A 111361-nucleotide genomic window follows, 5' to 3' on the forward strand; every position below is an offset into this window, starting at 1 on the left:
CGATCCAGTCGCCCTCGGCCGGGATGTCGCAGACATGGCCGGCGATCATCCAGTGGGTGCGGAACACGTGATCCCGCTCGAGCTCGAAGAGCTTCTCGGAATGGTAGGTCCAGGCGGGCAGGCCGCGGCGGTCCCAGTCGTTGGGGATCTGCATCTTGCGGGTAGGGGCGGTCATGGGGCGTGTCCTCCTCGGGCGAGCCGTTTCAGAACCCATTGGTGAAAGGCGTGGATCTCGTATTCCTGCGGCATGAGCCGGCCAGCCGCGAAGGCGGGCGAGGCGAGGCCGCGCTGGTTCATCTCGCAGGCCGCCGCATCCTCGTTCAGCACCTGCGTGGCGAAGCGGGCGACGGCGGAGGCATCGAACCCCGGCTGCGCCAGCGTCTCTTCGGGGAAGAGCCACTCGGCCGTCAGCCGCGTCTCGGTCGGCGAGAGCGGCTCGAGCCGGACGAGGCGGACGTAGTCGACATGGGCGACGACATAGGCGCTTGGCCAGATGGTCACGAAGCGGTGGCCCTCGGCGCGCTCCGCCTCGGTGAGGCCGGGGAAGGGCGGGCCGCAGGGCTGGCCGTCCTCCGTCCAGGTCATGGCACCTTCTTTCAGCGCCGGCAGGGCGGCGCCGCCGTCGCTCCGCTCCGCCTCGGCCATGACGCCGAGCTTGTAGACGGGGATCATGTCGCTGAGGCCCGGATGGATGCCGGGGCAATGGAGGCATTCGGAGTAATTCTCCCAGAAGACCTTCCAGTTGCACTGGATGATCGCCTCGTGCCGGTGGCCTGTGCGCAGGCTCTCCATCGGCCAGTTTGCGAGCGTCCTGGTGCCGACGTCGGTCTGGAACTCCGGCGCCTCTTCGGCGGCGGAGAGGAAGACCACGTCGTTCCAGATTTTCAGATGGACGGGCAGGAGCCCGTGCTCCGTCCTGTCGAAATCCGGGGTCGCCGTGCCGAAGGCGGTCGACATGAGCCGCCCGTCCGGCGCGTAGGCCCAGGCGTGATAGGGGCAGGAGATCAGCCGCCCGAGCGGCGTGTCGGCGGTGCAGAGCTCGCTGCCCCGGTGCCGGCAGACGTTGTGGAAGGCGCGGAGCACCTTGCCGTCGTTGACGACGATCACCTCCGCCCCGCCTATCGTCCGCCGCCGGATAGTGCGCTCGGGGAAGTCTGTGCGCCGGCCCACGGCAACCCACTCCTGCCGCCACACGGCGGCGAGCTCGCCCTCGTGCCAGCCGGCGTCGCGATAGCTCCGGGCCGGCAGCGAGGCGGGGGAATGATCGAGGAGCGGCGAGGTCATGTCATCTCCGGCGGGGTGGCGCGGCGGCGCTCGGGGGCGAAGAAGGGGCGGGGCGCCGGGCGGGCGCGCTGCATCAGCTTGACGTATCTGAGCTCGCGCATTGCGTAGATCTCGACCCAGAGGTCCGGGCTTTCCGCCAGCTTCGCGTCGATCACCGCCAGCGCCAGCGAGCGCTTGGTGGTCGGCGACCAGATGGCGGAGGTGACGGTGCCGACCTCGCGGGTCTTGCCCCGGTAGACGATGGCGCCCTCGGCGGAGACATTGCCCTCCACCTCCAGCCTGACGAGCGCCCAGCGGGGCGTCGCCGCCTGCAGCGCCCGGCGGCCGGTGAAGTGCCCCTTCTCCCAGGCGATCATCCAGCCGAGCCCGAGCTCGATCGGCGTCAGCGCCCGGTCCTCGCGCAGCGCCTGCTCGGCGGGGACGAAATCGACGCCGGCGACGATGAACCCCGCCTCGATCCGCGCGATGTCGAGCGCGGCGGAGCCGATGGGGCGGATGCCGCGGGGGGCGCCGGCCTGAATGAGGCGGTCCCAGAGGGGCAGGGCCTGGTCGGGGCTGGTCCAGAGCTCGTAACCGAGATCGCCGGTGAAGCCGGTGCGCGAGATCATGACACCCCCCGCCTCCATGATCCCGAAAGGCCTGAGGGCGCTCACGTCGAAGCCCGCCTCGGCGAGCACCCAGGCGGAGCAGGGGCCTTGCAGGGCAAGGGCGGCGATCTCCTCCGTCACCTCGGTGACCTCCGCATCGAAGCCGATGGCGCTGTCGAGGAGCCACGGCAGGTGCCGCTCCTGGCAGCAGAGGCGGAACTCGTCCGGCCCGAGCCGGAAGAGCGTGCCGTCGTCAAGAAGGTGCCCGTCGTCGTCGCACCAGCCGGTATATTGGACGCGGCCGGGCTTCAGCTTCGTCACGTCGCGGAGCGTCAGCCGGTTCAGCATCGCCTCGGCGCCGGGCCCGTGGATGCGGTATTTCACCATCGGCGTCAGGTCATAGAGCGTGGCCGTCGAGCGGATCGCCGAGAGCTCCATCTCGGTGTCGCCGAAGGACAGCGCCGTCTGCCAGCCCGACCAGGGCGCCCAGTCGGCCTCGTGGTTCAGCGCCTCCAGCCGCGGGTGGAACGGCGTCTGCAGGAGCGGGCGCTCCCAGGGGCGGTGGGTGGTGGAGGTGTCCTTCATGCCGCCCTCAGGATCTGGCCGGCGGCATTCCAGCCGGCGGTGCCGGTGACCCCGCCGCCCGGATGCGAGCCGGCGGAGGCGAGCCAGAGCCCGGGGAGCGGCGCCGCATAGCGGGCGGCCTCGTGGAAGGGCCTGAGGAACAGCATCCGCTCGACGGCGAAATCGCCGTGGTGCCACGAGCCGCCGGTGAGGCCATAGCGGGCCTCGATGTCGGAAGGCATCAAGAGCTCCTCGTGGCGGATGCGGGCGCCGATGCCCGGCGCCGCCTCCTCCAGCCGCGCCTTGATGCCGGCGAGGAAACGGGCGCGGGCGGCGGCGGGGTCTTTCGGCGCATGGGGCACGAATTGCGCGATGATGGAGAGGACGTGGTGGCCCTCCGGGGCGAGGCTCGGATCATGCGCTGTGGGGCAGGTGATCTCCATCACCGGCGCGTCGGTCGCCTCGCCGTATTTCACCGGGTTGAAGGCGCGCTCGACATGGTCGACCGAGGGGGCGAGCACGATGCGGGCACCGAGGTCGACGCCCGGCCCGAAACCCGGATCGCCCTCGATGGCGAGGTGCAGCTTGGCGGCGCCGCCGCGGAAGGGCATCGCCGTCGCCCGGCGGACGATTCCGGTGTCGAGCGCCGCCGCCCCGGCGAGGCCGAGGAGCGTCGTGCGCGGGCAGAGGGCGGAGACGACCTGATCGGCGGCAAGAACCTCTCCGGTGGAGAGCACCGCCCCGCGCGCCCGGTCGCCCTCGATCACCAGCCGCTCGGCGCGGGTGCCGGTGCGGAGCGTGACGCCCGCCGCCTCCACCGCCCTGCGCATGGCCCCGGCCAGCGCGCCCATGCCGCCCTTCGGCAGCCGCGGCGCGCCCATGGCGCGGCGGTTGAGCTCCAGAAGGAGCGTGCCCGGCGAACGCGGCCCCGCCCAAGCGCCGAGCGTGGCTTCGAAGGCGAGGAGGCCCTGAAGGCGCGGATCGCTCAGGTCATCCTCCGCCACATCGGCGGCATTGGTGAGGAGAAGGCGCATCAGGTCGCGCAGGTCGCGCCTGCCGGCGCGCCCGAGGCCGAGGGCGGTGGGGGCGAGCGACATCCAGTCGTTCCTGCCCTTCACCCGGGGCGGCGGGAGCTGACGGAAGGGGGCGAGGCGCCTGGCATGGCGATTGAGGCGCGCGGTCAGCGCGTCCCATTCCTCCGTGACCTCCGGCGCGGCGCCGGAAAGCTCGCCGGAGGCGGCGATGGTCAGCGGCGTCTCGCCCGGCAGGATCGTTGCAAGGGGCGCGGAGGTCTGAAACCCGTGGCGCTCCAGCCGCATCTCCTTCGCCGCGCGGGCGTCGAACCCTTGCAACAAATGCGCGAGGCCCGAGGCACGGAAGCCGGGCGCGAACTCGACGGTGCGCGCGCCGCCGCCGACCTGCTCCGCCGCCTCGACAAGTGTCACCCGGGCGCCGGCCTTGGCAAGCCGGAAGGCGCAGGCGAGACCGTTGGCGCCACCGCCGATGACGAGGATGTTAGAGGCCATGGGAGCCGCCCGAATGTTGGAAAATGAAAAGTTCTACGGCCAAGAGGCGCCCTTCAGAGTCTCCTGCGCGCAGTTTTTCACTAGAGCACATCATAGGCCTCCCGCATCTCGCCGCGCGACCTCTTCGCCGCGCGCAGGATTTCCGCCGCCGCATTGCGCCCCGGCGCCCCCATGACGCCGCCGCCCGGATGGGTCGAGGATCCGCACATCCAGAGGTCCTCCACCGGCGAGCGATACTGCGCCCAGCCCGGCGCCGGCCGGTTGAAGAGCATCTGGTCGAAGGTCAGCTCGCCCTGGAAGATATTGCCCTCGGTCAGCCCGACCTCGGCCTCGAGCTCGCGGGGCGTCCGTACCTCGACATGCCGCACCCGATCCTTGAAGCCCGGCGAGAAGCGGGCGATCTGGTCGATGACGCTCTGCCCGAAGGCGTCGCGGTCGGCATCCGTCCAGTCGCCGCCGCCGATCTTCGGCGGGGCATATTGCACGAAGCACGACATGAAATGCTTGCCGGGCGGGGCGAGCGTCGGGTCGATCATCGAGGGTATCATCGTGTCCTGGAACGGGTCGGCCGAGAAGCGGCCGTCCTTCCAGTCGTCATAGGCGCGCTCCATCCGCTCGATGCTGTCGGTGAAGTGCAGGTCGCCCTTCAGCATCGGCGCGCCCTCCGGCAGGGCCGGAAAGACCGGCGCCGAATCGAGCGCGATATTGAGCTTGCCGGAAGAGCCGCGCGTCTTGAAGCGCCTGATATCGCGGACGAACTCCTCCGGCAGGTCCCCCTCGTCCATCGTCCTGAGGAAGGTCCGCTTGGCATCCATGCCCGAGATCACGCGCGCCGCGCGGATGATCTCGCCATCTTCCAGCTCGACCCCCGTGGTCCGCCCGCCCTCGACGAGGATCCGCGCCACGCCCTTGCCCGTGCGCACCTCGCCGCCCGCCGCCTCGAAGCTCTTCCGCAGGGCCTGCGTGATCGCCCCCATGCCGCCCCGCGCATATCCCCAGGCGCCGACATTGCCGTCGACATCGCCCATGTAATGGTGGAGCAGGACATAGGCGGAACCGGGAGACATCGGCCCGAGCGCCGTGCCGATGATGGCCGAGACGGCGAGATAGGCCTTGATCGTCTCTTTCTCGAAGTACTCGTCGAGATAATCGCTGATCGACATGGTCCAGAAGCGCACCATTTCGGTGATCTGCCGCTCGCTGAGCTCCATCATCTTCCGGCCCATCCAGGCCAGCTCGCCTAGGTCGCGGGGGCGGAGCGACACCGGGTCCGCCGGGGCGCGCATCAGGAGCGGGCGGATGAACCGGCAATGGCGCATGATGTCGCGCGCATAGCGGTCGTAGGCCTCGGCGTCGCGGGCGGAATGTCGTGCGAATTCGCGGCGTTGCACCTCGTGGTTGCGGTACATGGCGAGGTAGTCGCCATCCTCCTTCAAGACCGCTCCCGCCTCGTAGGGCAGGATCTGCAACCCGTGCCGCGGCAGCTCGAGATCGCGCATGATCTCGGGCCGGAAGAGCGAACAGACATAGGAGCAATTGGAATAGGTGACCTCGGAATCGAGCTGCCGGCTCACCGCAGCGCCGCCGACCCAATCGTTCTTCTCGACGGCGAGCACGCGCATCCCGGCCCGCGCCAGATAGGCGGCGGTGACGAGGCCGTTGTGGCCGGCGCCGACGATCAGCGCGTCGATTGGCGCGTCCTGGGGCGCAGCGGAGGAGGCGCTCTGGGCGGTCATGCAGCTCCTTTCACTCGGTCGGGCGCGCGACCGCGCTCTCTCCTCAAGAGGAGGGCAGGCGGGGCGGCCCGTCGCTCGGCATGACTCATGGTGAAGAAATTCTGACTGGATAGTCAATCAGAATTTTGCGACATTGGCCGAGCTGGGGCCCGAGCCGGGCCGCGAAGGCTTTTCAACGCCGCCCCGGCGCCCTAGGTGGGGCAGAGAGGGATCGGAGGGCCGGATGGATGGAGCGGGAGAAGGGCTGAAGCGGCGGCGCAAGCTGGCGCCCGAGGCACGCCGCCAGCAGCTCATCGAAGCGACGATCGAGGTCATCGCCGCGCAGGGCCTCGCCCGCACGACGCAGGCCGAGGTGGCGCGGACGGCCGGCCTGTCGCACGGGCTCGTCAACTTCCATTTCTCCAGCAAGGACAAGCTTCTGGGCGCCACTCTTGCAGCGCTCGCCGAGGAATACCGCGTCAATTGGCAAGAGGCGCTTGCCGCCGCGCCGGAGGATCCCGCCGCCCGGCTCCACGCCCTGATGCTGGCCGATTTCGAGCCGAAGGTCTGCACACCGGAGCGACTCTCCGCCTGGTGCGCCTTCTGGGGCGAGGCGCAATCGCGGCCCATTTATCAGGCGACCTGCGGCGCCTATGACGAGGAATACAACAAGATCATGGAGGGGCTCTGCCGCTCCCTGATCGCGGCGGGGGGCTACGATCTGAACGCCGAGCGCGTCGGGCGGGTCCTGCGTGTCGTGACCGAGGGCACCTGGCTCGACCTTCTCACCATGCGCAGCCCCTATGCGCGGGAGGAGGCGATGGCGACCGTCCTCACGACCGCGACCGCTTTCTTCCCCCGCCACTTCAATGAAAGAGGCCTTTTGTGACCGAACGTCTTGGACAGTTCTATATCGGCGGCGCCTGGGTGGCCCCGGGTGCCGGCGCCGGCTCGATGCCGGTGATCGACCCCTCGACCGGCGAGGCCATCGCCGATGTGGCGCTCGGCACGGCCGTCGATGCCGAAGCCGCGATCGGCGCCGCCCGCGCCGCCTTCGATGGCTGGAACGCCACGCCGGTCGCCGAGCGCATCGCCGCGCTCGCCCGGGTGCGCGACCTCTACAAGGAGCGCTACGACGAGATGGCCCAGGCCATCAGCCTTGAGATGGGCGCGCCGATCAGCTTCGCCCGCGAAAGCCAGGCCGGCGCCGGGCTCGCGCATCTGAACGCGACGCTGGAAGGCGCCGAGCGCTTCGCCTGGGAAGAGAAGCGCGGCACCACAACGATCGTCCGCGAGGGAATAGGCGTCTGCGGTCTGATCACGCCCTGGAACTGGCCGATGAACCAGATCGTCTGCAAAGTGGCGCCGGCCCTCGTCGCCGGCTGCACCATGGTGCTGAAACCCTCCGAGATCGCGCCGCTCTCCGGCCTCCTCTGGGCCGAGATCATGCATGATGCCGAGCTGCCGGAGGGGGTCTTCAACCTCGTCAACGGCACCGGCGCCGAGGTCGGCGCGGTGCTCTCCAGCCATCCCGAGATCGACATGGTCTCCTTCACTGGCTCGACCCGCGCCGGGGTGGAGGTGGCGAAATCCGCCGCCCCCACGGTGAAGCGCGTCGCGCAGGAGCTCGGCGGCAAATCCGCCAATATCATCCTGCCCGATGCCGATCTCGAACAGGCGGTCAGCGACGGCGCCCTCGGGGTCTTCGCCAATTCCGGCCAGTCCTGCGACGCGCCGACGCGGATGCTCGTCCGCCGGCAGGACATGGACCGCGCCGCCGAGATCGCCGCCGGCGTCGCCGATGCCCAGGTCGTCGGCGACCCGCGGGAAGAGGCGACGGAAATGGGCCCGGTCGTCAGCGAGGTCCACTGGAAGAAGGTGCAGGGGCTGATCGAGGCCGGCATCGCCGAGGGCGCGACCCTCGCCGCCGGCGGCCCCGGCCTGCCCAATGGCCTTAACCGCGGCTATTTCGTCCGCCCGACGGTCTTTGCGGATGTCACCAACGACATGAAGATCGCGCGGGAAGAGATCTTCGGGCCGGTCCTCTCCATTCTCTCCTATGACAGTGTCGACGAGGCGGTCACCATCGCCAACGACACGCCCTACGGGCTCGCCGCCTATGTGCAGGGCAAGAACCCGGCGGATATCTCGCGCGTCGCCCGGGCGCTCCGCGCCGGCCAGATCCAGATCAACGGCCCCGACTGGGACACGCACGCCCCCTTCGGCGGCTACAAGCAATCCGGCAACGGCCGCGAATATGCCGACTGGGGCATCCACGACTTCTGCGAGACCAAGGCGCTGATCGGCATCGGCGACTGAGACTTCCCAGTCTTTGCTCCTGAAAATCCTCGGGGGGACCGGAGGGGGGCGGGGGGCAGACAGCCCCCCGGCCTCTCACCCCGCGCCTTTCCTCGCCGCGGAGGGCGCCAGGCCGAATTCCGCCCGGAACGCCCGCGCCATGGCCGAGGCATCGCCGTAGCCCGCCCGCCCGGCGATCTCGGCGACAGACAGACGGGTCTGTTCAAGGAGCCGCCGCGCCACGCCCAGCCGCACGGCCGCGTAGACCGACCGGGGCGCCCGCCCGAGGGCGGCGGCGAAATGCTGCTCCAGCGCGCGGGGGGTTACCCCGAGCCGGCCGGCGATCTCCGCCACCTTGAGCGGCGTCTCGACATTCCGCCGCATCAGCGCCACGGCGGCCTGGACCATGCCCTCGGGGGGCACGCGGAGGACAGGGTCCAGCCGCGGCGCCCGCTCGCCATGCATGAAGAGCGCCGCCACATCGAGCGCCAGCATGCCGCCATGGTCGCGCTCGATCAGCTTCAGCATTAGCTCCAGCGTCGTCGTCGTGCCGCCAGAGGACATCCGGTTGCCGTCGATCACCCAGCGGTCGGGCCGGCAGCGCACCTCGGGGAAGGCCTCCTCGAAAGCGTCGAGCTCGTCCCAGTGGATCGTCGCCCGCTTCCCCTCGAGCAGCCCCGCCGCCGCGAGTAGCCAGCTTCCCGTGTCGAGCCCCGCCACCGCCCCGAAGCGTTTTGACGCCGCCCGGAGCGCCCCCAGCACCGGCGGCCCCAGATAGTCGCGGAAGCCGTAGGAAGGCATGACGAACAGGCAATCGCCGCCCGGATGGTCCTTCAGCCGCCCCGGCTGCACCGGCAGGCCGGAGGAGGACTCAACCCGCGCCCCGTCCACCGACAGGTATTGCCAACGGTAGAGCGTGCGCCGCGCCAGCGTATTGGCCGCCCGGAGCGGCTCGACCGCATTGGCGAGGCAATGGTTGGAAAACCGCGGGAAGAGGAGAACGCCAATCTCCTTCGCATTCTGCATGATCCGGCGCCTGTTCTGCACAATACCGCGCTCAGACCTAGGCTAGCCTCCGCGCCAGACACAAGGGAGCAGCTCATGGATTTCGCCCTCACCGACGAGCAGGAGATGATCGTCTCCACCGTCCGCAGCTTCGTCGAGAAGGAGATCTATCCCCACGAGGCCGAGGTCGAACGCACCGGCGAGGTGCCGGCCGAGCTCGCCGCCGAGATCAAGCGCAAGACGCTGGAGCTGGGTTTCTACGCCTGCAACTTCCCCGAGGAGGTCGGCGGGGCCGGCCTCTCCCACCTCGAATTCGCGCTGGTCGAGCGCGAGCTCGGGCGCGGCTCCATGGCGCTCAACCATTTCTTCGGCCGGCCGCAGAACATCCTGATGGCCTGCGCCGGCGAGCAGAAGGAGCGCTACCTCCTCCCGGCCGTCCGCGGCGAGAAGATGGATGCGCTGGCGATGACGGAGCCGGATGCCGGCTCCGACGTGCGCGGCATGAAATGCTCCGCCGTCCGCAAGGGCGGCGACTGGGTCGTCAACGGATCCAAGCACTTCATCTCCGGCGCCGAACATGCCGATTTCTTTATCGTTTTCGTGGCGACCGGGGTGGATGAGACCCCCCGCGGCCCCAAGAAGCGGATCACCTGTTTCCTCGTCGACCGGGGCACGCCCGGCTTTGAGGTGCGGCCCGGATACAATTCCGTCAGCCACAAGGGCTACAAGAACTGCATCCTCACCTTCGACGATTGCCGGCTCTCCGACGCGCAGGTGCTCGGCGAGGTCGATGGCGGCTTCGACGTGATGAACGAATGGCTCTACGCCACGCGGATCACGGTCGCGACGATGAGCGTCGGCCGCGCGCGGCGCTGCTTCGACTATGCGGTCGAGTATGCCGCCGGCCGCAAGCAGTTCGGCCAGGCCATCGCGAAGTTCCAGGGCGTCAGCTTCCAGATCGCCGACATGATCACCGAGATCGACGCGGCGGACCTTCTGACGCTCATGGGCGCCTGGCGGCTCGATCACGGCCTGCCGGCCAACCGCGAAATCGCCTCCGCCAAGGTCTTCGCCACCGAGATGCTGGCCCGCGTCACCGACGCCACGCTGCAGATCCACGGCGGCATGGGGCTGATGGACGATCTGCCCATCGAGCGCTTCTGGCGCGATGCGCGGGTCGAGCGCATCTGGGACGGCACCTCCGAAATCCAGCGCCACATCATCAGCCGGGAGATCTTCCGGCCGCTCGGCGCATGAGCCTCGCCCGGCTCCTCCGCCCCCGCTCCGTCGCCGTGATCGGTGGCGGGGTCTGGTGCGCCTCGGTCGTGCGGGAATGCCGCAAGATCGGTTTCAAAGGCGAGCTCTGGCCGGTGCATCCCTCGAAGCAAGAGATCAGCGGCGTTGCCGCCTTCCCGAGCGTCGAGGCCCTGCCAGCGGCGCCGGACGCGACCTTCATCGGCGTCAACCGCGAGGCGACGATCCCCGTCCTCCGCGCGCTGGCGGCGCGGGGGGCAGGCGGGGCGGTCTGCTTCGCCTCCGGCTTTCAGGAGGCGGAGGCGGAGATCGCCGGCGGCGCCGACCTGCAGGCCGAGCTGGTCGCGGCGGCGGGCGACATGGCGATCCTCGGCCCCAATTGTTACGGTTTCCTCAACGCGCTCGACGGCGCGGCGCTCTGGCCGGATCGGCACGGCCTTCTCAAGGCCGAGACCGGCGTCGCCATCATCACCCAGAGCTCGAACATCGCGCTCAACATCACCATGCAGCGCCGGGGCCTGCCGCTCGCCTATGTGGTGACGGTCGGCAACCAGGCGAAGACCGACCTCGCCGAGGTCGGCGCGGCGCTGCTGGAAGACCCCCGCGTCACCGCCCTCGGCATGCATGTCGAGGGCTTCGGCGATCCGGCGCGGATGGAGGCGCTGGCCGCCACCGCCCGCCGGCTCGGCAAGCCTTTGGTGGCGCTGAAGGTGGGCGCGTCGGAGCAGGCGCGGGTCGCGACTGTCTCGCACACCGCCTCGCTGGCGGGCAGCGACGCCGGGGCAAAGGCGCTGATGGCACGGCTCGGCATCGGCCGGGCGAGCTCGCTGCCGGCGCTTCTCGAGGCGCTGAAACTGCTGCATGTCGCGGGGCCTTTGCCCCACGCCGGCATCGCCTCGATGTCCTGCTCGGGCGGCGAGGCGAGCCTGATGGCCGACAGCGCGCTCGGCACCGGGGTGAGCTTCCCGCCCCTGTCGGAGCCGCAGAAGACCGCCCTGCGCGAGGCGCTCGGCCCCAAGGTCGCGCTGGCCAACCCCTTGGATTACCACACCTATATCTGGGGCGACGGCGCCGCCATGGCCCGCGCCTTCACTGCGATGATGGCGCCGGACCATGCGCTCGGCGTGGTCGTGCTCGACTTCCCCCGCGCCGACCGCTGCGGCCCCTCGCCGGACTGGCAGGACGCCATCGACGGCGCCGCCGCCGCCGGGGCGGCCCATGGCGTGCCCATGGCGATCCTCGCGACGCTGCCGGAGAACCTGCCGGAAGACGTCGCCGACGCCGCCATGGCGCGCGGGCTCATCCCCTTCTCCGGCGTCGCCGAGGCGCTCGAGGCCATCGCCATTGCCGCCAGCCTCAAGGCTCCCGCCGAAGCTCCGCTCCTCCCCGCCGGGTCGCTCGCCGCCACGCCGCAGACCCTTCCGGAGGCGGAGGCCAAGGCGGCCCTCGCCGCCCATGGGCTGGACGTGCCCCGCTCCGCCCGCGCCGCCGCGCCGGACGAGGCCGCCCGGAGGGCGGAGGCGTGGCCCGCCCCCCTCGTCCTCAAGGGCGAGGGTGTGGCCCACAAGTCCGAGGCCGGTCTGGTGCGGCTGAACCTCGCCCCCGGCGATATCCGCGCCGCCGCCGAGGTGATGGCCGCCCCGGGCTACCTGATCGAGGAGCAGATCACCGGCGCTGTCGCCGAGCTCCTCGTCGGCGTGACCCGCGACCCGGCGCATGGCTTCGTCCTGACGCTGGGCGCCGGCGGCACGCTCACCGAGCTCCTCAGGGACAGCGCCTCGCTCCTCCTCCCCGCCACGCCGGTGGAGATCGACGCCGCGCTCGCGAGCCTCCGCCTCGCCCCGCTCCTCGACGGCTACCGCGGTGCCCCGGCGGCGGACCGGCCGGCGATCCACCGCGCCATTGCCGCCATCGAAGCCTATGTGGTTGCGAACGCGTCCACTTTGGCCGAGGTTGAGGTGAACCCCCTCATCTGCACGCCCACCCGCGCCGTCGCCGCCGACGCGCTGATCCGAAAGGCAGACCCATGAGCCCCCTTCACACCGAGACCCGCGGCCATGTGCTTGAGGTCCGACTCGACCGGCCGCCGGCCAATGCCATCGACCTCGCGACCTCCCGCCAGATGGGCGAGATCTTCGCCGGCTTCCGCGATGACCCCGAGCTCCGCGTCGCGCTCATCACCGGCACCGGCGAGAAATTCTTTTGCCCGGGGTGGGACCTCAAGGCAGCCGCTGCCGGCGATGCGGTCGACGGCGATTACGGCGTCGGCGGTTTCGGGGGCCTGCAGGAGCTGCCGGGCCTCAACAAGCCGGTCATCGCCGCCGTCAACGGCATCTGCTGCGGCGGGGGCCTCGAGCTGGCGCTTTCGGCCGACATCATCCTGGCGGCGGATCATGCGACCTTCGCCCTGCCGGAGATCCGCTCCGGCACCGTCGCCGATGCCGCCTCGATCAAGCTGCCGAAGCGCATCCCCTATCACGTCGCGATGGAGATGCTGCTGACGGGCCGCTGGTTCGACGCCGAAGAGGCGAAGCACTGGGGGATCGTGAACCACATCCACCCGGCCGAAACCCTGATGGACGAGGCCCGCAAGATGGCCGATCTCATCGCCGCCGGCCCGCCGCTCGTCTATGCCGCGCTGAAGGAGATCGTCCGCGAGGCGGAGGATCAAAAGTTCCACGAGATGATGACCCGCGTCACCACATCGCAGCTCCCCACGGTCAAGACGCTCTACACCTCGGAAGACCAGAAGGAGGGCGCCCGCGCCTTCGCCGAGAAACGCGACCCGGTCTGGAAAGGAAGATAAAATGCCGCTCACCATGAACCGCGAGGTCTTCATCACCTGCGCCGTCACCGGCTCCGGCGGCACGCAGGACCGCTCGCCGCACGTCCCTCGCTCGCCCGAAGAGATCGCCAATTCCGCCATCGACGCCGCCCGCGCCGGGGCGGCGGTGGTGCATTGCCACGTCCGCGAGCCGGAGAGCGGCAAGCCCTCCCGCCGGGTCGAGCTTTACCGCGAGGTGACCGAGCGCATCCGCGAATCCGAGGTCGACGTGGTCCTCAACCTCACCGCCGGCATGGGCGGAGACATGATCTTCGGGCCGACGGAGCGCCCGCTGCCGGTGCAGGAGGGCACCGACATGGCCGGCGCCGCCGAGCGGGTGAAGCACGTCGCCGAGTGCCTGCCGGAGATCTGCACGCTCGACTGCGGCACGATGAACTTCGCCGAGGCCGATTACGTCATGACCAACACGCCCGGGATGCTCCGGGCGATGGGCGCCATGATGACCGAACTCGGCGTGAAGCCCGAGATCGAGGCCTTCGACACCGGGCACCTTTGGTTCGCCAAGGAGCTGGTGAAGGAGGGCGTCCTCAAGGGCCCCGCGCTCGTGCAGCTCTGCATGGGCGTGCCCTGGGGCGCGCCGGACGACCTCAACACCTATCTCGCGATGGTCAACAACGTCCCCGAAGACTGGCACTGGTCGGCCTTCTCGCTGGGGCGGAACCAGATGCCCTTCGTGGCCGCCTCGGTTCTCGCCGGCGGCAATGTGCGTGTGGGGCTGGAGGACAACCTCTTCCTCGACAAGGGGGTGCTGGCCACCAATGCCCAGCTCGTCGAGCGGGCCGTGGGCATCGTCGAGAACATGGGGGCCAAGGTCATCGGCCCCGAAGCGGTCCGGCAGAAGCTGGGCCTCGTCAAAAGGGCACCCAAATGAAGGCAGCGATCATCGGCGGCGGCGTCATCGGCGGAGGCTGGGCGGCACGGTTCCTTCTCAACGGTTGGGACGTGGCGGTCTTCGACCCCGATCCCGAGGCGGAGCGGAAGATCTCCGCCGTCCTCGCCAATGCCCGCCACGCCCTGCCGGCGCTCTACGACCGGGCGCTGCCGGAGGAAGGGCGGCTGACCTACCACGCGAGCCTCGCCGAGGCGGTGGCGGAGGCCGACTGGATCCAGGAAAGCGTGCCGGAGCGGCTCGACCTCAAGCACAAGGTCTTCGCGCAGATCGCCGAGGCGGCGCCGGAAGACGCGGTGCTCGGCTCCTCGACATCCGGCTTCAAGCCGTCGGAGCTGAACGAGAAAGGCGCCACGGCCATCGTCGCCCATCCGTTCAACCCGGTCTACCTTCTGCCCCTCATCGAGCTGGTCGGCGCGCCGGAGCGCTGCGAGCGGGCGGCCGGGATCCTCAAATCCGTCGGCATGTATCCCTTGCATGTCCGCAAGGAGATCGACGCCCATATCGCCGACCGCTTCCTCGAGGCGGTCTGGCGCGAGGCGCTCTGGCTGGTGACCGACGGCATCGCCACGACGGAGGAGATCGACGAGGCGATCCGGCAGGGCTTTGGTCTCCGCTGGGCACAGATGGGGCTCTTCGAGACCTATCGCATCGCCGGTGGCGAGGCGGGGATGAAGCATTTCCTCGACCAGTTCGGCCCCTGCCTGACCTGGCCCTGGACCAAGCTGATGGATGTGCCTGAGTACACGCCCGAGCTTGTCGACCTCATCGCTGGCCAGTCCGACGCGCAGTCGGGCCACCGGACGATCCGCGAGCTCGAGCGGCTCCGGGACGACAACCTCGTCGGCATCCTCCGGGCTCTGAAGAAGACCGGCACCGGCGCGGGGGGGACCATCCTCTCCCACGAGGCGCTCCTGCCGCAGATGGCGGCGGGGGAGCTGCCGGTGACGGCGGAGGCGCAGGTGCCGGCGAGCTGGGCCGATTACAACGGCCACATGAACGAGACGCATTACGTCGAGCTCGCCTCGCGCGCCTCGGACCGGTTCATGGAGATGATCGGGGCGGATGCGGCCTATATCGACGGCGGGCAGAGCTATTTCACGGTTGAGAACATCGTGAGGTATCTCGGCGAGGTGAAGGTCGGCGAGAAGCTCCGCGTCTCGACCCAGGTGCTGGCGGGGGAGGGCAAGAAGCTGCATCTCTTCCACCACCTGACGCGGGGCGACGAGCTGGTGGCAACTGTGGAGAGCCTGCTCCTCCATGTCGATCTGACGACCCGGCGCACCTCGCTGCCCGGCGAGGCGGTCGCCGCCGTCCTCGGCAATGTCGCGGCGGACCACGCGCGGCTGCCCCGGCCGGAGGCGGCGCGGCTCTGAGAGGGCCATGCTCGGCCGCCCCTGCCGGGGCGGCTCGCGAAGCGGGGTAGCTACACCCGTAGGCTGGGCTTCAGCCCGGCACCGCCCCGGCGGCCAAGCCCTACGGTGCAGCGCAGAGCGCGCGCCGGCCCGGGAGTTGGCGCTCCTGCCGGTTCCGCATCACGATTCATGGTGCAGCCTCTTCCCCGCTCGGAGTTCAAGCCCAGCCCCACCAGAGCGCCAGCCCGCAGCACGGGCCGGCGCTCGCCCTGCGCCTGCGGCGCGTACCGGGCGTGGGCATCGCGGTACCGTTCTGCCAGCCCCGTCGGCTGGGCGTAGGGTGGGGTTTCACCCCACCGATCCCGGCACCCCCATCCGCCGCGCCGTCTCGCCGGCGGGACGGGCGTCGACCATCGTGCCCTTGTGCAAGAAAAGCTCCCGCGTGCCCACTTCGGCGCGGAAATAGGGGTCATGGCTGACGGCGATCATCGCCTGGGGCAGGTTGGTGAGGATATCCGCCAGCCGGTCCGTCGTCTTTTCGTCGAGCGCATTCGTCGGCTCGTCGAGAAGCAGCACCTCGGGCCGCATCGCCAGCACCGCGGCCAGCGACACGAGCCGCCGCTCGCCGCCCGAGAGCTTGTAGGCGATCCGGTCGCGGAAGGCCGAGAGCCCGAGCCCCTCCAGCGCCTCCTCCGCCCGGGCCACCGCCTCGGCGCGGGAGAGGCCCATGTTGAGCGGGCCGAAGGCCACATCCTCGATCACCGTCGGCGAGAAGAGCTGATCGTCCGGGTCCTGGAAGACGAAGCCGGCGCGGCAGCGGAGCTGGCGGAACTCCGCCTCCGTCTTCGGCTCCTCCCCGAAAGCAATGATGCGCCCCGCCTGCGGCTTGAGAAGGCCCAGGAGGCAGCGCAGCAGCGTCGACTTGCCGGAGCCGTTGGCGCCGGTCAGGAAGAGCCGCTCGCCCGGCTGGAGCTCGAAGGACACCCCGTCGAACACCGGCGCCCGGCCGGGATAGGCGAAGGTCAGGCCCTCAACGCGAAACAAAGGCGCCATGGCGAACCTCGACGGCGATGAGAAGGGCAAGGACGGTGACCGCGCCGAGGGCGAAGAGCACCTCGCGAGGGCCGGCGGGGCGATGCTCGTCGAGCACATGGAAGCGCCCGTCGAAACCGCGGCAGCGCATCGCCTGCAGGATGCGTTCGGAACGGTCGAAAGCGCGGATCAGCAACATGCCGACGAGATAGCCCATCGCGCGGATCGTGTGCCAGTCGCAGCGGGCCTGGAAGCCGCGGGTCCGCATCGCGGTCCGCAGGCGTTGGTATTCCTCGTGCAGCACCTCGATGTAGCGCACCGTGAAGAGCATCAGATGCACGAACATCGGCGGCACCTTGAGGCGCGACAGCGCATGGCCGAGCCGGACCGGCCCGATCGTGCCGACCATGACGAGCATCATCAGCACCACGGCATTGGCCTTCAGCGCGATGCGGAAGGCGTCGGCGATCCCCTCCTGCGAGGCGGCGAGGCCGAAGACCGTGAAGGCGGTCTCCCCCGGCGTCGTGAAGGGCAGGGAGAGGATGACGAAGATCATGAAGAGATCGACGGTGATGACCTGCCGGATGGTGTTGGCGAGCGGCAGCCGACCATGGAGGAGCGCGCCGAGCGACACCGCCAGCGCCAGGATAAGCGCCGCAAAATCCTGAAGCGCCACGGTCGTCACCGCGAAGGCGACGGTGGCGAGAATGCGCAGGCGCGGGTCGACCTGGGTGAGCGCCGGCAGGCCGCGCGGGCGGGCTGTGGCGTCTCCTTCGAGAACGTAGCTCATGATGCGACCTCCGCCGATGGTCTCGCCTGCCGCGCCAGCCGGGCACCGGCGATGAAGAAGCCGATCCCGAGCGCGCCGAAGAGCAGCCCGACGGCCCCGAGGATATTGAGGAAATCCGCCCGCGCCCGGTAGCTCTCGAGCTGGGCGCGCAGCGGCGCCAGCTCGGCGGTGACGGCGCTGTCGATGGCCGCGACGAGCGCATCGTCCGGCGCCGCCTCGTTGGCAGGCGCTTCGGCCGCTTCCGAGTCAGGGGCAGGGGCCTCCGCCCCGGCCACCGCGCTGCCGGCCAGCCCGGCGGGCAGGTCGGCGGCCGGGATCAGCGCCTCGGCCACATGGCCGGCGCCGGCATCGAGGCGGAAGAGATGGTCCACCCCCGCGGAGGGGCGGAAGCGGAAGGCGCCGAAATCGTCCGTCACCGCCTCGCCGAGGGGGGCGCCGTCCGGCCCGGTGACGTCGATGGGCGTCCGCGCCACCAGCAGCCCGTCGGAGAAGAAGGCCTCGCCCTCGATCGTGTCGCCGACGACATAGGCCTCGAGGATCAGGTTATGCGCCAGCGCCGGCACAGGCGCGAGCGCGAGGAGGGCGGCGAGAAGACGGCGCATCAGCTTGCCCCCTTCTTGAGCTGGGTCAGCGTGTCGAACATCTCGGGCCGCACCTTCCACAGAAGGAATACCGCCGCCGCCGAGACGAGCCCCTCGATCACCATCACCGGGATGTGGACGAGGAAGGTCAGCTTGGCCGAGGGCAGGAACTGCTCGCCCGAGAGCGCCAGCGACCCAGCGACGAACACCGTCGTCGCCAGGATCGCCCCGGCCCCCGCCAGCCCGCCCCAGAGGGCGGCGACCTTCGGGCTGGAGCTCATGACGCCCCGCCGGCAGAGGTAGTGCATGATGACCGCCGGTGCCGCGATGTTGAACGTGTTCACCCCGAGCACCGTCAGCCCGCCGAAGCCGAAGAACACCGCCTGAAGCAGCAGCCCCACGGCCAGGGCCGGAAAGGCGGCCCAGCCGAGCACCAGCCCGGCGACGCCGTTCATGATGAGATGGACCGAGGTCACGCCCACGGGGATATGCACCAGCGAGGCCACGAAGAACGTGGCGGCGAGAACGCCCGTCGCCGGGATCGTCTCCATGTCCAGCTTGCGCAGGCCGATGGCGGTGCCGGCGACGGCGAGCACGGCGCCACCGATCAGAACTTCGCCCGACAGGGCGCCGTCCGCTATATGCATCTTTTGCTCCTCCCGAAGCGCAGCGGGCCCGATCCTCCCCGATGGGCGTCGCTACGCACTGGCACCGATTCTCCTCCTCCGGTGCCAAGCCATTAGATAATAACACAATCCGCTCAATCCGAGAATGTAGCCGATGCCGCCGAGCGCGACGGGCAGCGGAGTCTTGGCGGTATAGAGCGCCCAGTCCTGCCGGAGCGGCCGGGTTTGGGCGCGGATCGCCTCGCGCGTGAGGGCGGCAAGGGTGGGGGTATCGGTGGGGCCGGCACTCGCCGCAGTGGCCTCTCCGCCCGCGGGCGCGCCGGCGGAGGTGAGGGCCGCGCCCTCGGCCTGGCTGCCGAGCGCGCCGGGCAGATCGGCCGCGGCGACAAGTGCCTCGGCGACATGGCCGGAGCCGGCATCGAGCCGGAAGAGGTGATCGACCGGCGCCTCCGGCGTGAAGCGGAAGGCGCCGCTCGCATCCGTCATCGCGGCGCCGAGCGCGGCGCCATCGGGGCCGAGCACGTCGATCTCCGTATCGCCGACGAGGATCCCGTCGGAAAAGAAGGCCTCGCCCTCGATGGCATCGCCCACGACATAGGCCTCGAGGATGAGGTTATGCGCCGCCGCCGGAGACGCCAGCAGCCCCGCCCAGAGAAGGGCGGGGCCGAGGCGGCCGGCGAGCGTGCGGACAGGCCGGCCGGGGAGGATCATTGCCAGTCCTGAGCGGTGACCCAGATCACCGCATCCTGACTGAGTTCCTTGCCCTCGTGCTCCGTCTGCGCGCCCGAGCCGAGCGCGGCGAAGCCCCACCAGCCGGCGCGGGGCAGGCCGAAGGTGAAATAGCCGTTGTCATCCGACATGATCGCGATGGTGCCGCCAGCGGGCTCGCCGACCGTCGCGGGGCCGGCGCTGTTGCTGGCCGGGTCGGGCAGCGAGGCGATGTACTCGACCTCGATCTCCACATGCGGCACCGGCTCGCCGTCGCGCAGCACCTGACCGGTGAAGGACGAGCCGACGAGCTGGTTGTAGGGCCGCGACAGCGGCAGGATCTCGGTCGGCAGGCCCACCGGCTCCGCCCAATCCGTCGGCAACTGGCCGCGGTTCACGTAGACCTTGGTGATCTGCTGGATGTAGATGTCCTCGGTCTCTTCGTAATAGGGCGCGGGGACGGCGGTGAGGATGTAATCCCCCGAAGAGCGGAAATCGATCTCGCCCGCATAGGCCTGACCGGCGACCCCGGCGCTCTCGAAGGCGATCTCGGAGAGGCGGTCCGTGAGGTCAATGCGCTCGCCGCGGTGGACCATGAAGAAGTCGTCCGGCGGGGCGCCCATGTCCATCACATGGCCGCCGGTGAGCGGATGCCAGAAGATCAGCTGCACGGGGGCGGTGGTCGGCGCGGCGAGATTGGCCTCGGGCGTGTAGATCGACAGGAAATGCGAATGCGCGGGCAGCGCGCCGCCCGTCACGATGGCTGCACCAAGGGCGGCGGCCGCAGCCGGGGTATTCAGTCTCATCACCGGTATTCCTCCCGTTTGCCGGTTTCTTCTGGTGGCGCCGGGCAGGGCCGGTGCCGGTCTTCTCCTCTCTGGCGCGCGCGCCTCCTCGCGTGCACACCGCCCGTCCCCGGGTTTTGAGAGCCCCTGCAACGACTTGGGGGCAAATAGGGGGTAGGGGTATTTTCGTCTTATCTTTCAATACGTTGCGGGAATCAGTCTTAGCCGCCGGCGGGGCGGCCTGGCTAGACTCGAAAAATGAAAATCGCCCGGGGCCGCGCGCTCTGCGACCAAGCGTCATAGGGGGTGGGGCTATCGGGCGGCACCGGATTGGGGCGGTTCGGCGCTGCGGGGAGGGCGGGCAAGGGCCGTCCGCCCGGCCCGAAACGTCGCGTCGGATGCCGGTTGCGCCGGGGCGCGCCTACTTCAGGTAGGCGCGGACGATGGACATGATCTCTTCGGCGGCCTCCTGCGGAGATTCCGCCTGCTCGCCATGCTCGCCGAGGACGTGATTGCGCAGATGATCCTCGATAAGTTCGGCCATCAGGCCGTTCGTGGCACCGCGCACGGAGGCGACGAGCTGCAGGATCTTGGCGCAATCCGCCTCGTCCATCAGCGCCCGCTCCACGGCCTCGACCTGCCCGCCGAGACGGCGGACGCGGTTCAGAAGCTGGGTCTTGTTGCGGCGTGTGTGCGACATGGGCGGGGGTCTCCTCAAGTGGAGGGGACCATAGAGGCCCCTGCGCCGCGGGCGCCAGCACATTTTTTTGAACGGTTCGAAAGTAGCCGCCCGAAACCTCCGCGGAAACGTCAGCTTAGGCGCCCGCACCAATGCGCCGCGTTGCCCGGAGCGGCATTTGGTGGCAAGCAGGAGGGAATCGGGCCGAAACCCTTGTCTCCGGACAAGGGGCGGGCGCGAGACGCGGTTGTCGAGGAGGACGTGCCGCGGAATTCGGGAGGATGACATGACGACGAAGGACGAACGCCTCTCAGAGGCGGCCGAAGCGCGCACGACCGCGCCCTCCGCTTCCGCGGGCTACGACGCGGGCGCGGGCGACAGGGACAACCCGATTGCGACGGGGCGCGTGGAGCATGGGCACCATGACCACGGGCATGACCATGACCATGGGCATGACCATCATCATGACCATGACCACGCGCACGATCACGGGCACGACCATCATCACCACGATCACCACGGCCACCACCACGATCACGGGCACCACCACCACGGCCCCCGGCCCGCGCGCTGGACGGACGGCCTGAGGCTGGCGATCCTGGGGCTCGCGGCGCTCGCCATGATCCTCGGCCTGCCGGACCATGCCACCGTCTCGTTCATGGACAGCCTGACGATCCCTTGGAGCTGGTACGCCTTCGGCGGGCTCCTCCTCGGCGCGCCGACGCTGGTCATCGACGGCTGGCGCTCGCTCGTGGCGATGCGCCCGACGCTGCAACTCGGCGCCGCCCTCCTTCTCGTCGTCTTCGTCGCCGCCGGCTTCTACCTGCCGGCGCTGATCCTCGCCTTCGTGGCCCTCGCGGCCCAGATCTGGATCACCAGCGAGGCCGGGCGGCGGCAGCGGCTCGGGGCGGTGGTCGCGGCGCCTCAGGGGCATGACGACCACGATCATGACCACGATCACGACCACGGAGAGGGCGGGCACCACCACCATCCCTTCGGGATCCTCGAGGGCATCCGCATCGTCGTCGCCGGCATCTGCGCCATCGGCGCCTGGTCGGGCCTGCCCGACCACACCTATGCGAATTTCGCCAACGAGCTCTACATCCCCTGGGGCTGGTATGCCTTCGTCGGCCTGACCTTCGGCGCCTGGCCGCTCTTCCGCGAGGCCTGGGAGAGCATCCTCGCCCGGCGGATGACCATGGAGCTCTCCATGACCATCGCGCTCCTCGCCGCCGTTTTCACCGCCTATTTCACCGTGGCGCTCTTCATCACCTTCTTCGTCCTCGTCGCCGAGGCGCTGGAGGGGATGACGCTCGACCGCGGCCGCAAGGCGATCCGCGACCTGATGGACCTGCTGCCCGACGAAGTGTCGGTGCGGCGAGGGGACGGGATCTCGAGCATCCGCGCCGCCGAGCTCCGCCCCGGCGATTCCGTTCTGGTGAGCCCCGGCGGCCGCGTGCCGGTCGACGGGCCCGTCGTCTCGGGCAATTCCTTCATCGACGAAAGCCGGATCACCGGTGAGTCGATGCCGGTCGAGAAGGTGGCCGGCGATTATTGCTACGCCGGCACCGTCAACCAGTCGGGGGCGCTCGAGATCTCGGCCGACCGCATCGGCCGGGCGACCTCCTACGGGCAGATCCTCGAGGCGGTGGAGCGCGCCGAGCGCAGCCGCGCGCCGATCCAGAAGCTCTCCGACAGGCTGGCGGCCTGGATCGTCTATTTCGCGCTCGCCATGGCCGCTTTCGCCTACTGGTACTCGGGCGGCGACGTCAGCACGGTCATCTCCACCATCGTCGTCGCCGGTGCCTGCGGGGTCGCGGCGGGCACGCCGCTCGCCCTTCTCGGCGGCATCGGGCGGAGCGCCAAGCTCGGCGCCATCGTCAAGGGCGGCCGGCATCTGGAGACGCTGGGCCGCGTCAAGACCGTCGTCCTCGACAAGACCGGCACGCTGACCTTCGGGGCGCCGGAGGTCTCGGGCCTGCATCCGGCCCCGGGGGTGGAGCCCTCGGCGCTCCTCGCCGCGGCCGCCACCGCCGAGCTCCGCTCCGAGCACCCGCTCGGCAAGGCGATCCTCGCCCATGCGCGGGCCGAGGGTCTGGTGCCGGCGGAGCCCTCGAGCTTCCGCTACGAGCCGGGGCGCGGCGTCGAGGTCACCGGCCCGGCGGGGCAGATCCTCGTCGGCAACCCCGCCTGGCTCACCGAGCAGGGGGTGGAGGCCGGCGCGGCCGAGGAGGGCGCCGGCTCGGCGATCCTCGTCGCCGAGGCCGGGCGCTACCTCGGCTCGATCCGCGTCGAGGACAGGATTCGCCCCGAGGCGCGCGCCGCGATGGACCGGCTCCGGACCATGGGCATCCGCACGATTCTTCTGACCGGCGACACGAAGCGCATCGCCGAGAGCGTGGCGCATGACCTCGGTGTCGACGAGGTGGAGGCGGAGCTTCTGCCGCAGGACAAGCTCGCCCGCATCAACGCGCTGGCGAAGGATGCCAAGCGCCCCGTGGCCATGGTCGGCGACGGGGTGAATGACGCGCCGGCGCTGGCGGCGGCCAATGTCGGCGTGGCCATGGGCTCCGGCACCGAGGTGGCGCGCGAGAAGGCGGACATCGTCCTTCTCGGCAACGACCTTCTGCGCTTCACCGAGACGCTGCATGTGGCCCGCCGGGCGCGGAGCATCATCTGGTTCAACCTCTGGGGGACGATCATCGTCGACCTCCTCGGGCTCGGCGCCGCGATCCTCGGCATCATCGGCCCGACGCAGGCGGTGCTCGTCCATACGATCAGCGAGCTGGCCTTCATCCTGAACTCCGCGCGGCTCCTGCCCTCGCCGCTCTTCTGGAAGTCGCCCGAAGAGCTGGCGGCGCGAAGCGGGGCGGGGCCGGCGGCGGCCAGCCCGGCCGAATAGGGCGGACCACCAGACCGCGCCGACCAGCCGGCGGGCCCTCCCAAGGGGCCCGCCGGTTTCATGTCGGGCCTGTGCGAGCACGGCCACCGGTCAGAGCCCCCGGAAACGGCCCGCCCGGCAGACAGCCGGGTCGCCCGAAGCGCCGCCTCTTCAGAGAACTCTTGCAAACGTATTCCATCCGTCGCAGGACTCTGCCCCATGCTGGCCGGAGGCGGCGGCAAACGGATGGAGACGGCATGGCCGAGACAGACAAAGCGAAGACGAACGGTGCCTCTGGCGCCAAGGCGACAGGCGGCGTGACGGGCAAGGTGCTCCAGGTCGAGCGGCACGATTACCCGGATCTGGCCCCCGAGACCTCGCAGCTCAACCAGCCGATGGAGGGGTTCGACCCGATCTACACCGACATCGTGGATTACATCATCCGCTGTACCCACAAGATCTGGGACGAGCGCGACATCGGCCTCATCTACACGCATTACACGCATAACTGCGTGCTCTACGGCACGACGGGGACGATCTATAACCGCGAGGATGTGGTGCGCGACACCATCCAGCGGCTGGTCTCCTTCCCCGAGCGGCGGGGCATGGGCACGCAGGTCATCTGGTCGGGCGACGATCAGGCGGGCTTTTACACCTCGCATCTCGTCACCGGCTCGGGCCGGCACAGCCAGAACGGCCATCTGGGCAAGGCGACGGGGCGGCCCTTCGTCAGCCGGACGATCGCCGACTGCATGATCTACGCCAACAAGATCTACCGCGAATGGGTGGTCGCCGACACGACGGCGATCCTGCAGCAGATCGGCGTGGACGTGGACGGCTATGCCACGCGCCTCGCGCGCTCCGCCCATGAGCGGGGGCAGGTCAGCCTCGACATCGGCGAGAACCGCCTGATGATCGGGCAATACCCGCCGGCGGAGGATCCCGACCTCTCCGTCGCCGCGACGGATACCGAGCGGCTCGTCGTGCGGATGCTGCACGACGTCTTCAACCGCAAGATGTTCGGCCGCATCGCCGAGCTCTATGCGCCCAACTGCCAGTATCACGGGCCGCTGATGGCCGAGCTCTACGGCCAGGCGGCGGTGATCCACCAGTCGCTGGGGCTCGTGGGCTCGCTGCCGGATGCGGCCTTCGCGGTGCAGCATGTCTGCTCCAACCCCTGCGACGAGGGCGGCGAGAAGGTCGCGGTGCGCTGGGTGATGGAGGGCCATCACCTCGGCTACGGCATCCTCGAGATGCTGGGCGACCCCACCGGCAAGCGCGTGCAGGTCATGGGCATCAGCCATTTCCACGTGAAGGACGGGCGGATCGTCGACGAGTGGCGGGTCTACGACCAGATGTCGATGCTGGCGCAGGTGCGGCTCGCGCAGATGGCGGGCAGTGACGGCGCCGCGCTCGCGCCCCTGGCGGCGCCCGCCGCCCCCGCCGCGGCTGCGCCGGAGGCCGGCGACTGAGACTGGCGATCGAGTCCGGCGGCGGCGCAGTCAACCGCCCAAAGAGGCGGCAACCACCCGGTTGCCGCCTCTTTTTTCGAGCCGCCCGGCGGGGCGTTCAGAAAATTCTTGCAAACGAATGCAAAGCAGCTAGCGTCGGACAGGTGACGCACCTCCGCCGGGCCCCGCGGCCCCGAGGCCAGACACCACCCCTGGCTCTGCCGGGTCCAACAAGGGAAACGCACATGAAACTCACCCTCAAGGCAGCGCTCGCCCTCGGCGCGACGCTCGTGGCCGGCACCGCCTCGGCCGAATGCGGCATCGAGGCCGGCTCCGTCCGCATCCTGTCCAACGATTTCGAGGCGCTGCGCTACATCAACGACGGCGCCATGGACTGCGCCTCTGACAGCGTGACGGTCGAGGCCAATGCCACCTCCGAGCACAAGAACATCCAGGGGCCCGCGCTCTCGATCGACCCGGCCGAATACACGGTCGCCGTCATCGCCAACAATTCCATCGTGCCGCTGCTCAACGACGGCCTGATCCGCCCGCTCGACGACCTGATCGCCGAATACGGCCAGCAGCTCCTGCCGAACCAGGTGATCTCCACCGGCGGCGAGGCCATGGCCATCGCCTTCATGGGCAACGGCCAGCACCTCTTCTACCGCAAGGATATCCTCGATGCCGCCGGGCTCGAGGTCCCCACCACCTATGAAGAGATGCTCGCCGCCGCCGAGACGATCCGCGCGCAGGGCCTGATGGAGACGCCGCTGGCCGCCTCCGTGAAGCCCGGCTGGGATCTCGCGGCCGAGTTCGTGAACCTCTACCTCGGCACGGGCGACGAGTTCTTCGCTCCCGGTTCCGCCGAGCTGGCCATCGACAACGACAATGGCCGCCTCGTGCTCGACACCATGCGCGCCATGACGGAGTACATGGACCCCGACTACCTGACCTTCGACGCCAACGTGCTCAACCAGCTCTGGGATGCCGGTCAGGTCGCGCTGATGAACCAGTGGGGCTCGCTCGCCGGCGCCGCCATCGGCGAGACCGCCGACCCCGAGATCGCCGCCAACACCGGCCTCGCCGCGACGCCCTCCATCGGCGGCAATTCCATCCCGGCCGCGGCCCTGTGGTGGGACGGCTTCTCGATCGCCAGCAACATCTCCGACGAGGATGCCGCGGCCTCCTTCCAGGCGATGATGCACGGGATCTCTCCCGAGGCGGTGGCCGCCAATCCGACCGTCGCCACCTGGCTGGTCGACGGCTACGCGCCGGGCGATGCGGCGGTGGGCGTGATCGCCAACGCCAATGCCGGCGCCCGCGCCTATCCGATGACGCCCTACATGGGCCTGCTGCACACGGCGCTCTCCACCGAGCTTGCCGATTTCATCGCGGGCCGCGAGGATGCCGACCAGGCGCTGGCCGACGTGAAGGCCGCCTATGACGACGCGGCGACCGCCGCCGGCTTCCTGCAGTAAGACGAGGAGGGCCGGGGAGGGCGCTGCCTTCCCCGGCCCGACCGCAGCGGCTCCGCCGGGCGCCGCACCTTCGACCTCTCACGATCAGGGGCCCGGCCATGCCGCACAGAACATTCACGCTCTTCATCCTGCCGGCGGTCGTCGCGATGCTGCTCTTCATCGCGCTGCCGATCGTCTCCGTCATCGTCCAGTCGCTCTTCGTCGAGCATGAGCAGGTGATGACCGAGGTGGAGAACTGCAGCCCCTTCGGCTGCACCACCGAACTGCGCGTCGATACCGCCGCCACGGCGGAGATCCGCGAGGAACGCCCGCTCGGCCGCTTCGCCGGCTTCGCGAACTACATCAACCGCAACCACCTCGCCTTCGCCCAGGTGCGCGAGATCTGGCAGACGTCGGACAGCCTCGGCGAGGGCTGGGCGCGGCTGATGAACTTGCCCTTCTACAAGGCGCTGGCCTTCACGCTGGTCTATTGCTTCGTCGTCACGCCCTGCGCCATGGCGCTGGGCTTCGCCATCGCGCTCGGCGTCAACACGCTGCCGAGGCTGGCGCGGGGGCCGGCGATCTTCGTCTCGATCCTGCCGATGATCATCACGCCGCTCATCGGCTCGCTGATCCTCTTCTGGATGTTCAATCCGCAGGGCATCCTCGGCGCCTCGCTGCAGGTGATCACGGGCGATCCGACGCTCAGCCTGCGCGCCTCGCCGCTGCTCACCTGGATCGTGCTGCTCGTCTACGGCATCTGGACCAACGGGCCCTTCTCGTTCGTCGTCTTCTACGCCGGCCTGCAGACGGTGCCAGGCGACACGCTGGAAAGCGCCATGATCGACGGCGCGTCGCGCTGGGAGCGGGTGCGCTACGTCATCATCCCGCATCTGGCGCCGCTCGCCACCTTCGTCGCCCTCGTGCAGCTCATGGACAACTTCCGCGTCTTCGAGCCCATCGTCGGCTTCTCGGCCGAGGCGAATGCCACCTCGCTCTCCTGGCTCGTCTACAACGATCTCGTGGGGCAGGATTCCCAGGCCTTCGGCTCTGCCGCCTCGACCTCGGTCATGACCATCGCCGGTGTGGTGGTGCTTCTCGTCCCGGTGCTGATCCGCACCTGGCGCGACTTCAACAGAAAGGCCGTGTGATGACCGCAGCCATCGGCCGCATGCCGCCCGCCACGCGCTGGGTCACCGGCCTTCTCCTCGCCATCTGGTTCGTCGCCGCGGCCTTCCCCTTCGTCTGGACGCTCTGGGGCTCGTTCAAGGTCGAGGCCGACTTCTTCTCCCGCGTGAGCTGGTGGAACGCCATCACCGGCGAGCGGACGCTCATGCAGACCGGCGGGCGCTTCACGCTCGACGGCTACGAGGGCGCCTGGATCACGCGGGAGTTCTGGCGCGCCGCCGTCAACACGCTGATCGTCACGCTCTCGGTGACCTTCATCTCGCTCGTCGTCGGCACACTGGGCGGCTACGCGCTCGCCCGCTCCGGCCACCGCTATGCGTTCTGGATCCTCATCGCCGCGCTGGTCTTCCGGGCAATGCCGCATATCACGCTGGTCTCGGGCTACATGCTGCCGTTCTTCGAGCTCAACATCTGGGGCATCCTGCCGACGACGATCATCGTCCTCGTCGCCATCAACCAGCCCTTCACCCTGTGGATGCTGCATTCGTTCTTCCTCGGCATTCCCAAGGATCTCGACGAAAGCGCCATGGTCGACGGCTGCACCCGCTTTCAGGCCTTCCGGCTCGTCATCATCCCGGTCATGTGGCCGGGGGTCATCACCACGGGGCTCTTCTCGTTCCTGCTCGGCTACAACGACTTCGCCGTCACCTCGATGCTGCTCAGCCAGGACAACCTGACGATGGTGCCGAAGATCGCCAGCTTCCTCGGCACGATCCAGTCCGAGGGCAACGTCATGTTCGCCGTCGCCTCCGTCGTCTCGGCCACCGTGCCGCTCTTCATCCTCGTCCTGTTCTTCCAGCGCCAGATCGTCAGCGGCCTGACCGCCGGCGCCGTGAAAGGGTAAGCCATGGCCCAGATTTCCATCCGCAATGTCACCAAGCGCTGGGGCGCCGTCACCGGGGTGAAGGGGTTCGACCTGGACATCGCCGAGGGCGAATTCCTCGTGCTCCTTGGCCCCTCGGGCTGCGGCAAGAGCACCACGATGCGCATGATCGCGGGGCTCGAGGACGTGACCGAGGGCGAGATCTGGATCGGCGACCGCAAGGTGAACGATCTGGAGCCGAAGGACCGCGACATCTCGATGGTCTTCCAGAGCTACGGGCTCTACCCCAACATGAGCGTCTACGACAATATCCGCTTCCCCCTGAAGGTGCGGAAGATCCCGAAGGACGAGCACCACGACCGCGTCATGAAGGCCGCCGAGATGGTCGAGCTCGGCCCCTTCCTCGACCGCCGCCCCGCCGCGCTGTCCGGCGGGCAGCGGCAGCGGGTGGCGCTGGCCCGCGCCATCGTGCGCGAGCCCAATGCCTTCCTGATGGACGAGCCGCTCTCCAACCTCGACGCGAAGCTGCGGGTGAGCACGCGGGCGCAGATCAAGAACCTGCACCACACGCTGAAGACCACGACGATCTATGTCACTCACGACCAGATCGAGGCCATGACGCTCGCCGACCGCGTGGTCGTCATGAGTTCCGGGCTCGTCCAGCAGGTCGGCACACCGACCGAGATCTACGATAGCCCCGCCAATACCTTCGTCGCCGGCTTCATCGGCTCCCCCGCCATGAACCTTGTCGACGGCGCGCTCGAAGGCGGGGTCTTCACCGCGCCGAAGATGCGGGTCGAGGGGCTGCCCACGGCCCATTCCGGCCCGGTCACGCTCGGCTTCCGCGCCGAGGATGCCATGGTGCTGGCGCCGGGCGAGGGCCTGCCCGACGGCGCGCCCGGCGGCACGATCGAGGCGCCTGTCTACACGATGGAGCTGCTCGGCGAGGCGACGATGATCGCCGTCCGGCTCGGCGAGGCCATCGCCTCCGTCAAGGCGGCGAAGGACTATCGGGCCGAAATAGGCGACCCCGCCCATATCGGCGTGCCGGCCGCCATCTGCCATCTCTTCGACAAGACGACGGGCGAACGGCTCTGAGATGACGCTCTGCCCGTCTTTGCTCCCGGACCATCCCGGGGGGCTCCGGGGGGCTGGCCCCCCGGGCCCGCCCCCGCATCCCGCGCCCCGGCGGCAATGCTGGACGCCCCGGCCGAGGTCTGCCTAGATGCCGGCGGGGAAGAGCATGGGGGGCAGGCGCATGGCGAGCGAGAAGGTGACCTCGCTGCAGGTCGCGGCATTGGCGGGCGTCAGCCAGTCGGCGGTGAGTCGCGTCTTCACGCCCGGCTCCTCCGTCTCGAAGAAGACGGAGGAGAAGGTGCGCGCCGCCGCGGCCGAGCTCGGCTACCGGCCGAACGTGCTGGCCCGCTCCCTGAAATCCGGCAAGAGCCGGATGATCGGCCTCGTGGTCGCCTATCTGGAGAACTACTTCTACCCCGAGGTGGTCGAGCGCATCTCGTCCGAGCTGCAGAAGGTCGGCTACCATGTGCTCGTCTTCATCGGGCAGAATACCGCCGTCGACACCGACCGCGTCGTCTCCGAGTTGATGGATTACCAGGTCGACGGCATCGTGCTCGCCTCCGTCTCGCTCTCGTCGCATCTGGCCGAGCGCTGCCTCTCGATCGGTGTGCCCGTGGTGCTCTTCAACCGCGGGCAGGATCACGCCCAGCTCTCGGCCGTCACCTCGAACAACCGCGCCGGCGGGCGGGCGCTGGCGGAATATCTCTGCGCCCTCGGCCATGAGCGCATCGCCTATGTCGCAGGCTTCGAGGAGGCGGCGACGCAGCGCGACCGCGAGGCCGGCTTCCGCGAGGGGCTGGAGGCGGCGGGGCAGGGGCTCTTCGCCCGCGCTGTCGGCAACTTCCGCTATGCCGAGGCGCAGGCCGCCACGCGCGAGATCTTCGCGCGGCGCGAGCGGCCGGATGCGCTCTTCGTCGCCAATGACCACATGGCCTTCGCGGCGATGGACGTGCTGCGCTTCGAGATGGGGCTGAAGGTGCCCGAGGATGTCTCCGTCGTCGGCTTCGACGATGTGCCGCCGGCGGCCTGGCCGGCCTACAACCTCACGACCTACCGCCAGAACGTGGCGAAGATGGTGGAGGAGACGGTGGCCATCCTCATCGGCGACCCCCTCGCCGCGCCCCGGCAGGTCGAACTGGAAGGCCAGCTCGTCATCCGCGGCTCGACCCGCCGCTACGGGCAGGGCCGCGCCTGATGCCGAAGACGACAGACGAGACGGAGTTGCGCGAGCGGCTGGCGGAGCTGGGGCTCGACCTGCCCGAGGCCGATGTGGCCGAGGTGCTCGACTGGGCGCGCCGGGGCCGCGCCAGCGTCGAGCGGCTGAAGGGATGGGTGGCGGAGCGCGAGGCATGAGCCTCGTCCCCGCCCCAGACCTCGCGCCCGGGCCCGACCTCTCGATCGCCGAGGCCGGCGCCGCGCTGCGCGCCGGCAGGCTCACCGCCGCCGGGCTGCTCGACGCCCATCTCGCCCGGATCCGCTCCGAGCAGGGCGCGGCGCTGCATGCCGTCGAGGTCCTCCTCGAAGAGACCGCCCGTGCGGAGGCCGCGGCCGCCGATGCCGCCTTCGCGGAGGGGCGCGACCTCGGGCCGCTCCACGGCATCCCGGTCGGCGTCAAGGCGCTCTTCGACGTGGCGGGCCTGCCGACGACCGGCGGCAGCCGCGTGCCGGCCCCGCCGGCGGCGGCGGACAGCGCCGTGGTCGCCCGGCTTCGCGCCGGCGGCGCCGTGGTGGCGGCGACGCTCGCCACCTACGAATTCGCGACCGTCGGGCCGGATGACACGCTTGCCGCACCGCCGGCCCGCAACCCCTGGAACCCGGCGCATGTCACCGGCGGCTCCTCCTCCGGCTCGGCGGCGGCGGTGGCGGGAGGGCTCCTCCGCGCCACCATCGGCACCGATACCGGCGGCTCGATCCGCTCGCCCGCCGCCTTCAGCGGCGTCGTCGGCCTGAAGCCGAGCCATGGGCGCGTCTCGGCCGCCGGGCTTCTGCCGCTCTCGCCCTCGCTCGACCATGCCGGCCCGCTCGCCGCGACCGTCGGGGACGCGGCGCTGGCGCTCGATGCCGTGAGCGAGCCCGGCTGGCGCCCCGCCGCCGGCGCGCTGGGGCAGGGGGCCGAGGGGCTGACGATAGGCTATGCCCGGGCCTGGCTGGCCGATGACCCGATGACAGACCGGTCTGTCCTGAAGGCGCTCGACGATGCCGCCTCGGTGCTGTCGCTCGCCGGCGCCCGCATCCGCGAGGTGGTGCCGCCGGAGATCGAGCGGTTCAAAGATGCCGGCGCCACGATCCTCGCGGCCGAGGCGATGGAGGGTCACCGCGCCCGCATCATGGCCCATGGCGCCGCCTATGGACGCGCCGCTCTGAAGTCTCTGCTTGGCGGGCTCCTCCTGACGGCGGAGGATCTCGCGCTCGCCCGCCGTGCAGCCGCGCTCCTGACGGCGGAGATGGACGAGACCTTCGCCGGCATTGATGCGCTCCTTACCGCGACGACGCTGGCGCCGGCGCCGAAGGTCTCGGCCTTTGCCGGCGGCCGCGCCGTCTGGACGCCGATGCGCACGCTGCCCTTCAACGTCACCGGCCATCCGGCGTTGTCGCTGCCCTGCGGCTTCGCGGGCGGGCTGCCGATCGGTGCCCAGCTTGTGGCGCGCAAAGGGGCGGAAGACATGCTCTGCCGCATCGGACATGCCTTCGAGATGGCGACCGATGTCGCGCTCCAGCGCCCGCCCGGCTTCGCAACCGCGTAGGGCGGGCGTAGGCCGAACGTAGGCCGGGCTTCAGCCCGGCCCCCCCCAAACAAAAAGGCCGGGCACCCGCCCGGCCTCCATGCTCTTGTCCGCCCCTCAGCCCTTCATCTGCATCCGGTCGAGCCGCAGCTGCGCGGCCCTGCGGTGGCCTTCCAGCGTCTCCGACCTGGCCTGCCGGGCGGCGGGCGGGGCGACGGCCTTCACGCCCTCTTCGGTCAGCCATTGATGCGTCGCGATCTTCACATAGGCGCCGACCCAGAGCCCGCCGGTATACTGGCCCGCCCCCATGGTCGGCAGCGTGTGATTGGTGCCTGAGCATTTGTCGGAATAGACGACGCTGGCATTCTCGCCGATGAAGAGCGAGCCGTAATTGTCCAGCTTCAAAGCGAAATCCTTGGGGTCTTTCGTGTGGACCTGCAGGTGCTCCGCCGCGATCTCTTCGCTGTAGGCGATCATGTCGGCCTCGTCCTTCGCCACCGCGATCAGCCCGTAGTCCTCCCAAGCCGGCCGGGCGACAGAGGCGGTGGAGAGCGTGGCGAGCTGCGCCTCGACCTCGGCCAGCACCGCCTCGGCGAGCGGCGCATGGGTGGTGATGAGCCCGACGCGGGTGCGCACGTCATGCTCCGCCTGCGCGAGGAGGTCGGTGGCGATCATCTCGGCATCGCCGGTCTCATCGGCGAGGATGAAGATCTCGGAGGGGCCGGCGAGCTGGTCGATGCCGACGGGGCCGAAGACCTGCCGCTTCGCCTCGTTGACGAAGGCATTGCCGGGGCCGACGATCTTGTTTACGCGCGGCACGCTCTCGGTGCCGAAGGCCATGGCGGCAATCGCCTGCGCCCCGCCGATCCGGAAGATGCGCGTCGCGCCCGAGAGGTGGCAGCCGGCGATCATCGCCGGATGGGCATTCGGCGGCAGGCAGGCGATGATCTCGGCGACCCCGGCCACGACGGCCGGCACGATGGTCATCACCGGCGCGGAGAGGAGCGGGAAGCGCCCGCCGGGCACGTAGCAGCCGACCCGCTTGATCGGGATCACCCGGTGGCCGGCATGTACGCCCGGCAGCACCTCGGTTTCGAGCGCGCCGATGGTGCCCATCTGCGCCTCGGCGAAGCTGCGCACGTTGCGGATGGCGAATTCGGTATCGGCCCTTGTCTGCGGGTCGAGGGCGGCGACGGCGGCCTCTCGCTCGTCCATCGTGATCTCGAGGGCGGGGGTCTCGGCCTTGTCGAACTTCAGCGAGAAGTCGCGCACGGCGGCGTCGCCCCGCGCCTTCACCTCGGCCAGGATGCCGGCGACCGTTTCGGCCACGGGGGCGGTGTCGCCCACCGCATCACGCGTCGGCGCTTTGAGGAAGGTCAGGCGGGCGTGCAGATCGTCGGGCATCGGTCTCTCCAGGACAGGTCTTGCTGGATTGCATACGTCACCAAAATTTGCCGGGTCAAGCGGCGAATGATGTGCCGCGCATTTGCCGGGTACGCCTGCGCAAATCGGATGCGACAAAACCCGCCTTGCCTCTGGCCCGGCTTTTCGCATAGCGTTTTGCAAACGTAATCAAAACCGGAGAGTCCCATGGCCACCTGGCTCAAGAGCGGCAAGCCCGATACGGCGCGGGCGGAAGACGATGCCAAGGTGCGGGGCGTGGTCGAGACCACCTTGAAGGAGATCGAGACCGGGGGCGATGCCGCCGTGCGCGCGCTCTCCGAGAAATTCGACGGCTACGCCCCCGAGAGCTTCCGCCTCACCCCCTCCGAGATCGAGGCGGCGATGCAGAAGGTCTCCGCCCGCGACATGGCGGACATCCGCTTCGCACAGGAGCAGATCCGCCGCTTCGCCGAGGCGCAGCGCGACTCGATGCGTGACATCGAGGTCGAGACGCGCCCCGGCGTGATCCTCGGCCACCGCAACATCCCCGTACAATCGGTCGGCTGCTACGTGCCGGGCGGCAAGTTCCCGATGGTCGCCTCGGCGCATATGTCGGTGCTGACGGCCGCCGTCGCCGGGGTGCCGCGCATCGTCGCCGCCGCCCCGCCGGTGAAGGGCGCGCCGCATCCCGCCATCGTCGCCGCCATGCACATGGGCGGCGCGCATGAGATCCTCTGCCTCGGCGGCATCCAGGCGGTCGGCGCGATGGCGCTCGGCACCGAGAGCCTCGAGCCCGTCCATATGCTGGTCGGCCCCGGAAATGCCTTCGTCGCCGAGGCGAAGCGCCAGCTCTACGGCCGCGTCGGCATCGACCTCTTCGCCGGCCCGACGGAGACGATGGTCATCGCCGACGACACGGTCGATGCCGAGCTCGTGGCGACCGACCTCCTCGGCCAGGCCGAGCATGGCTACAACTCGCCCGCCGCGCTGCTGACGACCTCCAAGGCGCTCGCCGAGGCGACGTTGAAAGAGATCGACCGCCTGCTCGAGATCCTGCCGACGCGCGAGACGGCGGCCACCTCCTGGGCCGACTACGGCGACGTGATCCTCTGCGACGATCACGACGACATGCTGCGCACCGCCAATGACATGGCCTACGAGCATGTGCAGGTGATGACCGACCGCGACGACTGGTATCTGGAGCATATGCAGAGCTACGGCGCGCTCTTCCTCGGCCCCCGCACCAATGTCGCCAACGGCGACAAGGTGATCGGCACCAACCACACGCTGCCGACCAAGAAGGCCGGCCGCTACACGGGCGGGCTCTGGGTCGGCAAGTTCCTGAAGACCCACTCCTATCAGCGCGTGACCACCGACGCGGCGGCGGCCGAGATCGGCGCCTATGGCTCGCGCCTGTGCATGCTCGAGGGCTTCGTGGGCCATGCCGAGCAATGCAACATCCGCGTGCGCCGCTACGGCGGGCAGAACGTGCCCTATGGCGCCGCTGCCCCGGCCCGGGCGGAGGCGGCGGAGTGACGCTCCCCCGTACCCCCTCCTTCCGGCTGGACGGCCGCCGGGCGCTGGTCACCGGCGCCTCCTCCGGCATCGGCCGCGCCGCCGCCGTGGCTTTGGCGGAGGCCGGGGCGGAGGTGACGCTGGTCGCCCGCTCGGTGCGGCCGCTCAATGCCCTGGCGGAGGAGCTCTCGGCCGAGGGCTACGCCGCCCGCACCCTGCCGCTCGACATCACCGACATTGCCGCCACCGAGGCCGCGGTGGCGGAGGAGGGGCCCTTCGACGTCATGGTCAATTCCGCCGGCCTCGCCCGGCACGCCCCGGCGGTGGATACCGCGCCGGAGGATTACGACGCCGTCATGAGCGTGAACCTGCGCGCCGCGCATTTCCTCACGCGGGCCGTGGCCCGGGGCCTCATCGCCGCCGGCAAACCCGGCTCGCTCATCAATATCTCCAGCCAGATGGGGCATGTCGGCGGGCCGGAGAGGTCTGTCTACGCCGCCTCCAAACATGCGCTGGAGGGGATGACCAAGGCGATGGCCATCGAATGGGGGCCGGCCGGCATCCGCGTGAACACGCTCTGCCCGACCTTCATCCGCACCCCGTTGGGAGAGCAGACCCTGCAGAACCCGCAGGCCCGCGACTGGGTGCTCTCGAAGATCAAGCTCGGCCGGGTGGGCGAGGTCGAGGACATCATGGGCGGCGTGGTCTTCCTCGCCTCCGATGCCTCGGCGCTCGTCACCGGCACGCATCTGCTCATCGACGGCGGGTGGACCGCCGAATGACCCATGGAGACCATATGACCCCCGAAGAGATGAGAGGACGCATCGTCCGCTACGGCGAACTCGTCCCCTGCCGCACCGCCTTCATCGACGCTCATACCCCGGGCTCGAACCAGAAGGAGAACTTCACCATCATCGGCGGCGGCGTCTCGGAAAGCGCCGACCAGCATGTGCACATCACCATCCCCCATGGCTTCAACATCGGGGCCGCCGGGCAGCCGCCCAAATGCCGCAACTCGCTGCATTCCCACCGGACGGCGGAGGTGTTCTTCGTCCTCTCCGGCCGCTGGCGCTTCTTCTGGGGCCGCTACGGCGACGCCGGCGAGGTCGTGCTGGAGAAGGGCGACATCTTCAACATCCCGACCGGCATCTTCCGCGGTTTCGAGAATATCGGCGAGGATTACGGGATGATCATGGCCGTCCTCGGCGGCGACGATGCCGGCGGCGGCGTCATCTGGGCGCCGCAGGTGATCGAGGATGCGCGGGATCACGGGCTGGTCCTCGGCGCGAACGGCAAGCTCTACGACAGCAAGAAGGGCCAGAGCCTGCCCGAGGGCGTCGGCCCCATGCCGCTGCTGACGGAGGAGGAGCTGAAGACCTTCCCCGAGCTCGCGGCCGCCGACGTGGTGCCGGGCTATGTCGCCCGCTACTGGGATCTCGCCGCGCTCGCCGGCAAGCGCCCGGCCAAGGTGCTGGGCGAGACCGGCGTCCTGAAAGACCGCCCCGGCTTCGAGATCGAGTTCATCACCCGTGGCTCGGCGTCGGAAGAGATGGCCGCCCATCCCTTCCCCTCGGTCCTCATGCCGGTCACCGGGCACTGGAAGGTCACCTGGGACGGCGGCGAGACGGTGCTGGCGCCCGGCGACACGATGTCGATCCCAGCCGAGATGCCGCACAGCGCCGTGCCCTCGATGACCGGCGAGTCGGGGCTCTACCATGTCATCGCCACGGCCGATCCGGCCGGGCCGACCTGGATCGCGTGAGGTGCCGGCCGGCGCCCGCTCGCTGACGCCGGCCCCGTCGGGGCAGGGGCGGGCGGCATGACGCCGCTCGTCCTCCTGCCCGGTATGATGTGCGATGCGCGGCTCTTCGGGCCCCAGATCGCCGCGCTCTCCGCGGGGCGGACGATCCACGTCCCCGCCCTCACGGGGGCCGCGAGCATGGCAGCGCTGGCTGAGGCGGTGCTCGCCGAGGCGCCGCCCCGCTTCGCCCTCGCGGGGCTGTCGATGGGCGGCATCCTCGCGATGGAGATCCTCCGCCAGGCGCCGAGCCGCGTGACCCGCGTCGCCTTTCTCGACACCAACCCCCGCGCCGAATTGCCCGAGGTGCAGGCCGGCCGCGAGCCGCAGGTGGCCCGGGTGCGGGCGGAGGGGCTGGAGCCGGTCCTGCGCCGCGAGGTCTTCCCGAACTACCTGCATGAGGCCAGCGACCCGGCGCTCCTCGATCTCTGCGCAGAGATGGCGCTCGCGCTCGGCCCCGCGGTCTTCGCCCGGCAGAGCCGTGCGCTCCGCGACCGGGCGGGGGCCGAAGACGTGCTCGCGCGGGTCCGCATCCCCACGCTGGTGCTGACGGGGGAGGACGACCGCCTCTGCCCGATGGACCGGCACGCGCGCCTTTGCGAGCTCATCCCTCACGCCCGGCTGGTGGTCGTCCCCCGCGCCGGGCACCTTCCGACCCTGGAACAGCCCGGCGCGGTCACTGCCGCCCTGGCGGACTGGCTGACCGAGACATGACAGAACAGAGCATCTCCCCCTCCCTCGCCGCGACCCTGGCCCGCGTCGACACGCCCACGATCTGCAACGCCATCGAGGTCGCCGAGGGCGGCCGCGGCTTTGCCCGCTTCACCCGGGTCACCCCGGTCTCGGCGATGGCAGAGGCGGCCTTCTTCGGCTTCGCCCGCACTGCCCGCATCCGCGCCAGCGCCCCGCCGGAGGAGCCGGCGGAGGTGATCCGCGCCCGGCGCATGGCCTATTACAAGCACATGTCCGAAGGCCCGCGCCCCGCCGTGGCGGTGGTGGAGGACATGGACGAGACGCCCGTCGGCGCCTTCTGGGGCGAGATCAACACGAGTGTCCACAAGGCGCTCGGCCTCTCGGGCACGCTGACCAACGGGCTGATGCGCGATCTCGGCGACCTGCCGGAGGGCTATCCCGTCCTCGCCGGCGGGCTCGGCCCGAGCCATGCCTTCGTGCATGTGACCGAGATCGGCACGCCCGTCCGCGTTCTCGGCCTCGAGGTCGCTGATGGCGATCTCATCCATGCCGACCGCCACGGCGCGCTGGTGATCCCGCACGAGGTCGTGCCGGCGCTCGAGGCGGCCATCGAGAGCCTTCTCGCCTCCGAGCGGCTGATCCTCGAGCCGGCCCGCAAGCCCGGCTTCGACTTCGCCGCCTTCGAAGAAGCCTGGGCGGCCTTCGAGGCCTCGCGCACCTGAGCGCCTCACCGGTCTTTGCTCCTGAAAAATCCTCGGGGGGAGTCGCCCTTCGAGGGTGACAGGGGGCAGACAGCCCCCCCTCGGCCGCGAGCCCGCCCGGCAGGGCGGGTCGAGCCCTGGCCCGAGCTCTAGCCCCCGGCCTGCACGATCCTGTCGCGCCCGGCAGAGATGACATCCCGCATCGCCTCGGCGGCGCCCCTGGCATCCCCCGCCTCGATGGCATCGACGATCCGCCCGTGCCGTTCCGCGATATCCGACCGGCGCCGGTTGTTGGCGGCGGGGGAGGACAGGCGCAGCGCCGCGAGCAACGCCGCCTCGATCAGCGCGCCGACCGAATGAAAGAAGGCATTGCCCGTCGCCGCCAGCACGCCCTGATGGAAGGCGAGATCGGCGAGCGCGAAGGCCATCTCGTCCTCCGCCTCCGCCATCTCGGCGACATGGGCGCGCATGGCGGCCACCGCCTCCTTGCTCGCGCGGGGCGCGGCGAGGCCGGCGGCATAGGGCTCGAACGACAGGCGCATCTCGAAGAGCTGGGCGAAGAAATCGCCGTGGCCCTCGTCGTTCAGATGCCAGCGGAGCACCTCGGCGTCGAACATGTTCCAATGCGGCTTGGCGCGCACGCTGGTGCCCACCCGGGCACGCGCCGCGATCATGCCCTTGGCGGCGAGGGTCTTCATCGCCTCCCGAAGGACGGTCCGCGAGACGCCATAGGTCGCCGCCAGCTCCTCGTCGCGGGGCAGAAGGCTCCCCGGCGGCAGACGGCCCGAGACGATGTCGCGGCCGATCCCTTCCACGACCTGCCCGTGGCTGCCACGCACCTCGCTGCCGAGAAGATTGCGGGGCAGGGCCCGTGTCATGTCGCCCGGCCCTCCGCCAGCCTTTGCCGTCCCACCTGCAATAGACCCTTCTGTAGCAGAATGAACAGCAGAAGCAGCGCGCCGATGGCGATCTTCGTCCACCAGGACGACAGCGTGCCGTTGAAGGTGATGTAGGTCTGGATCAGCCCCATGGTCAGCACGCCGATGAGCGTGCCGAAGACATAGCCCGCCCCCCCGGTGAGGAGCGTGCCGCCGATGACCACCGCGGCGATGGCGTTGAGCTCGACGCCGACCGTGGCGAGCGGATAGCCCGAGGCGGTGTAGATCGAGAAGGCGATCCCGGCGAGCCCGGCCATGAAGCCCGAGAAGGCATAGATGGCGACGGTCGTCCGCCCGACCGGCACGCCCATCAGCCGGGCCGTATGCGCCCCGCCGCCGAGCGCATAGACCGAGGTGCCGAAGCGCGTCCGATGCGCGAGGATCATCCCCGCCAGCACCGAGAGCAGCATGAGGATGCCGAGAAGCGTCAGCCGCCCCTTGCCCGGCATCAGCCAGTAGAGCCGGCGGAGCGTGTCGTAGAACTCGTGGTCGATCGGCACGGAGTCGATGGTCAGCATGTAGCCGGCGCCCCGGGCGAGGAACATGCCGGCCAGCGTCACGATGAAGGGCGGCATCCCGAGCCCGTGGATCAGCCCGCCCATGGCGGCGCCGAAGAGCGTGGTGACGATCAGCAGCATCGGGAAGACGGCGAGCGGATGCAGGTTCGTGTCGCGCAGCACCACGGCGATGAAGACGCCGGAGAAGGCGATGACCGAGCCGACCGAAAGGTCGATGCCGCCCGAGAGGATGACGACGGTCATGCCCACGGCGACGATGCCGAGATAGGCGTTGTCGGTCAGAAGGTTGCCGATGACGCGGGTGGAGAGCATCGCCGGGAACTGCGTCCAGCAGATGAAATAGGCCACGATGAAGATGGCGATGGTCGCATAGAGCGGCAGGGCGCGGGCGGTCATTCGGCGGGCTCCTGTCGGGTCGTGGCGGCGCGGCGCCCGCGCCCCCAGAGGGCGCTGAGCTTCGGCGCGAGGCGAGGGCTTTGCAGCACGAGGATGATGACGACGAGCCCGGCCTTGATGACGAGGTTGTATTCGCTCGGGAAGCCCGCGAGCAGGATGCCGGTGTCGATGGCCTGGATGATCATGGCGCCGATCAGCGAGGCAGCGATGGAAAAGCGCCCGCCAAGGAGCGACGTGCCGCCGATCACCACGGCGAGGATCGCGTCGAGCTCCAGCCAGAGCCCGGCATTGTTGGCGTCGGCGCCGCGGATGTCGGCAGCGACGATGATGCCGGCCAGCGCCGCGCAGAGGCCGGAGGCCATGTAGACGGCGATGAGCAGCACGCGGGCGTTGACGCCGGCCAGCGCGCTGGCGCGCTGGTTGATGCCGATGGCCTCGATCAGCAGCCCCAGCGCCGAGCGGCGGACGAGCTGCGCGATGACGAGCCCGGCCCCGATCCAGAGGAGGATGGGCGCGGGCACGCCGAGGAAGTCCCCCGAGCCGAACCAGGCCAGGCCCTCGTGGCTGAAGGTGAGGATGCGGCCCTCGGTGATCATCTGCGCGACGCCGCGGCCCGCGACCATGAGGATCAGCGTGGCGACGATCGGCTGGATGCCGAGCCAGGCGACGAGCAGCCCGTTCCAGAGCCCGCAGGCCAGCCCGGCGGCGAGGCCGATGGCGAGTGCGGCGGGCAGGCCGAGATCGTTGGTGATCGCCCAGGCGGAGGCGGCGCCGCAGATCGCCATGACGGCGCCGACGGACAGGTCGATGCCGCCCGTGGCAATGACCAGCGTCATGCCGATGGCGAGGAGGGCGACGGGGGCGCCGCGCTTCAGCACGTCGACGGCGGAGCCGACGAAGCGGCCGTCGATCACATCGACGGCGAGAAAGCTGGGGAAGAAGGCGGTGATGAGCAGCGCCACGGCGAGAAGCGTCAGGAGCTGCGGGGCGATGCGGCGGAGCGTGCTCATTCGGCCGGCTCCCGCATCCGCTCACCCGGCGCTGGCGCATCCGCTTCGTCACTCGCGGCAATAGCTTTCACGATGGCATCCGTCTCGATCTCCTCGCCGATGAGCTCGGCCACATGGGCGCGGTCGCGCACCACGATCACCCGGTCGGAGGCGGCGACGAGCTCGTCGAGCTCCGACGAGATGAGCAGGATCGACATGCCGGAGGCGGTGACCTCGCCGATGAGCTTCAGGATCTCGGCATGAGCGCCGACGTCGATGCCGCGCGTCGGCTCGTCGAGGATCAGAAAGCGCGGGTTCATCGCCAGCCAGCGGGCGAGGACGACCTTCTGCTGGTTGCCGCCGGAGAGGTCGCCGACCGGCTTTTCCGGCCCGTCGGTGCGGATGTCGAGCCGGCGGATGTACTCTTCCGCCAGCGCCTTCTGCTCGGCCCGCGACACGGGGCGCGACCAGCCGCGGCGGGCCTGGAGCGCCAGGATGATGTTCTCGCGGACCGAGAGGTCGGCGATGATGCCGTCTGTCTTGCGGTCCTCCGGCGCGTAGCCGAAGCCGGCGGCGATGGCCTCGCGCGGCGTCGACAGGGGCAGGGGGCCTTCGGAATCGCGGGCGGCGCCGCAATCGGCGGGGGTGCGCCCGAAGAGCAGGTCGGCCGTCTCGGTGCGGCCGGAGCCGAGGAGCCCGGCCATGCCGATCACCTCGCCCTCGCGGACGGTCAGGTCGAAGGGCGCGACCTTGCCGCGCCGGCCGGTGCCGGTGAAGGTCAGCGCCTCCGCCCCGGCGCGGCGGCGCGCGCGGCGGTGCTCCGCCTCCTCGAGGTCATGGCCGAGCATGTGGTGGATGAGGTCGAGCCGCGAGATGCCCGCCGTCTCGGCGGTGACGATCTTCTCGCCGTTCCTGAGCACCGTCAGCCGGTCGCTGAGGGCGAAGACCTGATCGAGGAAATGGCTTACGAAGACGATGCCGAGCCCGCGCTCCCGCAGGCCGCGGACGACGTCGAACAGGCGCTCCGTTTCGCGGGCGTCGAGGCTGGCGGTCGGCTCGTCGAGGATCAGCACCTTGCCGGAAAGCGCGACGGCCCGGGCGATGGCGACGATCTGTTGGACGGCGACCGGATAGGTGCCGAGCTCGCGCCCGACGTTCATCCCGTCGAGCCCGTAGCCGGCCAGCATCTCTTCCGCCTCGGCGCGCATCTTCCGGCCCTGGACGAGCCCGAAGCGGGCCGGCTGGCGGCCGAAGGTGAGGTTCTCGGCGACGGTCAGGTTGGGCAGGAGGTTCACCTCCTGATAGACGGTGCCGATCCCCAGCTCCTGCGCCTCGTAGGTCGAGGCGGGGGAGATCGGCTGCCCGTCGAGCGTGATCTCGCCGCGGTCGCGTTGATAGACGCCGGTCAGGCATTTGATGAGCGTGGATTTTCCGGCGCCGTTCTCGCCGAGCAGCGCATGGACCTCGCCGGCGGCAAGGTCGAAATCCACCCCGCCGAGCGCGCGCGTGCCCGGAAAGACCTTCGTGAGGTCCCGTATTGTCAGAAGCATGTCGCCCCCCGCATCTCACCCCTCCCCGGCATGCGCGGATGCGGCGCCGGTTGCCCGGCGCCGCGCGGGTCCGGCCCCCGAAAGGGCCGCCCCCTGTCTTAGTAGCCCAGATCCTTGCGGGCTTCATACTGCGCGAGCGGATCGTCATCCTGCGTGTAGAGCGCGCTCTCGGTCTGGATGAACTTCTCCGGCATCGTGCCGTCGGCCATGTAGGCGTCGAGCGCGTCGAAGGCCGGGCCGGCCATGTTCGGCGTCAGCTCCACGGTGGCGTTGGCATCGCCGTCGGCCATGGCCTGGAAGATGTCCGGCACCGCGTCGATGGAGACGATGAGGATGTCGTCGCCCGGATCGAGCCCGGCTTCCTTGATCGCCTGGATGGCGCCGAGGGCCATGTCGTCGTTATGGGCATAGAGCGCGCAGATGTCGGCGCCGCCGCCTTCGGCCTGCAGGAAGCTCTCCATGACTTCCTTGCCGCCGGAGCGGGTGAAGTCGCCGGTCTGGCTGCGGACGATCTCGATGTTCGCATGGCCCTCGATGGCCTCGCGGAAGCCGTTCGCCCGGTCGATGGCCGGCGAGGAGCCGGTGGTGCCCTGCAGCTCGACGACGCGGCAGGCCTCTTCGCCCACGGTGTCGACCAGCCACTGGCCGGCAACGGAGCCCTCATGCACGAGGTCGGAGCCCACGGCGGTGAGGTAGAGCGAGGGGTCGCTGTCGACCATGCGGTCGAGCAGGATCACCGGGATCTCGGCCTCGGCGGCCTCTTCCAGAACGCTGTCCCAGCCGGTGGCGACAACCGGGGCGACGAAGATGGCGTCGACGCCCTGGGCGATGAACGAGCGCATGGCGGCGATCTGGTTTTCCTGCCGCTGCTGCGCATCGGAGAAGCGCAGATCGACGCCGCGCGCCTCGGCTTCCTGCATGGTCACGGTGGTCTCGGCGGCGCGCCAGCCCGATTCAGAGCCGATCTGCGAGAAGCCGACGGTCTGGGCCGCTGCGCCCGTGCCGAGCGCCGCGAGGGCGACGCCGGCCAGCAAAGCTTTGGTGGTCATGTGTTCCTCCCTGAAACAATGGCTCCGAAGAGCTGCTTGATTAAAAGTCATATAGTAGTATTTATTGCAAGCCTCTTGTTCGCCACGCGCCGGGAGGCGACGGTAGTCGGGGGGGAAGGCCTTGAAAACAATGGATGAGAGCGGCCGCCTGCGCGGCCCTTCGGGGAAGGTGACATGAGCTTCACGCCGGCGCCCTGGCCGCGATCCCTGCGCAGCCGCGAGTGGTATGGCGGCACCGGCCGCGATTCGATCTACCACCGCTCCTGGCTCAAGAATCAGGGCTACCCCGCCGATCTCTTCGACGGGCGCCCGGTGATCGGCATCCTCAACACCTGGTCTGAGCTGACCCCCTGCAACGGCCATCTGCGCGGCCTCGCCGAGAAGGTGAAGGCCGGCGTCTGGGAGGCGGGGGGCTTCCCCGTCGAGGTGCCTGTCTTCTCGGCCTCCGAGAACACTTTCCGCCCGACGGCGATGATGTTCCGCAACCTTGCCGCCATGGCGGTGGAGGAGACGATTCGCGGCCAGCCGGTCGATGGCGTGGTGCTGATGGTCGGTTGCGACAAGACGACCCCGAGCCTCCTCATGGGCGCCGCGAGCTGCGACCTGCCGGCCATCGTCATCTCCGGCGGGCCGATGCTGAACGGCTGGTTCAAAGGCCGGCGCGTCGGCTCGGGCACGGCGCTCTGGCAGATGAGCGAGGCGATCAAGGCGGGCGAGATGACCGAGGCGGAGTTCCTCGAGGCCGAGCAGGCGATGAGCCGCTCCTCGGGCACCTGCAACACCATGGGCACCGCCTCCACCATGGCCAGCATGGCCGAGGCGCTGGGCATGGCGCTCTCCGGCAATGCCGCGATCCCCGGCGTCGATTCGCGCCGGGCGGTGATGGCCCAGCTCACCGGGCGGCGGATCGTGCAGATGGTGAAGGACGACCTCAAGCCCTCCGACATCCTCACCCGCGCGGCGTTTGCCAACGCCATCCGCGCCAATGCCGCGATCGGCGGCTCGACCAATGCCGTCCTCCATCTCCTCGCCCTCGCGGGCCGCGTGGGGCTGGATCTGACCCTGGACGATTGGGACGCGCTCGGCCGCGATGTGCCGACCGTCGTCAACCTCATGCCCTCGGGCGAATACCTGATGGAGGAGTTCTTCTATGCCGGTGGCCTGCCGGTCGTGCTCCGCCAGCTCGGCGAGGCGGGGCTCCTGGAGAAGGAGGCGCTCACCGTATCCGGCGGGCCGGTCTGGGACGAGGTGAAGGCGGCGGAGAACCACAACGACGACGTGATCCGGCCGGCGGAGCGGGCGCTGACCGCCTCGGGCGGGATCGTGGTCTTGAAGGGCAACCTCGCGCCCGGCGGCGCGGTGCTCAAGCCCTCCGCCGCCAGCCCGGGGCTGATGCAGCACCGGGGGCGGGCCGTCGTCTTTGAGGATATCGACGACTACAAGGCGAAGATTGCCGACGAGGCGCTGGAGATCGACGAGACCTGCGTCATGGTGCTGAAGAACTGCGGGCCGAAGGGCTATCCGGGCATGGCGGAGGTCGGCAACATGGGCCTGCCGCCCAAGGTTCTGAGGAAGGGCATCACCGACATGGTGCGCATCTCCGACGCCCGCATGTCGGGCACCGCCTATGGCACGGTCGTCCTTCATACCTCGCCCGAAGCCGCGGCCGGCGGGCCGCTTGCCGTGGTGCGGACGGGCGACATGATCGAGCTCGACGTGCCGGGGCGGCGGCTGCATCTCGACATCTCCGAGGCGGAGCTGGCGGAGCGGCTGGCGGCCTGGGAGGCGCCGGCACCGCCCGGCGGCGGCGGCTATGCGCGGCTCCACCATGACCACGTCATGGGGGCGGAGACCGGGGCCGATCTCGACTTTCTCGTTGGGTGCAGAGGGGCGCCGGTCGGGCGGGATTCGCATTAGCGTCGGGTATGGTGGAGCGTGAGGGCGTGGAGGCCAGCCCCCACACCGCCGGAGTATTTGGAAGAAAGCGAGAGGGGCGGCGCGCGCCCCGGGAGGCGATGTGAGCTACAGGATTGCGCTGGTGGGCATCGGCAAGATCGCCCGGGATCAGCATATCCCGGCGATTGCCGAAAGCGGGGAATTCGAGCTGGCGGCGACGGCGAGCCGCTCGGCCAGCGTCGAGGGCGTGAATGCCTACAGAACGCTGCCGGAGCTGCTGGCGGCGGAGCCGGAGGTGCCCTGCATCTCGCTCTGCACCCCGCCGCAGGTGCGCTATGCCGATGCCCGCGCGGCGCTGGAGGCGGGGCGGCACGTCATGCTGGAAAAGCCCCCGGGCGCCACGCTCAGCGAGGTGCATGACCTCGCCGCGCTCGCCGCCTCGCGCGGGCTGACGCTCTTCACCACCTGGCATTCCCGCCATGCCGCCGCCGTCAGCGCCGCCCGCTCCTGGCTCTCGGAGCACGAGATCGACAGGATCCGCATAAGCTGGCGCGAGGATGTGCGGCACTGGCATCCGGGGCAGGACTGGGTCTGGGAGCCGGGCGGGCTCGGCGTCTTCGACCCCGGGATCAATGCGCTCTCGGTCCTGACGGCGATCCTGCCGCGGCGCATCCATCTGGCCGAGGCGGTGCTGGATTTCCCCGAGAACCGCGCCACCCCCGTCGCCGCCGAGCTGACCTTCCACGATCCGCGGGGCGCCGAGGTCACCGCCAGCTTCGACTGGCTGCACCCCGGCGAGCCGGAATGGGATATCCACCTGCACGCCGGCGGTGCCGAGGCGGTGCTGAGAGAGGGCGGCGCGCGCTTCCTCGTCGGCGGCACGGAGGTCGCCTCCGGCCCTGACCGCGAATATCCCGGGCTCTACGCCCGCTTCGCCGAGCTTCTGGCGGCGGGGGAGAGCGAGGTCGACCTCGCGCCCCTCACCCATGTCGCCGATGCCTTCACAATCGGCCTGCGGCGCAGCGCCCCGCTCTTCGACTGGTAGGACCACACCATGCAACAGCCCCTCACCGGCATCCTGCCGGTCGCCCCCACGCCCTTTCTCGACACCGGTGCCCTCGACCCCGAGGGCATGACCCGCGTGCTCGATTGCCTGATCGACACCGGCGTCGATGCCATCTGCATCCTCGCCAATTACTCCGAACAGTTCGTCCTGTCGGACGAGGAGCGGGCCACGCTGACGCGGCTCTGCCTCGAGCATGTGGCGGGCCGGGTGCCCGTCATCGTCACCACCTCGCATTTCTCCACCGCCATCGCCGTCGCCCGCGCCCGCGAGGCGGAGGCGATGGGCGCCGCCATGCTGATGATGATGCCGCCCTACCACGGCACGGGGCTCCGCGCCGACGAGGCGGGGATCTTCGAGCATTTCGCCGCCGTCTCCGACGCGATCTCGATACCGATCATGCTGCAGGACGCGCCCCTCTCGGGCGTCGCCCTCTCTGTGCCGCTCCTCGCCCGGATGGCGCGGGAGATCGAAGCCTTGAGCTATTTCAAGATCGAATGCCCCTTCGCCGCCGACAAGCTGGCGGCGCTGATCGAGGCGGGCGGCGAGCACGTCCTCGGCCCCTTCGACGGGGAGGAGGCGGTGACGCTCCTCGCCGATCTCGACGCCGGCTGCACGGGCACGATGACGAGCGGGCTCCAGCCGGAGCATATCCGCCCGATCGTCATGGATTACCTGGCCGGCGACCACGCCGCCGCGCTCGCCGGCTGGCAGCGCGCCCTGCCGCTCATCAATCACGAGAACCGCCAATGCGGGTTGAGAGCCTGCAAGACGGTCTACATGGAGGGCGGAGTGATCCGCTCCGACCACGTGCGCCACCCGCAGCGGCCGATGAGCCCGCGGACCAAGGCGCGCCTTCTGGAGCTGGCAAGAGACATGGACCTGATCGCGCTCCGCTGGGGCAAGTGATCGGCAGACAAGGGAGAAAGACATGGGATTTGAGCCGCATGGGAAGCACCTGATCGCCGGGGAATGGGTCGCAGGGGCCGAGACCTTCGCCTCCGACCCGGCCACCGGCCCGGCGCATGATTACGCGAAAGGCACCGTGGAGGATGTGGCGAAGGCCAGCGCCGCCGCCGAGGCGGCCTTCGCCATCTACGGCCAGACGAGCCGCGAGGAGCGCGCCGCCTTCCTCGAGGCCATCGCCGACGAGATCGAGGCGCGCGCCGAGGCGATCACAGAGATCGGCACGCAGGAAACCGGCCTGCCCGAGGCGCGCCTTCAGGGTGAGCGCGGGCGGACGACGGGGCAGCTCCGCCTTTTCGCGAGCCATATCCGCAAGGGCGACTATCTCGACCGGCGGCATGACGAGGCGCTACCCGATCGCAAGCCGCTCCCCCGGCCGGACCTGCGCATGGTGCAGCGCCCCCTCGGCCCCGTGGCCGTCTTCGGCGCCTCGAACTTCCCGCTCGCCTTCTCGACCGCGGGCGGCGACACCGCCGCGGCGCTGGCGGCCGGCTGCCCGGTGGTGGTGAAGGGCCATTCCGCCCATCCCGGCACCGGCGAGATCGTGGCGGAGGCCATCGCCGCCGCCATCGAGACCACCGGCATGCCGAAGGGCGTCTTCTCCTTCATCCAGGGCGGCGACCGCGCCGTCGGGCAGGCGCTGGTGACGGATCCTCTGATCCGCGCCGTGGGCTTCACCGGCTCCTTCGCCGGCGGCAAGGCGCTCTTCGACCTCTGCGCGCAGCGGCCCGAGCCGATCCCGTTCTTCGGCGAGCTCGGTTCGGTGAACCCGATGTTCCTGCTTCCCGAGGCGCTGAAGGCCCGGGGGGCAGAGATCGCCAAGGGCTGGGCCGGCTCGCTGACGATGGGGGCAGGGCAGTTCTGCACCAACCCCGGCATCGCCCTGCTGATCGAGGGGCCGGAGGCCGAGGCTTTCACCGAGGCCGCCACCGCGGCGCTGAAGGAGATCGGCCCCCAGACCATGCTCACCGACGGCATCGCCGAGGCCTACCGGAGCGGGCAGGGCAAGGTGAGCTCGGCCAAGGGCGTGCGCGAACTTCTCGCCACCTCCTGCGATGCGCGGAGTGCCGCGCCCTATCTCTACGCCACGACCGGCGCCGACTGGCTGGCCGACGAGGCGCTGGCGGAGGAGGTCTTCGGGCCGCTGGGGCTGGTCGTGACCGTGAAGGACGAGGCCGAGATGCTCCGCCTCGCCGCCGCGCTCGACGGCCAGCTCACCGCGACGCTGCATCTCGATGACGGCGACACCGCGCTCGGTCAGAAGCTGCTTCCGGTGCTGGAGAGGAAGGCCGGGCGGATCCTCGCCAACGGCTTCCCCACCGGGGTCGAGGTGGCCGATTCGATGGTGCATGGCGGGCCGTTCCCGGCCTCCACCAACTTCGGCCATACTTCCGTCGGCACGCTGTCGATCCGCCGCTTCCTGCGGCCGGTCTGCTACCAGGCGATGCCCGAGGCGCTGCTGCCGGCCGACCTGCGCTAGGCGAGACGGGGCCCGGGCGTCAGGCCTGGGCCGCTTTCGCTGCAGCTCAGGTCAGGAAGCTCCAGATCACATAGCCCGCGCCGCCGATGATGAAGAGCGCGATGAGCGAGAAGAGCCCGTCGCGCACCAGAAGGCCCAGCGAGAAGAAGGCCACGGCGGCGCCCATGATCGACGAGGTGAAGGGCACGAATTCCAGCGCCGGCATCACCAGCCCGCAGACCAGGCAGGCGGCTTCGGTCACCCAGTCGAAGGGGCGGACGACGAAGACCTCAAGCCGCCGGCGGGAGATCCTGTCGAGAAAGGCGGCCGGCTTCCGCATCCAGCGCGTGGCGTTCTTCAGCCTGTCCGACGGCAGCTCGCGGCGCATCAGCCAGTCGGGCAGCCACAGATGCTCGCGGTTGAGCAGCATCTGGCTGGCGACGAGCACGATGAGCACGCCGCAAGCGGAGGAGAAGAGGGGGATGCCGGAAAGCGGCGTCACCAGCGCCAGCGCCGGCGCGAAGAGGAGCGGCACGAACGACGCCTCGCCCAGCGCCGCGACGAGATCGCGGAGGGGGACGGACTCTCCTTCTGCCGCCTCCTGCATCCTGTCGAGGATGTCGGTGACGCTATGCGGGTCGTCCGCGGACTGACCCGCGGTCTGGCTGTCGCTCATCGCGCCTCGCCGGCGGGGTCGATGGGCGGCAGGGCGGTGTAGAATTCGGTGAGCGTGCGGATCTCGCCCTCGGTGAGGCTGTCGTCGGCTTCGTCAGAGATGTGGCGCAGGCCGGTGATGACGTCCTGCGGGTCCTGGCCGGCGAGGGAGGCCTCTGTCTTGTCCTTGCGGGTCATGCATTTCCCCTTGGTGGCTTTCATCCCCAACGGCTCACCCCAGCAAAAGGATGCGCCTCACGGCCTTAAGGGTCAGTGTACGGCGATATTCTGCTCAAGGATACGACATTTCCCGCGCAATCTGCCCAATTGGCCGGCTCCCGCTCAGGCCGGGGCGCGGAGGGCGGCGAGAAGCCCGGCGAAATCGTCGGGCGGCGGCGCCTCGAAGGTGAGGCGTTCGCCGGTGGCGGGATGGATGAAGCCCAGTGTCGCCGCATGAAGCGCCTGCCGGGGGAAGGCGTCGACCTCCGCCGCGAGGGTCCCCAGCGCCTTCGCCGGCGCCCGCCGCCGGCCGCCATAGGTCTGATCGCCCACCAGTGCGTGCCCGACATGCGCCATATGCACGCGGATCTGATGGGTGCGCCCGGTTTCCAGCCGGCATTCGCAGAGCGCGAGGGCAGGGGGCGCGCCGAAGCGCTCCAGCACCCGCACCCGTGTCACCGCGTGGCGCCCCTCGGTGAAGGAGACCGCCTGCCGCTGCCGGTCGCTCTTGTGGCGGCCGAGGAAGGACTGGATCTTCAGCACCTCGCCGGCCTCGAAGCTGGTGCCGCGCACGCCGTTCAGCCGCGGATCGCCCCGGTCGGGCACGCCGTGGCAGAGCGCCAGATAGCTCCGCTCGGCGCTATGCGCGGCGAACTGGGCGGAGAGGCCCTGATGCGCGGCGTCGCTCTTGGCGACGACGAGTAGACCGGAGGTCTCCTTGTCGATCCGGTGGACGATCCCGGGCCGCTTCTCGCCGCCGATCCCCTTCAGGCTCTCGCCGCAATGGGCGAGGAGCGCGTTGACGAGCGTGCCGTCGGGCGCGCCCGGGGCAGGGTGGACGACCATGCCGGCGGGCTTGTTCAGCACGAGGAGCTCGTCGTCCTCGAAAAGGATGTCGAGCGGGATGGCCTCGGCCTTCGTCTCCACCTCCGACGGCGCCTCGATCTCGATCTCCACCCGCGCGCCCTCGGCCACGGGGGCCTTCGGCGCCCCGGCGGGCTGGCCGTCGATGGTGACCGCACCCTCGGCGAGGAGCTTCGCCAGCCGCGAGCGCGACAGGGCGGCTTCTTCTGGCACATCGCGGGCCAGCGCCCTATCAAGCCGCGCGGGGGGCTCCGGCCCGATGAGGAAGGTGAGGCGCGGCATGACGGATCCCGAAGAGCCCGGCGGCCTGCCGCCGGAACTGACCTGGCTGAAGTGGCTGGTCATCACGCTGGCGGGCGTGATGATCGCGGGGTTCATCCTGCTCATAACGGTGCTGGTGGTCCGCCTCAATGCCCCGCCCCGCGGCCTGCCCCTGCCGGAGGAGATCGCCCTGCCGGAAGGCGAGACGGTCGAGGCCGTCACCGCCGGCCCCGGCTGGTACATCGTCGTGACGCGGAGCGGCCTCGTCCTCGCCTATGACCTGGGCGGGCAGGAGCTGCAGCGCATGACGCTGCGCTGACCCGCTGCGGGAGCGGCCGGGGCGGCGGCCCTCAGACCTCCGTCGCGTCACCCCCTCCGCCCGGCGCCCGGCCGGAGTTTGACATTGCAGCCCCCCCGCCGATGGCCGAAACTGGCGCGGCGCGAGGAGGCGCGGCGCATCAGGCAACGGGAGGAACTGATGGATCTCAACGAATTCAATCTCACCCAGCGGGTGAAGGACAGCTTCAGGACGGAGGAGGGCAGCCGGCTCAAGTTCCTCCTCGAGACCTTCATCGACCATCTGCATGACTACACGCGCGAGACGAAGCTCACCCATGACGAATGGATGCGCGTGCTTATGTTCCTCTACGATTGCGGGCAGATCTCGACGCCGGAGCGGCACGAGTTCATCCTCCTTAGCGACGTCTTGGGCTGGTCGGCGCTCGTCGACATGATCAACACCAAGGGCGGCGCAACGGAGGGCTCGAACCTCGGGCCCTTCTACCTCGACAATGCCCCCAAGCTCGAGCTCGGCGACGACCTCTCCGACGGCCGCGAGGGCGTGACGGTGCTGATCCACGGCAAGGTGCAGGACACGTTGAAGAACCCGCTGCCCGGCACCATCATCGACACTTGGCAGGCCGACAGCGCCGGCACCTATCCGATCCAGGAAGAGGGGCAGGACAAGTACGACCTCCGCGGCATCTTCAAGACCGACGATCAGGGCCGCTACTGGTACACGACCGTGCTGCCTAAGCCCTATACGGTGCCCTATGACGGCCCGGTGGGAGACCTCCTCCGCGCCGGCAAGCGCCATTCCTGGCGGGCGGCGCATCTGCACTACATCCTGCGGGCCGAGGGCTACAACGACATCACGACGGAGATCTTCTTCGCCGGCACCGAATATGTCGACAACGACGCCGTCTTCGGCGTGCGCAATTCGCTGATCGCGAAGGTCAAGCCGGTGAAGAGCGGCGACAGCCTGCCGTACGAGACCGGCCGCAAGCCGGATGCCATCGTCGAGTTCGACTTCACGCTCGCGCCGGAAGGCTGAGGGAAGGGCGCAGGGCGGGCGAGACCGCCCGGCCCTGCTCGGCCCGCCCTGACGGGCGGGCTCGCAAGTCTCCGCCCAGCGGGGCAATCGCCTGCCCCTCAGGCGCTCTGCAGGAAATCGAGGTTCTGCGGCGCATCCAGATGCTGGCTGTTGCGGGCGGTGACGGGCACGTCCGCGCCGACCTCCTCCAGCGCCATGGCCCGGGCGCGGACGGAGCCGTAGCCCTTCAGGAAAAAGCCGTAGTGGATGCTGCCGGCGCCCTCAGGCACGTCCAGCACCATCTGCCGCTCCGTCCAGTCCCGCGTGCCGTGCAGCGCGCCGTCCTCTCCCCGGTTCATCATGTTGTCGAAGCGCATCGTCCCCGTGCCGGGCGCATCGACGCGGAAGAAGGCCGTCGCCTCGTCCGCGCGCTCGGTGCGGAGCGTGACCAGCAGCCGCAACCGGCGACCGAGCCAGGGCTCGGCCCTGAGGCTCTGCATGAGGACGGCGATCTGGCCGTCGAGGTCGGGGGCCTCGCCCCGGGCCGGCAGGCTCTCGATCACCGCCGTGCCGGGCTCATCAGGGTCGAGGCCCATCCGGTGGGTCACGCCATTGGTGGCCTGCCCGGTGATGCCCCAGCCGGCGGGGAGGGGCAGGGGCGCGAGTGCCTGCCCCGGCGCGCCCAGCTTCGCGGCGAGGGTGTTCCAGTCGGCGAGGCCGAACTGGCGCGCGACGAGCTCGAGGCTCTGCGCGTGGGAGATCCGGGTGCCTTGCTCGGCCAGCGCAGCGCGCAGGGCCTTGGCCATGGGTTTGGCGTCGAGAATGGTCCGCATCGGGACAGCTCCTTGTCGGCGCGGCGTCAGGCTTCGGGGCTCGCATTGCCGGAGGTGCCGCGCTCGTGGGGCATGTCCATGATCTGGCAGATCCCGGGCCTTCACCATCTCCCGCGGAGGGGAGGCGAGCGGCGGGCGGCCGGGGCGCCCGTACTCAGATTAGCGCGGGCGGGGGTTTGCCGGCAAGGGCGGCGCGCTGTCGCCGGGCTAGCCGTAGGCCACAGGCGTTCTGCACGGGAATCCTGCGATCTCCGTGGGCCCACCGTTGCCCGCAATGTCTGGAAGATGGTACCGCCTCCCCGGCTCGAACGGGGGACCTCTTGATCCACAATCAAGCGCTCTAACCTACTGAGCTAAGGCGGCACGCGGGGCAGCGATTACCGAAGGGGGCGCACGATTGCAAGAGCGGCCGGGCGGCCTCCCTTCGGGGAAGCCGCCCGGCCCCTGACTAGCCCTTGCCGGCGAAGCGCGCGGCCCAGCCCTCGCGCTCCTCGTCGGTGATCTTGGCGAAAAGGTTCTCCGGCACCGTGAAGGCCTCGCCGCCTGTCAGCGCCGTCAGCGCCTCCCGGGCCGCGCCGGGCCAGGCGGCGCCGTCCGTCCCCAGCGCCTCCGTCAGGACCGCTGCGGTGAAGGGGATGAAGGGCGCCGAGATGACGGCGTAGAGCCGCACGAGGTTGAGCCCCAGCCGCACCTGCATGGCGGCCCGCTCCGGGTCTTCCTTGAAGGTCGCCCAGGGCGCCGCGCCTTGCAGATACTCGTTCCCCGCCACCCAGAGCGCACGCAGCTCGGCGGAGGCCTTGCGGACCTCCATCGCCTCCATCTGGGCCTCGTAGGCGCGCAGGCGTCCCTCGATCTCCTCCGCCAGTGCCTCTTCGGCCGGCCCCCAGGCGCCGCCCTCCGGCACCGTCTCGCCGAACTTCGACCGGCAGAACTTGGTGATCCGGCTGACGAAATTGCCGAGGACATCGGCGAGGTCCTTGTTCACCCCGGCCTGGAAATTCTCCCAGGTGAACTCGCTGTCGCTGCTCTCGGGCGCGTGGCTGAGGAGCCACCAGCGCCAGGTGTCGGCCGGCAGGATTTCCAGCGCCGCATCCATGAAGACGCCGCGCCCCCGCGAGGTGGAGAACTGGCCGCCGTCATAGGTCAGGTAATTGAAACTCTTGATGTAATCGACGAGCTTCCACGGCTCGCCGCTGCCGAGCAGCGTCACAGGGAAGCCGAGCGTGTGGAAGGGCACGTTGTCCTTCCCCATGAACTGGGTGTAGCGGACGTCCTCCGCCCCTTTGTCGGTGCGCCACCAGCGCTCCCAGTCGTCCCCCTTGCCGGCATCGACCCATTCCTGCGCCGCGGCGATGTATTCGATGGGCGCATCGAACCAGACGTAGAAGACCTTGCCCTCCATCCCCGGCCAGGGCTCGTCGCCCTTCTGCACCGGCACGCCCCAGTTGAGGTCGCGGGTGATGCCCCGGTCCTGCAGGCCCTCGCCGTCGTTCAGCCATTTCTTCGCGATGGAGGTGGTCAGCACCGGCCAGCTCTCCTGCCGGTCGATCCAGTCGTTCAGCGCGTCCTTCATCGCCGACTGGCGGAGGTAGAGATGCTTGGTCTCGCGCATCTCGAGGTCGGTGGAGCCGGAGATCGTCGAATGCGGGTCGATCAGGTCGACCGGGTCGAGCTGCTTGGTGCAATTGTCGCACTGGTCGCCCCGCGCTTCGGGGAAGCCGCAGTTGGGGCAGGTGCCCTCGATATAGCGGTCGGGCAGGAAGCGGCCGTCGGCATGGGAATACATCTGCCGCTCCGAGACCTCGCGGATCAGCCCCGCCTCGGCGAGCCTTGCGGCGAAATGCTGGGTCAGCCTCCGGTTCTGCGGCCCCGAGGAGCGGCCGAAATGGTCGAAGGAGAGCCCGAAGCCGCGCGCCAGCTCTTCCTGCACCGCGTGCATCTCGGCGCAATAGTCGGCGTCCGGCTGGCCGGCCTTGGCGGCGGCGATCTCCGCCGGGGTGCCGTGCTCGTCGGTGGCGCAGAGAAAGAGCACCTCATGGCCCCGCCCCCGCAGGTAGCGGGCATAAAGATCGGCCGGCAGCTGGCTGCCGACGAGCGTCCCGAGATGCTTGATGCCGTTGATGTAGGGCAGGGCCGAGGTGATGAGGTGCCGGGCCATGGTCTCTCCTGTCGTTCGACTGGTCCTTTAGCCCTCGCCGGGCCGCGTGGCCAGTGGCGGCTGGTCAGTTGCGGCCGCCCCGCCCCCCTTCCCGGATCCCCTTTCATCTGGCCAGAAATACCTCGGAGGTGTGGAGGCAGAGCCTCCACCCGGCCCGGCACGGGCCGGCCCCCCCGCCCCGCCCTTGCCGCCGCCCCCCACCCGGGGCATCGTCTCCCCCGGGGCAAGGGTGAGGCCGGCAGTGCGCGACAAGAGCCTTCTGATCATGGCCTTCGGCCAGTCGAATGCCGATGTGCACAATGCCGGCCCGCGGCTTGCGGCCGCACCGCTGGAGGACCCGCGGCTCGTCATCCCCGATGACGGCGCCGGGTTTCGCGGGCACATGGGCCTCGCGCCCAAGCGCCCGGTCTCCGGCTTCACCCCCTTCGCCCCCTTCGAGCGGCGGGTCATGTCGCTGACCGGCGCCGCCGGGGCGCGGGTGCTGCACGAGATGGGCGAGGCCGCCCCCGCCCGCATCATCCTCAGGAGCGGCGCCAAGGGCGGGCGGCGGCTGCTTGGCCTGCGGCAGGGGGAGCGCGAGGTCGACGGGCTCCTCAGGACCTGCGCCGGCGATGTCTCGCCGCTCTTCGCGAGCCTGCTACGGGTGATCGCCGAGATCTGCGAGGCCGCGGCGGGGCAGGGGCCCGAGGTCGGCGCCATCGCCTTCGTCTTCGCCCATGGCGAGAGCGAGCGGCGGATGGAGCGCGGCACCTATGTGGGGCTCCTGCACGAGATGATGGATCAGGTGGCCGAGGTGCTCGCGCCCCTGGCGCTGCCGCTCCACTGGCATCTCGTGCAGGCCGCGGGGCCGGGGGCGGAGGGGGCGGGCAATGCCTGGCCGAACCGCCTCGCGCTGGCCGACATCGCCCGGGCGCGCCCCGACGCGAGCCTCGCCGCCGCCGCCTATCCCTGGCCGCTCGCCGACGGCGTGCATTACAGCGCCGAGGGCAAGGCGCTGCTCGGCGAGGTGCTGGGGCGCGCCATCGCCGGGCAGCTCTCCGGCACCCCCCGCGCGCTGCCGGAGCTGGCGAGGGCCGAGGCAGAGGGCACGCGCCTCCGCCTCGCCTTCACCGGCCCCGAGCTGACGCTCGACCCCGACCCGCCCGCCGGACGGCACGGCTTTGCCATGGCGCGGGGCGAGGTGGCGGAGGTCGCGGCTTCCGGCCACGAGGTCGAGATCACGCTCGCTGCGCCCGCCGGCCCCGGGGGCCTCAGCTATGCCTATGCGCCCTGGAGCCGGGGCACCCGCAGCGGCCATCCGCATGCGGCGCTGGGGGGCGGGGCGCTCCGCTCGGTCGCGGCCGTGCCGTCGATCCTCATCCCCGGCCGGAGGCTCCACGACTGGGCGCCGGCCTTCGCGCTCTAGCGCTCGGGCGCCTCGCTCGGGGCCTTACGCCGCTCCTCCCGCTCCTTCCGCGTCAGCCAGCCGATGAGGAAGGAGGTGCGCGGCGCATAGGCATAGGCCGTCTTCGTCTCCGCCGGGCGCGAGCGCATCCGCACGGTCGCGAAGGCGACGAGCGCCACATGGGCGAGGGCGATGACGAGGAAAAGCGCGTAGGGCCCGAGGGCCGAGATCAGCGCCGAGGTGCTCCAGGGCGCGGCGATGGCGCCGACGGCGTAGAAGAACATGAGCGCGGCGGAGAGCTCGACCCGCTCCTCGGAACTGGCGAAATCATGGGCATGGGCGGTGGCGACGGAATAGATCGGCACGGTCACCGCGCCGAAGAGCGCCGCCGCCGCCATGATCGCCCCCCGCCCTCCGATGGCCGCCAGCACCGCCGCGCCGCAGGCGATGGTGGCCGCCACCGAAAGGCCGAGCAGCACATGCCGCCGGTCGTATCTGTCCGCCAGCCAGCCGGCGGGGAGCTGCGCCAGCCCGCCGCCGCCGACATAGATGGCGAGGAAAAGCCCGATCTCGGAGGCCTTCAGGCCCACCTCCTGCCCGTAGATCGGCCCGACCATCCGGAACGAGGCGCCCGAGACGGCCGAGACGAGCACGGCGGCCACCGCAAGCGGCGAGCAGCGCCAGGCCAGCCCGGGGCGGAGCCGCCCGGCCGGCGGCGCCTCGGGCGCCGGCATCCGGGTCACGGCCAGCGGCAGGATCGAGGCGCAGCAGAGGATCGAGAGCAGTGCATAGGCGGTATAGGTCGGCATGTCGGCCAGCCCGCCGATCATGAACTGCGCGACGAGCGAGGCCGAGATGTCGACGACCCGGTACGATCCCATGGCGCGCCCGCGCGTCTCGTTCGTCAGCCGGGCCATGAGCCAGGCCTCGATGACCGTGTAGCAGCCGGCGACGCAGAGGCCCGTCGCCATGCGCATGATCGTCCAGGCGATGTCGTCGGTGACGAGGATATGGGCGGTCAGGCCGATGGCGCCGAGCGCGGTGAAGCCGGCATAGGCGCGGGCATGGCCGACGGCGCCCATGAGCCGTGGCGCCCACCAGCAGCCGGCGAAGAAGCCGAGGAAATGCGCCGAGCCGAGAAGGCCGACGGCCCCGGTCGAGAAGCCCGCCGACAGGCCCGTCAGCGCATCGAGCGGGCCGACGCCCCCCGAGGAGAGCTGCAGGAGCGTCACCGACAGAAGGAGCGGCAGGAAGGTCAGCATCAGGCGCATCGTGGCCCCAGACCTGCGCCGATTGGCGCGCGGGCGCTAGGCGAAAAGCGACAGGTCCGGGCGAAAATGGGTGGCGCGCGGCAGGGGGGGGGCGGAAGCCACAGGGTCTCCGCCCACGATATCCATATGGACATCGGCCCCGGCCCGATCCGGCGCGTGGCCCGATCCGGCGCGGCCGGCCCCGACCGAATGCCCTGCTGCCGCCACCTCCCCCTTGCCCCCGGCGCCCCCATCCTTACCCTGCCGCCCGAACCAGGGACGGGACGGATATGAAACGACGCATGATCGGCACCCTCGAGGTGTCGGACTGGTGCTTCGGCACCATGACCTTCGGCAGCCAGACGGACGAGGCGGAGGCGCATCGCCAGCTCTCCCGCGCCCGCGACTTCGGCATGGATTTCCTCGACACGGCCGAGATGTATCCCGTCGCCCCGGTGACGAAGGAGACCTTGGGCCGCACGGAGGAGGTCATCGGCAGCTGGATCGCGACGCACGGGCGCCAGGGCTGGAAGATCGCCACCAAGATCACCGGCGCCGGCGGCGTGGCGCGGGACGGCGCGCCGATCGACGGGGTGGCGGTGCGCACTGCCGTGGAGGCCTCGCTCAAGCGGCTGCAGACCGACCACATCGACATCTACCAGTTCCACTGGCCGAACCGCGGCGCCTATTCCTTCCGTCAGAACTGGCGCTTCGACCCCTCGGGTCAGGACAGGGAAGAGGTCATCGCCCATATGGACGATTGCCTCGGCGCGCTCGCCGCGCTGAGGGACGAGGGCAAGATCGGCGCCTTCGGCCTCTCCAACGAAAGCGCCTGGGGCACCTGCCGCTGGATCGACAGGGCCGAGGCGCTGGGCGCCCCCCGCGTCGTCTCGGTGCAGAACGAATATTCGCTGCTCTGCCGGCTCTACGACACAGACATGGCCGAGATGAGCGTCAACGAGGGCGTGACGCTCCTGTCCTATTCGCCGCTCGCCGCCGGCTATCTGACCGGCAAGTATCAGGGCGGCGCGGTGCCGGAGGGCAGCCGGATGACGCGCAACAAGGATCTCGGCGGCCGCGTCTCGGAACGGGTCGAGGGGACGGTCGCGGCCTATCTGGAGATTGCGGAGAAGCACGGGATCGACCCGGTTCACATGGCGCTCAACTGGCAGGGCACGCGGCCCTTCCCGGTCTGTCCGATCATCGGGGCGCGGACGGATGCGCAGCTCGAGCACATCCTTGCGGGCTACGGCACCGAGCTCTCGCCCGCGCTGATCGAGGACATCGAGGTCGCGCACAAGCGCCACCCGATGCCCTATTGATGCGCGCCGCCACCTTCCTCCTGCTCCTGGCTCTCGCCGCCTGTGCCCGGCCGGCGCCGGCACCGGAGAGCTTCCGCCTCGCCGGCGCCCCCATCGCCTCGACCACGCGCGGCGAGCCGCAGGCCTTGGCAGGCGAGTGGCAGGTGGCGGCGGCCTATCCCGGGCCCGGCCCCGGCGCCGGGCAGCCCGTGCGCGTCAGCTTCGGCCCCAGCGGAGGGATGGCGCTGGGCTGGCAGGGCGGCGGCTGGCAGCTCACCCCGGCGGGGCCAGGGCGCTGGGAGGGGCCGGAGGGGCCGCTCTGGCTTCTCTGGGCGGACGAGAGCTTCCGCATCGCCGTCCTCGGCACGCCGGACGGGAGCTTCGGCTTCATCCTGACCCGCCCCGCCGTCGCCGGCCGCGGCGACCTCCTCACCGCCGCCCGCGAGATGCTCGATTTCAACGGCTACGACCTCACCCGCCTGCCGGGCTGATCTCGCTTTCTTGCAAATACTCCGGGGGTCCGGGGGCATTTCGGCCCCCGGAGGGCAGGGGGGCCGGGGTATGCAATCCCCCGCGCCTCACCCCATCAGCCCCTCCAGCAATTCCGGCAGGTCGCGCGCCGAGACGCTCGCGGCCTTCACCAGCGCATCGAAATGCGTGGTGATCGCCCGGACGCGCTCGGTATCCCGGAAGGTCAGGTAGTTCCGCCCAAGATAGAGCACGGCAAGGAGCGGCCCGAAGATCGTCACCGGCGCCGAATAGAGCTGCCGCGCGTCGAAGAGATAGAGCCGGAGTGCCGGGTAGAGCTGGGCATGGAGCCGCTGCAGATGGGCGATCTGGGCGCGGCGGATCTCCTCCGGGAGCCCCGCGTAATAGCCCTCTCCCCGCGCGAAGGTGGTCAGCTCGTGCAGCGGCATGGCGATCTCGTAATCCGACTGGCTCTGCCGCATCCAGGCGAGCCGGTCGGCCGAGGCGCCGATGGCCTGCTCCGTCGTCCGCCCGAGCGACGGCTCGTATTCCCAGGCCATCAGCTCCGGCAGCTTCAGCATGTCAGGCAGGGCCGCCGGCACATGGCGGATCTTGTAGCCCGCCGCCTCGCGGTGCCAGGCGAAGATTCGCTCGTCGATCAGCGCCCGGGGCGCCTCCGTCATCGAGATCGCCGCCGCCACGAGGTCCGCCGCGCGCTCGCGGCGGTTCGTGAGGCCGAGGAGCCAGTCCGACGAGATGCCGAGCGCCGTCGCGCATTCGCCGACGAGCTGCGCATTGGGGAGCCGCGTGTTGCCCTCCGCCAAAAGCTGCGAGATCGTCGAGCGGTCAGAGCCGATCAGCCGGGCGAGTCGGGCCTGGCTCATGCCCTGATCCTCCATCGCCCGATGGAGCCTGTCGCGGAAGATGAGGGCGCGGTCTCGTTTATCCATGTCCCATATGGTGACAAAACAAAACGATGTTCAAGGAATGGTGCGCATCCCCGGCCTCTGCGGAAAGGCATCTTTCATGTAGCTTCCAGTAAAAGCCGCGAAGGGACAGCGGCTTAGGGGAACGAGATGACATTGAGGCGGGATGCGGTCGAATGGCCGACCCTGGGCCTTCTGGCCCTCACCTATGCTGCCTGGGCGGCAGCGCTCTTCTGGCTGGCCGAGATCAGCCTCTGGCTCGCCGTGCCGCTGGCCGGCTGGGCCATCGCGCAGCACGCCTCGCTCCAGCACGAGGCGATCCACGGGCACCCGTTCAAGGCGCGCTGGGCCAACGAGCTGCTCGTCTGGCCGGCGCTCGCCCTCGTCATCCCCTATGCCCGTTTCCGCGACACCCACCTCGCGCATCACCACGATTCCCTCCTCACCGACCCGTTCGACGACCCCGAGACGAATTATCTCGACGGCGCGGTCTGGGAGACGCTGCCGGGCCTCACCCGGGCCATCTACCTTTTCAACAACACGCTGATCGGGCGGCTCTTCATCGGCCCGGTGATCGGCACGGCGACCTTCATCGCCGCCGACCTCAAGGCCATCCGGGCGGGAGACCGCGCCGTCGCCCGCGCCTGGGCGCAGCATCTGCCGGCCATGGCGGCGGCGCTGATCGTCGCCGCACTCGCGCCGATGCCGCTCTGGGCCTATCTGGCGGCGGCCTATCTCGGCCTGTCGCTTCTGAAGATCCGCACCTTCCTCGAGCATCAGGCGCATGAGAAGGTGCGCGCCCGGACGGTCATCATCGAGGACAAGGGGCCGCTGGCGCTCCTTTTCCTCAACAACAACCTCCACGTCGTCCACCACATGCACCCGCGCGTGCCGTGGTACCGGCTGCCGGGGCTCTACCGCGCCAACCCGGCGCGCTACCTTGGCCGCAACGAGCATTACCGCTACGGCAGCTATGCCGAGGTCTTCCGCCGCTACCTTTTCGCGCGGAAGGATCCGGTGCCGCATCCGCTCTGGCGGCGCGGCGGCTGACGTGCCAAGGGCTCCGGCATGGAGCCCTGGATCCTCATCACCTTCGCCGCCGCCGCCTTCCAGTCGGTCCGCTTCGCGACGCAGAGGCATCTGAAGGCGGCGGGATTTTCGAGCTCGGGGGCGACCTTCGCCCGCTTCGCCTATTCGGCGCCGGCCGTGCCGCTGATCATGCTCGCCTGGGCGGGGTGGAGCGGGCAGGGCGTGCCGGCGATCCCGGCCGGCTTCTGGCCCTATGCGCTCGCCGGGGGGCTGGCGCAGATCCTCGCCACCGTCTGCACGGTGACGCTCTTCTCGATGCGCAACTTCGCCGTCGGCATGACGCTGAAGAAGACCGAGGTGCTCATGAGCGTCCTCGTCGGCTGGGTGCTGCTTGGGGAGGGGGTGAGCTGGGCCGGCTTCGCGGCAATGCTGCTGGGCTTCGGGGGAGTCCTCCTCCTCACCGACACGCCAGCGCTCGGGGCCGGATGGCGGCGGCTCGTGCATCCGGCGGCGGGGCTGGGGCTGCTCTCGGGCCTCCTTTTCGGGCTCGCCGGCGTCGGCTATCGCGGCGCCTCGCTGGCGCTGCCCTCGGGCGATGCCGTGCTCCGGGCGCTGGTGACGCTGATGTGCGTCACCGCCGCGCAGGCGTTGGGGCTCGGGCTCTTCCTCCTCTGGCGGAACCGGGCGGAGCTGGCGAAGGTCTTCGCCGGCTGGCGCGTCGGCCTCATCACCGGCGCCACCTCGCTCGCCGGCTCCTTCTGCTGGTTCACGGCCTTCACGCTCCAGACCGTCGGCTATGTGAATGCCGTGGGGCAGGTGGAGCTGATCTTCTCCATCGCGCTCTCGGCGCTCTGGTTCGGCGAGGTCATCAGCCCGCGGGAATGGCAGGGCATGGCGCTGCTCACCGGCTCGATCGTGGCGCTGGTGCTGCTCGCGTAGAGGCCGGCGCGAATTCCGGGCGCTCAGGCTCCCGCGACGCGCCTGCCTTCCGCGTCGATCACCAGATCGCCGTCTTCCTTCGCGAAGGGCCCCTCCGGCCAGCGCTCCAGAAGGTCCAGCACCTCGCCCGAGGGCCGGCAGAGCTTCACTCCCTTCGCCGTCGCGACGATGGGGCGGTTCACGAGGATCGGATGCTCCAGCATGGCCGCGAGGATCGCCTCATCGCTCACCCCCTCGGCGGTCAGCCCCAGCTGTTCCGCCGGGGTCTTCGAGACCCGGAGCGCCTCGCGCGGGGTCAGCCCCGCGGCGGCGAAGAGGGCGAGGAGCTGCGGGCGGGTCCAGCCTTCCTCCAGATAAAGCACCACCTCGGGCGCATAGCCCGCCGCCTCGATGATCCTCAGGACATTGCGGGAGGTGCCGCAGTCCGGATTGTGGTGAATGACAACTGAATCGGTGCTCATGTCCGCTCCCTGAACAGCCAGCCGCAGAAGCCCGCCGCCAGCACGGCGCCGGCGCATTCGGCGATGATGAAGCCCGGCAGATCCGCGGGGCGGATGCCGGAGAAGGTGTCGGTGAGGCTCCGCGCGATGGCGACGGCCGGATTGGCGAAGGAGGTCGAGGCAGTGAACCAGTAGGCCGCCGTGATGTAGAGCCCGACGAGCACCGGCACCGCCTCCGGCCGGCTGCGGAGCCCGCCGAGGATGGTCAGCACCAGCCCGAAGGCGGCGAGGGCCTCGGCGAACCACTGCGCGCCGCCGGTGCGGACATGCAGCGAGGCCTGCAGCACCGGCTGCGCGAACATCGCATGGGCCGCGAAGGTGCCGACGATGCCGCCCGCCACCTGCGCCGCCACATAGGCCAGCGCCAGCATCCCCGCTATCTCGCGGCGGAGCGCGAAGACCAGCGTCACGGCCGGGTTGAAATGCGCGCCCGAGAGGGGGCCGAGGATGGTGATCAGCACCATGAGGATGGCGCCGGTCGGCAGCGTGTTGGCGAGGAGCGCGAGGCCCGTGTCCTCCGTCAGGGTCTCGGCCATGATGCCGGAGCCGACGACGGTGCAGACGAGCAGGCCGGTGCCGAGCGCCTCGGCCGTCAGGCGGCGCGGGGTGCTCATGCCGCCTCTCCCGTCGCCGCGGCGATGGCGGGGCGGCAGAGCTCCGGCCGGCCGCCGCAGCACTCTTCCATCAGGTAGGAGATCACGGCCGAAACCTGCCCCATCGCCGCAAAATAGCGCACCGAGCGGCCTTCGCGGCGGTTGAGGACGAGCCCGGCGCCGAGAAGCACCGAGAGGTTGGCCGAGAGCGTGTTCGCCTTCATGCCGAGCCCCTCGGCAAGCGCGCCGGCCGTCAGCCCCTCAGGGCCGGCCTCGATCAGCAGGCGGAGCGCCGTCAGCCGGGGCGGCTGCGACAGGGCGGCGAAGGCGCGGGTGGCGTCTGATAATTCCATGATTCATGAATTATAGAAATCATGGGCGAGCGCAAGCCCCCCCGGGGCCGCCCTCAGCGATCGTACTGGCCAATCAGGGCCAGCCGTTCGGAGAGCGCCCGCCGGTCGAGCCGTTCGAGCGGCAGGTTGGCAACCAGCGTCATGCGGCCGATCAGCCTTTGATAGCTGTCGGTCATCGCCGCGACGCCGCCGGGCCCCCCGCGGGAGGGCAGGATCCACTCGACGACTTCGGGCGAGCCCGGCAGGCGCCAGGTTCGGCCGGGGAGGTCTCTCCCCTCGGTGGCGAGCGCGACGACGACATCCATCTCCGGCGCGCCAGTCGCGCCGAAGATGTCGATCCCCTTGGGGCGGATCGCGGGGGTCAGGCGCCCGGCGGCGCGCAGGATCTCGGCGGCGCCGGAATTGATTTTTGCGGCGGGGACGAGCCCGGCGGAATGCGCCTCGATGCGCCCCCGGGCCTCGGCCGTGAGGATGGCTTCGGCCATCAATGTCCGGGCGGAATTGGCAGTGCAGAGGAAAAGAATGTGGCGCATGATGCGGACTCGGGACAGGGGAGAATGGCGCGCCCTAGGCCTCTGCTCACGCGGCGGCAATCAACATTTCGGCCCGGGCGGGCGGGATTGGAGACGCCGCGGAAACGCCAGACCCGGCCCGCGCGGCTGCCTCCGAAGAATGTTGCGATTTCGCGCCGCGAAATGATGGCGCCGACCGGGAGCGCCCGCCGCCGGGGCAGGAAAGTTGCCTTAGGGTCGCCTTGCGGTTTTTCGGGCCGGGCGGGGCCTCACCAAGACGTGATCGCCCGGGCTCCCGCGCGCGGCCCTTCCCTTCCCCCACGCATCCGCTAGAAGCCGGCCCATGAGCTTTTCCTTCACGCTGGCCGCCACCGACGGCGTCGCCCGGACGGGCAGCATCGCCACGCCCCGCGGCGAGATTCGCACGCCCGCCTTCATGCCGGTCGGCACCGCCGGCACGGTCAAGGCCATGATGCCGGAGAGCGTCGCCGCCACCGGCGCCGATATCCTCCTCGGCAATACCTATCACCTGATGCTCCGCCCCGGGGCCGAGCGGGTCGCGCGGCTCGGCGGGCTGCACCGGTTCATGAACTGGGACAGGCCCATCCTCACCGATTCAGGCGGCTTTCAGGTGATGAGCCTCGCGGGGCTCAGGAAGCTCACCGAGGAGGGCGTCACCTTCCAGAGCCATATCGACGGCTCGAAGCACCTTTTGTCGCCCGAGACCTCGATGGAGATCCAGCGGCTCCTCGGCTCGGACATCGTCATGTGCTTTGACGAATGCCCGGCCCTGCCGGCGGACGAGGGGGCGGTCGAGGCCTCCATGCGCCTCTCGATGCGCTGGGCGGCGCGGAGTCGCGAGGCCTTCGGCGACCGGCCGGGCCATGCGCTCTTCGGCATCCAGCAGGGCGGGGTGACGGAGGATCTGCGGGGGCAAAGCGCCGAGGCGCTCAAGACCATCGGCTTCGAGGGCTATGCCATCGGCGGCCTCGCGGTGGGCGAGGGGCAGGAGGCGATGTTCGGCGTGCTCGACTATGCCCCGGGGATGCTGCCGCAGGACCGGCCGCGCTACCTCATGGGCGTCGGCAAGCCCGACGACATCGTGGGCGCCGTGAAGCGCGGGGTCGACATGATGGATTGCGTGTTGCCCTCCCGCTCCGGCCGGACGGGGCAGGCCTGGACGCGCCGGGGGCAGGTCAATCTGCGCAACGCCCGCCATGCCGACGATCCCCGCCCGCTGGATGAGGCCTGCACCTGCCCGGCCTGCCGCAACTACTCCCGCGCCTATCTGCACCATGTGGTGCGGGCGGGCGAGATGATCGCCGGGATGCTGCTGACCTGGCACAACCTGCATTACTATCAGGAGCTGATGGCCGGGATGCGCGCCGCCATTGCCGAGGGCCGCTTCGCCGCCTTCGAGACCGACTTCCACGCCACGCGCGAGGCGGGCGACATCGAGCGGCTCTGAGGGCGGCGTCGCAGGGGAGCCGCCGCTACCAGATGACCTTTGCCTCGTGCTTGGGGTCGTCGCGGGGGACGGCGCCGTCCTGCGCCAGCCGGTGCAGCGACCAGTCGGAGCGATGGGCGATGGAGGCTGCGAAACTGTCCCATTCATCGCCGAAACTGTCGTCGAACCAGCGGGCGAGCGCGGCGCGAAGGGGCAGGGGCTCGTGGCGCAATTCGCTGTCGATGCGGGTCTGGCCGCTCTCCAGCTCGGTGAAGCGGATGTCCATCACCGATTCCTCGAAGAAATGGCCCTCGCTCCGCTCGATGTAATAGCGGCAATGGCTGGGCCAGGTGCAGTCGAGGAAGGTGACGGTCACCTCGTCGAAGAGCCCGGCGGCGTTGCGATAGCGCAGATGCAGCGTGTCGGCATCTTCCGCGTCGCGGTCGAAATCCATGAGCGTGCCGGTCCAGTGATCCTCGGGGTGGCTCTCGCCGGGGATCAGCCGGGTCCAGATCTCGTTGGCGGGGGCGTCGAAGCAGACGGAGCGCCGCGAGGTGAGCGAGACGCGGAAGGGCAGGCCGTTCAGCGAGCGGTCCGAGAAGAAGCGCTGGAAGAGCACGGTGACGAGGAGGATGGCGCCGGGCAGGACGGCATCGTCGACGGGCAGGAGCGCGCCCAGCGGCACGCCGAGGCCGAGCGCCTCGACCCAGTGGCGCAGCCGCGGCGCGAAGGTGACGATGGCGGCGGAGCCGAGCGCCATGGCGAGGCCGGTGAGCTGCGTCTCGACGCCGCCGCCGAAGAGCAGGATTGCCCCGATCACGACGCCGATCGTTCCGACCAGCAGCCGTCGTCTCTGGCGCATGATGCGCATCCACATAGGTCGTCTCGCTCCGCGATCTTCCTGGTGCCGGGGCCGCGCGGGGCCCCTTGTTCGGGGCGCTTTGGCTCCGTTCCCGGTCAATCGCCGGGCAATGCGGCGCATGCGAGGCAGGGCGATGACGCCGGCCGGGCATTTTCTCGCGGGGCGGGCAGGGGGCAGGGGGCGCGGGCCCTCATCCGCCCTGCCGGGCGGCCTCGGCGGGGGCCGCCCCGGGGCCGGACGCCCCCTTGCTCCCGCCATCCGGCGGGGGCATGCTGCGCGGCAACAGGAGCCGGGCGGTTGAACGGCGTGCAGGCGCGCCTAGATTCACTCTCCTGAGCTGTCCGAAAAGAGGGGCCGGCACCGCTGCCGCTAACGGGGCGAGACCGGCCTGCCAGACAAGGAACCGAGCATGAACGACCCCCTTCGCCCCTCCTATCCCGTGCTGCCGCTGCGCGACATCGTGCTCTTCCCGCACATGATCGTGCCGCTGTTCGTCGGGCGGGAGAAATCGGTGCGCGCGTTGGAAGACGTGATGGCCGATGACAAGCAGATCCTCATCGCGAGCCAGATGGACCCGTCCGAGGACGAGCCGACCACCAAGGGCCTCTACAAGGCCGGGGTGCTCGCCAATGTGCTGCAGCTCCTGAAGCTGCCCGACGGCACCGTGAAGCTCCTCGTCGAGGGCAAGTCGCGCGTGCGCATCACCGAATGGGTCGAGAACGACAGCTTCTTCGAGGCGAAGGCCGCGGGGCTGACCGAGATCCCCGGCGACGAGCAGGTCGTCCGTGCCCTCGTGTCCTCCGTCGCGCAGGAATTCGAGCGCTACGCCAAGGTGAAGAAGAACATCCCCGAGGAGGCGCTCGCCTCCGTCACCGACGAGACCGAGCCGGCCAAGCTCGCCGACCTCGTCGCCGGGCACCTCGGCATCGAGGTCCAGCAGAAGCAGGAGCTTCTGGAGACGCTCTCCGTCGCCGAGCGGCTGGAGAAGGTCTATGGCCTGATGCAGGGGGAGATGTCCGTCCTGCAGGTCGAGAAGAAGATCAAGACCCGCGTGAAATCCCAGATGGAGCGGACGCAGCGCGAATATTACCTCAACGAACAGATGAAGGCGATCCAGCGCGAGCTGGGCGACGGCGAGGACGGCGAAGGCGAGGTGGCCGAGCTCGAGAAGCGCATCGAGGAGACCAAGCTCTCCAAGGAAGCGCGCGAGAAGGCCGAGGCCGAAGTGAAGAAGCTCAAGTCGATGCCGCCGATGTCGGCGGAAGCGACCGTCGTGCGCAATTACCTCGACTGGATCCTCTCCGTTCCGTGGGGCACCAAGAGCCGCGTCAAGAAGGACCTCGGCCATGCCGAGAAGGTCCTCAACGACGACCATTACGGGCTCGAGAAGGTCAAGGAGCGCATCGTCGAGTATCTCGCCGTGCAGTCCCGCAGCCAGAAGCTGAAGGGGCCGATCCTCTGCCTCGTCGGCCCGCCCGGCGTCGGCAAGACCTCGCTCGGCAAGTCGGTGGCCAAGGCCACGGGCCGCGAGTTCATCCGCATCTCGCTCGGCGGCGTCCGGGACGAGTCGGAGATCCGCGGTCACCGGCGGACCTATATCGGCTCGATGCCCGGCAAGATCATCCAGGCGCTGAAGAAGGCCAAGACCACCAACCCGCTGATCCTGCTCGATGAAATCGACAAGATGGGCCAGGATTTCCGCGGCGACCCGGCCTCGGCCATGCTGGAGGTGCTCGACCCCGAGCAGAACGGCAGCTTCGTCGATCACTATCTGGAGGTCGAATACGACCTCTCGAACGTGCTCTTCCTGACGACGGCCAACAGCTACAACATGCCGGGGCCGCTCCTCGACCGGATGGAGATCATCCCGCTCTCGGGCTACACCGAGGACGAGAAGCGCGAGATCGCGCGGCAGCATCTGATGACCAAGGTCATGAAGAACCATGGCCTGAAGGCGAAGGAGTTCGCGGTCGACGATTCTGCGCTGACGGCGATCATCCGCACCTATACCCGCGAGGCGGGGGTGCGGAGCCTCGAGCGCGAGCTGGCCAAGATCGCCCGGAAGGCCGTGACCAAGCTGGTCAAAAAGGAGACCGAGAAGGTCGAGGTGACGGCGGAGAACATCGAGGATTACCTCGGCGTGCCGCGCCACCGCTTCGGCCTTGCCGAGAAGGAAGACCAGATCGGCGTCGTCACCGGCCTCGCCTGGACCTCCGTCGGCGGCGATCTTCTGCAGATCGAGGCGCTGAGGCTGCCCGGCAAGGGCCGGATGAAGACCACCGGCAAGCTCGGCGACGTGATGAAGGAATCGATCGACGCGGCGAGCTCCTATGTGCGGAGCATCGCGCCCTCTATCGGGGTGAAGCCGCCGAAGTTCGACAAGCTCGACATCCACGTCCACGTCCCCGACGGGGCGACCCCGAAGGACGGGCCGTCGGCGGGCCTCGCCATGGTGACCTCCATCGTGTCGGTGCTGACGCAGATCCCGATCCGCAAGGACATCGCCATGACCGGCGAGGTGTCGCTGCGCGGCAATGCGATGCCGATCGGCGGGCTGAAGGAGAAGCTGCTGGCGGCGCTCCGGGGCGGGATCAAGACGGTGTTCATCCCCGAGGAGAACGCCAAGGACCTGCCGGAGATCCCGGACAACGTGAAGGAGGGGCTGGAGATCATCCCCGTCTCGCACGTCTCGGAGGTGCTGAAGGCAGCGCTGGTGCGCCAGCCCGAACCCATCGACTGGGACGAGGAGGCCGAGGAAGCCGCCGCCCTCGCCGCGGCCCAGGCCGCCAGGCCGGAAGCCCCGGGCGCCATGGCGCACTGAGCCGGCCGGAGAGACTGAGAGGCCCGCCCTGGTGGCGGGCCTTTTTCTTTGGGCGGGAGGGCGGTGGGTTGAAAACCCACCCTACGCCTGCTTCGGCGCGCTGCGCTCCCGGTCCGTAGGGGGGGTTGTAAACCACCACTCCCGCAACGCCGGAGCTGTTCCCCCGCCCGGTACGCGCCGGCACGGCGCAGGGCGAGCGCCGGCCCGTCCCGCGGGCTGGCGCTCTGGTGGGGTCCGGGCATGAGCTGAGAGCGAGGGCGGGGTTGCACCATAAAGCGCGCCGTCCAGCCGTCGGAGCGCCAACCCCCGGGCCGGCGCTCGCCCTGCGCGGCGGGGGGTGCGCATGGTTGCGGGGGATGGTGGGTTACAAACCCGCCCTACGGGACAGCCCGCCCCGCCCCTAGTCCTCCTCCCGGATCACCATCCTCCGGGCCGCCCAGAACGCGAGGAGCGCGATCAGGGCTTCGCAGCCCCAGAGCCAGAGCACGGCGGGGCTCGGCTCGCCGGCCTGCACCCGCTCCACCAGATGCGTCGCCCCGGCGATCATACCCGCAATCCCGGCGCCGAGGGCGCTGCCGGCCGTCTGGATCGACGGCATGAAGGAGGAGGTGCGCGAGCGCTCCGCCGCCGCCGTCGCCGCCATGATCGCCTGCATCGCCGGCCCCCAGGTCATGCCGAAGGCCATGCCGACCAGCACCTGACCGAGGATCAGGAGCGGCAGCACCCCGCTCGCCAGCGCCACCCCCAGCGCCACGGCGCCGGCCACCTGCAGGAGCGGTGCGAGGCGCAGGAGCCGCTGGAAAGTCGCGCGGTCGCCGAGCTGGCCGATGGCGAAGGCCGTGCCGCTCCAGGAGAGCGCCAGCACCACGATGATGAAGCCGACCCAGACCGGCGAGAGGCCCCAGATCTCGTGGACGGCGAAGGCGAGGAACACCTGGCTCACCGCATGGCCGACCGGCATGAGGAGGATCAGCCAGGTGCCGCGCCCGACGTCTCCTCCGCCGAAGGCGCCGACCGGGAAGAAGCGCTCCGCCCAGCGCCCGTCGATGCGGAAGGCCAGCGCCACGAGCGCGAGCCCCGCGGGCAGCGCCAGAAGCGCGCCGCCCGGCACCTCGCCCGCCAGCGCGAAGAGCGCCGCTCCGGCGAGGCAGAGCCCCACCGGCATCAGCGCCGCCAGCCGCCGGGGCGGGGCGCCGCGGCTGCCGTCGAGGACGCCGAGCGCGCAGCCGAGGAAGAGGAGCGCCAGCGGCGCCGCCACCAGCATCGCCGAGCGCCAGCCGACGAGCTCCGTCGCCAGCCCGCCCACCGCCGGGCCGATCACCGCCGCCGAGGCCCAGACGACCGATTCCACCGCGAAGACCTTAAGCAGCAGGCTCTGGCGGAACATCTCGGGGATGAGCCCGTAGCAGAGCGCCACAATCAGCCCGTCCGACAGCCCCTGCAGCGCCCGCCCGGCGATGAAGGCCGCCGGCCCCGGCGCTGCCGCCATCAGGAAGAGGCCGCTGAGGAAGGCCGTGCAGGCGCCTACCCCCAGCGCCCGCGCCCCCACATGCGCGCGGAGCTGCGCCGACGTGAGCCCGCCGGCCACCACGGCGATGAAATAGAGCGCATAGAGCAGGGGCAGGCGCCCGAGCGCGCCCAGCCCCTCGAGCGCCAGCGGCAGCGAGGCCGTGATGGCGAGATCGTTGAAGGCATGCATGCCGATCCCGGCGGAGATGAGCAGGATCGCCCCCCGTGCCCCGGGGGCGAAGAGGGATGGGGCGGCGGGGTCGGCAATGGTGGCGCTCATCGGTCCGGGCTTTCGAATCAGGGCCTTGCCAGAGTGCAGTCTCAACCTAAGTTGAGGTCAAGGACTGCGCGTCGGGGCCTCTCTGGCGCCAGAGAACTGTGCATTTGCGAAAAATGGAACCATTCCGCGGCGCAGAATGTTGTCATCGCGACACGCCGGAGGGACAATTGCGGGCGTACGCATCATCATGACCTTAGCTGCCAGACACAAACGCCCCGCTTCGCCAGACCCGCTTCTCCTGCCAGCCCTTGGTGAGGCGGCCGTCTTCCTCGACTTCGATGGAACCTTGGTCGACCTGGCCGAAACGCCGGACGGCATCCATGTTCCCGCCGACCTCTCGGCGCTGCTGACGCGGCTCCATGAGCGAACGGGCGGGGCGACGGCGCTGATCTCGGGCCGCAAGGTCTCTGATCTCGACAGGTTCCTGCCCGACTTCCCGGGCGATGTCGTCGGCTCGCATGGCGCCGAGCGGCGCATCGGCGGCAGGTTCGAGCGGCATTCGGCCGCGGACGGGCCGGAACTCGAGGCGGTGAAGACCGCGGCGCGGGGCTGGGCGGAGGCGCATCCCGGCGTCCTCGTCGAGGACAAGCCCGTGTCGATCGTCCTGCACTTCCGCCAGGCGCCCGAGCTGCTGAAGCCGGCGGAGGAAGAGATGGCGGCGCTGGTGACGGCCCATGAGGGCTTCGTGCTCCACCACGCCAAGATGGCGCTGGAGCTGCATCCCGAAGGCGTCTCCAAGGGCGCGGCGGTCGCGGCTCTGCTGGACGAGACCTTCGCCGGCCGCACGCCCTTCGCGGCCGGTGACGACAGAACCGACGAGGCGATGATGGAGGAGGCGATCTCCCGGGGCGGCCTCGCCCTCAAGGTCGGCGACGGCGACAGCGCCGCGACCCTCTACCTCGACACCCCGTCCGAATTCCGCGCCCTCCTTGGCGCATGGCTAGAAAGGACCTGACCACATGACCGGCCGGCTCATCGTCGTCTCGAACCGCATCCCGATGGGGGACGTTCCGTCGGGCGGGCTGGTCGTGGCCATCCACGAGGCCCTGAGCGAGCGCGGCGGCCTGTGGATCGGTGCCCATCCCGAGGTGGTGGACGAGGCGGGCGAGGAGTTCATCGACCTGCCGTCGGACTCCTATGAAAAGAAGGCCTTCCGCGTTTCGGAGGAAGATCACCGGACGCATTATCTCGGCTATGCCAATTCCGTCCTCTGGCCGCTCTGCCATCACCGGGCCGACCTTCTGGCGATGGAGCCTAGCTATGCCCCGGGCTATGTGCGCCTCAACCAGCGCGTCGCCCGGATGATCGCGCAGATCGCGACGCCGGAAGACCGCATCTGGGTGCAGGATTACCATTTCCTCCCGCTTGCCGCGGCGCTCCGCGCCGAGGGCGTCACCTGCCGGATCGGCCTCTTCCTGCACATCCCCTTCCCCCATGGCAGCGACCTCGATGCACTGAGCGAGCGGGACGATTTCCTGAGCTGGATCGCGGCCTTCGATCTCGTGGGCCTGCAGACCCAGGCCGATGTGGCCCGCTGCCTCGAGACCTTCCGTGCCTCCGGCAAGGGGCAGATCATGCTCGACGGGCGCATCCGCATCGGCAAACGCAAGCTCGACGTCCTGTCCTTCCCCATCGGCATCGACGCCGAGCGCTTCGCCGAGCTGGCCACCAAGGCCGACGGGCGGAGCCTTCTCAACCTCTCCCCGCGGGAGGACATCATCATCGGGGTCGACCGGCTGGACTATTCCAAGGGCCTGCCCAACCGCTTTCGCGGCTTCGGGCTTTTCCTCGACAAGAGCGAGGAGGGGGACCGGCGCGTCTCGCTCCTTCAGATCGCGCCGCCGACCCGCGAGGATGTCACGGCCTATGCCGAGATCCGCGACGAGCTCGAGGCGATCTCCGGCAAGATCAACGGCGCGCATACCGAGCTCGACTGGACGCCCATTCGCTACATCCACCGGCCCGTCCCGCGCGAGACGCTGGCGGCGCTCTACCGGGTGGCGCGGATCGGGCTCGTCACCTCGCTGGCCGACGGGATGAACCTCGTCGCCAAGGAATATGTCGCCGCGCAGGACCCGGAGGATCCGGGCGTCCTCATCCTGTCTCGCACCGCCGGCGCGGCGGAGCAGATGGGCGAGGCGCTGATGATCAACCCCTATGACCCCGGCGACATCGCCCGCGCCATCGCCACCGCGCTGGCCATGCCGATGGAGGAGCGCAAGCGGCGCCATGCGGCGCTGCGCAAGGGGGTGATGACCGAGAACGTCTCGGCCTGGTGCGAATCCTGCCTCTCCTGGCTCGAGCGCCCCCGCCGCCCCTCGCAGAGGGAAGAAGAGAGCGACCGCGAGCAAGAGACGACTTGAACCCGGGCGCGGCTGCCGCTATCAGCCCGGCCCACGGGTGATTAGCTCAGTGGTAGAGCGCTTCGTTCACATCGAAGATGTCGGGAGTTCGAATCTCTCATCACCCACCATCCCCCTTTCCTTGACAGCCCGGCGCCCGTGACCAGCGGCGCCGAGATTTCGCCGCGTCACTAAACCCGGCGGAAAGACCTTCCGGCGCAGGGTGCCCCCAGCATTGCACTGGGGACCTTGCCATGGTTGATACCGCCGCCCCTTCGCCGGGCGCCCGCTCCTTCGGCTTTTCCGCCCTGAAGGTGAGCCCGAAGATCTTCTTCGTGGCACTCATGCCGCTCACGCTCATCATCTTCTGCGGCGTCACCGCCTGGCGCAGCATCGTGACGATCGAGGAGACGGCCGAATGGGTCGAGCACACCGAACATGTCATCGGCGAGGTCAACCATGCCGTCGCCCTCGCGCTCGACATGGAGACGGGGCTGCGCGGTTATCTCCTCGCCGGTGAGGACTCGTTCCTCGACCCCTACCGCGAGGGGGCTGAGGCGGCCTTCACCAGCCTCGCCGACCTGCAGCGGCAGGTGCGCGACGAGCCGAACCAGGTGTCCCGCCTCGCCGCGGCCTCCGCGGTGCTTCAGGAATGGCACGACGACGTCGCCGAGCCGATGATCGCGATGCGCCGCGACATGGCGAGCGGCAGGCCCGACGCGCCGACGATGAGCGACCTCACCGCCCTGGTCCTCGACGGCCGCGGCAAGGCGCTCTTCGACGATTATCGCGCGAAGATGGCCGCGTTCATCGCGGAGGAGCAGATGCTGCTCTACCAGCGCGAAGAGGAAAGCACCGCCGCCATGGCCGGCACGGCCCGCATCATCCCGACGACGATCAGCCTCTCCGTCCTGCTCGGCGGGGCGCTGGCGATCCTGATCGGGCGGAGCATCTCGCGCTCCATCGGGCGGGTGACCGCCGACATGCGCGCGATTGCCGAGGGGCGGCGCGACCTCGAGGTCTCCGGCCAGGAGCGCGGCGACGAGATCGGCGACATGGCGCGGGGGCTGGCCTTCTTCCAGGATCTCCTGCGCGAGGCGCAGCGGATCGAGGAAGAGAAGGCCCGCGTCAAGATGGCAGAGCAGAATGCCATCATCGGCAAGCTCAGTGCCGGCCTGTCCGACCTGTCCGAGGGGCGGCTCGCGGTGCGGCTGAACGAGGCCTTCCCCAGCGAATACGAGCAGCTCCGGCAGGATTTCAACCGCTCCGTCGAAACGCTGTCCGCCGTCGTGGAGCAGCTCGTCGAGACCTCGGGCAGCATCCATCGCGGCGCGGAAGAGATCAGCGGCGCCACCGGCGATCTGTCGCTGCGCACCGAGCGCCAGGCGGCGACGCTGGAAGAGACCGCCGCGGCGATGGAGGAGCTCACCGTCTCCGTCGGCAATGCCGCCAATTCGGCGCGGGACGTGGCGAATGTCACCGAAGAGGCGCGGCACAACGCCGAATCGAGCGGCAAGATCGTCGATCAGGCCGTCGAGGCCATGTCGGAGATCGAGAACTCCGCCCGGCAGATCGTGCAGATCGTCAAGCTGATCGACGACATCGCCTTCCAGACCAACCTCCTCGCGCTCAATGCCGGGGTAGAGGCCGCGCGGGCCGGCGAGACCGGCAAGGGCTTCGCCGTCGTCGCCGCCGAGGTGCGGGCGCTGGCGCAGCGCTCGTCGGAGGCCGCGGCCGACATCAAGTCGCTGATCGACCAGAGCTCGCGCCAGGTCGAGACGGGCGTGGTGCTCGTCGGTGATACCGGCAAGGCGCTGCATGGCATCGTCGGCAATGTCAGCCGCATCTCCAGCCTTGTCAGCGAGATCGCCCAGGCCGCCAACGAGCAGTCGATGGGCATCGGCGAGATCAACACCGGCGTCGGCGATCTCGACCATGCCACGCAGCAGAATGCCGCCATGGCCGAGCAGGCGACGGCGGTGGCGAAGTTCCTCGCCAACGACGCCTCGAAGCTCGACGGGCTGGTGGCCCGCTTCGAGCTCGGCCCGGCGCGGCTGAAGGGCGCTGTGGCGCCGGCCGAGCTGCGCCGCGCGGGCTGATCCCGGTTGCACCCCGGTTGCACCCCGGCCGCGCTTCGGGCGACAAGCCGCCTGAAGCGCGGCCAGGGGCGGCGCATGTCAGGGGGGCAGATGCTGCCGGAAATCTACGTGATCCGTCATGGTCAGACGGAATGGAACGCCTCCGGCCGCTGGCAGGGCTCCTACGATTCGCCCCTCACCGAGCGGGGGCAGTCCCAGGCGCTGGCACTCGGCGGGCTTCTCGCCGCTGAGGGAATCGCCACCACCCACCGGCTCCTCTGCAGCCCCCAGGGCCGCGCCCGGCGCACGGCGGAGCTCATCGCCAAGGCGGCGGGCTTTCCCGCCCCGATGGAGGATGCGCGGCTCCGCGAGATCGACGTCGGCCGCTGGACCGGCCGCACCCGCGCCGAGATCCTCGCCGAGGCGCCGCATACCGAAGAGCTCGACTGGCTCGAGCTCTACACCCACGCGCCCGGCGGCGAGAGCTTCGAGGCGCTCTGGGAGAGGGTGGGCGCCGTCCTCGAAAGCCTCACCGGCCCGACCGTTCTCGTCACCCACGGCATCACCAGCCGCTTCCTGCGCACCCGCGCGATGGGCTGGGGGCCGGACCGGATGGAGGAGCTGCCTGGCGGGCAGGGGGTGGCGCACCGGATCGCGGCCGGCCAGCACGAAGAGCTGGCGCCCTGAACGGGCACGGCTTGCCTCGGCACTCCCGCCCTTGGTAGAGGACGGCCGGCCGGGTGATTAGCTCAGTTGGTAGAGCGCCTCGTTTACACCGAGGATGTCGGGAGTTCGAGCCTCTCATCACCCACCAGAGTTTCGCGGCGGTGGCGCCTGTCGGCGGCAAGCGCCCGGCCCGCCGCAGGGCTCGCGGCGCCCTCGGCGGGAGAAGGCTCTGAGGAGGAAAGGAACGGGAATGGACGGCAGCGACGCCACCGGACAATGCCTATGCGGCGCTGTGACCTTCCGCATCGAGGGCGCGTTCGAGAGCTTCTTCCTTTGCCATTGTTCACGCTGCCGGAAGGACACCGGCTCGGCCCATGCGGCGAACCTCTTCTCGTCCAGCGCCGTGATCACCTGGCTGTCGGGCGGCGACAGGGTCAGGACATACCGGCTTCCGGAGACGCGCCATGTGTCGAGCTTCTGCACGGACTGCGGCTCGGCACTGCCGGTCGCCGGGCCGAACGGCGCTGTGCTCAAGGTGCCTGCAGGCTCCCTCGACAGCCCGGTCGCGCTGCGACCCAATGCGCATATCTGCCTGTCCAGCCGCGCGAACTGGGATGACGACCTGGCGTCTGTCGAGGGGCTCGACGGCCTCCCCGGCTGAGCACCTCCTGCGATGACGCGGCGGGGGCTGGGCCGAGGCCCCCGCCCGGCCCGATTCGCCCGCGCAAATTGAACAGATTGTTTCCCATCACCCTGAGATCGGCCATGTTTTGGCCCGAGGATTGTCGCGGGCGCTCTTTAGCTCCCGGCTCATGACATCGCGCCTGTTCCTCCCCCCGCTGAACCCGCTCACCGCCCTGCCGAAAGGCCTGGCCGGGCGCCTCGCCGCGCCCCTGATGGAGCGCAGCGGCGAGCGGGCGGCGGGGCCGGTGCTCGAGGCGCTGGCGCTTCCGTCCGGCGCGAGGCTGCTCGAGATCGGCTTCGGCACCGGCGCGCTCCTCGCGCGGGCCCGGCGGCGGGGCGTGCTGGTGGCGGGCGTTGATCCCTCGGCGCAGATGGTGGCGCGGGCGAGGGGTCGCGGGCTCGGCGAGATCCGCCAGGGCACGGCGCGGCACCTGCCCTGGAGCCGGCAGAGCTTCGATGCGGCCGCCATCGTCCATGCCTTCGAGCTCTTCGCAGAGCCCGAACGCGAGCTGGCGGAGATCGCGCGCGTCCTCGTTCCGGGGGGCCGGCTGGCGCTGTGCCTCGCGCCGCTCACGGCGCGCGCCCGCGCCCGCTGCCCCAACCCCCTGATAGCGGCGGACGAGCCGATGGAGGCGATTGCCAACGCGCTCGGCCACGCCGGCTTTTGCCCGGAAATCAGCGATTTCGCCCTCGCCGGCGGCCGGCTGATCCTCGCCTCCCGCCGGGTCGAGACGCGCGCCGCGACGCACGGCAGGGCCCGCGCCAAAGAGGCGCATATTGCCGCTTGACGCCCCCGGCGGGGCACCCTAGAAGGCCCCCCACGCGCGGTTGTAGCTCAGTTGGTTAGAGTACCGGCCTGTCACGCCGGGGGTCGCGGGTTCGAGCCCCGTCAACCGCGCCATTACCCCCCTTTCAGCGATCCTGAAATCGGCCTTCGGGCCGATCAGGCGCCGTTTTCGGCGGCCCGCATAGCGGCCTGCCGCTCGCGGGGGACGTCAGGAAATCTGGGGAAGGATCAGCCCGGCCAGCCCGCCGACCGTGCCGGCGTAGCTGATGAGGCGGGCGGTGCAGTTGTGGAGCCGCTGGCGCAGCTCCAGCCCGAAGAGCGTCGCCACGCCAAGCAAGAGCATCACGGCCCCGGCGGGGAGGAGCACCTGCGCCCCGAGCGACGCCCGGGCGAGATCGGCCTCGAGCGCGGGGAGATTCAGCAGCAGGTTCGCCGCCAGATAGCAGATCACGAAGCTGACGGGGGCCATCACCACCATGCACGGGGGCAGGGCGAACTCGCGACGCGGGTCCGAAGGCCGTGGCAGGGCCTCTTCCAGATCGTCCGGTTCGCTCTCGGCAGTTGTCACGACAACACTCCATCAACGTCGGAGAAGGGCTAGGAAATCATTAAGGCATTAAACTGGCAGGGACGGGCAAACGGAGTGACCTTTTGCCTGCGGCGCCAAACATGCGCCGCAGGTCTTATCAGATCGTTAACGCTGCCCCTCGGATCGGGGAGGATCTTTACTCTTTGCCGGTCACGGCAGAGAGGACGCGCGCCCAGGAGCGCATGCCGCGGTGAAAGCTCGTGAGATCGTATTTCTCGTTCGGCGAATGGATGAGGTCGTCATCCTTGCCGAAGCCGATGAGCATCGAATCCATGTCGAGCACCGTCTTGAAATAGCCCGCGACCGGGATCGAGCCGCCGGCGCCGATGAAGGCCGCCTCCTTCGGCCATTCGTCGCTGAGGGCCTGGCGCGCCTGCTCGAAGGCCGGATTGTCGGTCGCCATGACCGAGGCGGGGGAGGCGCCGTGATCGTGGAAGCTCACCTCGCAGTCGCGCGGCAGCATCTCGCGGACCATCTCCTGGAAGCTCTCGCGGATGGCGATCGGGTCCTGCGTGCCGACGAGCCGGAACGAGATCTTGGCGGAGGCCTTCGACGGCAGCACCGTCTTGAAGCCATCGCCCTCGTAGCCGCCCGAGATGCCGTTGACCTCGCAGGTTGGCCGCGACCAGATCATCTCCAGCACCGAGCGGCCACGCTCGCCGGCAGGCTCGCTGAGGCCGACGGCGCCGAGGAAGGCCTCGGGGTCGAAGCCGAGCCCCTGCCACTGGTCGCGCATCTCCTGGCTGAGCTCCGGCACGCCATCGTAGAAGCCGGGCACGGTGACGCGGCCGGTTTCGTCATGCAGCGAGGCGATGACCCGGGCGAGCACGCGGATCGGGTTGGCCGCCGGGCCGCCATAGCCGCCCGAATGCAGATCGCGGTCGGGGCCGGTGATGGTGATCTCCTGCCCCAGAAGGCCGCGCAGCATGGTGGTGACGGCCGGCGTCTCGGCATCGAATAGGCCGGTGTCGCAGATGAGCGCGAGGTCGCAGCTCAGCTCCTCCTTGTTCTCCTTGAGGAACGGCACGAGCGAGGGCGAGCCGGATTCCTCCTCGCCCTCGAGGAAGATGGTGATCCGGCAGGGCAGGGCGCCATTGACCGCCACCCAGGCCCGGCAGGCCTCGATGAAGGTCATGAGCTGGCCCTTGTCGTCGCTGGCGCCGCGGGCGCGGATGATCTTGCCGTCGGGCCCGTCCTCGATGATCGGCTCGAAGGGCGGCTGGGTCCAGAGGCTCAGCGGGTCGACCGGCTGCACATCATAGTGGCCGTAGAAGAGCAGGTGCGGCCCGTCCTCCGGCCCGCCATGGGCGACGACCATCGGATGGCCCGGCGTCGGCCGGGCGGAGGCGTCGAAGCCGATGGAGGCGAGGTCGGCGACGAGGACCTCGGCGGCCTTCGCGCAATCGGCCTTGTAGGCCGGGTCGGTCGAGATCGAGGGGATGGCGAGAAGCGCCATCAACCGCTCCAGCGCGGTGTCGAGATCGGAATCGAGTTTGGTGAGAACGGCGTCGAGGCTCATGGGGGCTCCTGGGCTCGGGATTTGCCCCGGAGGCTAAGGAACAAGGGCGGGAGTTTCCAGCGATGCCGCGACACACCGTCCCGCCCCCGGGGGCCGTCCGATCAACCTGGCGTGACCGGGGGGGGGTGGGCGCGAAGAGCGGCGGCCGGGTGCGGGAGCTTGGCCGCTTTGGCTGAGGCCCGGGCCGGATCGGGGCGGGCACCGGACCCAGCGCGATGACGGAGAGACGGGCGACGTTGCGGCAAGAGCGGCGCAGCGGTGCGGTCCCGGGTGCGATTCCCGCGAAAAGCGCAGGTTTCACAGGGGTCTAGGGGCCGGCATCGGGCCTGCGAGGCGCCTTCTGCGCCCGCACTGGCAGGCCCCCAGCCAAGCATGGCCGGCGCTGCGAGGGCGACACTCCCGTTGGCTCAAGGGGGGTGGTTAACCCCTTCATAAGACCGCTCGCCGAAACTGGAGGGTGCCCCGTGCGGCCCTCCTCACCGGGCCGCGCCGGGCCTCCGACCGCGGGCCGAAGCCGCCTGCCGCCTTCCCCTCCGGCATGGCCCTCGGAGTTGACCTGCATCAAGGCGGGGGATAGGCCCCTCCGGCAAAGAGGTGCCGGCCCGGGATGCCGCCCCTTGACGGGGCGCGCTTCGGGCAAACCGGCACGGAAAGAAGGAATGGCCTCGTGACCTTTGACGCGATGCTCGACAAGGCGCTCAACTCCCTCCACGAAGAGGGGCGCTACCGCACCTTTATCGACATCGCGCGCACGCGCGGACATTTTCCCTATGCGAGCTGGTCCCGCCCCGACGGGACGGAGCAGCCGGTCACCATCTGGTGCGGCAACGACTATCTCGGCATGGGCCAGCATCCCGTCGTGCTCTCTGCGATGCACGAGGCCGTCGACGCCGCGGGCGCCGGCTCGGGCGGCACGCGCAACATCTCGGGCACCACGATCTGGCATAAGGCGCTGGAAGCGGAGCTCGCCGACCTTCACGGCAAGGACGCGGCGCTCCTCTTCACCTCGGCCTATATCGCCAATGACGCGACGCTGAGCACGCTGCCGAAGCTCTTTCCCGGCCTCATCATCTATTCGGATGCCCTGAACCACGCCTCGATGATCGAGGGCATCCGCCGCAACGGCGGCGCCAAGCGCGTCTTCCGCCACAACGACGTGGCGCATCTGCGCGCGCTCCTCGAGGCCGACGATCCGGCCGCGCCGAAGCTCATCGCCTTCGAATCGGTCTATTCGATGGATGGCGATTTCGGCCCGGTGGAAGAGATCGTGGCGCTGGCCGAGGAATTCGGCGCGCTCACCTATCTCGACGAGGTCCATGCCGTCGGCCTTTACGGGCCGCGCGGCGGCGGCGTCTCCGAGGCGCTGGGGCTGGCCGGCCGGATCGACATCATCAACGGCACGCTCGGCAAGGCCTTCGGCGTGATGGGCGGCTATATCGCCGCCTCGGCCAAGATGTGCGACGCCATCCGCTCCTATGCGCCGGGCTTCATCTTCACCACCTCGCTGCCGCCCGCCGTGGCGGCCGGTGCGGCGGCCAGTGTGAAGCATCTCAAGGGCGACCAGGCGCTGCGCGAGCGGCACCAGACCCAGGCGAAGATCCTCAAGACGCGGCTGAAGGGGCTCGGCCTGCCGATCATCGATCATGGCAGCCATATCGTGCCGCTGATCGTCGGCGATCCGGTGCATACCAAGATGCTGTCCGACATGCTGCTCGCCGATTTCGGCATCTATGTGCAGCCCATCAACTTCCCCACCGTGCCTCGGGGTACGGAGCGTCTGCGCTTCACGCCCTCGCCGGTGCATGGCCCGAAGGAGATGGATGCACTGGTCCACGCGCTCGACTCGCTGTGGTCGCAATGCGCGCTGAACCGCATCGAACTCGCCGGCTGATCGCCCGGTTGCGCGGCAAAACGCCCAATCGGGCGCCGTGCAGCCCACGATGCGCGAGATTGCGCCGAGCCATTTTTCAAAACTTTTCTGCGGATGCGGGGCCCTTCGGTGTATGTTAGGCGCAGGCAGGCGGCGCTTGTCGATTCGACGCGCCCGGGGGATGTAAGGCAGGCAGAAAGGCGGCTCGCGCTCATGATTGGTCGCGGCTTCAGGCGGGACAGGGACGCCCAGGAAGACGAAGCAAAAGGCTTCGACGCATTCGAATTGCGTCTGGGCGATCTGATGCGCGGCGAGCGCGCCACGATGGGCAAGAGCCTGCTCGATGTGCAGCGCGAATTGCGCATCAAGGCCGCCTATATCGCCGCCATCGAGAATTGCGACCCGACCGCGTTCGACACGCCCGGCTTCATCGCCGGCTACGTCCGCTCCTACGCGCGCTATCTCAACATGGACCCGGATTGGGCCTTCGAGACCTTCTGCCGCGAGTCGGGCTTCGCCACGGCGCACGGCATGTCCGAGGCCGCCTCTGTCGTGAAACCGACGCGCGAAGAGCGGCTCGCCGCCAGCTCCTTCGCCGGGCGCGACATCTTCTCGGCCTCGACGACGCCCTTCATCCCGGCGGGGGAGCGGATGTTCTCCGGCCTCGAGCCGCGCGCCATCGGCTCGCTCGCCGTCCTCGCGGTGCTGATCGGCGGGCTCGGCTACGGCGGCTGGTCGCTCCTCCAGCAGGTGCAGAAGGTGACCTTCGCGCCGGTCGAGCAATCGCCCGTCGTCCTGTCCGATGTCGACCCGCTCGCCGGCGGCAGCCGCGCGACGGAGCCGGGTTACGAGGCCGAAGAGGTGGCGGCGATGACGCTGCCCTCTGCCGAGGCGCTGGAGCGGCTCTATCGCCCCGAGGCGCTGGACGTGCCCGTCCTCACCCGCCGCGACGGCCCGATTGCCGCGCTCGACCCCGATGCCACCGGCGCCCTGGCGCCCGGCCAGGGCGACCCCGAAGCGCGCGCCATCGCCGCCGCGCTCGCCGGCCCGTCCGGCCCGGGGATCCTGCCCGGCGAGGTCGGCTCCGGCGCGCTGGCCGAAGCGGCGCTGGCCGATGCCTCCGGCGGGGCCGGCTCCGCCGTGCAGGTGACCGAGGGCGAGGCGCCCGAGGTGATGCTCGTCGCCGTCCGGCCCGCCTGGCTGCGCGTCCGCTCCGCCTCCGGCACCGTGATCTTCGAGGGCATCCTCGACGCCGGCCAGACCTTCGACCTGCCGCAGACGGAGGAGCCCGCCGTGCTCCGCGTCGGCGAAAGCGGGGCGCTCTATTTCGCCGTCAACGGCCAGCATTACGGCCCCGCCGGCGACCGGGGGGCCGTGACCGATGGCGTCACGCTCTCGGCGCAGACGCTGACGCAAGAATATGCGGCGGCCGATCTCACGCAGGATGCCGACCTGGCCGAATATGTGCGCGTCGCCGAGGCCCGGCTCACCGATTAACCGCGCCGGCCTGACTTGCACCCCGGGCCGGGGTGCCCCAGATGGTGTGTCATGACCCACAATCCCGTTCGCCCCTGGCGCAACATCGAGCGCCGCAAGTCGCGCCTCATCCATGTCGGCTCCGTGCCGGTGGGGGGCGATGCGCCGATCTCCGTCCAGACGATGACCAACACGCTGACGACCGATGTGCGCGGCACCATCGCCCAGGTGCAGGCGGCGGCGGAGGCGGGGGCCGACATCGTGCGCGTCTCGGTGCCCGACGAGGCCTCCTCGAAGGCCCTGAAGGAGATCGTGCGCGAAAGCCCGGTGCCGATCGTCGCCGACATCCATTTCCACTACCGGCGCGCCATCGAGAGCGCCGAGGCGGGCGCGGCCTGCCTGCGCATCAACCCCGGCAACATCGGCTCTGAGGACCGCGTGCGCGAGGTGATCCGCGCCGCCCGCGACCACGGCTGCTCGATGCGCATCGGCGTGAATGCGGGGAGCCTCGAGAAGGACCTCCTCGAGAAATACGGCGAGCCCTGCCCGGAGGCGATGGTCGAGAGCGGCCTCGATCACATCAAGATCCTCGAAGACAACGACTTTCACGAGTTCAAGATCTCGGTGAAGGCCTCCGACGTCTTCCTCGCCGCCGCCGCCTATCAGGCGCTGTCGGAGGCGACGGACGCGCCCATCCACCTTGGCATCACCGAGGCGGGCGGGCTCATGTCCGGCACGATCAAGAGCGCCATCGGCCTCGGCAACCTCCTCTGGATGGGCATCGGCGACACGATCCGCGTCTCGCTCTCCGCCGATCCGGTGGAGGAGGTGCGCGTGGGCTACGAGATCCTGAAGAGCCTCGGCCTCCGCCACCGCGGCGTCAACATCATCTCCTGCCCGAGCTGCGCGCGGCAGGGCTTCGACGTCATCAAGACGGTCGAGATCCTCGAGGAGCGGCTCGCCCATATCAAGGAACCGATGAGCCTCTCGATCATCGGCTGCGTGGTCAACGGCCCCGGCGAGGCGCTGATGACCGACGTGGGCTTCACCGGCGGCGGCTCGGGCCACGGCATGGTCTATCTCGCCGGCAAGCAGAGCCACCGGATGGATAATGCGGCGATGATCGAGCACATCGTCGAAGAGGTCGAGAAGAAGGCCGCCCAGCTCGCCGCCACCAAGGAGGCGGCGGAGTAGGGGGCGCCTTCACCTCCTCAGGAATTTTCCGGAGCGAGGACAGGGGCCCCGATCCCCTGTTTCATCTGGCCAAAAATACCTCGGAGGTGTGGATGCAGAGCCTCCACCCGGCCCAAAGGGCCGGCGCCCCCCTCACCGGTAGCCGCCCCCTCAGCCTTCGTCGCGCAGCTCCGCCACCATCGCCTGCATCGAGGCCAGCGGCACGTAGCCCCGCACCATCTGGTCGGCGACGACGAAGGTCGGCGTGCCGTTGATCCTGAGCCGCGTCGCGAGGTCGTGGTTCGCCTCGATCTCGGCGGCGACCTCTTCCGTCGCCATCGCCTCGATGAGCGGCGCCGGGTCGAAGCCGAAGGTCTCCGCCAGCCCGGCGAGGCTCTCTTCCGTCACGTCGGCGCGCATGACCATGAGCGCGTCGTGGACCTCCTTGTAGGCCTCGTCGCCATGGATCTGCTTCACGGCCACCGCGAATTGCGAGGCCAGAAGCGACTGCTCGCCGAGGATCGGGAATTCCTTCAGGATGAAGCGGATGTTGCCGTCACCGGCCACCAGCTCCTCGACCTCGGCGAAGGCCTGCCGGCAATAGCCGCAGCGGTAGTCCATGAATTCGATCAGCGTGATGTCGCCGTCGGGATTTCCGCCCACCCAGGAGCGGCCGTCATCGAGGAGATCGCCCATGTTCTCGTCCACCAGCGCCGCATCGGCGGCGCCGGCCGCGGCCGTCTCGCGCTGCTCGAGGACGGAGATCGCCTCCATCAGCACCTCGGGATTGTCGAGCAGATAGGCGCGCACCTCCTCGCGGAAGGCGGCCCGCTCCTCGTCGTTCATGTCGGTCAGGCCCTCGGCAAAGGCGGGGGCGACAAGGGGCGCGGGGGCGGCGAGGGACATGAGCCCCCCGATCAGAAGAGCGTGAAAGCGGCGCATGGGGAAATCCTCCGGGTCGGGTGGCGTTGACGGGGCGCCCCCGCCCTTGGCAGAACTGGCGCGACAATAGAGGCGGGCGGATGCAGGTTTCAAGACGGGGCGATGTCGATCCGTTCATCGTGATGGATGTGATGGAAAGGGCCCGCGCGGCCGAGGCCGCCGGGCGGCACATCATCCATATGGAGGTCGGCCAGCCGAGCACCGGCGCGCCCGCCGGCGCCCTCGCGCGGCTCGCGGCAGAGATGCCGGCGGACCCGCTCGGCTATTCCGTTGCCCTCGGGCTCCCCGAGCTTCGCGCCCGTATCGCGCGGCATTACGGCGAGTGGTACGGGGTCGATCTCGACCCCGGCCGCGTCATCGTGACCGCCGGCGCCTCGGGGGCGTTCCTCCTCTCCTTCACGGCGCTCTTCGATGCCGGGGCGCGGGTCGGGCTGGCGCTGCCCTGCTACCCCTCCTACCGGCAGATCCTGAAGGCGCTGTCGCTGGAGCCGGTGCATATCCGCACCCGCCTCGCCGCCGGGCTCCAGCCGGAGCCGGAGGAGCTGGAGGGGCTTGGGCTCGATGGCCTCCTCCTCGCCAGCCCGAACAACCCGACGGGGGCGATGCTCTCCCGCGAGCGGCTTGCGGAGCTCGCCGAGGCGGCGGAGGCGCGGGGCATCGCGCTCATCTCCGACGAGATCTACCACGGCATCGGCGACCGCCCCACCTCGGCCCTCAAGGTGACGGACGAGGTGCATGTCATCAATTCCTTCTCGAAGTACTTCTCCATGACCGGCTGGCGGGTCGGCTGGATGGTCGTGCCCGAGGCGCATGTGCGGATCATTGAGCGGCTCGCCCAGAACATGTTCATCTGCCCCTCCCATGCCGCCCAGCGGCTGGCGCTCCATGCCTTCGACTTCCCGGAGGAGCTGGAGGCCAATGCCGCCGTCTATGCCGCCAACCGCGCGCGCATGGTGGAGGGGCTGGCCGCCATGGGGCTCGGCCGCATCGCTCCGGCCGACGGCGCCTTCTACATCTATGCCGATGTCTCCGCCGTCACCGGCGACAGCCTGGCCCTGGCGGAGGAGATCCTCGCCGAGGCCGGGGTGGCCGTCACGCCCGGGCTCGATTTCGACCCCGAGGAGGGGCACCGCTGGCTGCGCTTCTCCTACGCGCGAAGCACGGCCGACATCGAGGAAGGGCTCACGCGGCTCGCCACCTTCTTCGCCCGCCGGGCGGCGGCATGAGGGCGCTCCTCGCCGCGCTGGCGCTGCTCCTCGCCACGCCGCTGGCCGCGCAGGAATTCTCGGCCCTCGCCCGGCTCGACGTGGCGCAGAGCCAGATCCGCGACGAGGGCGACGGGCTGGCGGCCGAGCTGCACATGAGCCAGGCCGTGCCCTTCCGCGCCTTCACGCTCGCGGACCCGTGGCGGCTGGTGCTCGACTTCCGCGAGCTGGATTTCCGCGGCGCGACGCGGCTCGGCCTCCTCAATGCCGACAATGCCGGCGACGTGCGCTTCGGCCCCGTCCGCGCCGGCTGGTCGCGTCTGGTCGTCGACCTTGCTGCGCCCATGCGGATCGGCACCGCCGGGCTGCGCGTCGATCCCGCCTCCGGCGAGGCGGTGCTGCGCGTCACGCTCGACGCCGCGGCGGAGGAGACGGCCCGCGCTGAGGCCGGCGCCCCCGAGGCGCCCGGCTGGGAGGATGCCGAGCCGGCGCTGATCCCCGAGCCCCCGGCGGAGGAGGGGCCGCTCGTCGTCGTCATCGACCCCGGCCACGGCGGCATCGACCCCGGAGCCGAGCGGGCCGGCCTCTCGGAGGCGGCGCTGATGCTGACGCTCGCGCGCGAGCTGTCCGAATCGCTCTCCCGCGCCGGGATGGCGCCGGTGCTGACGCGGACGGAGGATGTCTTCGTGCCGCTGCAGGAGCGCATCTCCATCGCCCGGGCCGCCGGCGCCGATGTCATGATCTCGCTTCATGCCGATGCGCTCGAGGATGACAGCACCACCTCCGGCGCCTCGATCTACACCCTCTCGGCGGCGGCCGAGAGCGAGGCCTCTGCGCGCATGGCCGAGCGGCACGAGCGCGGCGACATCCTCGGCGGCGTCGACCTGACGGGGCAGGACGATTCCATCGCCACCATCCTCATGCAGCTCGCCCGCACCGAGACCGGCCCCGCCGGGCTCCGCCTCGCCGATGCCCTGCTGACGGCGCTGCAGGAGGAGGGCGCGCGGCTGCGCACCAATCCCCGCCGCGAGGCGCTGCTCGCCGTGCTGACGGCGGCGGACTTCCCGGCGGTGCTGGTGGAGGTGGGCTTCCTCTCCTCCGAACGCGACCGCGCCGGCCTGTCGACGCCGGAGGGCCGCGCGCCCATCGTCGCGGGCATCACCACGGCGCTCCGCCGCTGGGAGGCGGAGGAGGCGACGCGGGCGCCACTCCTGCGACGTTGAGCAAAGATATCTCCTCGAAAATCCTGGCCAGGAGTTTTCGGGGAAAAATCCTCTAGGCAGCACCTCGCGCAGCCGCCACCCCGCGCAATCGTGCTTTTGACCCCGGCTCCCCCCGCGCCTATATGGCGGGGACAACAGCGCGCGGGCCCATGATCCGATTCCTCTTCTCGATCTTCGGCGGCATCTTCTCGATGCTGACCCTTGGCGCCATCATGGCCGGCATCGGCCTTGGTGGCATTTTCTTTGCCTATGGCCGGGATCTGCCGAGCGTCGAGGTGCTGGCGCAGTATACACCCGCCACCATCAGCCGCGTCTATTCGGCCGAGGGGCGGATCATCGACGAATTCGCCACCGAGCGGCGCATCTTCCTGCCCGCCGAAGAGATCCCCGAGCTGGTGAAGCATGCCTTCGTCTCGGCGGAAGATCAGAACTTCTACACCCACCCGGGCTATGACATCCGCGGCATGGCCGCCGCCTTCGTCGAGGCGGTGCAGAGCCGGGGGCGCGACCTGCGCGGCGCCTCGACCATCACCCAGCAGGTGATGAAGAACTTTCTGCTCGACGGCTCGCGCACGGCCGAGCGGAAGATCAAGGAGCTGATCCTCGCCACGCGGATCGAGCGGGCGCTCGACAAGGAGCATATCCTCGAGCTCTACCTGAACGAGATCTTCCTCGGGCAGAATTCCTACGGCGTCGCCGCCGCCGCCCAGACCTATTTCAACAAGCCGCTGTCGGACGTGACCGCCGCCGAGGCCGCCTATCTGGCGGCGCTCGCCCAGCGGCCGAGCTCGCTTCATCCCGTGCGCGACCACGAGGATGCCATCGCCCGGCGCAACTATGTGCTCGGCCGGATGGAGGAGGATGGCTACATCACCGCCGCCGAGCTGGAAGAGGGCCGGGCCGACCCGCTCCGCACCGTCCAATCGGGCGATTTCGAGCCCTTCCGCCGCTCGCTGCCGCCCCGCGACTACTTCACCGACGAGATCCGCCGGCAACTCTCCGCCCGCTATTCGGACGAGGAGTTCTTCACCGGCGGCCTGTCGATCCGCGCCACCATCGACCCCGAAATGCAGGCCGTCGCCGCACAGGCCCTGCAGCGCGAGCTCGAGAGCTTCGACCGGGGGCTCGGCTCTTGGCGGGGCACGGGCCGGACGCTCGAGCCCGAGGCGCTGGAGAGTGAAGAGGCCTGGCGCGCCGCGCTCGCCGAAACCGACGTGCCGCGCGACATCCATCTCGAGAGCGACTGGCTGCCGGCCGTCGTCCTCTCCATCGAGGATCAGGTGCTACACCTCGGCATCGAGGGCGTGCCCATGGACGGGCCCGAGCCACCCGAGGTGCCGCGCGAGGACATCCAGTGGATCTCCGGCGATTTCTTCGACAATTTCGAGGTCGGCGACGTGGTGCTCGTCCGCCGCATGACCTCCGATTCCGACGGCTCGTTCCTGCGCTGGACGCTCCGCCAGGTGCCGGAGGTCGAGGGCGGCTTCATGGCGATGGACGTGAACACCGGCCGCGTCATCGCCATGCAGGGCGGCTTCTCCTACCAGCATTCGGTCTTCAACCGGGCGACGCAGGCCTATCGGCAGCCCGGCTCGGCCTTCAAGCCCTTCGTCTATGCCGCCGCGCTCGACTCCGGCTACACGCCCGCGACGATCGTCGTCGATGCGCCGATCGAGGTGGATACCGGCGCCGGCATCTGGCGGCCGGAGAATTCCTCGCGCCAGTATTACGGGCCGACGCCGCTGCGCACCGGCATCGAGCAGTCGCGGAACCTCATGACCGTTCGCCTCGCGCAGGAGATCGGCATGGATACCGTCGCCGAATATGCCGAGCGCTTCGGCGTCTATGACGACATGCACCAGGTGCTCGCTGCCTCTCTCGGCGCCGACGAGACGACGCTCTACCGCGTGGTCGCCGCCTATGCGATGTTCGCCAACGGCGGCGAGCGGGTCGAGCCGACGCTGGTCGACCGGGTGCAGGACCGCTTCGGCAACACGATCTACAGCCATGAGGCGCGCAGTTGCGACGATTGCACGCTGGAGGCGCTGCCGACCGGCGAGGCGCCGCATATCCGCTCCAACCGCGAGCGGATCATGAATGCGGTGACTGCCTATCAGATCACCTCGATGATGCAGGGCGTGGTGCAGCGCGGCACCGCCTCGGGCGCCATCAACCTGCCGGTGCCGACGGCGGGCAAGACCGGCACGTCCAACGATGCGCGCGACGCCTGGTTCGTGGGCTTCACCTCCAACATCGTCGCCGGCTGCTTCATCGGTTATGACACGCCCCGCCCGATGATGGGCGGGCGCGGCTATGGCGGCACGCTCTGCGCGCCGGTCTTCCAGGAATTCATGCAGGAGGCGGTGCAGACCTATGGCGGCGGCGCCTTCAACGTCCCGCCGGATTGCCGCTTCATCAACATCGACCGCTACACGGGTTCGCGCCTGCCCGACGGCGCCTCTGGCCCGAATGTGCAGGCCGAGTGCTTCCGCATCGGGGAAGAGCCGCTCTTCGGCATCACCTTCGACGGCGGCTTCGCCATGGCGGCGGACCTGCCGCTCTATGACGAGGTGATGGCGAGCTCGCGGAACGTCACCACCTCGACCGGCTCGACGGCGACGGTGGGCCCGAAGCCGACCTACGGGGCGCTGTCCTCGGGCGGGCTCTACTAGGCCCGCACCTCGCCCGTCCCGGGCGAGACGGTCCCGCCCGGAGGCGGCGCGCTTGCCGCGCTGCCGCCGGGGCGGTATCAGGCCGGAACTCTGGAATTGAAGGCGATCCCCATGCGCGCCGAGACGCGAGACCATATCGAGGCGATCGAGAAATCGCTCCATCTCTACAGCCAGCGCATCGGCTGGGAGAGTGCGAAGCACCGGCTCGAGGAATTCAACGCCCGCGTCGAGGATCCGACGCTCTGGGACGACCCCGCCGGCGCCCAGAAGCTGATGCGCGACCGCCAGACCCTCGTCGACCAGATCGCCGCCTACGAGAGCCTCTCGGGCGATCTCGAGATGAACCGCGAGCTGATCGAGATGGGCGAGATGGAGGATGATGCCGAGGTCGTGGCCGAGGCCGAGACCGCCATCGCCGCCCTCGCAGAGAAGGCCGCGCAGAAAGAGCTGGAAGCGCTGCTCGACGGCGAGGCCGACGGCAACGACACCTTCCTCGAGATCAACGCCGGCGCCGGCGGCACCGAGGCCTGCGACTGGGCGCAGATGCTGCAGCGCATGTATGTGCGCTGGGCGGAGGCGCATGGCTACGAGGTCGAGCTGCAATCGGAAGAGGCCGGCGCCGAGGCCGGCATCAAGTCCGTCGCCTACAAGATCTCCGGCAAGAATGCCTATGGCTGGCTGAAGTCCGAAAGCGGCGTGCACCGGCTGGTGCGCATCTCGCCCTTCGGCAAGGGCACGCGCGAGACCTCCTTCGCCTCCGTCTGGGTCTATCCGGTGGTCGATGAGAACATCGACATCGAGGTGAACCCGGCCGACATCCGCGTCGATACCTTCCGGTCGTCCGGCGCCGGCGGGCAGCACGTCAACACCACCGATTCGGCGGTGCGGATCACCCACCTGCCGACGGGGATCGTCACCACCTCCTCCATGAAGTCGCAGCACCAGAACCGCGACATCGCCATGACGGCCCTGAAGGCGCGGCTTTATCAGATGGAGCTCGACCGGCGGACGGCGGATATCAACGCCGCGCACGAGGCCAAGGGCTCCGCCGGCTGGGGCAACCAGATCCGCTCCTACGTCCTGCAGCCCTACCAGATGGTGAAGGACCTGCGCACCAACCACGAGACCTCCGACACCGCCGGCGTGCTCGACGGCGATCTGGACGGCTTCATGGCGGCGACGCTGGCGCAGCAGCTCTCCGGCAAGTCGCGCGCCGAGGCGGGCGTCGAGTAGGGCCCGCCCGCCGGCATCTGGACATGAGCAAAAGGGCGCCTCTCGGGGCGCCCTTCGTCGTTCGGGGGCGGGCGGGCGCGAAATCCTGTTGGCGGCGGGGCCCGGCCGGGCGAGGATGCCGGCGGCCAGGGCAGGGGGCGGCAGTGAGCGATCTGACGCAGAGGTCGGCGAGTGAGCTCGCGGTGATGATCGGGCGGCGGGAGGTTTCCGCCACCGAGGTCATGGCCGCGCATCTGGCGGCGATCCGCGAGCGGAACGCGGCGCTCAACGCCATCGTCTCCATGGCGGAGCCGGAGGAGCTGATGGCGGCGGCGCAGGCGGCCGATGCGGCGGAGCCCGTGGGGCCGCTCCATGGCCTGCCGCTCGCGGTGAAGGACCTCTCTCACGCCGCGGGCTTTCCGACCTCGATGGGCTCGCCGATCCATGCCGGCGAGGTGGCGGAGGTGGATGACCTGCATGTGGCGCGGCTGCGCCGGGCCGGGGCCATCGTCGTGGGCAAGACCAATGTGCCGGAGTTCGGGCTCGGCTCGCAGAGCTACAATCCCGTCTTCGGGCGGACCGGCCTGCCGGGCGATCCGGGGCTGACAGCGGGCGGCTCCTCCGGCGGGGCGGCGGCGGCGCTGGCGGCGCGCCTGGTGCCGCTCGCCGATGGCTCCGACATGATGGGCTCGCTGCGCAACCCCGCCGGCTGGTGCGGCATCTGGAGCCTGCGGCCGACCTGGGGGCTGGTGCCCGGGGATGGCGAGGGCGACCTCTTCCTCCATCCGCTCTCGACCGTCGGGCCGATGGGCCGGGTGCCGGCGGATGTTGAGCTCATGCTCTCGGTCATGGCGGGGCCGGATGCGCGGCACCCCTTCCCGGCGCCCGCCTATCGCCCCTTGCCGGAGGACTCGCCGCTGCCCCACCGCATCGGCTGGCTCGGCGACTGGGGCGGGGCGCTGCCGATGGAGGAGGGGGTGCTCCGCGCCTGCGAGTACCAGCTCGCCCGGCTGGCAGAGGCGGGGGCGGAGGTGGCGCCCGTGGCGCCCCCCCTGCCTGCAGAGGCGCTCTGGGAGGCCTGGACCACGCTCCGCTCCCTCGCCGTGGCGGGCAGCCTCGGCCCCTATCTCGACGCGCCGGAGAGGCGGGACCGGCTGAAGCCGGCGGCGATCTGGGAGGTGGAGCGGGGACGGGCGCTCGGCGCCTCGCAGATCCTGCGGGCCTCCGCGCTCCGCTCCGACTGGTTTCGGGCGGCCTCGGCGCTTTTCGAACAGCACGACATGCTGGCCCTGCCGACGGCGCAGTGCTTCCCCTATACCATCGGCACCGACTGGCCGGGCGAGATCGCCGGGCGGGCGATGGACAGCTACCACCGCTGGATGGAGGTCACCGTCGCCGCGGCGCTGATCGGCCTGCCGGTGCTGACGATGCCGATCCGGGGGCGGCGGATGGGGCTGCAGCTCATCGGCCCGAAGGGGTCGGACGCGCGGCTCCTCGCCTATGCGAAGGCCGTCGAGGCCCGCTGAAACGCGAAAGGCCCCGCCGGGGCGGGGCCTCCTGGTGCCTGCGGACGGGCCGGCCTTACTCGGCGGCTTCGGTCTGCTTCGGTTTCGGCAGCGACTTGGCGGAGGCGGTCGACAGCGGGTCGTCCTGGCGCTGCACCGAGCCCTCGAAATGCGCACCGCTCTCGATGGCGATGGTCTTGTGGATGATGTCACCCTCGACGCGGGCCGAGGAGGTCAGGCGAACCTTGAGGCCGCGCACGCGACCGACGATCCGGCCGTGGATCACCACATCATCCGCCGTGAGCTCGCCCTTCACCGTGGCGCCTTCGCCGACGGTCAGCAGATGGGCGCGGATGTCGCCCTGCACATTGCCCTCGATCTGGATGTCACCGGTGGTCTTGATGTTCCCCTCGATCACGAGATCGGCGGACAGAACGGAGGCCGGGGGCTTCTGCTTCGGGGTCACGGGGCGGGCATCTCCTGTCGGGGCCGGAGCCGGGGCACTCGATTGCTGCGGGGCTTCGCCAGCCTTGGGCCCGGGCTCGTTGATTTTGCTCTTAGAAAACATCTTGGCCAGCTCTTATGTAGATCATTGGGTTGATCGCCTGACCGCCGACGCGAACCTCATAGTGAAGATGAGGGCCCGTCGACCGTCCGGAATTTCCCATATCACCGATACGCTCGCCTTGCGAGACTCTTTGCCCGACTTGCACGCGAATGGCATTGAGATGCCCATAGCGCGTCTCGATGCCGAATTCGTGCTGGATCTTGATGAGCCGCCCGTAGCCGGAGGACCAGCCGGCATGGGTCACGACGCCATCGGCGGTCGAATAGACGGGCGTGCCGATGGCGGCGGCGAGGTCGACGCCCTCGTGCATCCGGCCCCAGCGCTGGCCGAAGGGCGAGGTGTAGCGGAAGGCGTTCTGCACGGGCATGGCGAAGGGCGCCCGCTCGGCGGCGATCCGGTAGAGGTTGATGCGGTCGAGCGACGACAGGATGCCGTTGGCGCGCAGCGTGTCCGCCGTCTCGGGCTCGTCGTTCATGGTCGAGAAGCTGAGCGGCGTCAGCGGGCCGCCGGTGCCGGAATAGCCCTGGCGGACGGCGCTGAGCATGTCGTCGGGATTCATGCCGGCGGCGCGGAACATGTCGTCGAGCGGCTCGACGGAGACGAGCACCGCCTCCTCGAGCTGGCGGAAGATCTCGTCGTTGCGATCTTCCATCAGGCGGAGCTCGAGCTCGAGCTCGGCGGCATGGGAGAGCGCGAAATCGGCATCGGCGGCGATGGTGTCGCGCTCCTCGGCCGTGCGGGCGAGCGCGTCGGAGAGGATCTCGACCGTCCCCGTCATCTCGTCATCGCCCGCGGCGAGCGCCACCGGGGCGCCCTCGCCATCGGTCAGCCCCTCGATCGTGTCGAGCGCCGCGTCGCGCTCGTTCATGACGCGCAGGAGCGTTTCCTGCACCACATCCAGCCCGCGCTCGGCCTCGCGGCGGCGATCCTCGAGCGCCAGGATCTCGCTCTGCATGGCAGAGATCTGGGCGAGGGCGGAGGAGAAGCGCTCCTGCGCCGCCACGGCCTCTCCGGCGCGCATGTCGCGCTCGCTGGAAAGCGCGTTCAGCCGGTCCTCGTAGATGATGCGGTCGCGCTGCGCCTGGGCGCGGAAATTGCCGGCGCCGATGGAATCCATGAGGAGGATGGCGGTGGCAACGATGGCCCAGCCGACGAGAAGCGTCGCGCCGGCCCAGATGCCGAGCTGCATCCCCGGACGCAGCCGGATGAATCGGGTCTGATAGTCGGATTTCAGGAAGAGGCGCCGCTCGGGGAACCTGCGTTCCATCACGGCATGAATTGCAAGTGCCAGTCGTGACCGCACGCGTCCGAATCCCCGTTCTGTCCCCTCGAGTCCGCCTTTGCAGATGCGCAACAGACCCGGGAAAGCTGATAGAGGCCGTGCAGAAACCGTGCAAGCGGCGCGGGGAGCCGAGCGGGCGATTCGTGCGGAATTACGCCAAATCGGCAAGAAATCGCGCATCGCCTGCTGCAAGAGCGCCCGCCAAGCCGGTGGAAAGGGGCGCTTTTCGCCCCTCCGGCCGCGCCGTTTGTCAGCCTTTGGTGAGCGCGGAGAGCACCGCCTCGGCATGGCCCTTCACCCGGGCGACGGTCCAGTGCGCGCTGATCGTCCCCGGCGCCTCGATGGCGAAGGTGGAGCGGATGAGGCCCATGTAGCTCTTGCCGAAGGTGGTCTTCTCGCCCCAGACACCGAACGCCCGCGCCGCCGCTGCGCCCTCGTCGGCGAGGAGCGGCAGGGCCAGCCCGGCCTTCTGGATGAAGCGCCGGTGGCTCTCGATCCCGTCGGGCGAGATGCCGAAGATCCGGTAGCCGGCGGCGGCGAAGGCCTCCGCCCGGGCCGAGAAATCCTGCAACTCGCTGGTGCAGCCGGAGGTGGCGTCCTTCGGATAGAAGATCAGCAAGGCGCGGGAGAGCTCCGCGAGGGCGACCGTGCCTCCGGTGCCGTCCAGGGTCAGCGCCGGCACCTTGTCGCCGGGGCCGAGGGGGGCGTTCGCCTGTGCCATGTCATCCTCGCTTTGCTGCCGTCGAGGCTCTGCTCTAGTCTGGGCCGGGGGATGTCAACAGGCGGGGATATGGCAGAAGAGACCGGGCCGCCGGCCGAAAGCGCCGGCGGGCGAGGCACGAGGCCCCCCCGCAAGCGGCGGCTCATCATGACGCGGGGCGCACCGGCGGCGATCGGCGCGCTGGTGCTTGCCGTGTTCCTCTCGCCGCTTCTGCTCCTCGGGCACGAGGTCTCTGCGCCGAGCTGGCTGGCCCGCAAGGTCGAGGCGAGCGCGGCGCGCGCGCTCGACGGCGGCGCCATCGCCATGGAGGAGATGGTGCTGATCCTCGGCACCGACCTGCACCCCCGCGTGCGGCTCCGCGGCGCCGAGCTGAGCGATGCGGGCGGCCGCGAGCTGGCGCGGGTGCCGGAGATCGACATGCTCTTCTCGCCGCGGGGGCTGGTCCTCCGCCGCGAGCTTCTGGTGCAGGAGGTCGTGCTCACCGGCGCCGCCCTGCAGCTCGACCGCGATGCCGAGGGGCGGCTGGAGCTGGCCTTCGGCGGCGAGGCCTCCTTCGGGGCGGGAGGGCGCACGCCGGCATCGGCGGCACTGCCGGGCGCGGGCGAGGGGCTCACCGGGCTTCTGACCGCGTTCGATGCGCTCTTCGACCGCCCGGCGCTGGAGGCGCTGGAGCGGGTGCGGGCCGAGGGGCTCGTCGTCAATTACCAGGACGACCGCGCCGGGCGGAACTGGGTGGTGGACGGCGGGCGGCTGTCGCTCGACCTCAGGGCCGGCGAGACCCGGCTGACCGGCGATCTGGCGCTTCTGTCCGGGCGCTCCTACGTCAGCACGCTGGAGCTCAGCTACCGCTCGCGCCGCGGCACGCCGGAGGCGGAGCTGGTGCTGGAGGCGCGCGACGTCTCGGCCCGCGACATCGCCACGCAAAGCCCGGCGCTCGCCTGGCTCGGCCTTCTCGATGCGCCGATCTCGGCGCGGCTCGCGGGCTCGGTCACCGCCGATGGCGCGCTCGGCGCGCTCGCCGCCGAGCTCGACATCGCCGAGGGGCTCCTCCGCCCCGATCCGGCGGCGCCCGGCATCCCCTTCGAGAGCGCCCGCGCCGCGCTCGCCTTCGACCCGGCGGCGGGGGAGCTTCGCTTCGACGAGATCGCGCTGACCAGCCGCTGGGGCACGCTGGCCGCCTCCGGCGAGACCTGGCTGCAGGGGATGGATGGCGGCCTGCCGACCGCGCTCACCGGCCAGATCCGCCTCGCCCCCTCGACGCTCGGCCCGGGCGGGCCGCTGCCAGCCCCGCTGGCGGTGGCGGAGGCGCATGCGACCTTCCGGCTCGGCCTCGCGCCCTTCCGGCTGGAGGTGGCGGAGGCCGGCGTCACGCTGGGGGCCGTGGCCGGGGCAGACGGGAGCGCCGCAGAAGACCCGATCCGCCTGACCGGCAGCGGCGAGGTCGCGGTGACGCGCGAGGGCTGGCAGGTCTCGGCCGACGCGACGAGCGCTGGGGCGGAGATCGCATCGCTGCTGGCGCTCTGGCCGGAGGCGATGAAGCCGAAGACCCGCCTCTGGCTCGCCGAGAACGTGGCGGAGGCGCGCTTCACCGGCATCGCCGCCGGGCTGGCGCTCCGCCCCGGCGCGCCGTCGGCCTGGCAGGTCACCACCGGCTTCGAGGGCGCGAGCATCCGCCCGCTCCGCCGCCTGCCGCCGATCACCGGCGGCGCGGGGTCGCTCTCCTTCGACGGCCAGCGCCTGACGGTGCTGCTCGAGGAGGGCGAGGTGAGCCCGCCGCTCGGCGGACGGCTCGACATGGCGGGCACCGTCTTCAGCATCCCCGACGTGCGAATCCGCGAGGCGCCGGCGGAGGTGCGCCTGGCGGCGGCGGGGAGCATCACGGCGGGGCTGTCGCTGCTCGACCTGCCGCCCTTCGAATTCATGACCAAGGCCAACCGCCCGGTGACGCTGGCAGACGGCCGCGCCCGCGCCTGGGGCGTGATCCGCCTGCCCCTGAAGGCGCGGATCGGCCCCGGCGAGGCGCGGTTCGAGATCGAGGCGGCGCTGACCGATGTCGTCAGCAGCGCCGTGGTGGAGGGGCAGGAGCTGCGCGCCGCCGCCCTGTCGCTCACGGTCACGGGCGAGGCGCTGACCATCGCCGGCCCGGCGCGGCTCGGCCCCGCCGCGGCCGATTTCACCTGGCGCCTGCCGCTCGGGCCGCGCGAGAGCCGCCCGCCGGCGACGCTCGTGGCCGATGTCGCCCTGTCGCCGCAGGCGCTCGAGGCCTTCGGCATCGTCCTGCCGCCCGGCACGATGACCGGCGCCGGGCAGGGGCGGCTGGAGATGACCTTCGCCCTGGGCGCCGCGCCCCGCTACCGGCTGACCTCCGACCTCGCCGGCATCGGCCTTCGCGTGCCGCAGATCGGCTGGTCGAAACCGGCGGGGGCGAGGGGCGATTTCAGCGTCGAGGGTCAGATCGGCCCGGCGCCGACGGTCGAGGCCATCTCGCTCTCCGCCGCCGGGCTGACGGCGGAGGGCAGCATCCGCCTCGCCGCCGGCGGCGGGCTGGAACGCGCGCGACTGACGCGCCTCAGCATCGGCGACTGGCTCGACGCGCCGGTGGACATCACCGGCCGCGGCCCCGGCGCCGCGCCGGCCATCACGCTGCGCGGCGGCAGGCTCGACCTCGGGCAGGCGAGCTTCGGCGGCGGCGGAGGCGGCGGGGCCGGGCCGCTCGAGGTGACGCTCGACCGGCTCGAGGTCACGGAGGGCATCGCCCTCACGGGCTTTCGCGGCAGTTTCAGCGGCGCGCTGCAGGGCCGCTTCACGGCACGGGTGAACGGCGGGCAGGAGGTCACGGGCGCCACCGAGCCGACGGAGGCGGGCCTCGCCGTCCGCATCCTGTCGCCCGACGCCGGGGCGGTGATGCGCGATCTGGCGCTGATCGACACCGCCCGGGGCGGCGCGCTCGATCTCGTCCTGCAACCCCGCGGAGAGCGCGGCACCTATGATGGGCAGCTCGCCATCACCGACCTGCGCGTGCAGGACGCGCCGGCCATGGCGGCGCTGCTTGACGCCGTCTCCATCGTCGGGGCCTTCCAGCAGCTCGACGGGCAGGGGCTGTCCTTCACCGAACTGGACGCGACGTTCACCCTCGCCCCGGGGCTCATCACCATCCGCCAGGCCAGCGCCATCGGCCCCAGCCTTGGCATCTCGCTGGACGGCTATTACACGACCGCCGGCAAGATCATGGATTTCCAGGGCGTCGTGTCACCATTCTACTTCATCAACGGGATCGGCTCGCTGCTGACGCGGCCGGGCGAGGGGCTGATCGGCTTCAACTTCACGCTGGCGGGGCCGGCGTCGGACCCTGCCGTGCAGGTGAACCCGCTCTCCGCCTTCACGCCCGGCATGTTCCGCGAGATCTTCCGCCGCCCGGCGCCGGGGGCAGAATGAAGCTCTCCGATTTCGATTTCGACCTGCCGGAGGAGCTCATCGCGACCCGGCCCGCTCGGCCGCGGTCTTCGGCGAAGCTCCTCCATGCCGAGGCGGGCGGGCTCAGCGACCGCCGGGTCAGCGACCTGCCAGAGATCCTGCGGCCCGGCGACCTGCTGGTGCTGAACGACACGCGCGTCATCCCCGCCCGGCTCACGGGCACCCGCCGCCGCGGCGAGGCCGAGGCGCGGATCGAGGTGACGCTGGCGGCGCCGAAGGGCGACGGGCTCTGGCAGGCCCTCGTCAAGCCGCTGCGCAAATGGGCAGAGGGGGAGGAGGTGCGCTTTTCGCCCCGCCTCTCGGCGGTTCTCGAGGGCCGCGACGGCGACATGGCGCTCATCCGCCTCTCCGCCGAGGGCGATCTCGACGCCGCCCTCGCCGAGGCCGGCGCCATGCCGCTCCCTCCTTACATCGCCGCCCGCCGCCCGGCGGATGCCGCCGATCTCACCGATTACCAGACCATCTGGGCCGCTCGCGCCGGCGCCGTCGCCGCCCCCACGGCGTCGCTGCATTTCGACGAGGCGCTCATGGCCGCTCTCGATGCCCGCGGCGTCGAGCGCACCCATGTGACGCTGCATGTCGGCGCCGGCACCTTCCTGCCGGTGAAGGTGGATGACGTCTCCGAACACCGGATGCATGCCGAATGGGGCGACGTCACCGCCCCCGCCGCCGCCGCCATCGCCCGGGCGAAGGCGGAGGGCCGCCGGGTGATCCCCGTCGGCACCACGGCGCTTCGCCTGATCGAGGCCGCCAAGGGCCGCGAATGGACCGGCGATACCGATATCTTCATCCGTCCGGGCTATGAGTTCGCCGTGGCCGACGGGCTCATGACCAATTTCCACCTGCCGAAATCGACGTTGATGATGCTCGTCTCGGCGCTGATGGGCCGCGAGCGCATCATGGCGCTTTACGCCCATGCCATCGCCGGGCAATACCGCTTCTTCTCCTACGGGGATTCGTCCCTCCTCATCCCCTGATCCTTCATCTGGCCGAAAACACCTCGGAGGTGTGGAGGCAGGGCCTCCGCGCGAGCCGGCGGGCTGGGGGGCCCCGGGCCCCCCGAGACCGCCGGTTGCCTTCTCGCCCCACAAATGATGCCTTGGCCCCAGTCCCCGAAGGAGCCGCCGATGTTCACCGTCCTCCGATCCTCCTGGCCGCTCTTCCTCGGCCTCTTCATGATGATGATCGGCAACGGCCTCCAAGGGACCGTCCTCGGCCTTCGCGGCGCGATGGAGAGCTTCTCCACCTCGACCATGTCCTACGTCATGGCCTGCTATTTCGCCGGTTTTCTCTTCGCGAGCCGCATCGCCCCCCGGCTCATTCGCAATGTCGGCCATGTGCGCGTCTTCGCGGCGCTCGGCTCGACCATCTCGGCGATCCTCATCCTCTATCCGACGCTCGTCGACCCCTGGGCCTGGATGCTCGGCCGGGTGGTCATCGGCTTCTGCTTCTGCGGCGTCTACATCACCTGCGAGAGCTGGCTGAACGACAGCGCCACGAACGAGACGCGGGGCAAGGCCCTGTCGCTCTACATGATCGTGCAGCTCGCCGGGATCGTGGCGGCGCAATACATCGTCCTTCTCGGCGATGTCGGCGGCTATGTGCTCTTCATCATCCCCTCGGTGCTGGTGAGCCTCGCCTTCGCGCCGATCCTGCTCTCCGTCGGCACCGTGCCGGCCTTTCAGCAGACGAAGCCCCTGCCGCTCGGCCGGCTGATCTCCGCCTCGCCACTGGCGGCGGTGGGGATGTTCCTTCTTGGCGGGGTCTTCGCGGCGCAGTTCGGCATGGCGGCGGTCTACGGGGCCGAGGCGGGGATGAGCGTGCCGCAGATCTCCACCATGATCTCGGCGATCTACATCGCCGCGCTGGTGCTGCAGTACCCGATCGGCTGGGCCTCTGACCGGGTGGACCGGCGGATCCTCATCGTCGCCATCTCGCTGATCGGCGGGGTGCTGGGGCTCCTCGGCCTCTTCTCCGGCAGCTATCTGTGCACGCTCATTGCCGCTGCGGCCATCGGCGGGGCGTCGAACCCGCTCTATGCGCTGCTCATCGCCTATGCCAACGACTATCTCGACCGCGACGACATGGCCGCCGCCTCCGGCGGCTTCCTTTTCGTCAACGGCGTCGGCGCCGTCTTCGGCCCGATCCTCGTCGGCTTCGTGATGAGCACCGTCGGCCCCGGCGGCTACTGGGTCTACATGTCGTTGCTGCTCCTCGCCCTCGGCGCCTACGGGCTCTGGCGGATGACCCAGCGCTCCCGCCCGGCGATGGCAGAGGCGGAGTCCGCCCCGGTGCCTTATACGCCCGTCCTCGCCTCGGCGACCTCGGTCGCCGCGGAGGTGGCGCAGGAGGTCTATATAGAGGCGGAGGAGGAGCTCGAGGGCCCCGAAACCTCGCCGGATGACCCCAAATCGGGCAGCCTGCCGCAGGATCCACCCACGATTGATGACAGAAAAGCAACATGACGCGAAGGCAGGGCGCCCTGACTGGATTTGCCCGCCCGCTCGTGCCACTTCTTTCTGTCAAGAAACGCAGGCGGATACCAAAGCGAGGAACATCCCATGGCCGGCCCCGATGACGTGCTGAAGTTCTGGCTCGACGAGGTCACCCCCGAGGATTGGTACAAGGGCAGCCCCGAGCTCGACGCCGAGATCACGGACCGCTTCCAGGGTCTGTGGAGCAACGTCATGGACGGGATCGGCAGCCTCTGGCTGACCTATCCCTCCGGCTGCCTCGCCTATATCATCCTGACCGACCAGTTCCCCCGCAACATGTTCCGCGGCACCGCGCGGGCCTTCGCCTCCGACAGGCTGGCGCGCGAGGCGGCCATCTCGGCCATCGGCCATGATTACGACCTGAAGATCGACGCGCCGGCGCGGTGCTTCTTCTACATGCCGCTCGAGCATTCCGAGAACATGTTCGACCAGGATCGCGCCGTCCGGCTCTTCAAGGACCGGCTGCCCGATCATCCGGAGTTCCTGCTGCATGCCTGCGCCCACCGCCAGGTGATCCGCCGCTTCGGCCGCTTCCCCTTCCGCAACGAGGCGCTCGGCCGCGAGAGCTCGGCGGAGGAGGCGGCCTGGCTCAAGGGCGGCGGCTACGGCTCGATGGTGCGCTCGCTGCAGGAAGAGCATTCCGCCGCCTGAACGGCGCTCGCGCGCCCTCGCACCCCGCGAGCCCGCGCCGCGCCTGCGGCGCGCACCGGGCGGGGCCGTGGCGGCGCGGTTGGTCCCCCGCATATCGGCCATGTCACCGCTTCGCCTTTTCGCTCCCGCCCGGATGGTTTAGCGTCAAACCACTTTTGACCGCCCAAGGAGGAGCCCCATGGCCGCCCAATCCTTCGACATGATCGTCATCGGCGCCGGCCCCGGCGGCTATGTCGCCGCCATCCGCGGCGCCCAGCTCGGCCTCAAGGTCGCCTGCATCGAGCGCGAGAATCTCGGCGGCATCTGCCTCAACTGGGGCTGCATCCCGACCAAGGCGCTGCTGCGCTCCTCCGAGATCTTCCACCTCATGGAACGGGCAAAGGACTACGGGCTCAAGGCCGGCGACGTCGGCTTCGACCTCGAGGCCGTCGTCCAGCGCTCGCGCGGCGTGGCGAAGCAGATGGAAAAGGGCGTCACCGGGCTTCTGAAGAAGAACAAGGTCACGACCGTGATGGGCGAGGCCAAGCTCGCCGGCAAGGGCAAGGTCACCGTCAAGACCAAGGACGGCACCGAGGAGCTCACGGCGAAGAACATCGTCATCGCCACCGGCGCCCGCGCCCGCGAGCTGCCGGGGCTGGAGGCCGATGGCGATCTGGTCTGGACCTACCGCCACGCGCTTGTCCCCAAGCGGATGCCGAAGAAGCTGCTGGTCATCGGCTCCGGCGCCATCGGCATCGAATTCGCCAGCTTCTACAACACGCTCGGCGCCGAGACGACCGTCGTCGAGGTGATGGACAGGATCCTCCCCGTCGAGGATGCCGAGGTCTCGGCCTTCGCCAAGAAGCAGTTCCAGAAGCAGGGCATGACCATCCTCGAGAAGGCCGGCGTCAAGCAGCTGGATCGCTCCAAGGGCAAGGTCACCGCCCATATCGAGATGGGCGGCAAGGTCGAGAAACACGAGTTCGACACCGTCATCTCCGCCGTCGGCATCGTCGGCAATGTCGAGGGGCTGGGCCTCGAGGAGGCCGGCGTGAAGATCGACCGCAGCCATGTGGTCGTCGACGAATATTGCCGCACCGGCGTGGACGGGCTCTATGCCATCGGCGACATCGCCGGGGCGCCCTGGCTGGCGCACAAGGCCTCCCACGAGGGCGTCATGGTGGCCGAGCTGATCGCGGGCGAGCATGCCCATCCGATCAAGCCGAACACCATCGCCGGCTGCACCTATTGCCAGCCGCAGATCGCCTCCGTCGGCCTGACGGAGGCCAAGGCCAAGGAGGCCGGCTACGAGGTGAAGGTCGGCAAGTTCCCCTTCATCGGCAACGGCAAGGCCGTGGCGCTGGGCGAGCCGGAGGGGCTGGTGAAGACCATCTTCGACGCCAAGACCGGCGAGCTGCTCGGCGCCCATATGGTGGGCGCCGAGGTGACCGAGCTGATCCAGGGCTATGTGGTCGGCCGCACGCTTGAGACGACCGAGGCCGAGCTGATCGAGACGGTCTTCCCGCATCCGACGCTCAGCGAGATGATGCATGAAAGCGTGCTCGCCGCCTACGGCCGCGCGCTCCACATCTGACGGGGCGGGGGGCGGCTCCGCCCCCCGGCGCCATCACTCCGCGTAATAGACGCCGCCGACAGGACTGGTCACACCCGTGCCGGTGAATTCGCCGGTGAAGGTGCCGAGCAACCCGCCGGCCCCGGCAGCGACGCCGCCGTCCAGATCGGCGTCGATCGTGTAGCCGGTGGTCGAGGCCCCGACGCCGAAGTCCCCGGAGAGCGTGCCCTCGAAGGTGGAGCCGTCCAGCATCGCGTCGACCGCCAGACTGCCGCTGAGCACCCCGTCGCCGAAGGGCGAGCCGCTGGAGTCGAAATCCACCCAGCCGGTCGGCGTGAAGGCGCCGGAGACGGCGCCCGAGTCGAAGGCGATCTGCATCGCCGTGTCGCCGCTGATGGTTGAATAATTCCCGCCCGCGAAGTTGACGACGCTGGTGAATTCGCCGGCGTAATCGCCGCTGCCGGTGGTCGGCAGCACCGTCGCGAGAAGCATCGTGTCGCCGCGCATGTCGACCTCCTCCGCGATCCGGGCGGCTTCCATGTCGAGCGTCAGGCCAGCATCGGCGATGGCGCCGGTGTCGATCACGTCGTTCACCGGCGTCGGCGGGGCCGGGGGAGTGGAGGAACAGGCGGCCAGCGCGGGCAGCGCCAGGAGGGGGGCAAGAAACGAGAAACGGGTCATGTCGAAATCCTTGTGGAATGAATGTATGAATGAGCCCAGCCTAGGCGCTCGCCCGCACCGCGCAAGTCGGGTATTCCGCTAGTCCTGAAGGGCGGAGAGGAAGGCCGGAGCGACGCCCCGGCCCCCATGGTCCTCACTCGGCGTAATAGACGCCCTCGATGGGATAGACCGTCGTGCCGAAGCTGAAATCGCCGTCGAACGTGCCGACGACGCCCGTGGAGCCGCCGCCGATGGCGCCGTCCAGGTCGGTATCGACGTTGAAGGGCCCGATCGCCCCGGCGTAGATTTCGCCGGCCAGCGTGCCATCGATCTCCGATCCGGTCAGCAGCCCGTCGACGACGAGCGTGCCGGTCATGGCGAAGGGCGAGGCGGGGCTCTCGCTGTCCCGCCCCTCGACCGGCGTGAACTCGCCGGAGACATTGCGGTTGCCGAAATTCACCATGATCTCGGTATCGCCGTAGATCGACGAATGGTCGGGGTCGCGGTCGATGACGGCGCCGAATTCGCCGTTGTAGGTGCCGACCCCCGACACCGGAAGCACGGTCGCCATGTCGGCATTGGCGCCACGGTCGGCGACCTCTTCGGCGATGCGCTGGGTCTCGGGATCGAGCGTATAGCCGCTCTCGACGAGGAGGTCGGTGTCGACCACTTCATCGAGCCCGGTCAGGCCCGCTCCGGACGAGCTGCAGGCGGCGAGGGCGAGGGGGGCGAGCAGGGTGAGCCCATAGGGCAGGCGGCGGGAAAAGCTGGGCATCTAAATCTCCATGAAGAAATGAATGCCCCGACTGTAGGCGCGCTTGACCCGGCGGCAATATTCTTTTTGCGCCAATTCTATTTGGGCGGAAAAGGGCTCGTCCGGCACGAAAAAGGCCGGGCCCAACCGGGCCCGGCCTTCCTGTCACCCGAGATGCGGGGCTCAGCGGTCGCCGTAGAAGACGCCTTCGATCGGCGCGGTGCCACCGTTGGTGCCGCCCGAGTTGTTGCGGAAGGTGCCGCCGAAGATGCCGAGCATGCCGGTCGCGCCGGGGCCGGTCAGCGTCGCGTCGAGATCGGCATCGACGGTGTAGGAGCCGCCGAAACCGTCATAGATCGTGCCGCCGACATCGCCGTCGATGCCGTTGCCGGTCAGCGTGCCGGAGGTCACGAGCACGCCGTTGAAGTCGTAGAAGGCGGTCGAGCTGCCGGCGCCGTTGTAGTTGCGGCCGGAGATGTCGTTGAACGTCCCGGTCATGGCGCGAGTGCCGAAGTTCACCTGCATGTCGCTGTCGCCGAACAGCGTCGAATAGGCGACGGTGCTGGTGTTCGGCACGTCGATCACGGCGGCGAAGTCACCGGAATAGGTGGCCGCGCCCGAGATCGGCAGAGCCGTCGCGGCGTCGTCATTGTTGTTGCGGGTGGCGACCTCGGTGTAGATCGTCGCCGCTTCGCCGCGGAATTCGCCTTCGCCGCCGTCAGGCAGCTCGGAGTAGATCGGCGCGTCGACGATGCCGGTGGACGAGCAGGCCGCAGCGGCCAGCGGCAGGAGAAGAACGGAGAATTTGGAAAGGGTCATGGGATTTTCCCTGCGATTGATTTCTAGGCGATGAGATGTGCCGCCCGGGGCGCAAGTCAACGAAATCCATACTGTTATCTGATAGCGGCCCGCCCCGAGGCCCGGGGGCCCCGGGGCCGGCTGCCCGGTGTTGAGGCAAAGCCCGCGGAAACCCTCGCCAATGTTCCCTTAACGTTCTATTCATGGTTGGAGACTCGCGCGGCACATCCTATGTGTGGCGCTCAAGTCCTGCCTGGGGTGAATAGATGGCCGAGCTGAAGCATATCGAGGTGCGCGGGGCCCGCGAGCACAATCTCAAGGGAATCGACGTCGACATCCCCCGCGACCAGCTCGTGGTGGTCACCGGGCTCTCGGGCTCCGGCAAGTCGTCGCTCGCCTTCGACACGATCTATGCCGAGGGGCAGCGCCGCTATGTTGAGTCGCTCTCGGCCTATGCGCGGCAGTTCCTCGACATGATGGAGAAGCCGGATGTGGATCACATCTCCGGCCTCTCGCCCGCGATTTCCATCGAGCAGAAGACGACGTCGAAGAATCCCCGCTCCACCGTCGGCACGGTGACGGAGATCTATGACTACCTGCGCCTGCTCTTCGCCCGCTGCGGCACGCCCTATTCGCCCGCGACCGGCCTGCCCATCGAGGCGCAGCAGGTGCAGGACATGGTCGACCGCGTGATGGCGATGGAGGAGGGGACCCGCGCCTACCTCCTCGCGCCCATCGTGCGCGACCGGAAGGGCGAATATCGCAAGGAATTCCTGGAGTTGCGCAAGCAGGGCTTCCAGCGCGTCAAGGTCGACGGGGCCTTCCACGAGCTGGAGGACCCGCCCACGCTCGACAAGAAGTACCGCCACGACATCGACGTGGTGGTCGACCGGATCGTGGTGCGCGAGGGGCTCGAGACGCGGCTGGCCGACAGCTTCCGCACGGCGCTCGACCTTGCCGACGGCATCGCCATCCTCGAGACGGCGCCGGCGGAGGGCGAGGGTGACCCCGAGCGATTGACCTTCTCCGAAAAATTCGCCTGCCCGGTCAGCGGCTTCACCATCCCCGAGATCGAGCCGCGGCTCTTTTCCTTCAACGCCCCCTTCGGCGCCTGTCCCTCCTGTGACGGCCTCGGGGTGGAGCTCTTCTTCGACCCCGGCCTCGTCGTGCCCGATGTGACGCTCAGCCTCGCCAAGGGCGCCATCGCCAATTGGCGGAAGAGCAAGTCGCCCTACGTCGCCCAGACCACGGAAGCCATTGCGAAGCATTACGGAATCAGTACCCGGACGCCCTGGAAGGAGCTGCCGGAAGAGGTGCAGAACGTCTTCCTCTATGGCTCGGGCGAGGACGAGATCACCTTCCGCTACGACGATTCGGGCCGCGTCTATCAGGTCTCCCGCCCGTTCGAGGGGGTGATCCCCAACATGGAGCGGCGCTACCGCGAGACGGACAGCGCCTGGATGCGCGAGGAGCTGGAGGCCTATCAGAACAACCGCCCCTGCCACGCCTGCGGGGGCTATCGCCTGCGGCCCGAGGCGCTGGCCGTGAAGATCGCCGGCCTCCACGTCGGCCAGGTGGTGCGCTTCTCGATCCGCGAGGCGCATGAGTGGGTGCAGGAGGTGCCGGCCGGCCTCTCCGCCCAGAAGAACGAGATCGCCAAGGCGATCCTGAAGGAGATCCGCGAGCGGCTGGGCTTCCTAAACAACGTCGGGCTCGATTACCTGACGCTCAGCCGCAACTCCGGCACGCTCTCGGGCGGCGAATCGCAGCGCATCCGTCTGGCGAGCCAGATCGGCTCCGGCCTCACCGGCGTGCTCTATGTGCTCGACGAGCCCTCCATCGGGCTCCACCAGCGCGACAACGGCAGGCTGCTGGAAACACTCAAGAATCTGCGCGACCAGGGCAATACGGTCATCGTGGTGGAGCATGACGAGGAGGCGATCCGCGAGGCGGATTACGTCTATGACATCGGCCCCGGCGCCGGGGTGCATGGCGGCGAGGTGGTGGCGCATGGCACGCCCACCGAGATCGCCGAGAACCCCAAGTCCCTCACCGGCGACTACCTCGCCGGCCGCCGTGAGGTCCCCGTGCCCGCCGAGCGGCGCAAGGGAAACAAGAAGAAGCTGCAAATCGTCAAGGCGACGGGCAACAACCTCAAGGAGGTGAGTGTCGACTTCCCGCTCGGCAAGTTCGTCTGCGTCACCGGCGTCTCCGGCGGCGGCAAGTCGACGCTGACCATCGAGACGCTCTACAAAAACGCCGCGGTGAAGCTGAACGGCGCCCGCGAGACGCCGGCGCCTTGCGAGACGATCAAGGGCTTCGAGCATCTCGACAAGGTCATCGACATCGACCAGCGCCCCATCGGGCGGACTCCGCGGTCGAATCCGGCCACTTACACGGGGGCCTTCACCCCGATCCGCGACTGGTTCGCGGGGCTCCCGGAGGCGAAGGCGCGCGGCTACAAGCCGGGGCGCTTCAGCTTCAACGTCAAGGGCGGCCGCTGTGAGGCCTGCCAAGGCGACGGCGTCATCAAGATCGAGATGCACTTCCTGCCGGATGTCTACGTCACCTGCGAGACCTGCAAGGGCAAGCGCTACAACCGCGAGACGCTGGAAATTCAGTTCAAAGGCAAGAGCATAGCCGACGTTCTTGATATGACAGTTGAAGATGCGCAGGAGTTCTTCAAGGCCGTGCCGTCCATCCGCGAGAAGATGGATGCGCTCAATCGCGTCGGGCTCGGCTATATCAAGGTCGGCCAGCAGGCCACGCAGCTTTCGGGCGGCGAGGCGCAGCGGGTGAAGCTCTCCAAGGAGCTGTCGAAACGCGCCACGGGGCGGACGCTCTACATCCTCGACGAGCCGACCACAGGCCTTCATTTCGAGGATGTGCGCAAGCTCCTCGAGGTGCTGCATGAGCTGGTGGACCAGGGCAATTCGGTCGTGGTGATCGAGCACAATCTCGACGTCATCAAGACGGCCGACTGGCTGATCGACATCGGCCCCGAGGGCGGCGACGGGGGTGGCACGGTGGTGGCCACCGGCACGCCGGAGGAGGTCGCCACGGTGGCCGAGAGCCACACCGGGCGGTTCCTCGGGCCGATGCTGAAGGCGCGAAAGGTTGCGGCGGAGTAAAGAATCCGATCACGGGGACTTGAAAGTTAAGAGGATTAACATTTAGTGGCGGGTGTCAGAAGGAGACCTGCCATGAACATCCTGCCCGCCGCGCTCATCGCCGGCCTTGCCGCAAGCCCGGCCCTCGCCGAAACCCGCGGCTACGCGTTCGAGAACTTCACCGGCGTGGCCGTCAGCGCCGGCGTGGATGCCGAGATCGGCGGCGGCGATTTTGCCGTCACGGGCGAGGCGCGGCGCGGCGATCTCGACCGGCTCAGCATCCGCCAGGACGGCGACATGCTCATCGTCACGCGCGAGCATCGGTTCCGGCCGTTCGGCGGGCTCTTCGGCCTTCTGCGCAATGACGATTTCAACGTCACCATCTCCATGCCCGAACTCGCGCGGATCGAGGCCATGTCCGGCTCCGACGTGCACACGACCGCGCCGAGCGCGGCGACGCTCGATGCCTCCTCACACTCCGGCGCGACGCTGGAGGTGAGAGAGATCGACACCGGCCGGCTCACCGGCGAGGCCGGCTCCGGCGCCTCCCTGATGCTCTCGGGCGAGGCGGATGAGGTGCGGCTCAGCGCCAGCTCCGGCGCCAGCCTCGACGCCACGGGCGCCTGCGGCATGATCATCGCCGAGAGCAGCTCCGGCGCCTCGCTCCATGCCGAAGACATGCATTGCGCGCGTGGTGACCTCGGCGCGAATTCCGGCGCGGACGTTCGGGCCTACATCAGCGAAGAGGGAGAGGCGAGCGCCAACTCCGGCGGGTCAATCAACATCTATGGCGGCGGCGAGATCAATGCCGACGAGAACAGCGGCGGCTCTGTCCGCGAACGCGGCTGATGTTGAAAAATGTAAAGTCCTGGGCCAAAACGGCCCCGGGCTTCACTCCTGAGTTCGGAAAATGACAAATCAAAGATCGGCGGAGAACTCGTCGATCAGGTGCCGGACCACCGCGCGCATCTGCTGATCGCGCGGCTGGCCGGCCGCCTCCGCCTCGTCCCGCACCGCCCGCTGCCGCTCGGTGCCGGTGCCGCCCTCGAGGATGGCGCGGGCGCCCTCGACTTCTGCGAGGCAGCCGAGCGCCTCGGCATCCTCGGCCACGAGGGCGATCAGCTCCTCCACGAGCTGCGGCATCGGCGTCTTTACGCCCTGACCGAAGTCGATGAGCTCGCCCTTGATGCCGAAGCGCTGCGCCCGCCAGCGGTTCTCGGCGATGAGGAAATTGTCGTACCGCCGCCAGCGCTGGTTGCGGATGCGCAGGCGCCAGAGCATCCGCATGATGCTCTGCGTCAGCGCCGCGATGGACAGAGCCGATTCCAGCCGGGGCGAGACATCGCAGATCCGCGATTCCAGCGTCGGGAAGGCGTGGGAGGGCCGCAGGTCCCACCAGATCTTCGAGGCATCCTCGATGACGCCAAGCTCCACCAGCACGTCCACCGACCGCTCGTATTCGATCCAGGTGTCGATATGCGGCGGCAGGCCGGTGCGCGGCAGGTTGTCGAAGACGGAGAGCCGGTAGCTGGCGAGCCCGGTATCCTCCCCCTGCCAGAAGGGCGAGGAGGTGGAAAGCGCCAAGAGATGCGGCAGGAAATAGGCCATCTGGCCGAGAAGGTCGGCGCGGAGCGCGTCGTCGCCAAGCCCGACATGGACATGCATGCCGCAGATCAGCATCCGCCGCGCGATGCCGCCGAGGTCGTCATGCAGCTGGTTGTAGCGGCTCTTGTCGGTATGCGCCTGGGTCCGCCATTCCGAGAAGGGATGGCAGGAGGCGGCGATGGGCGCGAGCCCGTGATCGGCCGCCTTGTCGCGCACCAGCGCCCGGAGGCGCCGCA

At 69.7% G+C, this 111361-nt stretch carries 97 protein-coding genes and 4 tRNA genes (2 of these 101 running past the window's edge); 58 read left to right on the forward strand and 43 right to left on the reverse strand.

The genetic code is table 11. The features are described from left to right. From ACAZ03_RS05715 to ACAZ03_RS05735, 5 genes are all read right to left on the reverse strand, one after another. On the reverse strand, positions 1-175 hold the start of the coding sequence (locus ACAZ03_RS05715; RefSeq protein WP_373356432.1) for an SRPBCC family protein. 1040 nt of this gene lie to the left of the window's left edge; the window shows 175 of its 1215 coding nt (coding positions 1-175); the start codon lies at positions 173-175; its stop codon lies beyond the left edge, outside the window. Continuing rightward, entirely contained in the window at positions 172-1284 is a 1113-nt protein-coding gene (locus ACAZ03_RS05720; protein WP_373356433.1) for an aromatic ring-hydroxylating dioxygenase subunit alpha, read from the reverse strand. The genes ACAZ03_RS05715 and ACAZ03_RS05720 overlap by 4 nt, the downstream gene beginning before the upstream one ends. Further along, positions 1281-2456 (reverse strand): aminomethyltransferase family protein, encoded by a 1176-nt coding sequence (locus ACAZ03_RS05725; RefSeq protein ID WP_373356434.1) that lies wholly within the window; start codon positions 2454-2456, stop codon positions 1281-1283. Before ACAZ03_RS05725 ends, ACAZ03_RS05720 begins: the two co-directional genes overlap by 4 nt. Then, positions 2453-3961 (reverse strand): phytoene desaturase family protein, encoded by a 1509-nt coding sequence (locus ACAZ03_RS05730; RefSeq protein ID WP_373356435.1) that lies wholly within the window; start codon positions 3959-3961, stop codon positions 2453-2455. The genes ACAZ03_RS05725 and ACAZ03_RS05730 overlap by 4 nt, the downstream gene beginning before the upstream one ends. Positions 3962-4041: 80 nt before the next feature. After that, entirely contained in the window at positions 4042-5697 is a 1656-nt protein-coding gene (locus tag ACAZ03_RS05735; protein WP_373356436.1) for a phytoene desaturase family protein, read from the reverse strand. A gap of 223 nt (positions 5698-5920) precedes the next feature. Between ACAZ03_RS05735 and ACAZ03_RS05740 the strand changes: the two genes are divergently transcribed. Both ACAZ03_RS05740 and ACAZ03_RS05745 read left to right on the forward strand, forming a co-directional pair. Beyond that, positions 5921-6565, forward strand: coding sequence for a TetR family transcriptional regulator (locus ACAZ03_RS05740; RefSeq protein ID WP_373356437.1), 645 nt, complete (start codon positions 5921-5923; stop codon positions 6563-6565). After that, positions 6562-7995 carry an aldehyde dehydrogenase family protein gene (locus ACAZ03_RS05745; protein ID WP_373356438.1) on the forward strand — a complete coding sequence of 478 codons (1434 nt, stop codon included), beginning with the start codon at positions 6562-6564 and terminating at the stop codon, positions 7993-7995. Before ACAZ03_RS05740 ends, ACAZ03_RS05745 begins: the two co-directional genes overlap by 4 nt. Before the next feature lie 75 nt (positions 7996-8070). Here the strand turns inward: ACAZ03_RS05745 and ACAZ03_RS05750 are convergent, their stop codons facing one another. Beyond that, positions 8071-9000 carry a GlxA family transcriptional regulator gene (locus ACAZ03_RS05750; RefSeq protein WP_373356439.1) on the reverse strand — a complete coding sequence of 310 codons (930 nt, stop codon included), beginning with the start codon at positions 8998-9000 and terminating at the stop codon, positions 8071-8073. A 75-nt stretch (positions 9001-9075) separates the two neighbouring features. Between ACAZ03_RS05750 and ACAZ03_RS05755 the strand changes: the two genes are divergently transcribed. The 5 genes from ACAZ03_RS05755 to ACAZ03_RS05775 are packed head-to-tail and all read left to right on the forward strand — an operon-like array spanning position 9076 to position 15343. Continuing rightward, a complete protein-coding gene (locus ACAZ03_RS05755) occupies positions 9076-10236 on the forward strand; it encodes an acyl-CoA dehydrogenase family protein (protein WP_373356440.1) in 1161 nt (386 codons plus the stop codon). Further along, positions 10233-12263 carry an acetate--CoA ligase family protein gene (locus ACAZ03_RS05760; RefSeq protein ID WP_373356441.1) on the forward strand — a complete coding sequence of 677 codons (2031 nt, stop codon included), beginning with the start codon at positions 10233-10235 and terminating at the stop codon, positions 12261-12263. The genes ACAZ03_RS05755 and ACAZ03_RS05760 overlap by 4 nt, the downstream gene beginning before the upstream one ends. Further along, positions 12260-13039, forward strand: coding sequence for a carnitinyl-CoA dehydratase (locus ACAZ03_RS05765; protein WP_373356443.1), 780 nt, complete (start codon positions 12260-12262; stop codon positions 13037-13039). Before ACAZ03_RS05760 ends, ACAZ03_RS05765 begins: the two co-directional genes overlap by 4 nt. A 1-nt stretch (position 13040) precedes the next feature. After that, the gene (locus tag ACAZ03_RS05770) at positions 13041-13949 is read left to right on the forward strand and encodes a 3-keto-5-aminohexanoate cleavage protein (RefSeq protein ID WP_373356445.1); all 909 of its coding nucleotides are present in this window, start codon (positions 13041-13043) and stop codon (positions 13947-13949) included. Continuing rightward, on the forward strand, positions 13946-15343 hold the full coding sequence (locus ACAZ03_RS05775; protein WP_373356446.1) for a carnitine 3-dehydrogenase: 1398 nt from the start codon (positions 13946-13948) through the stop codon (positions 15341-15343). Before ACAZ03_RS05770 ends, ACAZ03_RS05775 begins: the two co-directional genes overlap by 4 nt. Before the next feature lie 327 nt (positions 15344-15670). Here ACAZ03_RS05775 and ACAZ03_RS05780 read toward each other — a convergent pair whose 3' ends face one another. From ACAZ03_RS05780 to ACAZ03_RS05810, 7 genes are all read right to left on the reverse strand, one after another. Next, the gene (locus ACAZ03_RS05780) at positions 15671-16375 is read right to left on the reverse strand and encodes an energy-coupling factor ABC transporter ATP-binding protein (protein ID WP_373356447.1); all 705 of its coding nucleotides are present in this window, start codon (positions 16373-16375) and stop codon (positions 15671-15673) included. Next, positions 16353-17144, reverse strand: a complete 792-nt coding sequence (cbiQ, locus tag ACAZ03_RS05785) for a cobalt ECF transporter T component CbiQ (RefSeq protein ID WP_373356448.1) — start codon at positions 17142-17144, stop codon at positions 16353-16355. The genes ACAZ03_RS05780 and cbiQ overlap by 23 nt, the downstream gene beginning before the upstream one ends. After that, positions 17141-17746, reverse strand: a complete 606-nt coding sequence (locus ACAZ03_RS05790; RefSeq protein WP_373356449.1) for a cobalt ABC transporter permease — start codon at positions 17744-17746, stop codon at positions 17141-17143. Before ACAZ03_RS05790 ends, cbiQ begins: the two co-directional genes overlap by 4 nt. Further along, positions 17746-18372 carry a cobalt transporter CbiM gene (gene cbiM, locus ACAZ03_RS05795; RefSeq protein WP_373356450.1) on the reverse strand — a complete coding sequence of 209 codons (627 nt, stop codon included), beginning with the start codon at positions 18370-18372 and terminating at the stop codon, positions 17746-17748. The genes ACAZ03_RS05790 and cbiM overlap by 1 nt, the downstream gene beginning before the upstream one ends. A gap of 51 nt (positions 18373-18423) precedes the next feature. Continuing rightward, a complete protein-coding gene (locus tag ACAZ03_RS05800) occupies positions 18424-19062 on the reverse strand; it encodes a cobalt ABC transporter permease (protein WP_373356451.1) in 639 nt (212 codons plus the stop codon). Then, positions 19059-19865 carry a DUF4198 domain-containing protein gene (locus ACAZ03_RS05805; RefSeq protein ID WP_373356452.1) on the reverse strand — a complete coding sequence of 269 codons (807 nt, stop codon included), beginning with the start codon at positions 19863-19865 and terminating at the stop codon, positions 19059-19061. The genes ACAZ03_RS05800 and ACAZ03_RS05805 overlap by 4 nt, the downstream gene beginning before the upstream one ends. 400 nt (positions 19866-20265) lie before the next feature. After that, positions 20266-20544: a metal/formaldehyde-sensitive transcriptional repressor gene (locus ACAZ03_RS05810; RefSeq protein WP_373356453.1), complete on the reverse strand. Its 279-nt coding sequence runs from the start codon at positions 20542-20544 to the stop codon at positions 20266-20268. A 265-nt stretch (positions 20545-20809) separates the two neighbouring features. Between ACAZ03_RS05810 and ACAZ03_RS05815 the strand changes: the two genes are divergently transcribed. The 9 genes from ACAZ03_RS05815 to ACAZ03_RS05855 all read left to right on the forward strand — a co-directional run bounded on the left by ACAZ03_RS05815 (position 20810) and on the right by ACAZ03_RS05855 (position 32144). After that, positions 20810-23425: a heavy metal translocating P-type ATPase gene (locus tag ACAZ03_RS05815; RefSeq protein ID WP_373356454.1), complete on the forward strand. Its 2616-nt coding sequence runs from the start codon at positions 20810-20812 to the stop codon at positions 23423-23425. Positions 23426-23661: 236 nt separating this feature from the next. Beyond that, complete coding sequence (locus ACAZ03_RS05820) at positions 23662-24876, forward strand: ester cyclase (RefSeq protein WP_373356455.1); 1215 nt, start codon at positions 23662-23664, stop codon at positions 24874-24876. A gap of 224 nt (positions 24877-25100) precedes the next feature. Beyond that, entirely contained in the window at positions 25101-26333 is a 1233-nt protein-coding gene (locus ACAZ03_RS05825) for an ABC transporter substrate-binding protein (protein WP_373356456.1), read from the forward strand. A gap of 98 nt (positions 26334-26431) precedes the next feature. Continuing rightward, positions 26432-27463, forward strand: coding sequence for a carbohydrate ABC transporter permease (locus tag ACAZ03_RS05830; protein ID WP_373356457.1), 1032 nt, complete (start codon positions 26432-26434; stop codon positions 27461-27463). 20 nt (positions 27464-27483) lie between these two features. Then, complete coding sequence (locus ACAZ03_RS05835; protein ID WP_373357050.1) at positions 27484-28344, forward strand: carbohydrate ABC transporter permease; 861 nt, start codon at positions 27484-27486, stop codon at positions 28342-28344. A 3-nt stretch (positions 28345-28347) separates the two neighbouring features. Then, entirely contained in the window at positions 28348-29421 is a 1074-nt protein-coding gene (locus tag ACAZ03_RS05840; RefSeq protein WP_373356459.1) for an ABC transporter ATP-binding protein, read from the forward strand. Between the two features lie 223 nt (positions 29422-29644). Then, positions 29645-30595: a LacI family DNA-binding transcriptional regulator gene (locus ACAZ03_RS05845; protein ID WP_373356461.1), complete on the forward strand. Its 951-nt coding sequence runs from the start codon at positions 29645-29647 to the stop codon at positions 30593-30595. Next, complete coding sequence (locus ACAZ03_RS05850) at positions 30595-30753, forward strand: hypothetical protein (protein ID WP_373356463.1); 159 nt, start codon at positions 30595-30597, stop codon at positions 30751-30753. The genes ACAZ03_RS05845 and ACAZ03_RS05850 overlap by 1 nt, the downstream gene beginning before the upstream one ends. Then, the gene (locus ACAZ03_RS05855; protein WP_373356465.1) at positions 30750-32144 is read left to right on the forward strand and encodes an amidase; all 1395 of its coding nucleotides are present in this window, start codon (positions 30750-30752) and stop codon (positions 32142-32144) included. The genes ACAZ03_RS05850 and ACAZ03_RS05855 overlap by 4 nt, the downstream gene beginning before the upstream one ends. 96 nt (positions 32145-32240) lie before the next feature. On the opposite strand, the gene hisD (ACAZ03_RS05860) is transcribed toward ACAZ03_RS05855, so the two are convergent. Beyond that, positions 32241-33527: a histidinol dehydrogenase gene (gene hisD, locus ACAZ03_RS05860; RefSeq protein WP_373356467.1), complete on the reverse strand. Its 1287-nt coding sequence runs from the start codon at positions 33525-33527 to the stop codon at positions 32241-32243. Positions 33528-33713: 186 nt separating this feature from the next. Between hisD (ACAZ03_RS05860) and hisD (ACAZ03_RS05865) the strand changes: the two genes are divergently transcribed. The 5 genes from hisD (ACAZ03_RS05865) to ACAZ03_RS05885 are packed head-to-tail and all read left to right on the forward strand — an operon-like array spanning position 33714 to position 38234. Further along, positions 33714-35042 (forward strand): histidinol dehydrogenase, encoded by a 1329-nt coding sequence (gene hisD, locus ACAZ03_RS05865; protein WP_373356469.1) that lies wholly within the window; start codon positions 33714-33716, stop codon positions 35040-35042. After that, positions 35039-35803 (forward strand): SDR family NAD(P)-dependent oxidoreductase, encoded by a 765-nt coding sequence (locus ACAZ03_RS05870; RefSeq protein WP_373356471.1) that lies wholly within the window; start codon positions 35039-35041, stop codon positions 35801-35803. Before hisD (ACAZ03_RS05865) ends, ACAZ03_RS05870 begins: the two co-directional genes overlap by 4 nt. Positions 35804-35817: 14 nt before the next feature. Further along, on the forward strand, positions 35818-36783 hold the full coding sequence (locus tag ACAZ03_RS05875) for a cupin domain-containing protein (protein ID WP_373357051.1): 966 nt from the start codon (positions 35818-35820) through the stop codon (positions 36781-36783). 57 nt (positions 36784-36840) lie between these two features. Beyond that, complete coding sequence (locus ACAZ03_RS05880; RefSeq protein ID WP_373356473.1) at positions 36841-37533, forward strand: alpha/beta fold hydrolase; 693 nt, start codon at positions 36841-36843, stop codon at positions 37531-37533. Between the two features lie 11 nt (positions 37534-37544). Further along, positions 37545-38234 carry an RraA family protein gene (locus ACAZ03_RS05885; RefSeq protein ID WP_373357052.1) on the forward strand — a complete coding sequence of 230 codons (690 nt, stop codon included), beginning with the start codon at positions 37545-37547 and terminating at the stop codon, positions 38232-38234. Between the two features lie 128 nt (positions 38235-38362). On the opposite strand, the gene ACAZ03_RS05890 is transcribed toward ACAZ03_RS05885, so the two are convergent. The 5 genes from ACAZ03_RS05890 to ytfQ all read right to left on the reverse strand — a co-directional run bounded on the left by ACAZ03_RS05890 (position 38363) and on the right by ytfQ (position 43653). Further along, complete coding sequence (locus tag ACAZ03_RS05890; RefSeq protein ID WP_373356475.1) at positions 38363-39091, reverse strand: FadR/GntR family transcriptional regulator; 729 nt, start codon at positions 39089-39091, stop codon at positions 38363-38365. Next, positions 39088-40065 (reverse strand): galactofuranose ABC transporter, permease protein YjfF, encoded by a 978-nt coding sequence (gene yjfF / locus ACAZ03_RS05895; RefSeq protein ID WP_373356476.1) that lies wholly within the window; start codon positions 40063-40065, stop codon positions 39088-39090. The genes ACAZ03_RS05890 and yjfF overlap by 4 nt, the downstream gene beginning before the upstream one ends. Further along, the gene (locus ACAZ03_RS05900) at positions 40062-41075 is read right to left on the reverse strand and encodes an ABC transporter permease (RefSeq protein WP_373356478.1); all 1014 of its coding nucleotides are present in this window, start codon (positions 41073-41075) and stop codon (positions 40062-40064) included. Before ACAZ03_RS05900 ends, yjfF begins: the two co-directional genes overlap by 4 nt. Next, positions 41072-42604 (reverse strand): sugar ABC transporter ATP-binding protein, encoded by a 1533-nt coding sequence (locus ACAZ03_RS05905; protein WP_373356479.1) that lies wholly within the window; start codon positions 42602-42604, stop codon positions 41072-41074. The genes ACAZ03_RS05900 and ACAZ03_RS05905 overlap by 4 nt, the downstream gene beginning before the upstream one ends. 98 nt (positions 42605-42702) lie before the next feature. Next, positions 42703-43653, reverse strand: coding sequence for a galactofuranose ABC transporter, galactofuranose-binding protein YtfQ (ytfQ, locus tag ACAZ03_RS05910; protein ID WP_373356481.1), 951 nt, complete (start codon positions 43651-43653; stop codon positions 42703-42705). Positions 43654-43827: 174 nt separating this feature from the next. Here ytfQ and araD point away from each other — a divergent pair, with 174 nt between their 5' ends. The 4 genes from araD (at position 43828) to ACAZ03_RS05930 (ending at position 49058) form a co-directional block, all read left to right on the forward strand. Beyond that, positions 43828-45570, forward strand: a complete 1743-nt coding sequence (araD, locus tag ACAZ03_RS05915) for an L-arabinonate dehydratase (protein WP_373356483.1) — start codon at positions 43828-43830, stop codon at positions 45568-45570. Positions 45571-45670: 100 nt separating this feature from the next. Next, on the forward strand, positions 45671-46594 hold the full coding sequence (locus ACAZ03_RS05920) for a Gfo/Idh/MocA family protein (protein WP_373356485.1): 924 nt from the start codon (positions 45671-45673) through the stop codon (positions 46592-46594). Between the two features lie 9 nt (positions 46595-46603). After that, complete coding sequence (locus tag ACAZ03_RS05925; RefSeq protein WP_373356487.1) at positions 46604-47521, forward strand: dihydrodipicolinate synthase family protein; 918 nt, start codon at positions 46604-46606, stop codon at positions 47519-47521. Positions 47522-47543: 22 nt separating this feature from the next. Beyond that, complete coding sequence (locus ACAZ03_RS05930; RefSeq protein ID WP_373356488.1) at positions 47544-49058, forward strand: aldehyde dehydrogenase (NADP(+)); 1515 nt, start codon at positions 47544-47546, stop codon at positions 49056-49058. 46 nt (positions 49059-49104) lie between these two features. Here the strand turns inward: ACAZ03_RS05930 and ACAZ03_RS05935 are convergent, their stop codons facing one another. The 3 genes from ACAZ03_RS05935 to ACAZ03_RS05945 all read right to left on the reverse strand — a co-directional run bounded on the left by ACAZ03_RS05935 (position 49105) and on the right by ACAZ03_RS05945 (position 51056). Beyond that, entirely contained in the window at positions 49105-49713 is a 609-nt protein-coding gene (locus ACAZ03_RS05935; RefSeq protein WP_373356490.1) for an exopolysaccharide biosynthesis protein, read from the reverse strand. Next, a complete protein-coding gene (locus tag ACAZ03_RS05940; RefSeq protein WP_373356492.1) occupies positions 49710-49889 on the reverse strand; it encodes a hypothetical protein in 180 nt (59 codons plus the stop codon). Before ACAZ03_RS05940 ends, ACAZ03_RS05935 begins: the two co-directional genes overlap by 4 nt. Before the next feature lie 144 nt (positions 49890-50033). After that, a complete protein-coding gene (locus ACAZ03_RS05945) occupies positions 50034-51056 on the reverse strand; it encodes an RluA family pseudouridine synthase (protein WP_373356494.1) in 1023 nt (340 codons plus the stop codon). Between ACAZ03_RS05945 and ACAZ03_RS05950 the strand changes: the two genes are divergently transcribed. Both ACAZ03_RS05950 and ACAZ03_RS05955 read left to right on the forward strand, forming a co-directional pair. Further along, positions 51055-51354: a DUF6476 family protein gene (locus tag ACAZ03_RS05950; protein WP_373356495.1), complete on the forward strand. Its 300-nt coding sequence runs from the start codon at positions 51055-51057 to the stop codon at positions 51352-51354. The two genes, ACAZ03_RS05945 and ACAZ03_RS05950, sit on opposite strands and share 2 nt — an antisense overlap. Before the next feature lie 159 nt (positions 51355-51513). Further along, a complete protein-coding gene (locus ACAZ03_RS05955; protein ID WP_373356496.1) occupies positions 51514-52368 on the forward strand; it encodes a dioxygenase in 855 nt (284 codons plus the stop codon). Positions 52369-52466: 98 nt separating this feature from the next. On the opposite strand, the gene ACAZ03_RS05960 is transcribed toward ACAZ03_RS05955, so the two are convergent. The 3 genes from ACAZ03_RS05960 to metG form a co-directional block, all read right to left on the reverse strand. Beyond that, on the reverse strand, positions 52467-53180 hold the full coding sequence (locus ACAZ03_RS05960) for a glyoxalase superfamily protein (protein ID WP_373356497.1): 714 nt from the start codon (positions 53178-53180) through the stop codon (positions 52467-52469). A 286-nt stretch (positions 53181-53466) separates the two neighbouring features. Then, positions 53467-53543 (reverse strand) — tRNA-His (locus ACAZ03_RS05965). 85 nt (positions 53544-53628) lie between these two features. Continuing rightward, positions 53629-55338 carry a methionine--tRNA ligase gene (metG, locus tag ACAZ03_RS05970; protein ID WP_373356498.1) on the reverse strand — a complete coding sequence of 570 codons (1710 nt, stop codon included), beginning with the start codon at positions 55336-55338 and terminating at the stop codon, positions 53629-53631. Positions 55339-55579: 241 nt separating this feature from the next. Between metG and ACAZ03_RS05975 the strand changes: the two genes are divergently transcribed. Then, a complete protein-coding gene (locus ACAZ03_RS05975; RefSeq protein WP_373356499.1) occupies positions 55580-56743 on the forward strand; it encodes a hypothetical protein in 1164 nt (387 codons plus the stop codon). Here ACAZ03_RS05975 and ACAZ03_RS05980 read toward each other — a convergent pair. Next, positions 56740-57993, reverse strand: a complete 1254-nt coding sequence (locus ACAZ03_RS05980; protein ID WP_373356500.1) for an MFS transporter — start codon at positions 57991-57993, stop codon at positions 56740-56742. The two genes, ACAZ03_RS05975 and ACAZ03_RS05980, sit on opposite strands and share 4 nt — an antisense overlap. Positions 57994-58262: 269 nt before the next feature. Here ACAZ03_RS05980 and ACAZ03_RS05985 point away from each other — a divergent pair, with 269 nt between their 5' ends. After that, positions 58263-59294, forward strand: coding sequence for an aldo/keto reductase (locus tag ACAZ03_RS05985; protein WP_373356501.1), 1032 nt, complete (start codon positions 58263-58265; stop codon positions 59292-59294). Next, complete coding sequence (locus ACAZ03_RS05990; protein WP_373356502.1) at positions 59294-59764, forward strand: lipocalin; 471 nt, start codon at positions 59294-59296, stop codon at positions 59762-59764. Before ACAZ03_RS05985 ends, ACAZ03_RS05990 begins: the two co-directional genes overlap by 1 nt. 87 nt (positions 59765-59851) lie before the next feature. On the opposite strand, the gene ACAZ03_RS05995 is transcribed toward ACAZ03_RS05990, so the two are convergent. Then, entirely contained in the window at positions 59852-60691 is an 840-nt protein-coding gene (locus tag ACAZ03_RS05995; protein ID WP_373356503.1) for a helix-turn-helix domain-containing protein, read from the reverse strand. A 126-nt stretch (positions 60692-60817) separates the two neighbouring features. Here ACAZ03_RS05995 and ACAZ03_RS06000 point away from each other — a divergent pair, with 126 nt between their 5' ends. Both ACAZ03_RS06000 and ACAZ03_RS06005 read left to right on the forward strand, forming a co-directional pair. Then, a complete protein-coding gene (locus ACAZ03_RS06000; RefSeq protein ID WP_373356504.1) occupies positions 60818-61717 on the forward strand; it encodes a fatty acid desaturase in 900 nt (299 codons plus the stop codon). Between the two features lie 18 nt (positions 61718-61735). After that, positions 61736-62635 (forward strand): EamA/RhaT family transporter, encoded by a 900-nt coding sequence (locus ACAZ03_RS06005; protein WP_373356505.1) that lies wholly within the window; start codon positions 61736-61738, stop codon positions 62633-62635. A gap of 23 nt (positions 62636-62658) precedes the next feature. On the opposite strand, the gene arsC is transcribed toward ACAZ03_RS06005, so the two are convergent. Genes arsC through ACAZ03_RS06025 form a run of 4 tightly spaced genes read right to left on the reverse strand, consistent with a single transcriptional unit; the run spans position 62659 to position 64614 of the window. After that, entirely contained in the window at positions 62659-63096 is a 438-nt protein-coding gene (arsC, locus tag ACAZ03_RS06010) for an arsenate reductase (glutaredoxin) (protein ID WP_373356506.1), read from the reverse strand. Next, the gene (locus tag ACAZ03_RS06015) at positions 63093-63749 is read right to left on the reverse strand and encodes an aquaporin (protein WP_373356507.1); all 657 of its coding nucleotides are present in this window, start codon (positions 63747-63749) and stop codon (positions 63093-63095) included. Before ACAZ03_RS06015 ends, arsC begins: the two co-directional genes overlap by 4 nt. Next, on the reverse strand, positions 63746-64081 hold the full coding sequence (locus ACAZ03_RS06020; protein ID WP_373356509.1) for an ArsR/SmtB family transcription factor: 336 nt from the start codon (positions 64079-64081) through the stop codon (positions 63746-63748). Before ACAZ03_RS06020 ends, ACAZ03_RS06015 begins: the two co-directional genes overlap by 4 nt. 53 nt (positions 64082-64134) lie before the next feature. Then, entirely contained in the window at positions 64135-64614 is a 480-nt protein-coding gene (locus ACAZ03_RS06025) for a hypothetical protein (protein ID WP_373356510.1), read from the reverse strand. Positions 64615-64936: 322 nt separating this feature from the next. Here ACAZ03_RS06025 and tgt point away from each other — a divergent pair, with 322 nt between their 5' ends. Next, entirely contained in the window at positions 64937-66061 is a 1125-nt protein-coding gene (tgt, locus tag ACAZ03_RS06030) for a tRNA guanosine(34) transglycosylase Tgt (RefSeq protein WP_373356511.1), read from the forward strand. Between the two features lie 25 nt (positions 66062-66086). On the opposite strand, the gene ACAZ03_RS06035 is transcribed toward tgt, so the two are convergent. After that, positions 66087-66902 (reverse strand): hypothetical protein, encoded by an 816-nt coding sequence (locus ACAZ03_RS06035; RefSeq protein WP_373356512.1) that lies wholly within the window; start codon positions 66900-66902, stop codon positions 66087-66089. Between the two features lie 409 nt (positions 66903-67311). Between ACAZ03_RS06035 and lon the strand changes: the two genes are divergently transcribed. Next, complete coding sequence (lon, locus tag ACAZ03_RS06040) at positions 67312-69723, forward strand: endopeptidase La (protein WP_373356513.1); 2412 nt, start codon at positions 67312-67314, stop codon at positions 69721-69723. A gap of 400 nt (positions 69724-70123) precedes the next feature. On the opposite strand, the gene ACAZ03_RS06045 is transcribed toward lon, so the two are convergent. Beyond that, positions 70124-71512, reverse strand: coding sequence for an MFS transporter (locus tag ACAZ03_RS06045; protein ID WP_373356515.1), 1389 nt, complete (start codon positions 71510-71512; stop codon positions 70124-70126). A 187-nt stretch (positions 71513-71699) separates the two neighbouring features. Between ACAZ03_RS06045 and otsB the strand changes: the two genes are divergently transcribed. The 9 genes from otsB to ACAZ03_RS06090 all read left to right on the forward strand — a co-directional run bounded on the left by otsB (position 71700) and on the right by ACAZ03_RS06090 (position 78183). Further along, positions 71700-72467, forward strand: a complete 768-nt coding sequence (gene otsB / locus ACAZ03_RS06050) for a trehalose-phosphatase (protein WP_373356516.1) — start codon at positions 71700-71702, stop codon at positions 72465-72467. Positions 72468-72471: 4 nt separating this feature from the next. Beyond that, positions 72472-73875, forward strand: coding sequence for a trehalose-6-phosphate synthase (locus ACAZ03_RS06055; RefSeq protein WP_373356517.1), 1404 nt, complete (start codon positions 72472-72474; stop codon positions 73873-73875). Between the two features lie 35 nt (positions 73876-73910). Further along, a tRNA-Val gene (locus ACAZ03_RS06060) sits at positions 73911-73985 on the forward strand. A gap of 123 nt (positions 73986-74108) precedes the next feature. Next, positions 74109-75953 carry a methyl-accepting chemotaxis protein gene (locus ACAZ03_RS06065; RefSeq protein ID WP_373356518.1) on the forward strand — a complete coding sequence of 615 codons (1845 nt, stop codon included), beginning with the start codon at positions 74109-74111 and terminating at the stop codon, positions 75951-75953. A gap of 90 nt (positions 75954-76043) precedes the next feature. Further along, positions 76044-76619, forward strand: a complete 576-nt coding sequence (locus ACAZ03_RS06070; RefSeq protein WP_373356519.1) for a histidine phosphatase family protein — start codon at positions 76044-76046, stop codon at positions 76617-76619. Between the two features lie 51 nt (positions 76620-76670). Then, positions 76671-76746: transfer RNA gene (locus tag ACAZ03_RS06075), tRNA-Val, on the forward strand. Positions 76747-76848: 102 nt separating this feature from the next. Then, the gene (locus tag ACAZ03_RS06080; RefSeq protein WP_373356520.1) at positions 76849-77259 is read left to right on the forward strand and encodes a GFA family protein; all 411 of its coding nucleotides are present in this window, start codon (positions 76849-76851) and stop codon (positions 77257-77259) included. 151 nt (positions 77260-77410) lie between these two features. Next, complete coding sequence (locus ACAZ03_RS06085; RefSeq protein WP_373356521.1) at positions 77411-78070, forward strand: class I SAM-dependent methyltransferase; 660 nt, start codon at positions 77411-77413, stop codon at positions 78068-78070. 36 nt (positions 78071-78106) lie between these two features. Beyond that, positions 78107-78183 (forward strand) — tRNA-Asp (locus tag ACAZ03_RS06090). A 94-nt stretch (positions 78184-78277) separates the two neighbouring features. Here the strand turns inward: ACAZ03_RS06090 and ACAZ03_RS06095 are convergent. Beyond that, positions 78278-78637: a hypothetical protein gene (locus tag ACAZ03_RS06095; RefSeq protein ID WP_373356522.1), complete on the reverse strand. Its 360-nt coding sequence runs from the start codon at positions 78635-78637 to the stop codon at positions 78278-78280. A 157-nt stretch (positions 78638-78794) separates the two neighbouring features. Further along, positions 78795-80177, reverse strand: coding sequence for a M20/M25/M40 family metallo-hydrolase (locus ACAZ03_RS06100; protein ID WP_373356523.1), 1383 nt, complete (start codon positions 80175-80177; stop codon positions 78795-78797). 682 nt (positions 80178-80859) lie between these two features. On the opposite strand from ACAZ03_RS06100, the gene hemA reads away from it, so the two are divergent. From hemA to ispG, 3 genes are all read left to right on the forward strand, one after another. Then, complete coding sequence (hemA, locus tag ACAZ03_RS06105) at positions 80860-82068, forward strand: 5-aminolevulinate synthase (protein ID WP_373357053.1); 1209 nt, start codon at positions 80860-80862, stop codon at positions 82066-82068. Positions 82069-82260: 192 nt separating this feature from the next. Further along, positions 82261-83544 (forward strand): helix-turn-helix domain-containing protein, encoded by a 1284-nt coding sequence (locus ACAZ03_RS06110; protein WP_373356524.1) that lies wholly within the window; start codon positions 82261-82263, stop codon positions 83542-83544. 51 nt (positions 83545-83595) lie between these two features. Further along, entirely contained in the window at positions 83596-84717 is a 1122-nt protein-coding gene (ispG, locus tag ACAZ03_RS06115; RefSeq protein ID WP_373356525.1) for a flavodoxin-dependent (E)-4-hydroxy-3-methylbut-2-enyl-diphosphate synthase, read from the forward strand. A 150-nt stretch (positions 84718-84867) separates the two neighbouring features. Here ispG and ACAZ03_RS06120 read toward each other — a convergent pair whose 3' ends face one another. Continuing rightward, positions 84868-85638 carry a DsbA family protein gene (locus tag ACAZ03_RS06120; protein ID WP_373356526.1) on the reverse strand — a complete coding sequence of 257 codons (771 nt, stop codon included), beginning with the start codon at positions 85636-85638 and terminating at the stop codon, positions 84868-84870. A gap of 80 nt (positions 85639-85718) precedes the next feature. Here ACAZ03_RS06120 and ACAZ03_RS06125 point away from each other — a divergent pair, with 80 nt between their 5' ends. The 5 genes from ACAZ03_RS06125 to ACAZ03_RS06145 all read left to right on the forward strand — a co-directional run bounded on the left by ACAZ03_RS06125 (position 85719) and on the right by ACAZ03_RS06145 (position 93476). After that, entirely contained in the window at positions 85719-86864 is a 1146-nt protein-coding gene (locus tag ACAZ03_RS06125; protein WP_373356527.1) for a pyridoxal phosphate-dependent aminotransferase, read from the forward strand. Continuing rightward, positions 86861-88066 (forward strand): N-acetylmuramoyl-L-alanine amidase, encoded by a 1206-nt coding sequence (locus tag ACAZ03_RS06130; RefSeq protein ID WP_373356528.1) that lies wholly within the window; start codon positions 86861-86863, stop codon positions 88064-88066. The genes ACAZ03_RS06125 and ACAZ03_RS06130 overlap by 4 nt, the downstream gene beginning before the upstream one ends. A gap of 149 nt (positions 88067-88215) precedes the next feature. Then, on the forward strand, positions 88216-90738 hold the full coding sequence (locus tag ACAZ03_RS06135) for a penicillin-binding protein 1A (RefSeq protein ID WP_373356529.1): 2523 nt from the start codon (positions 88216-88218) through the stop codon (positions 90736-90738). A gap of 111 nt (positions 90739-90849) precedes the next feature. Next, positions 90850-91971, forward strand: coding sequence for a peptide chain release factor 2 (gene prfB, locus ACAZ03_RS06140; protein ID WP_373356530.1), 1122 nt, complete (start codon positions 90850-90852; stop codon positions 91969-91971). 143 nt (positions 91972-92114) lie between these two features. Then, the gene (locus tag ACAZ03_RS06145) at positions 92115-93476 is read left to right on the forward strand and encodes an amidase (RefSeq protein WP_373356531.1); all 1362 of its coding nucleotides are present in this window, start codon (positions 92115-92117) and stop codon (positions 93474-93476) included. Between the two features lie 55 nt (positions 93477-93531). On the opposite strand, the gene ACAZ03_RS06150 is transcribed toward ACAZ03_RS06145, so the two are convergent. The 3 genes from ACAZ03_RS06150 to ACAZ03_RS06160 all read right to left on the reverse strand — a co-directional run bounded on the left by ACAZ03_RS06150 (position 93532) and on the right by ACAZ03_RS06160 (position 96026). Continuing rightward, the gene (locus ACAZ03_RS06150) at positions 93532-94023 is read right to left on the reverse strand and encodes a polymer-forming cytoskeletal protein (RefSeq protein WP_373356532.1); all 492 of its coding nucleotides are present in this window, start codon (positions 94021-94023) and stop codon (positions 93532-93534) included. Continuing rightward, positions 94013-95326, reverse strand: coding sequence for a DUF5930 domain-containing protein (locus ACAZ03_RS06155; RefSeq protein ID WP_373356533.1), 1314 nt, complete (start codon positions 95324-95326; stop codon positions 94013-94015). The genes ACAZ03_RS06150 and ACAZ03_RS06155 overlap by 11 nt, the downstream gene beginning before the upstream one ends. A 229-nt stretch (positions 95327-95555) precedes the next feature. After that, positions 95556-96026: a peroxiredoxin gene (locus tag ACAZ03_RS06160; protein ID WP_373356534.1), complete on the reverse strand. Its 471-nt coding sequence runs from the start codon at positions 96024-96026 to the stop codon at positions 95556-95558. Between the two features lie 69 nt (positions 96027-96095). Between ACAZ03_RS06160 and ACAZ03_RS06165 the strand changes: the two genes are divergently transcribed. The 5 genes from ACAZ03_RS06165 to lpdA all read left to right on the forward strand — a co-directional run bounded on the left by ACAZ03_RS06165 (position 96096) and on the right by lpdA (position 104219). Beyond that, on the forward strand, positions 96096-99461 hold the full coding sequence (locus ACAZ03_RS06165) for an AsmA-like C-terminal region-containing protein (protein WP_373356535.1): 3366 nt from the start codon (positions 96096-96098) through the stop codon (positions 99459-99461). After that, the gene (queA, locus tag ACAZ03_RS06170) at positions 99458-100477 is read left to right on the forward strand and encodes a tRNA preQ1(34) S-adenosylmethionine ribosyltransferase-isomerase QueA (protein WP_373356536.1); all 1020 of its coding nucleotides are present in this window, start codon (positions 99458-99460) and stop codon (positions 100475-100477) included. Before ACAZ03_RS06165 ends, queA begins: the two co-directional genes overlap by 4 nt. 150 nt (positions 100478-100627) lie before the next feature. Further along, positions 100628-101965: an MFS transporter gene (locus tag ACAZ03_RS06175; protein ID WP_373356537.1), complete on the forward strand. Its 1338-nt coding sequence runs from the start codon at positions 100628-100630 to the stop codon at positions 101963-101965. A gap of 96 nt (positions 101966-102061) precedes the next feature. Beyond that, positions 102062-102646, forward strand: coding sequence for a DUF924 family protein (locus ACAZ03_RS06180; protein WP_373356538.1), 585 nt, complete (start codon positions 102062-102064; stop codon positions 102644-102646). Positions 102647-102824: 178 nt separating this feature from the next. Continuing rightward, on the forward strand, positions 102825-104219 hold the full coding sequence (lpdA, locus tag ACAZ03_RS06185) for a dihydrolipoyl dehydrogenase (protein ID WP_373356539.1): 1395 nt from the start codon (positions 102825-102827) through the stop codon (positions 104217-104219). A gap of 33 nt (positions 104220-104252) precedes the next feature. Here lpdA and ACAZ03_RS06190 read toward each other — a convergent pair whose 3' ends face one another. From ACAZ03_RS06190 to ACAZ03_RS06200, 3 genes are all read right to left on the reverse strand, one after another. Further along, on the reverse strand, positions 104253-104879 hold the full coding sequence (locus tag ACAZ03_RS06190) for a hypothetical protein (RefSeq protein ID WP_373356540.1): 627 nt from the start codon (positions 104877-104879) through the stop codon (positions 104253-104255). Positions 104880-105012: 133 nt separating this feature from the next. After that, positions 105013-105633 (reverse strand): hypothetical protein, encoded by a 621-nt coding sequence (locus tag ACAZ03_RS06195; RefSeq protein ID WP_373356541.1) that lies wholly within the window; start codon positions 105631-105633, stop codon positions 105013-105015. A gap of 162 nt (positions 105634-105795) precedes the next feature. Continuing rightward, positions 105796-106431 carry a hypothetical protein gene (locus ACAZ03_RS06200; RefSeq protein WP_373356542.1) on the reverse strand — a complete coding sequence of 212 codons (636 nt, stop codon included), beginning with the start codon at positions 106429-106431 and terminating at the stop codon, positions 105796-105798. A gap of 245 nt (positions 106432-106676) precedes the next feature. Between ACAZ03_RS06200 and uvrA the strand changes: the two genes are divergently transcribed. Both uvrA and ACAZ03_RS06210 read left to right on the forward strand, forming a co-directional pair. Further along, positions 106677-109541 (forward strand): excinuclease ABC subunit UvrA, encoded by a 2865-nt coding sequence (gene uvrA / locus ACAZ03_RS06205; protein ID WP_373356543.1) that lies wholly within the window; start codon positions 106677-106679, stop codon positions 109539-109541. Between the two features lie 72 nt (positions 109542-109613). Then, the gene (locus ACAZ03_RS06210) at positions 109614-110369 is read left to right on the forward strand and encodes a GIN domain-containing protein (RefSeq protein WP_373356544.1); all 756 of its coding nucleotides are present in this window, start codon (positions 109614-109616) and stop codon (positions 110367-110369) included. A gap of 69 nt (positions 110370-110438) precedes the next feature. On the opposite strand, the gene ACAZ03_RS06215 is transcribed toward ACAZ03_RS06210, so the two are convergent. Beyond that, positions 110439-111361 carry the 3' portion of a carboxylate-amine ligase gene (locus tag ACAZ03_RS06215; RefSeq protein ID WP_373356545.1) on the reverse strand. Its footprint extends 208 nt past the window's final position, so the window shows 923 of its 1131 coding nt (coding positions 209-1131); its start codon lies off the right edge, out of view; the stop codon is at positions 110439-110441.

Origin of the sequence: Pseudoroseicyclus sp. CXY001, assembly GCF_041714655.1 — a bacterium.
Classification (GTDB): domain Bacteria; phylum Pseudomonadota; class Alphaproteobacteria; order Rhodobacterales; family Rhodobacteraceae; genus Pseudoroseicyclus_A.

What these genes read in the sequence shown, in the direction of transcription:
- ACAZ03_RS05720 (WP_373356433.1), bottom strand. Translation starts at nt 1,284, where the DNA reads ATGACCTCGCCGCTCCTCGATCATTCCCCCGCCTCGCTGCCGGCCCGG.
- ACAZ03_RS05725 (WP_373356434.1), bottom strand. Translation starts at nt 2,456, where the DNA reads ATGAAGGACACCTCCACCACCCACCGCCCCTGGGAGCGCCCGCTCCTG.
- ACAZ03_RS05730 (WP_373356435.1), bottom strand. Translation starts at nt 3,961, where the DNA reads ATGGCCTCTAACATCCTCGTCATCGGCGGTGGCGCCAACGGTCTCGCC.
- ACAZ03_RS05735 (WP_373356436.1), bottom strand. Translation starts at nt 5,697, where the DNA reads ATGACCGCCCAGAGCGCCTCCTCCGCTGCGCCCCAGGACGCGCCAATC.
- ACAZ03_RS05740 (WP_373356437.1), top strand. Translation starts at nt 5,921, where the DNA reads ATGGATGGAGCGGGAGAAGGGCTGAAGCGGCGGCGCAAGCTGGCGCCC.
- ACAZ03_RS05750 (WP_373356439.1), bottom strand. Translation starts at nt 9,000, where the DNA reads ATGCAGAATGCGAAGGAGATTGGCGTTCTCCTCTTCCCGCGGTTTTCC.
- ACAZ03_RS05755 (WP_373356440.1), top strand. Translation starts at nt 9,076, where the DNA reads ATGGATTTCGCCCTCACCGACGAGCAGGAGATGATCGTCTCCACCGTC.
- ACAZ03_RS05760 (WP_373356441.1), top strand. Translation starts at nt 10,233, where the DNA reads ATGAGCCTCGCCCGGCTCCTCCGCCCCCGCTCCGTCGCCGTGATCGGT.
- ACAZ03_RS05765 (WP_373356443.1), top strand. Translation starts at nt 12,260, where the DNA reads ATGAGCCCCCTTCACACCGAGACCCGCGGCCATGTGCTTGAGGTCCGA.
- ACAZ03_RS05770 (WP_373356445.1), top strand. Translation starts at nt 13,041, where the DNA reads ATGCCGCTCACCATGAACCGCGAGGTCTTCATCACCTGCGCCGTCACC.
- ACAZ03_RS05775 (WP_373356446.1), top strand. Translation starts at nt 13,946, where the DNA reads ATGAAGGCAGCGATCATCGGCGGCGGCGTCATCGGCGGAGGCTGGGCG.
- ACAZ03_RS05780 (WP_373356447.1), bottom strand. Translation starts at nt 16,375, where the DNA reads ATGGCGCCTTTGTTTCGCGTTGAGGGCCTGACCTTCGCCTATCCCGGC.
- cbiQ (WP_373356448.1), bottom strand. Translation starts at nt 17,144, where the DNA reads ATGAGCTACGTTCTCGAAGGAGACGCCACAGCCCGCCCGCGCGGCCTG.
- ACAZ03_RS05790 (WP_373356449.1), bottom strand. Translation starts at nt 17,746, where the DNA reads ATGCGCCGTCTTCTCGCCGCCCTCCTCGCGCTCGCGCCTGTGCCGGCG.
- cbiM (WP_373356450.1), bottom strand. Translation starts at nt 18,372, where the DNA reads ATGCATATAGCGGACGGCGCCCTGTCGGGCGAAGTTCTGATCGGTGGC.
- ACAZ03_RS05800 (WP_373356451.1), bottom strand. Translation starts at nt 19,062, where the DNA reads ATGATCCTCCCCGGCCGGCCTGTCCGCACGCTCGCCGGCCGCCTCGGC.
- ACAZ03_RS05805 (WP_373356452.1), bottom strand. Translation starts at nt 19,865, where the DNA reads ATGAGACTGAATACCCCGGCTGCGGCCGCCGCCCTTGGTGCAGCCATC.
- ACAZ03_RS05810 (WP_373356453.1), bottom strand. Translation starts at nt 20,544, where the DNA reads ATGTCGCACACACGCCGCAACAAGACCCAGCTTCTGAACCGCGTCCGC.
- ACAZ03_RS05815 (WP_373356454.1), top strand. Translation starts at nt 20,810, where the DNA reads ATGACGACGAAGGACGAACGCCTCTCAGAGGCGGCCGAAGCGCGCACG.
- ACAZ03_RS05820 (WP_373356455.1), top strand. Translation starts at nt 23,662, where the DNA reads ATGGCCGAGACAGACAAAGCGAAGACGAACGGTGCCTCTGGCGCCAAG.
- ACAZ03_RS05825 (WP_373356456.1), top strand. Translation starts at nt 25,101, where the DNA reads ATGAAACTCACCCTCAAGGCAGCGCTCGCCCTCGGCGCGACGCTCGTG.
- ACAZ03_RS05830 (WP_373356457.1), top strand. Translation starts at nt 26,432, where the DNA reads ATGCCGCACAGAACATTCACGCTCTTCATCCTGCCGGCGGTCGTCGCG.
- ACAZ03_RS05835 (WP_373357050.1), top strand. Translation starts at nt 27,484, where the DNA reads ATGCCGCCCGCCACGCGCTGGGTCACCGGCCTTCTCCTCGCCATCTGG.
- ACAZ03_RS05840 (WP_373356459.1), top strand. Translation starts at nt 28,348, where the DNA reads ATGGCCCAGATTTCCATCCGCAATGTCACCAAGCGCTGGGGCGCCGTC.
- ACAZ03_RS05850 (WP_373356463.1), top strand. Translation starts at nt 30,595, where the DNA reads ATGCCGAAGACGACAGACGAGACGGAGTTGCGCGAGCGGCTGGCGGAG.
- ACAZ03_RS05855 (WP_373356465.1), top strand. Translation starts at nt 30,750, where the DNA reads ATGAGCCTCGTCCCCGCCCCAGACCTCGCGCCCGGGCCCGACCTCTCG.
- hisD (WP_373356467.1), bottom strand. Translation starts at nt 33,527, where the DNA reads ATGCCCGACGATCTGCACGCCCGCCTGACCTTCCTCAAAGCGCCGACG.
- hisD (WP_373356469.1), top strand. Translation starts at nt 33,714, where the DNA reads ATGGCCACCTGGCTCAAGAGCGGCAAGCCCGATACGGCGCGGGCGGAA.
- ACAZ03_RS05875 (WP_373357051.1), top strand. Translation starts at nt 35,818, where the DNA reads ATGACCCCCGAAGAGATGAGAGGACGCATCGTCCGCTACGGCGAACTC.
- ACAZ03_RS05880 (WP_373356473.1), top strand. Translation starts at nt 36,841, where the DNA reads ATGACGCCGCTCGTCCTCCTGCCCGGTATGATGTGCGATGCGCGGCTC.
- ACAZ03_RS05890 (WP_373356475.1), bottom strand. Translation starts at nt 39,091, where the DNA reads ATGACACGGGCCCTGCCCCGCAATCTTCTCGGCAGCGAGGTGCGTGGC.
- yjfF (WP_373356476.1), bottom strand. Translation starts at nt 40,065, where the DNA reads ATGACCGCCCGCGCCCTGCCGCTCTATGCGACCATCGCCATCTTCATC.
- ACAZ03_RS05900 (WP_373356478.1), bottom strand. Translation starts at nt 41,075, where the DNA reads ATGAGCACGCTCCGCCGCATCGCCCCGCAGCTCCTGACGCTTCTCGCC.
- ACAZ03_RS05905 (WP_373356479.1), bottom strand. Translation starts at nt 42,604, where the DNA reads ATGCTTCTGACAATACGGGACCTCACGAAGGTCTTTCCGGGCACGCGC.
- ytfQ (WP_373356481.1), bottom strand. Translation starts at nt 43,653, where the DNA reads ATGACCACCAAAGCTTTGCTGGCCGGCGTCGCCCTCGCGGCGCTCGGC.
- araD (WP_373356483.1), top strand. Translation starts at nt 43,828, where the DNA reads ATGAGCTTCACGCCGGCGCCCTGGCCGCGATCCCTGCGCAGCCGCGAG.
- ACAZ03_RS05925 (WP_373356487.1), top strand. Translation starts at nt 46,604, where the DNA reads ATGCAACAGCCCCTCACCGGCATCCTGCCGGTCGCCCCCACGCCCTTT.
- ACAZ03_RS05930 (WP_373356488.1), top strand. Translation starts at nt 47,544, where the DNA reads ATGGGATTTGAGCCGCATGGGAAGCACCTGATCGCCGGGGAATGGGTC.
- ACAZ03_RS05935 (WP_373356490.1), bottom strand. Translation starts at nt 49,713, where the DNA reads ATGAGCGACAGCCAGACCGCGGGTCAGTCCGCGGACGACCCGCATAGC.
- ACAZ03_RS05940 (WP_373356492.1), bottom strand. Translation starts at nt 49,889, where the DNA reads ATGACCCGCAAGGACAAGACAGAGGCCTCCCTCGCCGGCCAGGACCCG.
- ACAZ03_RS05950 (WP_373356495.1), top strand. Translation starts at nt 51,055, where the DNA reads ATGACGGATCCCGAAGAGCCCGGCGGCCTGCCGCCGGAACTGACCTGG.
- ACAZ03_RS05945 (WP_373356494.1), bottom strand. Translation starts at nt 51,056, where the DNA reads ATGCCGCGCCTCACCTTCCTCATCGGGCCGGAGCCCCCCGCGCGGCTT.
- ACAZ03_RS05955 (WP_373356496.1), top strand. Translation starts at nt 51,514, where the DNA reads ATGGATCTCAACGAATTCAATCTCACCCAGCGGGTGAAGGACAGCTTC.
- ACAZ03_RS05960 (WP_373356497.1), bottom strand. Translation starts at nt 53,180, where the DNA reads ATGCGGACCATTCTCGACGCCAAACCCATGGCCAAGGCCCTGCGCGCT.
- metG (WP_373356498.1), bottom strand. Translation starts at nt 55,338, where the DNA reads ATGGCCCGGCACCTCATCACCTCGGCCCTGCCCTACATCAACGGCATC.
- ACAZ03_RS05980 (WP_373356500.1), bottom strand. Translation starts at nt 57,993, where the DNA reads ATGCGCCTGATGCTGACCTTCCTGCCGCTCCTTCTGTCGGTGACGCTC.
- ACAZ03_RS05985 (WP_373356501.1), top strand. Translation starts at nt 58,263, where the DNA reads ATGAAACGACGCATGATCGGCACCCTCGAGGTGTCGGACTGGTGCTTC.
- ACAZ03_RS05990 (WP_373356502.1), top strand. Translation starts at nt 59,294, where the DNA reads ATGCGCGCCGCCACCTTCCTCCTGCTCCTGGCTCTCGCCGCCTGTGCC.
- ACAZ03_RS05995 (WP_373356503.1), bottom strand. Translation starts at nt 60,691, where the DNA reads ATGGATAAACGAGACCGCGCCCTCATCTTCCGCGACAGGCTCCATCGG.
- ACAZ03_RS06000 (WP_373356504.1), top strand. Translation starts at nt 60,818, where the DNA reads ATGACATTGAGGCGGGATGCGGTCGAATGGCCGACCCTGGGCCTTCTG.
- ACAZ03_RS06005 (WP_373356505.1), top strand. Translation starts at nt 61,736, where the DNA reads ATGGAGCCCTGGATCCTCATCACCTTCGCCGCCGCCGCCTTCCAGTCG.
- arsC (WP_373356506.1), bottom strand. Translation starts at nt 63,096, where the DNA reads ATGAGCACCGATTCAGTTGTCATTCACCACAATCCGGACTGCGGCACC.
- ACAZ03_RS06015 (WP_373356507.1), bottom strand. Translation starts at nt 63,749, where the DNA reads ATGAGCACCCCGCGCCGCCTGACGGCCGAGGCGCTCGGCACCGGCCTG.
- ACAZ03_RS06020 (WP_373356509.1), bottom strand. Translation starts at nt 64,081, where the DNA reads ATGGAATTATCAGACGCCACCCGCGCCTTCGCCGCCCTGTCGCAGCCG.
- ACAZ03_RS06025 (WP_373356510.1), bottom strand. Translation starts at nt 64,614, where the DNA reads ATGCGCCACATTCTTTTCCTCTGCACTGCCAATTCCGCCCGGACATTG.
- tgt (WP_373356511.1), top strand. Translation starts at nt 64,937, where the DNA reads ATGAGCTTTTCCTTCACGCTGGCCGCCACCGACGGCGTCGCCCGGACG.
- ACAZ03_RS06035 (WP_373356512.1), bottom strand. Translation starts at nt 66,902, where the DNA reads ATGCGCCAGAGACGACGGCTGCTGGTCGGAACGATCGGCGTCGTGATC.
- lon (WP_373356513.1), top strand. Translation starts at nt 67,312, where the DNA reads ATGAACGACCCCCTTCGCCCCTCCTATCCCGTGCTGCCGCTGCGCGAC.
- ACAZ03_RS06045 (WP_373356515.1), bottom strand. Translation starts at nt 71,512, where the DNA reads ATGAGCGCCACCATTGCCGACCCCGCCGCCCCATCCCTCTTCGCCCCC.
- otsB (WP_373356516.1), top strand. Translation starts at nt 71,700, where the DNA reads ATGACCTTAGCTGCCAGACACAAACGCCCCGCTTCGCCAGACCCGCTT.
- ACAZ03_RS06055 (WP_373356517.1), top strand. Translation starts at nt 72,472, where the DNA reads ATGACCGGCCGGCTCATCGTCGTCTCGAACCGCATCCCGATGGGGGAC.
- ACAZ03_RS06065 (WP_373356518.1), top strand. Translation starts at nt 74,109, where the DNA reads ATGGTTGATACCGCCGCCCCTTCGCCGGGCGCCCGCTCCTTCGGCTTT.
- ACAZ03_RS06070 (WP_373356519.1), top strand. Translation starts at nt 76,044, where the DNA reads ATGCTGCCGGAAATCTACGTGATCCGTCATGGTCAGACGGAATGGAAC.
- ACAZ03_RS06080 (WP_373356520.1), top strand. Translation starts at nt 76,849, where the DNA reads ATGGACGGCAGCGACGCCACCGGACAATGCCTATGCGGCGCTGTGACC.
- ACAZ03_RS06085 (WP_373356521.1), top strand. Translation starts at nt 77,411, where the DNA reads ATGACATCGCGCCTGTTCCTCCCCCCGCTGAACCCGCTCACCGCCCTG.
- ACAZ03_RS06100 (WP_373356523.1), bottom strand. Translation starts at nt 80,177, where the DNA reads ATGAGCCTCGACGCCGTTCTCACCAAACTCGATTCCGATCTCGACACC.
- hemA (WP_373357053.1), top strand. Translation starts at nt 80,860, where the DNA reads ATGCTCGACAAGGCGCTCAACTCCCTCCACGAAGAGGGGCGCTACCGC.
- ACAZ03_RS06110 (WP_373356524.1), top strand. Translation starts at nt 82,261, where the DNA reads ATGATTGGTCGCGGCTTCAGGCGGGACAGGGACGCCCAGGAAGACGAA.
- ispG (WP_373356525.1), top strand. Translation starts at nt 83,596, where the DNA reads ATGACCCACAATCCCGTTCGCCCCTGGCGCAACATCGAGCGCCGCAAG.
- ACAZ03_RS06120 (WP_373356526.1), bottom strand. Translation starts at nt 85,638, where the DNA reads ATGCGCCGCTTTCACGCTCTTCTGATCGGGGGGCTCATGTCCCTCGCC.
- ACAZ03_RS06125 (WP_373356527.1), top strand. Translation starts at nt 85,719, where the DNA reads ATGCAGGTTTCAAGACGGGGCGATGTCGATCCGTTCATCGTGATGGAT.
- ACAZ03_RS06130 (WP_373356528.1), top strand. Translation starts at nt 86,861, where the DNA reads ATGAGGGCGCTCCTCGCCGCGCTGGCGCTGCTCCTCGCCACGCCGCTG.
- ACAZ03_RS06135 (WP_373356529.1), top strand. Translation starts at nt 88,216, where the DNA reads ATGATCCGATTCCTCTTCTCGATCTTCGGCGGCATCTTCTCGATGCTG.
- prfB (WP_373356530.1), top strand. Translation starts at nt 90,850, where the DNA reads ATGCGCGCCGAGACGCGAGACCATATCGAGGCGATCGAGAAATCGCTC.
- ACAZ03_RS06150 (WP_373356532.1), bottom strand. Translation starts at nt 94,023, where the DNA reads ATGTTTTCTAAGAGCAAAATCAACGAGCCCGGGCCCAAGGCTGGCGAA.
- ACAZ03_RS06160 (WP_373356534.1), bottom strand. Translation starts at nt 96,026, where the DNA reads ATGGCACAGGCGAACGCCCCCCTCGGCCCCGGCGACAAGGTGCCGGCG.
- ACAZ03_RS06165 (WP_373356535.1), top strand. Translation starts at nt 96,096, where the DNA reads ATGGCAGAAGAGACCGGGCCGCCGGCCGAAAGCGCCGGCGGGCGAGGC.
- queA (WP_373356536.1), top strand. Translation starts at nt 99,458, where the DNA reads ATGAAGCTCTCCGATTTCGATTTCGACCTGCCGGAGGAGCTCATCGCG.
- ACAZ03_RS06175 (WP_373356537.1), top strand. Translation starts at nt 100,628, where the DNA reads ATGTTCACCGTCCTCCGATCCTCCTGGCCGCTCTTCCTCGGCCTCTTC.
- ACAZ03_RS06180 (WP_373356538.1), top strand. Translation starts at nt 102,062, where the DNA reads ATGGCCGGCCCCGATGACGTGCTGAAGTTCTGGCTCGACGAGGTCACC.
- lpdA (WP_373356539.1), top strand. Translation starts at nt 102,825, where the DNA reads ATGGCCGCCCAATCCTTCGACATGATCGTCATCGGCGCCGGCCCCGGC.
- ACAZ03_RS06190 (WP_373356540.1), bottom strand. Translation starts at nt 104,879, where the DNA reads ATGACCCGTTTCTCGTTTCTTGCCCCCCTCCTGGCGCTGCCCGCGCTG.
- ACAZ03_RS06195 (WP_373356541.1), bottom strand. Translation starts at nt 105,633, where the DNA reads ATGCCCAGCTTTTCCCGCCGCCTGCCCTATGGGCTCACCCTGCTCGCC.
- ACAZ03_RS06200 (WP_373356542.1), bottom strand. Translation starts at nt 106,431, where the DNA reads ATGACCCTTTCCAAATTCTCCGTTCTTCTCCTGCCGCTGGCCGCTGCG.
- uvrA (WP_373356543.1), top strand. Translation starts at nt 106,677, where the DNA reads ATGGCCGAGCTGAAGCATATCGAGGTGCGCGGGGCCCGCGAGCACAAT.
- ACAZ03_RS06210 (WP_373356544.1), top strand. Translation starts at nt 109,614, where the DNA reads ATGAACATCCTGCCCGCCGCGCTCATCGCCGGCCTTGCCGCAAGCCCG.